The organism is Salmonella sp. 32100201201700099SM, assembly GCF_017572645.1.
Taxonomy (GTDB): domain Bacteria; phylum Pseudomonadota; class Gammaproteobacteria; order Enterobacterales; family Enterobacteriaceae; genus Salmonella; species Salmonella enterica.
Genome location: NZ_JAGERQ010000015.1, coordinates 1 through 95,142 on the forward strand (window position 1 = coordinate 1; position 95,142 = coordinate 95,142).

Consider the following 95,142-nt stretch of genomic DNA (forward strand, 5'->3'; position numbering starts at 1 on the left):
TTTACGGGCCGTAAGTAACGAAGTTTGATGCAAATGTCAGATCGTATGCGCCTGTTAGGGCGCGGCTGGTAAGAGAGCCTTACAGGCGCATCTGAAAAACCTCCGGCTATGCCGGAGGATATTTATTATTTATTGAGGTGTGCATGGCAATCGCCCAACGACGTTTTGCCTCGCCATGTTTCAGTACGCGCATAAAAACAGGCAAATTTCTACGCTGATCCATAATTAGGATCAATAAAACAGCGACGGAAATGATTCCCTTCCTAACGCAAATTCCCTGATAATCGCCACTGGACTTTCTGCTTGCGCGGTAAGGCAGGATAAGTCGCATTACTGATGGCTTCGCTATCATTGATTAATTTCACTTGCGACTTTGGCTGCTTTTTGTATGGTGAAGGATGCGCCACAGGATACTGGCGCGCATACACAGCACATCTCTTTGCAGGAAAAAAACGCTATGAAAAATGTTGGTTTTATCGGCTGGCGCGGAATGGTCGGCTCTGTTCTCATGCAACGCATGGTAGAGGAGCGCGATTTCGACGCTATTCGCCCTGTTTTCTTTTCTACCTCCCAGTTTGGACAGGCGGCGCCCACCTTCGGCGACACCTCCACCGGCACGCTACAGGACGCTTTTGATCTGGATGCGCTAAAAGCGCTCGATATCATCGTGACCTGCCAGGGCGGCGATTATACCAACGAAATTTATCCAAAGCTGCGCGAAAGCGGATGGCAGGGTTACTGGATTGATGCGGCTTCTACGCTGCGCATGAAAGATGATGCCATTATTATTCTCGACCCGGTCAACCAGGACGTGATTACCGACGGCCTGAACAATGGCGTGAAGACCTTTGTGGGCGGTAACTGTACCGTTAGCCTGATGTTGATGTCGCTGGGCGGTCTCTTTGCCCATAATCTCGTTGACTGGGTATCCGTCGCGACCTATCAGGCCGCCTCCGGCGGCGGCGCGCGCCATATGCGCGAGCTGTTAACCCAGATGGGTCAGTTGTATGGCCATGTCGCCGATGAACTGGCGACGCCGTCTTCCGCAATTCTTGATATTGAACGCAAAGTTACGGCATTGACCCGCAGCGGCGAGCTGCCGGTTGATAACTTTGGCGTACCGCTGGCGGGAAGCCTGATCCCCTGGATCGACAAACAGCTTGATAACGGCCAAAGCCGTGAAGAGTGGAAAGGCCAGGCGGAAACCAACAAGATCCTCAATACTGCCTCTGTGATTCCGGTTGATGGTTTGTGCGTGCGCGTCGGCGCGCTGCGCTGTCACAGCCAGGCGTTCACCATTAAGCTGAAAAAAGAGGTATCCATTCCGACGGTGGAAGAACTGCTGGCGGCACATAATCCGTGGGCGAAAGTGGTGCCGAACGATCGTGATATCACTATGCGCGAATTAACCCCGGCGGCGGTGACCGGCACGTTGACTACGCCGGTTGGTCGTCTGCGTAAGCTGAACATGGGGCCAGAGTTCTTGTCGGCGTTTACCGTAGGCGACCAGTTGTTATGGGGCGCCGCCGAGCCGCTGCGTCGAATGCTGCGCCAGTTGGCGTAGTGGCTATTGCAGCGCTTATCGGGCCTGCGTGTGGTTCTGTAGGCCCGATAAGGCGCGTCAGCGCCGCCATTCAGCAATATCCGCCAGATAAGGCGTAGTCGGCAAGCAGACGTCAGATTGATATGTAGGGTGCATCGTCACCCTTTTTTTTGCGTAATACAGGAGTAAACGCAGATGTTTCATTTTTATCAGGAGTTAAGCAGAGCATTGGCTATTCTTTAAGGGTAGCTTAATCCCACGGGTATTAAGCCTAACCTGAAGGTAGGACGACGCAGATAGGATGCACAGTGTGCTGCGCCGTTCAGGTCAAAGAAGTGTCACTACCTGATGTTGAATTCAGTGAGATGGAGTGACGCCACAAAACAGGATGACAAACCATGTCCAGTCGTATCGATAGAGACGTGATTAATGCGCTAATTGCAGGACATTTTGCGGACCCTTTTTCCGTACTCGGAATGCACCAGACCCAAGCCGGACTAGAAGTCCGCGCCCTATTACCTGACGCCACCGACGTATGGGTGATTGAACCCAAAACCGGACGTAAAGTCGGCAAACTGGAATGTCTCGACGCTCGCGGTTTTTTCTGCGGCGTTTTACCCCGACGTAAAAATTTCTTTCGCTATCAGCTCGCCGTGACCTGGCACGGACAGCAGAACCTCATCGACGATCCTTACCGTTTTGGTCCATTAATGCAGGAAATGGATGCCTGGCTATTGTCGGAAGGCACCCACTTGCGTCCTTATGAAACGCTGGGCGCGCATGCCGATACGATGGATGGCGTCACCGGCACCCGTTTCTCCGTCTGGGCGCCTAATGCCCGTCGCGTTTCGGTTGTCGGGCAATTCAACTATTGGGATGGGCGTCGCCACCCGATGCGTCTGCGCAAAGAGAGCGGTATTTGGGAGCTGTTTATCCCCGGCGCGCATAATGGACAACTGTATAAATTCGAGCTGCTTGATGCGAACGGTAATCTGCGCATTAAAGCCGATCCCTATGCTTTTGAGGCGCAGATGCGTCCGGAAACGGCGTCGATGATTTGCGGACTGCCGGAGAAAGTGACGCCAAGCGAAGAACGACAAAAAGCCAATCAGTTTGATGCGCCGATCTCGATTTATGAGGTGCATTTAGGTTCATGGCGCCGCCATACGGATAACAATTTCTGGCTGAGCTATCGTGAGCTGGCGGATCAGCTTGTGCCTTACGCCAAATGGATGGGCTTTACGCACCTTGAACTCTTGCCGGTTAACGAACATCCGTTTGACGGCAGTTGGGGCTACCAGCCGACCGGCCTCTACGCGCCGACCCGCCGCTTTGGTACGCTGGACGACTTCCGCTATTTCATCAATGCGGCCCATGCGGCGGGCCTTAACGTCATTCTCGACTGGGTGCCGGGCCATTTCCCGTCCGATGAATTTAGCCTCGCGGAGTTTGACGGCACCCACCTCTATGAGCACAGCGACCCGCGCGAGGGCTATCACCAGGACTGGAATACGCTGATCTACAACTATGGTCGTCGTGAAGTCAGTAATTATCTGGTGGGTAACGCCCTGTACTGGATGGAGCGTTTTGGGATTGATGCGCTGCGTGTCGATGCGGTGGCCTCTATGATCTACCGCGACTACAGCCGCAAAGAGGGCGAGTGGATACCGAACGAGTTCGGCGGTCGTGAAAACCTGGAAGCCATTGAGTTTCTGCGTAATACCAACCGCATTATTGGCGAGCAGGTGCCCGGCGCGGTCAGCATGGCGGAAGAGTCGACAGACTTCTCTGGCGTGACGCGCCCACCGGAAACGGGCGGGCTGGGGTTCTGGTACAAGTGGAATCTGGGCTGGATGCACGACACGCTGGACTACATGAAGCTGGACCCGGTGTACCGCCAGTATCATCACGACAAGCTGACCTTTGGTATGTTGTACAACCATACCGAAAACTTTGTTCTGCCGCTGTCGCACGATGAGGTGGTTCACGGCAAGAAATCCATTCTCGATCGTATGCCGGGCGATGCGTGGCAAAAATTCGCCAACCTGCGCGCTTATTATGGCTGGATGTGGGCCTTCCCCGGCAAGAAACTGCTGTTTATGGGGAATGAGTTTGCCCAGGGACGCGAGTGGAACCATGACGCCAGCCTCGACTGGCACCTGCTGGAGGGGGGCGATAACTGGCACCACGGGGTTCAGCGTCTGGTGCGCGATCTCAACCACACCTATCGCCACCATAAAGCGTTGCATGAGCTGGATTTCGATGCTTACGGCTTTGAGTGGCTGGTGGTCGATGACAATGAACGCTCGGTACTGATTTTTGTACGCCGTGATAAAGCCGGTAACGAGATCATCGTCGCCAGCAACTTTACGCCCGTTCCTCGCCACGACTACCGCTTTGGCATCAACCAGCCGGGACGCTGGCGTGAAATTCTCAATACTGATTCGATGCATTATCACGGTAGCAACACCGGCAATGGCGGTGTGGTGCACAGCGATGAGATCGAAAGCCATGGCCGTCAGCACTCTCTTAACCTGACGTTACCGCCGTTGGCGACGATCTGGCTGATGCGGGAGGGGGAATGACGCAGCTTGCGATCGGCGAAGCAACGCCGCATGGCGCAACGTATGACGGTCATGGCGTGAATTTCACGCTCTTTTCCGCCCATGCGGAGCGCGTAGAGCTGTGCGTTTTTGATTCCCGAGGGAATGAGCGTCGCTATGACCTGCCAGGACGTCGCGGCGATGTCTGGCATGGTTATCTGGCAGGCGCCAGGCCAGGTTTGCGCTATGGCTATCGCGTACATGGCCCGTGGCAACCAGCGCAGGGGCATCGGTTTAATCCGGCGAAGTTACTGCTTGACCCTTATGCGCGCCGGGTCGAGGGCGAACTAAAAGATCATCCGCTGTTGCACGGCGGACACGATGAACCGGACTACCGCGATAACGCGGCGGTGGCGCCGAAAAGCGTGGTAATCAGCGACCATTATGACTGGGAAGATGACGCCGCGCCGCGCACGCCGTGGGGAAAAACGGTCATCTATGAAGCGCATGTCAAAGGGCTTACCTACCTGCATCCGGAACTCCCCCAGGAGATACGCGGTACCTATAAAGCGCTCGGTCATCCGGTCATGGTGGCGTACTTCAAACAGCTTGGCATTACGGCGCTGGAACTGTTGCCGGTGGCGCAGTTTGCCAGCGAGCCGCGCCTGCAACGTATGGGGCTGACCAATTATTGGGGTTATAACCCGATGGCGATGTTCGCGCTGCATCCCGCCTGGGCCAGTTCGCCCGAGACGGCGCTGGACGAGTTTCGCGATGCGGTGAAAGCGCTGCATCGCGCGGGGATTGAGGTCATTCTGGACATCGTATTAAACCATAGCGCCGAGCTGGATCTGGACGGTCCAACCTTCTCCCTGCGCGGAATTGATAACCGTAGCTATTATTGGATAAGGGACGATGGCGATTATCACAACTGGACGGGGTGCGGCAACACGCTCAATTTAAGCCATCCCGACGTGGTGGAATACGCGTGCGAGTGTTTGCGCTATTGGGTGGAAACCTGTCATGTCGATGGTTTTCGTTTTGATTTGGCGTCCGTCATGGGGCGCACGCCGACGTTTCGCCAGGATGCGCCGCTGTTCGCCGCGATTAAAGCGTGTCCTGTGTTATCAACGGTCAAGCTGATTGCTGAACCGTGGGATATTGGCGAGGGCGGCTATCAGGTCGGGAATTTTCCGCCACCGTTTGCCGAGTGGAACGATCATTTTCGCGATGCGGCCCGCCGATTCTGGTTGCCGCGTAACCTGACGACCGGGGAGTTTGCCTGTCGTTTCGCCGCTTCCAGCGATGTGTTTAAACGCAATGGCCGCGCGCCCGGCGCCTCTGTCAATCTGCTCACGGCGCATGACGGTTTTACGCTCCGGGACTGCGTCTGTTTCAATCAGAAACACAATGAGGCGAACGGTGAGGAAAATCGCGACGGCACCAACAGCAATTACAGCGACAATCATGGTAAAGAAGGATTAGGCGGTCCTCTTGATTTAATGGAGCGGCGGCGCGACAGCATTCATGCCCTGCTGGCGACGCTACTGCTCTCTCAGGGAACGCCGATGCTGCTGGCAGGCGATGAACACGGCCATAGCCAGCACGGCAACAATAACGCCTACTGTCAGGATAATGCCTTAACCTGGCTGGACTGGCAGCAGGCAAATCGTGGGTTAACCACGTTTACCGCCGCGCTGATTCGTTTGCGTCAGCAGATACCGGCTTTAACCGGCAATAGCTGGTGGGAAGAAGGCGATGGCAACGTGCGTTGGCTGAATAAAAACGCGCAACCCTTGAGTGCGGATGAGTGGCAAAACGGGCCTAAGCTGATGCAAATTCTGTTGTCGGACCGTTTTCTGATTGCGATAAATGCCACGCTTGAGGTGACAGATATAGTTTTGCCCGAAGGGGAATGGCGCGCCGTTCCCCCATTCGCTGGAGAGGATAATCCGGTGATAACGGCGGTCTGGCAGGGACCTGCGCATGGACTGTGTGTGTTCCAGAGAGGATAAAAAAGGAGTTAATCATGGTGAGTTTAGAGAAGAACGATCGTGTAATGTTGGCGCGCCAGCTGCCACTGAAATCTGTTGCCCTAATCCTGGCCGGCGGCCGCGGCACGCGTCTAAAAGATTTAACGAACAAACGCGCCAAACCAGCCGTCCACTTTGGTGGGAAGTTCCGCATCATCGATTTCGCCTTATCTAATTGTCTGAACTCCGGGATTCGCCGTATCGGCGTGATCACTCAGTATCAGTCCCATACGCTGGTGCAGCATATTCAGCGCGGCTGGTCACTGTTTAGCGAAGAGATGAACGAATTTGTCGATCTGCTGCCAGCTCAACAGCGTATGAAGGGCGAAAACTGGTATCGCGGCACGGCAGACGCGGTGACCCAGAACCTGGATATTATTCGTCGCTATAAAGCGGAATATGTCGTCATCCTGGCAGGCGATCATATCTATAAGCAGGACTACTCGCGTATGTTGATCGATCACGTTGAAAAGGGCGCGCGTTGCACGGTGGCCTGTATGCCGGTGCCGATCAAAGAAGCGACGGCGTTCGGCGTGATGGCGGTCGATGAAAGCGACAAGATTATTGATTTTGTCGAAAAACCGGCGAATCCCCCCGCAATGCCTGGTGACGCCAGCAAATCGCTGGCCAGTATGGGCATTTACGTTTTTGACGCCGATTACCTGTATGAATTGCTGGCGGCAGACGATAAAGATGACGCTTCCAGCCACGATTTCGGTAAAGACATTATCCCCAAAATCACCCGCGAAGGTATGGCTTACGCGCATCCTTTCCCGCTCTCCTGCGTGCAGTCCGATCCGCAAGCCGAACCGTACTGGCGCGATGTAGGTACGCTGGAAGCTTACTGGAAGGCGAACCTGGATTTAGCCTCGGTGACGCCGGAGCTGGATATGTATGACCAGAACTGGCCTATCCGTACGCATATGGAATCGCTACCGCCTGCGAAATTCGTGCAGGACCGCTCCGGTAGCCACGGTATGACGCTGAACTCGCTGGTCTCCGGCGGCTGCATTATCTCCGGTTCGGTGGTGGTGCAATCTGTGCTCTTCCCACGGGTGAGAATAAATTCTTTTTGTAATATTGATTCGGCAGTGTTGTTACCTGAGGTTTGGGTAGGACGCTCCTGCCGTTTACGTCGCTGTGTTATTGACCGTGCCTGTATTATCCCGGAAGGCATGGTGATTGGTGAAAATGCGGAAGAGGACGCTCGTCGTTTCTACCGTTCAGAAGAAGGTATTGTACTGGTCACGCGTGAAATGCTGCGCAAACTGCAGGTCAAACAGGAGCGATAATGCAGGTTTTACATGTATGTTCAGAGATGTTCCCCCTGCTGAAGACTGGGGGGCTGGCGGATGTGATAGGCGCGTTGCCTGCGGCACAAATTGCGGATGGTGTTGATGTTCGCGTTCTGCTTCCAGGGTTTCCCGATATCCGTCGGGGGATACCCGACGCGCATGTGGTGAGCCGCCGCGATACTTTCGCAGGTAAGATATCGCTGCTGTTTGGGCATTATAACGGCGTAGGCATTTATCTAATCGACGCGCCGCATCTGTACGAGCGTCCAGGCAGTCCCTATCACGATACGAATTTATATGCCTATACCGATAACGTGCTGCGCTTTGCCCTGTTAGGGTGGGTCGGCTGTGAAATGGCCTGCGGACTTGATCCATTCTGGCGCCCCGACGTGGTGCACGCCCATGACTGGCACGCTGGGCTGGCGCCCGCCTATCTGGCGGCGCGCGGGCGGCCGGCGAAATCGGTCTTTACCGTACACAACCTGGCCTATCAAGGCATGTTTTATGCAAAGCATATGGATGACATCGAACTGCCGTGGTCATTCTTTAATATGCATGGGCTGGAGTTCAACGGACAACTCTCCTTTTTGAAGGCCGGTTTGTACTATGCCGACCATATTACGGCGGTGAGCCCGACCTATGCGCGTGAAATTACCGAACCGCAGTTTGCTTATGGTATGGAAGGCCTGCTGCGCCAGCGTCATCTGGAAGGGCGCTTGTCCGGCATACTGAACGGCGTGGATGAGAAGATCTGGAACCCGGAATCCGATCTGCTGCTGGCGTCGCGCTACACGCGCGATACCCTGGAAGAGAAGGCGGAAAACAAACGTCAGCTACAAATTGCGATGGGGTTGAAGGTTAACGACAAAGTGCCGCTGTTTGCCGTGGTAAGCCGTCTGACCAACCAGAAAGGTCTGGATCTGGTGCTGGAGGCGTTACCGGGGCTGCTGGAGCAGGGCGGGCAGTTGGCGCTACTCGGCGCGGGCGATCCGGTGCTTCAGGAAGGGTTCCTCGCGGCGGCGGCGGAACACCCAGGGCAGGTTGGCGTACAGATCGGCTATCACGAAGCTTTCTCGCATCGCATTATGGGCGGCGCGGACGTTATTCTGGTGCCCAGTCGTTTCGAACCGTGCGGCTTAACGCAGTTATATGGCTTAAAGTATGGCACGCTGCCTCTGGTGCGGCGTACCGGGGGGTTGGCCGATACGGTCTCCGACAGTTCGCTGGAAAATCTGGCGGACGGTATCGCCAGCGGTTTTGTCTTCGAAGACAGTAATGCCTGGTCGTTGCTACGCGCGATTCGGCGTGCTTTTGTGTTGTGGTCACGGCCTTCGCTTTGGCGGTTTGTACAACGGCAGGCGATGGCGATGGATTTTAGCTGGCAAGTTGCCGCGAAATCATACCGCGAGCTGTACTATCGCTTGAAATAGTCATCCAGGAATCATTTATATGAATGCTCCGTTTACTTATGCATCGCCCACACTCAGCGTTGAGGCGCTTAAGCATTCTATTGCCTATAAGCTGATGTTTACGATTGGTAAAGACCCGGTCATTGCCAATAAACACGAATGGCTGAACGCCACGTTGTTCGCGGTGCGCGATCGTCTGGTGGAGCGCTGGCTGCGTTCTAATCGAGCCCAATTATCGCAGGAAACCCGGCAGGTTTATTACCTGTCGATGGAGTTTTTGATTGGTCGTACTCTCTCTAACGCGCTGCTCTCGCTGGGCATTTATGACGACGTTAAAGGCGCGCTGGAGGCCATGGGCTTAGATCTCGAAGAGCTGATCGATGAAGAGAATGACCCAGGGCTTGGCAACGGCGGCTTAGGACGGCTGGCGGCTTGCTTCCTGGACTCGCTGGCGACGCTAGGATTACCGGGTCGCGGGTATGGCATTCGCTACGACTACGGCATGTTTAAGCAGAATATTGTCGACGGGCGGCAAAAAGAATCTCCGGATTACTGGCTGGAATATGGCAACCCGTGGGAGTTCAAGCGCCACAATACGCGCTATAAGGTGCTTTTTGGCGGGCGCATTCAGCAGGAAGGTAAAAAAGCGCGCTGGATTGAGACGGAAGAGATTCTGGCCGTCGCGTATGATCAGATCATCCCCGGTTACGACACCGACGCCACTAACACACTGCGGCTGTGGAATGCGCAGGCCAGTAGTGAAATCAACCTCGGTAAATTCAACCAGGGCGACTACTTTGCGGCGGTGGAAGATAAAAACCACTCTGAGAACGTTTCACGGGTACTCTACCCGGACGATTCCACCTATTCCGGACGAGAGCTACGCCTGCGCCAGGAGTATTTTCTGGTCTCGGCGACGGTGCAGGATATCCTGCACCGTCATTATCAACTGCATAAAACCTATGAGAATCTGGCGGATAAAATCGCCATTCACCTCAATGATACGCATCCGGTGCTGTCAATTCCGGAGCTGATGCGCCTGCTGATTGATGAACATAAATTTAGCTGGGACGACGCGTTTGAGGTGTGCTGTCAGGTCTTCTCTTATACCAACCATACGTTGATGAGCGAGGCGCTGGAGACCTGGCCTGTCGATATGCTGGGGAAAATTCTGCCCCGTCACCTGCAGATTATCTTCGAGATTAACGACTATTTCCTGAAAACGTTGCAGGAGCAATATCCCAACGATACCAGCCTGCTTGGACGCGCGTCGATTATTGATGAGTCGAACGGCCGCCGGGTACGGATGGCCTGGCTGGCGGTGGTGGTCAGCCATAAAGTCAACGGCGTTTCTGAACTCCATTCCAACCTGATGGTGCAGTCGCTGTTCGCGGATTTTGCGAAGATTTTCCCGACCCGTTTTTGTAACGTCACTAACGGCGTTACGCCGCGCCGCTGGCTGGCGCTGGCAAACCCGCCGCTGTCTGACGTGCTGGATGAGAATATTGGTCGTACCTGGCGTACCGATCTTAGTCAGCTCAGCGAGCTGAAGCAGCATTGTGATTATCCGCTGGTCAATCATGCGGTGCGTCAGGCGAAGCTGGAAAATAAAAAACGGCTGGCGGTAGTGATAGCGCAACAACTGAATGTGGTGGTGAACCCTAAAGCGTTATTCGACGTGCAGATTAAGCGTATTCACGAATACAAGCGGCAGTTGATGAACGTACTGCATGTCATTACCCGCTATAACCGCATTAAAGAAAATCCGGAGGCCGACTGGGTGCCGCGGGTGAATATTTTTGCCGGTAAGGCGGCTTCCGCCTATTACATGGCAAAACACATTATTCATCTGATCAACGACGTAGCGAAAGTGATTAACAACGATCCGCAGATTGGCGACAAGCTGAAAGTAGTGTTTATCCCGAACTACAGCGTCAGCCTGGCGCAGGTAATCATTCCCGCTGCTGACCTGTCTGAGCAGATTTCGCTGGCAGGGACAGAAGCTTCCGGCACCAGTAATATGAAATTTGCCCTGAACGGCGCGCTCACCATTGGTACGCTGGATGGTGCGAACGTAGAGATGCAGGAGCATGTCGGCGAGGAGAATATCTTTATCTTCGGTAATACTGCAGAAGAGGTGGAAGCGTTGCGCAGGCAGGGTTATAAGCCTCGCGACTATTATGAAAAAGATGAAGAGCTACATCAGGTACTGACGCAGATTGGTAGCGGCGTCTTTAATCCGGAAGAGCCAGGCCGTTACCGCGATCTGGTAGATTCTCTGATTAACTTTGGCGATCACTATCAGGTGCTGGCGGACTACCGCAGCTACGTGGACTGCCAGGATAAGGTGGATGAGTTGTATCGTCGCCCGGAAGAGTGGACGACGAAAGCGATGCTCAACATTGCCAATATGGGCTACTTCTCATCGGACAGAACCATCAAAGAGTATGCCGAAAATATCTGGCATATTGATCCGGTGCGGTTGTAAATCCCGATGCCGACGGCGCCTCGCTTGCCCGGCCTACGTTTATGTATCCTTGTAGGCCGGATCAGGCGTTAGCCGCCATCCGGCATTTTTCTCAGGACGCCATTGAAAGTTGGTGTTTCTCAACATACGCCGCCAGCCACTGGGTGATGCGGGACTGCTGTTCGGCGGTCAGCCACATGCCTTCTTTGGTGCGACGCCAGATAGCGTCTTCAGTACGGCGCACCCATTCGTGATCCACCAGGTACTTGAGTTCCGCCTCGTAAAACTCATGACCGAAATCTTCGCCTAAATCAAGCAGCGACGTGGCTTCGCCGAGAATCCACTCCGTGTTGCTGCCGTAAGTGCGCGAATAGTGGCGCGCCAGCGATTCCATCAGGAACGGATAACGACGACGCAGCTTCGCCGCGTAATCTTCGCGGCTGCCGTCGATGTCGCCGCCGGGCAGTACGCACGTTTTGGTCCATGCCGGCCCGATGCCTGGATAATAAGACGCCAGTTTTTCCATCGCGTGTTCAGCCAGCTTACGGTAGGTCGTGAGCTTACCGCCAAACACGGAAAGCAGCGGCGCTTTGCCGTTTTCATCATGAATATCAAGGGTATAATCGCGAGTGATCGCCTGCGGCGAGTCGGACTCATCATCGCACAGCGGACGGACACCGGAGTACGTCCAGACGATGTCATCGCGCCCCAGTTGTTTCTGGAAGTGCGCGTTATAGACCTTCAACAGGTAATTAATTTCGCTCTCTTCAATTTTTACCGCTTTCGGATCGCCTTTATATTCGACATCGGTTGTGCCAATGATCGAAAACTCTTCCATCCACGGAATGACAAAGACGATACGCTTATCTTCGTTTTGCAGAATATACGCCTGTTTCTGATTATGGACGCGCGGCACGACGATATGGCTGCCTTTGATCAGGCGGATGCCATACGGCGACGGCAGGTGCATCCCTTCGTCGAAGAACTGTTTGACCCACGGGCCGGTGGCGTTAACCAGTCCGCGCGCCTGCCAGACATATTTTTTACCGGTGTCGATATCTTCCGCTTCGACAATCCACAGGCCATTTTCCCGACGAGCGGCGGTTGCGCGAGTACGGGTAAGGACTTCGCCGCCTTTACGCACCACCATCTGTGCGTTGGCCAGTACCAGACGCGCATCGTCTACCCAGCAGTCGGAGTATTCGAATCCGCGCACGATTTCAGGTTTGAGTACCGAATCTGCGCCAAACCGCACACCGGTGGAACCGGGTAAACTGGTACGTTTGCCGAGGTGATCGTACATAAACAGACCGATACGGATCATCCAGGCCGGACGTAAGTGCGGGCGGTGCGGCAGACGAAAACGCATCGGGAAGGCGATGTGCGGCGCCATTTTCAACAGCACTTCACGTTCGGCCAGCGCTTCGCTGACCAGACGGAACTCGTAGTGTTCAAGGTAGCGTAAGCCGCCGTGGATAAGTTTCGAACTGGCGGAAGAGGTTGCGCAGGCCAAATCCTGCGCTTCCAGCATGAGTACGGACAAACCGCGTCCGGCGGCATCAGCCGCGATGCCTGCACCGTTAATGCCCCCGCCTATCACGATCAGATCTTTGGTTTCCATGCTGCCCTCTTGCACTTTCGTTAAAGTTCAAAAATGTTCGTTATCGAACATAATAGCAAAGAAACGCGCTATTGGTAACATCGAAAAAACATTTTAGAGTGATATGTATAACATTATGGCGTTAAGCTACTCCGTCAACGTACACTGGGCGATAAAATGCCTTAATTGGCTTCACCGGCAATAATGAAAGAGCGATTCATGGAACAATTTGAATGTATCACTGTAGAAGAGGCGTATCAGAAACTGCACCAGGGCGCGGCGGTGCTGGTCGATATTCGCGATCCGCAAAGTTATGCCATGGGTCATGCGCCGCAGGCGTTTCACTTGACTAACGATACGCTGGGCGCGTTTATGCGTGAGCATGGTTTCGATACCGCCGTGATGGTAATGTGCTATCACGGCAACAGTAGTAAAGGCGCCGCGCAGTATCTGCTCCAGCAAGGCTATGATGCGGTTTACAGCATTGACGGCGGGTTTGAGGCCTGGCATCGCCGTTTCCCTGCCGATGTCGCGAATGGCGCGTAATCCCATAAAGATGCAGCCTCCGACGAGAAGGGTATATATACTGTCTTCTTTTGTATGGACTAAGCGACAGCAATAATGTTGATGATTACTTCCTTTGCGAATCCTCGCGTGGCGCAGGCATTTGTTGATTACATGGCCACCCAGGGCGTCATTCTTACTATTCAGCAACATAATCAAAGCGATATCTGGCTGGCGGATGAATCGCAGGCCGAACGTGTGCGGGTCGAGCTGGCGCGGTTTATAGAAAATCCCGGCGATCCGCGTTATCTGGCGGCTAGCTGGCAGTCCGGGCAGACTAACAGCGGGCTACGCTACCGCCGTTTTCCCTTTCTCGCCACGCTGCGTGAACGAGCCGGCCCTGTTACCTGGATCGTGATGCTCGCCTGCGTGGTGGTCTATATCGCGATGAGTCTCATCGGCGATCAGACGGTGATGGTGTGGCTGGCGTGGCCGTTCGATCCGGTTTTAAAATTTGAAGTCTGGCGCTACTTCACCCATATCTTTATGCACTTCTCACTGATGCATATTCTTTTTAACCTGCTGTGGTGGTGGTATCTCGGCGGGGCGGTAGAGAAGCGCCTGGGCAGCGGTAAATTAATCGTCATTACGGTGATAAGCGCGCTGCTAAGCGGCTATGTACAGCAGAAATTTAGCGGCCCGTGGTTTGGCGGGCTGTCCGGCGTCGTCTATGCGCTGATGGGGTACGTGTGGCTGCGCGGAGAGCGCGATCCGCAAAGCGGAATTTACCTCCAGCGCGGCTTAATTATTTTTGCATTATTGTGGATAGTTGCTAGTTGGTTTGACTGGTTTGGCATGTCTATGGCGAACGGCGCGCACATCGCCGGGCTTATCGTCGGTTTAGCGATGGCCTTTGTTGATACGCTGAATGCGCGAAAACGAACGTGAGGCGTATCCAGCCTGTGGTCGAGATATTTTTCCAGGCCGGGTAGGGCGATGCCGCTATCCGGCGCAAGGTTGGTTACTTTCAGAGATTATTCATGAAACAAACACAACGGCATGACGCGATCATTGAACTGGTGAAAAAACAGGGGTACGTCAGTACGGAAGAGCTGGTGGAGCATTTTTCTGTCAGCCCGCAAACCATTCGTCGGGATCTTAACGATCTGGCGGAACAGAATATGATTTTGCGCCACCACGGCGGCGCGGCGTTGCCCTCCAGCTCGGTGAACACGCCGTGGCACGATCGTAAGGCGACGCAAACGGAAGAAAAAGAGCGCATCGCTCGCAAAGTCGCGGCCCAGATCCCCAATGGTTCAACGCTGTTTATTGATATCGGCACGACGCCGGAAGCCGTAGCGCACGCCCTGTTAGGGCACAGTAATTTGCGGATCGTGACCAACAATTTGAACGTAGCGAACACGCTAATGGCGAAAGAGGATTTTCGTATTATCCTCGCCGGCGGCGAACTCCGTAGCCGCGACGGCGGCATTATTGGCGAAGCGACGCAGGACTTTATCGCCCAGTTCCGTCTCGATTTCGGCATTCTCGGTATTAGCGGTATTGATAGCGACGGCTCATTGCTGGAATTTGACTACCATGAGGTACGCACCAAGCGCGCGATTATCGAAAATTCGCGCCACGTGATGCTGGTGGTGGATCACTCTAAATTTGGCCGTAACGCGATGGTAAACATGGGCAGCATTAGTATGGTCGATGCGGTCTACACCGATACCCTACCACCGCCGGGCGTGATGCAGGTGATTGCCGACCACCATATTCAATTAGAGCTGTGCTAAAAAGACTGTCTTATCAGGCCTACACTCTGCGCGCGATAGTAGGCCTGATAAGCGAAGCGCCATCAGGCACACGTTAAACCCCATACCCCATCATCTTCAGCAACTGCTGCGCGTGCTGTACCGCGTCCTGACGGTGCGCGACGCCGAGTTTCTGGTAGAGGTTGCGGATATGCGTCTTAATGGTGGTCGCGGCCACCGCCAGTTCGCCGGCAATCTGTTCGTTGCTGTAACCGGAATAGATAAGTCCTAACACCTGCCATTCACGCTGGGTGAGCGGGCTGGTGCGAATAAGCTCCGGGACATCCGGATGGTTAAGCAGACGCTCGACGAAGCCTTCGTCAAAATGGGCGAATTTATGCCGGTGATGTTGGTTAATCTCTCGCAGGATGCGCTGCGCGCGATGCTGCTCCATCTCCGGCAGCGTATTGAGCTGGATAAGCTGACGCAATTGTTGCGCCATGGCTTCTCCTTCAATCACAAAATGGCTGATAAATCCGGTGCGGTTGGCGAGCTGTAAGGCATCAAGCAATACGCGCTGGGCGTCGTTTTTCCGCCCGGATTGCCAGTAAAGCTGATTGAGTAACAGCAGATTGCGGTTTAAATCGCTCATTAAGCGCAGGCTACGGGCATTCTCATTTAACTCTTCCAGCACGATTTCCGCAGGCTCGAATTCGCCCAGCAGGATCTGCGCGCGGGCGATATTGCGCCACTGGCCTTGCAGAAAATGGTTATTGGCAAACGCCGGTTTTGGCGTATGGCGTAACCAGTTGGCGGCGGATTTCTTGTCGCCGGTTAACTGCCAGTAAATGACACGCACCTTATCGGCGTTAGAGATCCAGTCGCAGTGATAACGACCATTGCCTAATAAGTTTTCCAGTCGGTTAAGCTGACTACGGGCATTATCCAGATCGCCGCGCGCCAGCGAGCACTGCACCAGTAACGTCAGGCACTGCAACTGTTGTTGCGGCTGGAAGGTGGACAGCACAGCGATACCGCTGCGCGCCGAGGCTTCCGCTTCGTCAAGGCGCGCCCACGCCCACAGCAATTGCGCGCGGATACGTACCAGAAACTCATGCATCGGCAGTTGTTCCAGATGTTGCTCTTTGATCAACTGGAAGGCTCTCTCCTGCGTTTCCCATGCGGCCTGCAGGAATCCCTGGGCGAACTGAATTTCGCTTTGTTGAATTAAGCTCCACAGCGCGTAATGCCAGACGTCATGATGGCGCGCCATTTGTTCGGTTTGCTGCATCAGCGATAAAGACTGGCTGAGATCGCCTTTACAGTGCAGCACTTCGCCGTGAACGGAGGTCGCGACAATGCGGCTATAAAACCAGGCGAGAGGAAGCTCATCCAGCGCCAGTTTCGCCAGCCGCTCTGCCTCTTCCGGATTGCCGTCGTTGATGGCGACCTGGGCGCGCAGCGCGTTAAATTCAGCATGCAGCGTGCCGTCCATGACCCCTTTGATCTCTTGCTCGGCGCGCGCCAGCAACGTATTCACTTCGCTGTAGCGGTGTTGGCTTTGCATCAGCCAGGCCTGTAACAACACCAGCCGCGGATTTTCCAGCAGGCTTTCCCACGGCAGCGCTTTTAATGACTCTTCCAGCAGCGCCAGTTCACTGTGATTAAACAACCCCCACGCATGGTTAAGCAGGATATCGCGCAGCATTTGCGCGTCACCTGCCGCCAGCGCATGATGAATAGCTTCGCTGGGAAAACCCTGTTCCATCCAGCTTTCCGCGGCCGCGCGGTGGATCTCCGGCAGTTCCGCCGCCAGTTCCCACTGGCAACGCTGGCGCAGAAAGCTACCAAACAACGGGTGATAGCTGAACCATTCGCCCGTGTCGTCCATGCGTTGCAGGAATAGCCCCTGGCGCTCAATCTCCTCCAGCCGCATCTGGCCGTTTTCTTCGCCGGTCACGCGCACGATCAACGCGTCATTCATTGAGCGTAAGATCGCGCTTTTAAGTAAAAAATGTCGGGTGCTGACATCCACGTTATCCAGTACTTCGTCCACCAGATAATCAGAAAGGTGGCTGGCATTAATCCCGGCAAGACGGCGGGCGGAGTGATGCGCAGAGGTATGGTTCTGGCGCGCGGAGAGGGCGATCAACTGTAGCGCAGTGGCCCAACCGGCCACATCGTCGCACATGCGGCTGCTCTCAGCGGCTTCAATGGGCGACGAAAGACGACGGTCAAAAAATTGCTTTGCTTCCTGATGGTTAAAAGCCAACTGCTGGCTACCGATTTCCAACAGCTGATCGCGCACGCGCAGGTTAGCGATGCCCAATTGCGGCAAATTACGCGATAACACCACCAGGGTGAAATTTTCCGGCTGATGCCGTAAGAAAAAGCGCATCGCGTCGTGAATCACCGGATTGGTAATCAAATGGTAGTCGTCAATCACCAGATAAAGCGGGCGATGCCACTGCGCCAGTTCAATAAAGAGCTGCGCGAAGAGGGACGTCAGGCTGGCGTACTGACGTTTTTGCGCCATCGCTTCGCTGGTAGAGCAGTGTCCGCCGGTGGCCTGTTGGATAGCGGCAATTAAGTAACTGGCGAATCGCTCTTGCTGGTTATCGCCTTCGTCGAGAGAGTACCAGCCCAATTCATTTTTGCCCGCCGCCCACTGTGAGACAAGCGTGGTTTTGCCATAGCCAGCAGGACTGGTTACCAGGGCGAGCCTGAAATTGTTCGCGCCGGAAAGTTTAGCCAACAGCCGCTCACGAACCACGGTATGGTCGAGACGAACCGGACGACTTAATTTAGACGGAATCAACATAGCAATCACTTCACTGTGGGAAATGGGGGGAACTGCGATTTTTTTGCGCTTCGTAATTAATACGATATAAGGTCGGCCAGAAAGCATTTTAATGCAAGCTAAGCAGACTTTTTATGTGTCTGAATTTGCACTCTGTCACAATTCTAAATAACGGTATTAAAAAAGTATTCGGCACGGTTGAAACGAGCGTCAGAGCTGGGCTGAGGTCATATTTTCGTTATTGTAAATAATGACCTGGACATGATGCGGATTTAACACAATGGCGATACCAGGCGTTTAATTAATTATGTTAAGTTAGTGAACCTCCCGCCGCTGAATATTTCAGGTAAGAAACTATTTTGGCGTTCATATAATCTTCGAAAATATCCCTCCGCGGTTTACTGTTATTTCTGTTTATTCATTTGATTATGCGTAACACTGGGTGTCGTTGACAGGAATCGGCGCGTTTATACAGGGGTAAGTGGCGGCGATCACACTTTTATGCTCATCCCCGCTCCTCCTCCCTCCCTAATCAGTGCCGGGAGGAGGAAGGTCAACATCGAGCCTGGCAAACTAGCGATAACGTTGTTTTATTACCCGAGGACGGATTTCCTATGTCACAGCCAACCTTCAATAAAGATCAATTCCAGGCCGCCCTGACGCGTCAGTGGCAGCGTTTCGGTTTACTGTCGGCGTCCGACATGACGCCTCGTCAGTGGTGGCAGGCCGTTAGCGGCGCGCTGGCGGAATTACTGAGCGCGCAACCGGTAGCGCAGCCGACGAAAGGCCAGCGTCATGTGAACTACATTTCGATGGAATTTTTGATTGGCCGCCTGACGGGAAATAACCTGTTAAATCTGGGGTGGTACCAGGACGTTAGCGATGTGCTGAAAGCGCACGATATTAATCTGACCGATCTGCTGGAAGAGGAAGTCGATCCGGCGCTCGGCAACGGTGGTCTGGGACGTCTGGCCGCCTGCTTCCTCGATTCGATGGCCACCGTCGGGCAGTCCGCTACGGGCTATGGTCTGAACTACCAGTATGGGCTGTTCCGTCAGTCATTTGTTGAAGGCAAGCAGATGGAAGCGCCGGATGACTGGCATCGCGGCAGCTATCCGTGGTTCCGCCACAACGAGGCGCTGGACGTCCAGGTTGGAATCGGCGGTAAAGTCACCAAAGAAGGGCGCTGGAAACCAGGTTTTGTGATTACAGGCCAGTCCTGGGATCTGCCGGTGTTAGGCTATCGTAACGGCGTCGCGCAACCGCTGCGTTTGTGGCAGGCGACCCACGCGCATCCGTTTGATCTGACCAAATTCAACGACGGCGCTTTCCTGCGGGCGGAACAGCAGGGTATCGATGCGGAAAAACTGACGAAGGTGCTTTATCCCAACGATAACCACACGGCGGGCAAAAAACTGCGCCTGATGCAGCAATACTTCCAGTGCGCCTGCTCGGTAGCGGATATTCTGCGCCGCCATCATCTGGCCGGACGCAAGCTGCATGAGCTGGCGGATTATGAGGTCATTCAGCTAAATGATACCCACCCGACTATTGCCATCCCTGAACTGCTGCGCGTATTGCTGGATGAACACCAGATGAGCTGGGATGACGCCTGGGCTATCACCAGCAAAACCTTCGCCTACACCAACCACACCCTGATGCCAGAAGCGCTGGAGTGCTGGGATGAGAGGTTAATCAAAGCGCTGTTGCCGCGTCATATGCAGATTATCAAGCAGATTAACGATCGCTTTAAGGCGCTGGTCTATAACACCTGGCCTGGCGATAAGCAGGTATGGGCAAAACTGGCGGTGGTGCATGACCGTCAGGTGCGCATGGCCAATATGTGCGTGGTCAGCGGCTTTGCGGTCAACGGTGTGGCGGCGCTGCACTCCGATCTGGTGGTGAAAGATCTGTTCCCGGAATATCACCAGCTTTGGCCGAACAAATTCCACAATGTCACCAACGGCATTACACCGCGTCGCTGGATTAAACAGTGCAATCCGCAGCTTGCGGCGTTGCTGGATAAAACGCTGAAAAAAGAGTGGGCTAACGATCTCGACCAGTTGATCAACCTCGAAAAATACGCTGACGACGCCACATTCCGTCAGCAATATCGCGACATCAAACGGGCGAACAAAGAACGGCTGGTGAAATTCATCCAGGCCCGTACCGGGATTGAGATTTCGAGCCATGCGATTTTTGATATTCAGATCAAACGCCTGCACGAGTACAAGCGTCAGCATCTGAATCTGTTGCATATTCTGGCGCTGTACAAAGAGATCCGCGAAAACCCGCAGGCTGACCGCGTACCGCGCGTATTCCTGTTTGGCGCGAAGGCGGCGCCGGGCTATTACCTGGCGAAGAACATCATTTTTGCTATCAATAAGGTTGCGGAAGCCATTAATAACGACCCGGCGGTGGGTGACAAGCTGAAGGTGGTTTTCCTGCCGGATTACTGCGTCTCGGCGGCGGAAATGCTCATTCCGGCGGCGGATATTTCCGAGCAAATTTCTACTGCCGGGAAAGAGGCGTCCGGCACCGGCAACATGAAACTGGCGCTGAACGGGGCGTTGACAGTGGGAACGCTGGACGGCGCTAACGTTGAAATCGCTGAAAAGGTGGGTGAAGAGAATATCTTTATCTTTGGCCATACTGTGGAAGAGGTCAAGGCGCTCAAAGCCAAAGGCTACGATCCGGTGAAATGGCGTAAAAAAGACAAAGTGCTGGATGCGGTGCTAAAAGAGCTGGAAAGCGGTCAATACAGCGATGGCGATAAACATGCCTTTGACCAGATGCTGCATAGCCTCGGCAAACAGGGGGGCGATCCGTACCTGGTCATGGCGGACTTCGCCGCTTATGTCGAGGCGCAAAAGCAGGTGGATGCGCTGTATCGCGACCAGGAAGCGTGGACGCGCGCCGCGATCCTCAATACCGCGCGCTGCGGTATGTTCAGTTCCGATCGCTCTATTCGCGATTATCAGGCCCGTATCTGGCAGGCAAAACGCTAAGGGAGCGCGATGGAAAATAAACGTCTCGATAGTGCCGCGCTGGCGGCGGGGATCAGCCCCAGTTACATCAATGCTCATGGCAAACCGCAGTCTATTGGCGCTGAAACCAAGAGACGTTTGCTGGCGGCGATGCACGGCACGACAACAGGACCACAGGCGGTCGTGCCGAATGTGAAGGTTTATACCGCGGGTAAAAAAATGGCGTTGCCGGTAGAGGGGCGCGGTGAGTTTGCCTGGCTGCTGACTACGGAAGAGGGCGAGCATTACAAAGGGCGCGTGACGGGCGGTAAAAAACTTAACCTGCCGGCTACGTTGCCGGAGGGCTACCACACCCTGACGTTGACCCAGGATGAACAGCGTACGCACTGCCGTATTATCGTTGCCCCGCCGCGATGCTATGAGCCGCAGGCGCTGCTGGAGGGGAAAAAACTGTGGGGGGCCTGCGTCCAGCTTTATACTCTGCGTTCAGAAAAAAACTGGGGTATTGGCGATTTCGGCGATTTGAAGTCGATGCTGGTCGACGTGGCGACACGCGGCGGCGCGTTTATCGGCCTGAACCCGATCCACGCGCTTTATCCGGTGAATCCGGAGAGCGCCAGTCCCTACAGCCCCTCGTCTCGTCGCTGGCTGAACGTGATATATATCGACGTCAACGCCGTCGAAGATTTCCGCCTGAGCGAAGAGGCGCAGGCATGGTGGCAAATGCCCGCCACACAGCAAAAGCTGCGACAGGCGCGCGATGCGCAATGGGTGGATTACGCTACCGTTACCGCGCTGAAAATCACGGCGCTGCGGATGGCGTGGACGCGGTTTGCCGCTCGCGACGATGCGCAAATGGCGGAGTTTCGTCACTTTATCGCCCGCGAAGGCGAAAGCCTTTACTGGCAGGCGGCATTCGACGCGCTGCATGCGTATCAGGTGAAAGAGGATGGGCAGCGCTGGGGCTGGCCAGCCTGGCCGGAGGCGTACCAGTCGGTAGAGTCTCCCGCTGTAAAACAATTCTGTGAAGCGCACCGCGAAGAGGTGGAGTTTTATCTCTGGCTTCAGTGGCTGGCCTGGCGCCAATTCGCCGCCTGCTGGGATACCTGCCAGAGTTTTAAACTACCGATTGGTCTGTACCGCGATCTGGCGGTTGGCGTAGCGGAAGGCGGCGCGGAAACCTGGTGCGACCGGGAGCTGTACTGCCTGAAAGCATCTGTCGGCGCGCCGCCGGATATCCTCGGCCCGCTCGGTCAGAACTGGGGGCTGCCGCCGATGGACCCGCATATCATTGTCGCCCGGGCGTATGAGCCCTTTATCGACCTGCTGCGCGCCAATATGCAAAACTGCGGCGCGTTGCGCATTGACCATGTCATGTCGTTGCTGCGCCTGTGGTGGATACCGTATGGCGAAACAGCGGATCAGGGGGCTTACGTCCATTATCCGGTAGATGATTTGCTTTCTATTCTGGCGCTGGAGAGCCAACGTCACCGCTGTATGGTGATAGGCGAAGATCTGGGGACGGTGCCAGTTGAGATTGTCGGCAAGCTGCGCGATAGCGGGGTCTATTCTTATAAAGTGCTGTGGTTTGAAAATGACCTTGAGAAAAACTTCCGCGCGCCAGGCGCATATCCGCAACAATCGATGGCTGTCGCCTCGACGCACGATCTCCCCACGCTGCGCGGCTATTGGGAATGCGGTGACCTGACGTTGGGTAAAGCTCTGGGGCTTTATCCGGATGAAGTGATTCTGCGCGGGCTGTATGAGGATCGCGAGCGGGCGAAACAGGGGCTATTGGACGCGCTGCATAAATATGGCTGTCTGCCAAAACGCGCCGGGCATAAGGCATTTTTAATGTCGATGACGCCAACGCTAAATCGCGGACTTCAGCGCTATATCGCCGACAGTAACAGCGGTCTGTTGGGGCTTCAGCCGGAGGACTGGCTGGATATGGCCGATCCGGTTAACGTACCGGGCACCAGCGATCAGTATAAAAACTGGCGGCGGAAATTGTCTGCATCTCTTGAGGCTATGTTTGCCGATGAGGGCGTAAACAAGCTGATTAAGGATTTGGATAAGCGCCGAAAAGCGGCCGCGAAGAAGAAGTAATAAAGCCGGGGATTTCCCCGGCTTTATGATGGTGAGAGCACGTAGGCCTGATAAGCGCAGCGCCATCAGGCAATTCTGGCGCACATTGCTGCCTTATCCGGCCTGCAAACCGCCTCGCTTAAACCACCATACCCAGTAGCAGACAGCCGATCAGGCCGCAGACGGAGATGATCGTTTCCAGCATCGACCAGGATTTAATGGTCTCGCCGATAGTCAAATTGAAATACTCTTTGAACAGCCAGAAGCCTGGGTCGTTGACGTGAGAGAAAATCACGCTCCCGGAACCGACTGCGATAACCATCAGTTCAGGACTAACGCCGGTCGTGGCGATCAGTGGCGCCGCAATGCCGCCTGCGGTAATCGCCGCGACAGTCGCAGAGCCCAGCGCGATACGCAGCACCGCCGCGATAGACCACGCCATCAACAGCGGAGAGACATTGGTTTCATGCATCATTGAAGCGATGTATTTATCCACGCCGCTATCGACCAGCACCTGCTTGAACGCGCCGCCGCCGCCGATGATCAGCAGCATCATGGCGATAATTTTGATGGAAGAGACCAGCGTATCGTTAATCTGATCCATTGAACGCCCGCGGTTCAGGCCAAAGGTGAACATTGCAATCAGTACGGCAATCAACGTAGCCATTACCGGGTCGCCCAGGAACTCGGCAACGGGCAGGAAAGCGTGGCCTTTTGGCAGAATCATCTCGGCAACCGCACGCATCGCCATCAGAATCACCGGAACCAGCGACGTCCAGACGCTGACGCCAAAGCCCGGCATCTCTTCTTCCGTAAAGGTTTTCGCGCTGTACAGGCCTTCCGGGATCGGCTTATCGATGCCTTTCAGAAAACGGGCGTAAACCGGTCCGGCAAGGATCACGGTCGGGATCGCCAGAATCGTACCAAACAGCAGCGTTTTACCCATATCGGCATGGAAAATCGTGGCGATCGCGGTTGGACCCGGGTGCGGCGGCAGGAAGCCGTGTGTGACGGAGAGCGCCGCGGCCATCGGCACGCCGACGTACAGTAACGGGATATTCGCCGCTGCGGCAATGGTGAATACCAGCGGCAGCATCAGAACGAAGCCCACTTCATAGAACAGAGCGAAGCCGACGGTAAAGCCGGTTAACACTACGGCCCACTGAATATGCTTTTTACCAAATTTCGCGATCAGGGTAGTGGCGATACGTTGAGCGCCGCCGCAGTCGGCAAGCATTTTGCCCAGCATGGCGCCGAACCCCATAATCAGGGCCAGACTGCCAAGCGTACCGCCGACACCGGCTTTGATGGAGCCGATGACTTTATCCAGCGGCATTCCCTGCATCAACCCGACAGCGAGCGCTACCAGGACAAGGGCGATAAATCCGTTCATTTTGAAGCGGATCATCAGAAGAAGTAACAAGATAACACCGATAGCAACGATGACTAATGGCATGATTTACCTGGCCTTTACTTTGTTATGGGTAATGTCATTGTTTCGACGACAAATTCCTGTTGTTCCCGACGGGAACAGAGTCGCAATAGCACCAATACTGATTACCGTTGAAACGAATGAGCGTAGTCAGATGTTATATGGATGTTAGGTGCCCATAAGAATGATACGGGTAACATATGGGTGTTGAAAATGACCCTGGCAGGCAAAATTTAAATTATGAGACACAGGTCATGTTATCGGCGAAAGAAGAAGAACCATTGTTCTGAGATGTGGCTGATGGCGCAGAATGGCGGCGTAGACGCCTTATTCGGCCTACGGTGGGGCAGACAAGGCCCGACAGGCGCAAGCGCCATCGGGCATGGATGCGGGGAAAATCTTAGTAGTATGAGTGCTCGCCGCGCTGGTGTTCGGTCAGATCGCGAACCCCTTTCAGTTCCGGGAATTCATTCAGCAACTGTTTCTCGATCCCTTCTTTCAGCGTGACATCAACCATCGAGCAACCGTTACAACCGCCGCCAAACTGCAGAATTGCATAGCCTTCATCGGTAATTTCCATCAGCGAGACGCGACCGCCGTGGCCCGCCAACTGCGGGTTAATCTGCGATTGCAGAGCATATTCCACGCGCTCCATCAGCGGCGCGTCATCGGCCACTTTGCGCATCTTCGCGTTTGGCGCTTTCAATGTGAGTTGAGAACCTAGCTGGTCGGTCACGAAATCAATTTCCGCGTCTTCCAGATAGGGCGCGCTCAGCTCGTCGACATAAGCGGTCAACAGGTCAAATTTCAGTGCAGTATCGGTGGCTTCTACGGCGTCGGGCGGACAATAAGAAACGCCGCACTCTGCGTTAGGAGCGCCGGGATTAATGACAAATACGCGGATTTGCGTCCCTTCTTCCTGATTTGCCAGCAGTTTGGCAAAGTGCGCTTGTGCAGCATCGGAAATACGGATCATAGTAATGGCCTAATAGTTGACTATTTTAGTTGGTTATAATACGCCCATCATCGAGGCTCTACAAGGTTCGACACAGGCACCATACCTGGACAGTCGCTGCGCCGTTGCGCAAAAGCAGTTGCGCGATTTCCGCGACGGTACTTCCGGTAGTGACGACATCATCCACAATAACCATATGGAGACCCTGTACCGGCAATTCAAGGCGAAACGCGTTTTTCAAATTGCGCTTACGTAACCTGGCGCTGAGATGATGTTGTGTTGCGGTCGCCCGTACCCGCGTGATGGTCTGGCTGTCCCACGCGCAGCCCAGCCAGTGCGCTAACGGTTGGCATAACAGATCGCTTTGGTTAAATCCCCGCCGCCAGTGTCGGCGCGACCAGAGCGGAACGCTGACGATTCTGTCGGGAAGCGGCAAGCCAGTGCTGCGGCGCGCCATAAGTACTTCCTGCAACAGTAGACGCGCCAGAGCGGCGGCAATTTCGCTGCGGCGGGTAAATTTAAGCTGATGCACCAGTAAACTCAAGGGCGGCGTATAGTCACTGACGCTCACCAGACGCTGCCAGGGCGGCGGTTTTTGCAGGCAGCGACCGCAGGGGAGCGAAGGATGCCCGGCAGGTAATCCGCATTGCGGACACAGGCTGACGCGCTGACGAACGGCGCGCGCGCATACGGAGCAAATCCCCCAGTGGCTTAACGCCAGCGGCATTCGGCATAGCCAGCATAATCCCGGTACTGTTAGCATAGGTGCATCCTTGTTAGACAAAAGAGAACAGTAACTGATGAATGACATCTGGTGGCAGACCTACGGCGAGGGAAATTGTCATCTTGTGCTGCTGCACGGATGGGGATTGAACGCGGAGGTGTGGCATTGCATTCGCGAGGAACTCGGCTCGCATTTTACGCTGCATCTGGTCGACTTGCCGGGCTATGGCCGTAGTTCGGGGTTTGGCGCCATGACGCTTGAAGAGATGACGGCGCAGGTAGCGAAAAACGCGCCGGACCAGGCTATCTGGCTTGGCTGGAGTCTGGGCGGCCTGGTGGCGAGTCAGATGGCGCTCACCCACCCTGAACGCGTTCAGGCGCTGGTGACAGTCGCCTCTTCGCCATGCTTTAGCGCGCGTGAGGGGTGGCCGGGAATAAAACCAGAAATCCTCGGCGGATTCCAGCAGCAGCTTAGCGACGATTTTCAGCGCACGGTGGAGCGTTTTCTGGCGCTGCAAACGTTAGGGACGGAGACGGCGCGTCAGGATGCCCGCACCTTAAAAAGCGTAGTGCTGGCGCAGCCTATGCCGGATGTAGAGGTGCTCAATGGCGGACTGGAAATCTTAAAAACGGTCGATCTACGAGAAGCGCTTAAAAATGTGAACATGCCGTTTTTGCGTTTGTATGGTTATCTGGACGGTCTGGTGCCGCGTAAAATCGCGCCTTTGCTCGATACGTTATGGCCGCACAGTACATCACAGATAATGGCGAAGGCGGCCCATGCGCCGTTTATCTCGCATCCGGCGGCGTTTTGCCAGGCGCTGATGACGCTAAAATCATCGCTGTAACCAGGGCGTTGCCGGGCCCAGGCCATTCTGCCAGATTAATGGCTTTCAGACGCCAGATCGGCAGGCGCCAGCCCGGTAACCCTAAGCACAGTATCGCGATCGAAACCATCGTTTAGCATGGAGCGGGCAATGCGCAATGCGGCGAGCCGTTGGCCTTCCTGTTTGCCTTGTTGTAGCCCTTTCTGTAACCCGTTACGATGTCCTTCCCGACGTAATCTTTCTGCGATAGTCATGATCTTCTCCTTATGCTGTGGGATACGCATAGCCACCTGGCGGATAAACGTATTGAAGCGCGCGGCGTCGCCAGTGTGCATCATGTAATTAAACAGACTTTGAAGCTGGGTGTCATTAGCGTATCCCTTAACCAGCAGGGCGACCAGCTGTTCGACAAGCCCCATCAGATCACGCTGGCGGATGTGTTTTTGTATGAGTTCCAGCAGCGCGACCCGTCGGTGCCGCATAATCTCGTCGTCCGGCACGACCGTAATATCGACCAGAGGAAAGGCGGTGGCGTATAGCTTACGCGCCATCACCGGGTCGGCAAATTCATCCAGCCAGCATAATGAGAACGGATACGGGCTTCGGTTTCCGTGGTAAAACAGCATTGGCACCACTAATGGCAACGTCTTATGCCCGGCCTCCAGGTGCCGTTGCATTGCAGCCATTGCGTAACGCATCAGCCGAAATGCCATATGCGCGTCCGGCGTACTCTGATGTTCAATAACCACGTAAATGTAACCGTCACCTTCACTTGTTTCCAGCGACCAAAGGATATCGGAATAATGGGGGCGTAAATCCTCTTCAATAAAGCTACCGGACTCCAGCCGTAACGTATTCAGATTACAGATTTGACGTAATGTCGACGGAAGATGGATTTCCAAAAAATCCCGTGCAGTATCGGGGTGGCATAAAAACTGTTTGAATACCGCGTCATGCGGCGTGGATGTTGTTGAGGTCGCCATATCGATCCGTCACCGGTGAAGTTCAATGGCGTGACACTACGCGCAGACCGGGCTGATTGCAGTAGAGGATTAGTGCGCTTGCGAGGCGCGTGGGGAGATAAATGCGCACGGCGGTAACGCTTTCATCTTTGTGGAAGGCATGACACAAAATTGCCCGGCAGCGTGACGCGTACCGGGCAATATAACGCGGGATAAAGGCCGGATAAGACGCGTTACGTCGCTACCCGGCAAAGGTCAACGCAAGGCCCACCATTCGCGCAGGCAGGCTTTACCTTCCGGACAGCTTTTACAACTGCCTGAAAGGCAACCGTCCGGTTCTTCCGGGATACGTACCGCTTTACCCATGATCTCCAGTTGATTCAGCATGGCGTCGATCATGGGCTGCGGAGCGTGCAGCGTATGGCTGATCTGCGTTGCCTCCATACGCCCCCGCAGCGCCAGTAGATCGCGAACCTGTATCAATGAAGCCATTTTTTACATCCCTTAGTGACAATTGCCCGCAGTGCCCGAACAACAGGATGTGACGCTTTTGCGGGTTGCCAGCAGTTCAATGTCTACACGGCTGCGGGCGCGGCGTAGCAGACTTAATACCACAACGTTAAAGACGATTACCGCCAGAATACAGATCAGGCTGTAAGTCGGGTGCTGACTGAAGCTGGTAACCTGGTAGAACAGCGTGGCGAGCGAATAGGCGATATTCAGCCCCCACAGGATGGAGAAGCTCATCCAGCCGCGGCTGGACTCGCGGGCGATAGCGCCCATTACCGAGATACACGGTACGTAAAGCAGGACGAAAATCAGGTAACTGTACGCCGCCGCGGCGCTGCCGAATTTTTGATCCATCACGCCCATCGCGCCGGTCGCCATTTCTCCGTCGCCTTTACTCGCTTCGATCGGGTTAGCCAGTACGCTCAGGCTAAAGGTGTCTTTCAGGCTTTGCCAGGTATCGTCAACCGCGCCCAGCAGTTCATCGCCGAGGTGAAAGTCGGCAGGATTAAACGCTTCGTCCTGAATATTTTCGGCGGTGTAGAGCGTGTTCAGCGTACCGACGACAACCTCTTTCGCCATGGCGCCCGTAAACAGACCCACGGTAGCTTGCCAGTTATCCTCATGGACGCCGATCGGTTTAAAGACTGGCGTGATGACCCGGCTTACAGAGGCGAGGGCGGAGTCATTAATGTTATCGACGATTTTGCCGCTCAGCGAGAAACTGTTAAACGCGCTCAGGAAAATACTCACGATGATAATGACTTTACCGGCGCGTAGTACAAAACCTTTCAGGCGTTGCCAGGTCTGGATGATCAGGCTCTTGATATGCGGTACGTGGTAAACCGGCAGCTCCATCACAAACGGAGAGGCTTCGCCACGCATAATGGTATGTTTCAGCATCAGGCCGGTTAATACCGCCATGACAATACCCAGCACGTATAGCGAGAAGACCGCCAGCGCGCCGTTTTGCCCGAAGAAGGCGGCGGCAAAGACGGCGAAAATCGCCAGGCGCGCGCCACAGGACATAAACGGCGCCATCATGATGGTCATCAGGCGTTCGCGCGGAGCGTCAAGCGTGCGGGCGCCCATCACGGAAGGTACGTTACAGCCGAAGCCGACAATCAGCGGCACGAAGGATTTACCCGGTAGTCCCAGCGCCTGCATCAGGCGATCCATGACGAAGGCCGCGCGCGCCATATAACCGGAGTCTTCAAGGAAGGAGAGGAACAGGTACATCATCCCGATTTGCGGCACCAGCGGCAGGACGGTATTGATCCCGCCGCCAAGACCTTGCGCCAGGAAGATGGTTAACCAATCCGGGAAGTGCAGCGTGTAGCCAATCCATTGAATGCCATGAATAAAGATGGCGACGGAACCGGCATCAAACAGGGGTTGCAACGCGCCGCCGATGTTAATGGCGAGCAGGAACATCAGGTACATCACGAACAAAAAAATCGGTAAGCCGAGGAAGCGGTTCAGGATAATTTTATCGACCGCCCTGGTGAAGCGGCTGGGTTCGGCTGTCAGGGTATTGCTGACCACGTCGCAAATAGCGGCGATACACTGGTAACGGGCGTCGGCGATATGCAGCGCCGGGTCGTCCATTTCGTCCTTCAGACGGGCAAGGGAGGTGTCCAGGTTTTGCGCCGCCTCGCCTGCGTAAGCCCGGCTGTAGATATCGCCCTCCAGCATTTGCAGACCCAGCCAGCGGCGCTGTTGTAAAGGCATCTCCTGGGCCATCGCGTCGGCCAGGAAACCCGCTTCGCGCAGCAGCGGCTGGGCATAATGCACCAGTTCGACGTTGTCGTTAGCGTTGTGACGATCAATGGCCAGTTTCAGCGCCTCGATACCGCGACCGCGAGTCGATACCAGCGGTACGACAGGGCAACCCAGACGCGTGGACAGAGCGTCGACATCAATACGAACCTGCTGTTTTTCGGCGATATCCAGCATGTTGAGCGCGACAATACAGGGGATACCCAGCTCCAGCAGCTGCAGCGTCAAATAGAGGTTGCGCTCCAGATTGGAGGCGTCCACAACGTTTATCAACAGGTCGGCGTCGCCGCTCAGGATGTAGTGGCAGGCGATCTGTTCGTCGAGAGAGGTTTGTGACGAGATGGTCGTCAGAGAATAGGTGCCGGGTAAATCTACCAGCGTGACCTGGTGGTCAGTTGTCGCGAACTGGCCCTCTTTACGCTCGACGGTGACGCCCGCCCAGTTCCCCACGCGCTGACGCGCGCCGGTGAGTTGGTTAAATAAGGTGGTCTTGCCGGAATTAGGATTACCAATTAAACCAATGGTTAATTTTTTCATTTTTATAGACTCGCTGTATTAACAGGAAACCGCTTCCACTTCTATTAACGCCAAATCCTTTTTACGCAAAACCAGACTCACGCGTCGTGTTTCGATATGGATCGGATCCCCTAAGGGCGCGACGCGGACAACATTAAATGAAGAGCCGGGCAACATGCCGAGCGAAAGCAGTTTTTGACGATACGCCGGGCTGATTTCACGCGCAAAGCCGGTGATTTTCCACGCAGTGTCAGGAGTGAATTGCATACGACCTACTTGTTTCTTACTAACTGGATGTATACCTCATGCGGCGCTCAGGGGGGCGGCAGGAGACCCGATGTTTAGCCAACGAAGGAAAGAGTAAATAATCAACAACACAATGATAATGAGAATGGTTTCTATCTTCAACGATTAAAATGTGACGGAATGTACAAATAAGCGATAATTTGCGCCGATGTTGATATGGCTCAACATTTATTTGTCTTTTTGCAAATACCTCTAATGTGCAAATATTCACCGTTTTTAATGTTTAATTAAGGTTTCATCTGTTAATAAAGTGATAATTAATAGTGCGGATAGCAGAAGGAAATTAATTAACAGATTCTAATGGGTAAGATTTAATTGTTAATTAAAAAAGAAAGGGTTGGACGTATTGCAAAATCGCAGGCCGGATAAGAAGTAACCCGGCCTGCGTATTACCCGATTAGCGTTTTTTTCCCATTGCCGCTGCCAGCGCGTCCATCATGGCGCTGTTACCGGCTGGCTGGGCGTCACGACCGCGCGGTTTCGCCGCTTTTGACGCCGGGCGGTTGCCCTGAGCGCGATCGGCACCGCCGCCGCGACGAGCGGCGGTTTCGCCGGGCTGTTCGTCCAGACGCATCGTCAGCGCAATACGCTTACGTTGCAGATCCACTTCCAGCACTTTCACCTTCACGATGTCGCCAGCTTTTACCACGGTGTGTGGATCGTCGACGAACTTAGTCGACAGGGAAGAGATGTGGACCAGGCCATCCTGATGAACGCCGATATCGACAAACGCGCCGAAGTTAGTGACGTTAGTGACTGCCCCTTCCAGAATCATCCCCGGCAGCAGGTCGTTCATGGTTTCGACGCCATCGGCGAATTGCGCGGTTTTAAATTCAGGACGCGGGTCGCGGCCCGGTTTTTCCAGCTCTTTGATGATATCGCTCACGGTCGGCACGCCGAATTTATCGTCGGTAAAATCAGCGGCCTTGAGGTGACGCAATTCGTTGCTGTTGCCCATCAGATCTTTTAGCGCTTGCTGCGTCGCCGCCAGAATGCGTTCGACAACCGGATAGGCTTCCGGGTGGACGGTGGAGGCATCCAGCGGGTTATCGCCGTGGTTAATACGCAGGAAGCCCGCGCACTGCTCAAACGCTTTCGGCCCCAGACGGCTCACCTTCAACAGTTGCTGGCGGTTCTGGAACTGACCGTTCTCATCGCGCCAGGCGACGATGTTTTGCGCCATCATGCGCGTTAAGCCTGCGACGCGGGTCAGCAGCGGTACGGAGGCGGTATTCAAATCGACGCCGACGGCGTTTACGCAGTCTTCGACCACCGCATCCAGTTTACGGGCCAATTGGGTCTGGCTGACATCGTGTTGATATTGGCCGACGCCGATCGATTTCGGATCGATTTTCACCAGTTCCGCCAGCGGATCCTGCAGACGACGCGCGATAGAGACCGCGCCGCGCAGGGAGACGTCGAGATCCGGAAACTCCTGCGCCGCCAGCTCAGAAGCGGAATACACGGACGCCCCCGCTTCGCTGACGATCACTTTCTGCGCCGTCACGTTCGGGAACTGTTTCTGTACGTCGAGATAGAAACGTTCGGTTTCACGCGAAGCCGTACCGTTGCCAATCGCGACCAGTTCGACGTGGTATTTTTCGCACAGCGCGGCGATCACGGTAGCCGCTTTGGCCGCCTGACCGGTATGCGGATAAATGGTATCCGTCGCCACCAGCTTGCCGGTGCCGTCAACGACAGCGACTTTTACGCCGGTACGCAGGCCAGGATCAAGGCCCATCGTGGCGCGCAGGCCTGCGGGGGCTGCCATCAGCAGGTCGTGCAGGTTACGCGCAAACACGTTAATCGCTTCGTCTTCCGCACGTTCGCGCACGGTGCCCATCAGTTCGGTTTCGAGGTGCATTAAGACTTTGATACGCCACGTCCAGCTCACTACGCCTTTGCGCCAGCTATCCGCCGGGGCGTTATTTAGCCGCAGGCCGAGATGGTCCATGATGATTTGCTCGCAGTAGCTCTCTTTCGGCGGCTCATCAAACTGTGGGTCGGCATTGAGCGAAAGTTGCAGAATGCCTTCGTTACGACCACGGAACATGGCCAGCGCACGGTGAGACGGGACGTTAGCAATGGGCTCATGATGGTCGAAATAGTCGCGGAATTTTGCCCCTTCTTCCTCTTTGCCGCTCACGACTGTGGCGACCAGATGGGCATTCTTCCACAGGTAATCACGCACTTTCGCCAGCAATGCGGCGTCTTCGGCAAAGCGCTCCATCAGAATGTAGCGTGCGCCGTCGAGCGCGGCTTTCGTGTCCGCCACGCCTTTGTCGCCATCAATGTACTTTGCCGCTTTCACGTCAGGATCGTGGGACGGTTCGTTCCAGAGCAGATCGGCCAGCGGCTCAAGGCCGGCTTCAATGGCGATTTGTCCACGGGTGCGGCGTTTAGGTTTATAGGGCAGGTAGAGGTCTTCGAGCTCGGTCTTACTTAACGTAGCGTTGATGGCGCCAGCCAGCTCATCGGTCAGTTTGCCTTGTTCGGAAATGGACTTGAGGATGGCCTGACGCCTGTCTTCCAGCTCACGCAGATAGCCCAGACGCGTTTCCAGGTTACGCAACTGCGTGTCATCCAGACCGCCGGTGATTTCTTTACGATAACGTGCGATAAACGGCACGGTGTTCCCTTCGTCAAGCAGGCGAACGGCAGCTTCAACCTGCCCGGCATTTGCCTGGATTTCACCCGCAATAATGCGGCAGAAAGAATCATTCATCATGGGTTAGTTTCGTCTTCAGGATAAAAATCAGGGGATAGTTATACGGATTGGCTGGCAAAAATGCCAGCCATCAGCGGGGGCTTAGGATTCTTCTTGTCTTATTTGACGTATTCGATCGCATTGACGTACCAGTTTGCTTCGCCGACAGGGGTGTTGACCACCGCCAGATCGCCCACTTCTTTTTTCAGTAGCGCCCGCGCCATCGGCGAGTCGATAGAGATGTAATCCTTACGTCCGAAAATTTCATCGTAGCCGACAATGCGGAACTTCAGCGTATCGCCGTCATCATTTTCGATTTCCACCCAGGCGCCGAAGAAGACTTTGCCCTCCTGCTGCGGGGAATAATCCACGATTTTGAGATTTTCCATGCATTTGGTCAGATATCTGACGCGTCTGTCGATCTCACGCAGGCGCTTTTTATTATACTGATAGTCGGCATTCTCGCTGCGGTCGCCCAGACTCGCAGCCCAGGTCACTTTTTTGGTGACCTCCGGGCGCTCTTCATGCCAGAGATAATTGAGCTCTTGTTTGAGTGTTTCGTACCCTTCGCGGGTGATCAGGGGCGTTTTCATCTCGTTGATTTACCTTTGCTGTCGATATTGCGCACACGGGGTATAACGTGATCGTCCCGACAGAATAAATAATGGGGTTGCCGATTAATTGTATATTTAAGCTGCTGTTAAATATGCTTTGTAACAATTTAGCCTGAAATTCATACCAGAATTTGCTGGTGACTCACGTGAGCTTTTTTAAGAATACACACTTACATTTGTTGCGAACCTTTGGGAGTACAGACAATGCAAGAGAATTATAAGATTCTGGTGGTTGATGACGATATGCGTCTGCGGGCGCTACTGGAACGTTATCTGACCGAGCAGGGCTTCCAGGTTCGAAGCGTCGCTAACGCCGAGCAGATGGATCGTCTGCTGACCCGTGAATCTTTCCATCTCATGGTACTGGATTTAATGCTGCCAGGTGAAGATGGTCTGTCGATTTGTCGTCGCCTGCGTAGTCAAAGTAATCCAATGCCGATCATTATGGTCACGGCGAAGGGTGAAGAGGTTGACCGTATCGTCGGGCTGGAAATCGGCGCCGATGACTACATTCCTAAACCGTTTAACCCGCGCGAGCTGTTGGCGCGTATCCGCGCCGTGCTACGTCGTCAGGCAAACGAACTGCCCGGCGCGCCGTCGCAGGAAGAGGCCGTTATCGCGTTCGGTAAGTTCAAACTGAACCTCGGTACGCGCGAGATGTTCCGTGAAGATGAACCGATGCCGCTGACCAGCGGGGAGTTTGCGGTACTGAAAGCGTTAGTCAGCCATCCGCGCGAGCCGCTCTCTCGCGACAAGCTGATGAATCTGGCCCGTGGCCGCGAGTATTCCGCGATGGAACGCTCCATCGACGTCCAGATCTCCCGCCTGCGCCGTATGGTGGAAGAAGATCCGGCGCATCCGCGTTATATTCAGACCGTCTGGGGCCTGGGCTACGTCTTCGTACCGGACGGTTCTAAAGCATGAGGCGAATGCGCTTCTCGCCGCGAAGTTCATTTGCCCGCACGCTGTTGCTCATCGTCACCTTGCTGTTCGTCAGCCTGGTGACGACCTACCTGGTGGTGCTGAACTTCGCGATTTTGCCGAGCCTCCAGCAGTTTAATAAGGTTCTGGCTTACGAAGTCCGTATGCTGATGACCGATAAGCTGCAACTGGAGGACGGCACGCAGTTAGTCGTGCCGCCTGCGTTTCGTCGGGAAATCTATCGCGAGCTGGGGATCTCTCTCTACACCAACGAAGCCGCCGAAGAGGCCGGGCTGCGTTGGGCGCAACACTACGAATTCTTAAGCCACCAGATGGCGCAGCAATTAGGCGGCCCGACGGAAGTGCGGGTTGAGGTCAACAAAAGCTCGCCCGTCGTGTGGCTCAAAACCTGGCTGTCGCCCAATATCTGGGTGCGCGTGCCGCTGACCGAGATTCATCAGGGCGATTTTTCTCCGCTTTTCCGTTACACGCTGGCGATCATGCTCCTGGCGATAGGCGGCGCGTGGCTGTTTATTCGTATACAGAACAGACCGTTAGTGGATCTTGAACATGCCGCCTTGCAGGTAGGGAAGGGAATTATTCCGCCGCCGCTGCGTGAATATGGCGCCTCTGAGGTGCGCTCTGTGACCCGGGCGTTTAACCATATGGCAGCCGGCGTGAAACAATTGGCCGATGACCGTACGCTATTGATGGCGGGCGTCAGCCACGACTTGCGCACGCCGCTGACCCGTATTCGTCTGGCGACGGAGATGATGGGCGAGGAGGACGGTTATCTCGCGGAGTCGATCAATAAAGACATCGAAGAGTGTAACGCCATTATCGAACAGTTTATTGACTATCTGCGTACCGGTCAGGAAATGCCAATGGAGATGGCGGATCTCAATTCCGTACTGGGCGAGGTGATTGCGGCGGAAAGCGGCTATGAGCGTGAGATTAACACTGCGCTTCAGGCAGGGAGCATCCAGGTGAAAATGCACCCGCTCTCGATTAAGCGCGCGGTGGCGAATATGGTGGTCAATGCTGCCCGCTATGGCAACGGCTGGATTAAGGTCAGCAGCGGCACCGAGTCGCATCGCGCCTGGTTCCAGGTAGAAGATGACGGGCCGGGCATTAAGCCGGAGCAGCGTAAACATCTGTTCCAGCCTTTCGTGCGTGGCGACAGCGCCCGTAGCACCAGCGGTACAGGGCTGGGGCTGGCGATTGTGCAGCGCATTATCGATAACCATAACGGGATGCTGGAGATTGGCACCAGCGAGCGTGGCGGCTTGTCAATTCGCGCCTGGCTGCCGGTTCCTGTGGCTCGCGTCCAGGGGACGACAAAAGAGGCATAAGAAAGGGAGGTATTACCCTCCCTTTCTTCTTAACGCCGGATGACGCTGTTCAAAGCCGCCATCCGGCCTGTTCCTTACAGCTTCGGTCCGGCGCTAACCAGCGCTTCGCCTGCCGGGGTATCCGTATACTTCTCGAAGTTCTCAATGAACAGTTTCGCCAGCGCGGTGGCTTTTTCCTGCCATTGTTCCGGCGACGCGTAGGTGTTACGCGGGTCGAGAATGTGGGTATCCACGCCAGGCAGTTCAGTCGGGATCGCCAGATCGAACAGCGGCAGACGGAAGGTTTCCGCGTTATCAAGAGAACCGTTCAGAATGGCGTCAATAATCGCGCGCGTATCTTTGATGGAGATACGTTTGCCGGTGCCATTCCAGCCGGTGTTAACCAGATAAGCCTGCGCGCCTGCTGCCTGCATACGTTTCACCAGCACCTCAGCATACTGCGTCGGGTGCAGCGTCAGGAACGCGGCGCCGAAGCAGGCGGAGAAGGTGGGGGTCGGTTCGGTGACGCCGCGTTCGGTGCCGGCCAGTTTAGCGGTGAAACCCGACAGGAAGTGGTACTGCGTCTGGTTAGCGGTTAAACGGGAAACCGGCGGCAACACGCCGAAAGCATCCGCCGTCAGGAAGATAACCTTGGTGGCGTGACCTGCTTTGGATACGGGCTTAACGATGTTATCGATATGATAGATCGGGTAAGAGACGCGGGTGTTTTCGGTTTTGGAACCATCGTCGAAATCAACGGTGCCGTCTTCGCGCACGGTGACGTTTTCCAGCAACGCATCACGGCGAATCGCATGATAAATTTCTGGCTCCGCTTCTTTCGACAGTTTGATGGTTTTGGCGTAGCAGCCGCCTTCAAAGTTGAACACGCCGTCGTCATCCCAACCGTGCTCATCATCGCCAATCAGACGACGTTTCGGGTCGGTGGAGAGAGTGGTTTTTCCGGTACCGGAAAGGCCGAAGAAGACCGCGACATCGCCTTTTTCACCCACGTTGGCGGAACAGTGCATTGAGGCGATACCTTTGAGCGGCAGCAGGTAGTTCATTACCGAGAACATCCCTTTTTTCATTTCGCCGCCGTACCAGGTGCCGCCAATAAGCTGAATACGTTCAGTCAGGTTGAACGCCACGAAGTTTTCCGAGTTCAGCCCTTGCTCTTTCCACTGCGGGTTGGTGCACTTCGCGCCGTTCATGACAATAAAGTCAGGTTTGAAGCCTACCAGCTCTTCGTCCGTTGGGCGAATGAACATATTTTTAACGAAGTGGGCCTGCCAGGCGACTTCCGTAATAAAGCGCACGGAAAGACGCGTATCGGCATTTGCGCCGCAGAACGCATCAACAATGAATAAGCGTTTACCGGAAAGCTGATGCGTCACCAGACCTTTCAGGTGTTGCCAGGTTTCCTGGGAAAGCGGCTTATTATCGTTTTTACCTTTACCCTTATCGGACCACCACAGCGTATCACGCGTGGTGTCGTCGCGAACAATATACTTATCCTTAGGCGAACGACCGGTAAAAATACCGGTATCAACGGCAACAGCGCCCAGGTTAGTTAACACGCCACGCTCATAGCCTTCCAGACCAGGATTAAGTTCTTCCTGATAAAGGGTGTCGTAGCTGGGATTGTAAACGATATCCTGGACGTCGTTGATACCATAAGCCTTGAGATCTTGCGGGGTTAAATTGTTAACGCGCATATCACTGCTCCTTAGCCAATATATATTACCGAAAATAGTAAGGTTTTTTGAGGTTGGTTAACCGCGACAAGGCTCATAGATTTACGTATCTGGACAAAATCACGATTGACGAAAAACACAGTGACTCCTGTCACGCAGCGGCGGTTATTATGGCAGGAAACCTACTTTTGTTGTGGAAAATGTTCTGAAAACGTTAAAAGGAAGTGTTTTTGACCGACATAATGTGACTGTAATCGCATTCATGTAAGAAAGTTACGTAACACCAACATTAACAATATCGATTCACCTCTCTGCGTTTTTTTCTGAATTATGCATGACGACGTCTGGCGGTGAACAGATGATGCAATAATGCGACTTTCTCATCATTCTGGATAACGACATGGAAAGTGTAGCGCTTTCACGTACTACTCGCTGGGGTATGTTGCTCACCGGTTTGCTGCAGGGCGTCTTGTGCTACCTGCTGATGGCCTGGCTGGTACCACAAAATAGCGACTGGCTGTTCTATGGTATGCCTGCGACGATAGCATTGTCGTCAATGCTATTGCTTACCGTGGTCTCTTTTAAACAGCGCGCTCTGTGGGGCTGGCTGGGGCTGACCTTTGTGGTCGTGCTGGCAATGAGCGGCTGGCTGAAATGGCAGGTTGAGGCGGTGGAGAAATGGCGCCTGGCCGAGCTCCTCTGGCTGTATGGTCTCCGGCTTGTGTTGATGGCGATGCTGGTATTACCCTGGATGCAATATCAGTTACATTCGCAAACCGGTTCGGCGCGTTATCCCCAGTTTTATCTGCGGTTATGGCATAACGTACTGACATTGTTTATCGTCCTGGTCGCCAACGGACTGTTCTGGCTGGTGCTTCTGCTCTGGAGCGCGCTATTCAGGCTGGTGGGCATCCGCTTTTTCAGCACCCTTTTCTTTGAAACTGAAGCCTTTATTTATGTGACCATCGGCCTGATTACGGCGCTGGCGGTCATTCTCGCCCGCACGCAGTCGCGCCTTGTGGCGGCGGTGCAAAAGCTGCTGACGCTGATCGCGACAGGTTTACTGCCGGTGGTGTCGCTGCTGGCCTTGCTGTTTATTGTGACGTTACCCTTTACCGGACTGGAGGCGATTTCTGCGCGTGTTTCCGCTGCGGGGCTGCTATCCACGCTGACGCTGATGCTGCTGCTCCTCGTGGCGATTGTCAACGAACCGCAAAAGCGCGTATTACCCTATCCGCGCGTACTACGCGGCATGATTAGCGCCTCGCTGTGCGTTGCCCCGATATATATGCTGCTGGCGGGCTGGGCGTTATGGGTACGTATTCAGCAATACGGCTGGACGCCGGATCGTCTGTATGGCGCGCTGACGGCGTCTGTCTTGCTGGTATGGTCCTTCGGTTATCTGATCGGTCTGTTACGCCGCGGACGCGACCCTGGTGAGTGGCAAGGCAAGGTGATACTGAGCGTCTCTTTGTTGACGCTGGTGATATTGCTGTTGCTGGCCTCGCCTGTACTTGATGTCTGGCGTATTAGCGTCAACAGCCATATGGCGCGTTACCATAGCGGTAAAATTACTGCGGATCAGATCAGCCTGTATATGCTGGATCACAGCGGCAAACCTGGCCAGGAAGCGCTGAAATCGTTGCGGGATGACGAGGCGTTTACGCAGAACAGAAAGCGCAATCGTGAACTGATGACGTTTTTGCAGAGAAATAAGGTCTCTCCGACGGCGGACGATTTAGCGCGGGTGGTGATGATTGCGCCCGGTAGCCAGAAGCCGGATGCCGCATTTTGGGCGTTTGTCAAAGAGCAGAGTTATTCGGACGATTCCTGCCTTGAACCGGATGCCTGCGTGCTGGTGAGTCAGGATCTTAACGGCGACGGTCAGCCTGAGCAGGTGCTGTATAACTTTATTGTTGCCGAGAGTCAGGTCTACGGCTTAAAAGAGGGGAAATGGACGCAGAAAGCGTTCGCCCGATTGCCGGACGGGTTTTCTAAGACGCAACTGTTGCACGCGATTGCCGGGCATCAGTTAGACTCAGCCCCCAAAGCCTGGCGCGATATCATTGTTGATGGTCAGCGGTTGGATGTGGATTACTACAACGAGTAAGCTTTTTGCCGGATGGCGGCATAAATGCCTTATCCGGCCTACGGAGCGGGATGCTGTAGGCCAGATAAGCGCAGCGCCATCAGGCAATGATGTTGTCGACTGAAAGGCGATTAATGAACCTGTGGATCGGCAGGAGAGGCGTTGTTACGGATCTCCGCGATATCCATCGCATTGAACAGGTAATGATTGCCGCAGTAATCGCAGTGCATATCGATTTCGCCTTCTTCCGCCAGAATGCTGTCCACTTCTTCATCCGGCAATGTTTTCAGCGCGCCCGCGCAACGTTCGCGTGAACAGGTGCATTTGAATTCAACATCTTGCGGATCGTAGAGCGTGACTTCTTCTTCGTGATACAAACGCCACAGCACGTCATTTGCCGGTAACGTCAGCAGCTCTTCGCTTTTAATGGTTTCCGTCAACATAGCCAGATGGTCGAAATCCTCCGCCTGCGCGTTCTGTGCTGGCATCACCTGGAGCAACATTCCACCTGCCGCCGGTTTACCGTCGACATCGCCGGTACGAATAAACAGGCGCGTCGGCAACTGCTCGGAGCGCAGGAAGTAATCTTCCAGGCACGCCGCCAGAGTATCGCCTTCCAGACCCACCACGCCCTGATAGCGTTCACCCTCTTCCGGCGTAATGGTGATCACCAGATAGCCGTTGCCAACCAGCGTTTTGAGATCCGCATTGTCAGGGATGTCGCCCTGAACGCGAGCCACGCCGCGCATCTGCTGCTGATTATTGCCATTGATCACCGCCAGGCTTAACGGCCCGTCGCCCTGGAGCTGTACCGTAATGTCACCGGCAAACTTCAGCGTTGCGGTCAGCAGGCTAGTGGCGACCAGCAGTTCGGCCAGTACGGTTTTCACCGGCTGCGGGTAGGTATGATTGTCGAGGATCTGTTGCAAGGTTTCCGAAACGGTCACCAGCTCGCCGCGAACGGCAAAGTTTTCAAACAGATAACGATGTAATTGGTCATGTTGCGGCATAATCATCTCTCTTGCGGGTGACAGTTATTCGCTGTCGCCGTGTTTAAATCGTAACAGGTCGCGGCGCTCTTTCTTGTCCGGTCGCCTGTCCGGATGCGGCATGGTCAGGGCGTTAAGCTTGCGCGCCTGCGCCATTTTTTCGCGTTTTTCCACGCTTTCCGCCGTCTCTTCATACAGAGCGGCGGCTTCGCTGGCCGGACGGCGCTGTTCGGTGATGGCTTTAACGATCACCGTCCGTTCGTCATTTCCCTGACGCAGGGTAAGGGTTGCGTTCAGCTCGACGATTTTGCTCGGCTTACTGCGCTGGCCGTTGTAATGCACCTTACCGCCTTCAATCATCTCGCGGGCCAGCGCGCGGGTTTTATAAAAACGCGCGGCCCACAGCCATTTATCCAGTCTGACCTCAACGGAGGACTTTTCTTTCATGGCGTCTCCTTCACATCAGCGAGGGGATCAGACGGCGGTAGTCGTTCAGGGACGGATGGCGCGTATAGTGCTTTTCCGCCAGGCCGGAATCGGGATTCGTCACGCCAAGACAGTAGCGAATACCAAACCGGGCGGCGGCGTCGAGAATCGGTTCGCTGTCATCGATAAACAGCGTTTTCTCTGCGCTTATTCCCGTTTCCTCAGTGACAGCGCGCCATAACCGCTGATCCTCTTTGGGATAACCAAATGTGTGGGTGGAAAGTAATAAATCAAGGTGTGAGGCCAGACCGGTATGCTCCAGCTTCACCGCCAGGTTATGTGGATGCGCATTGGTGAGCAGAATCCGACGTTTTCCGCTGGCTTTTAACGCATTCAGAAACGGTACGGTATCGTCGCGCAAAACGGCGCGCGGCCCTTGCGCCGTCGTCATGGCGCAAATATCCAGACCCAGACGCTCGCTCCAGTAATCCAGACAGTACCAGTTTAGCGTATGCTGTACGGCATGATACTGCTGGCGAATATATTCCTGCGCGTCCTGCGGCGAAATACCCTGCTGCGCGCCGTAGGTTTCCGGTACCAGCTTTTGCCAGAAATAGTTATCGAACGCGAGATCGAGCAGCGTGCCGTCCATATCCAGCAAAACGGTATCCACGTTTTGCCAGTCAATATCAATATGCATGGGGAACTCCAGGGTAACGCAATTTGCGCGACAGGGTAGCATACCCTGTCGCACGGCGGCGCTATCAGATGAGATTTTCCGGAGAGACGGTTAACCTGGGATTGAGACAGCTTTCATAGTATTCCTGGATGTCCGCCATACGGGTACGGTGGCGTTGATAACGTCTGAACGCCTGAATGCCGTTGTAGACCGCGCTCACTATCATTGCCAGCATCAGCAGCGTGGTGCCGAGGTAACGCCACCAGCCGGATTTATCGGGGATACGATGCAGGCTGATATGCTGCGTGCCGTTGGCATCGGTATACACGCTGGTGACAATGCCCTCGGCGCTAAATGGCGTCTGCATGAGCGTTTGCGCCAGACGCTGGAAGGCGCTCCACTGTTCCTGCGCGGGATAGTCATACAGCGGCGTTGACGGCCAGGCCTGATCAACCAGTTCGCTGCCTTCATCGCTGGCGATCAGGAATCCGCCGGGAGCGGGGCTATTCAGCGACTGGGCGGCACGCGCGGTCTCGCGAGAAATAAACGGCGCCGTTGAGGTCGTGACCAGATTTTCCAGCGACTCTGCGCTTACGGGGCGTAGCAGTACGTTGACGCCGTCCAGTTTGCCGGCGTTCGCGCGTTTCACCAGCGCGTTCCAGTCCTTACTGTTACCGAGATTAACCAGCGCATTTTTCAGACGCACGCACTCGTCTTCCGCCGCGCACAAATCAGCGGTTTTCAGAACAATATCGCCAAAGTCATCTAATAATACCATGCCCGATTTTTGTATCGCGGAGCGTAAAGATGCGCTGACGCGCGAGTCGTCTTCAGGTTTTGGATGGAGCTGACGATTTACCGCCTGGCTTAGCGCCATCGCTTTATTCACCAGATCTGATTCCGGCAGCGGTAGCGCAGGCGCGTCATTCCAGATGATTTGCGAGCAATCGAACGGCATAAACGGTGAGTTAGACTGCCCGCTCCAGGTCGCCCCGGAATGAATATTACACATTCCTTTGCCGCTCAGGTGCAGCGTATCGCCCACCCGTACGCCAGCCTTTTCAAGCTGTTTTACCGTTGTCGCTTCAATGGTTTGCGCGCCTTTCATCCACGATAGCGTGAACTTGATTGGCATATCCAGCGGGATCCAGAACAGCAGCATAAACAACACCAGCAGCGAACCGATAGCAATAACAGTGCTGCGTAACCAGTGCTGCAACGGGAAGTTTTTCACTTCATCATGCAGGGATAAAAAACGGCCCTGGCGGGCGACATGGCGATCAAGGTAAATATCAATATCCGTTTGTTGCCCAAGATCCTGCGTAATGTAGGGTTGCCAGTGGGCAGGGTAAATAAGGTCGATGATGCCCAGGGAAATATTGTTAATCTGCTCCTGATTATTCTCCCCAAACAGTCCCCAGCGGCGGGGCGTTCCCCGCAGACAGTGAATTTCCCGCAGCGCGCTTTTCGACGGCGGCGCGAAAAGCCCCCAAAGTCCGGCTGCCAGCAGCAGGATAGCGCCGCCTATCATCCACGGTACAAAAACGTCTGGCGTTATCAGACAGAAAAAGAATAACAAAAAGGAGGCGACGATTAACAACGCTTCGCGCAAGCCAGCCGGGCGGCTGAGCGCATATTCTTCGTGGGTCTCCTGACGGATATTCAACAGCTCAATCTGCTCGCTCTCTTCGCCGCGAATCGACGCCTGCGTAGAGGCCGTATTCTGTAGCGCGTAGCCACGCGACTCCTGCATATACTCTTGCAGCATATGGCCGTTTAAAGAGATCACCAGCGGCAGCGTATCCGTGAGGATTAGCTCAACGTTGTTTTCATCATTGATGTACTGTTCCCAGAAAGGCGGCAGATGGACTTCGACGGAGTCGAGGTAGTAGCGCCATTTATTAGGATCGTCAGTGGTAATGCCGTAGCGGGTGATGGAGTGAGTCAGTATCACGACACTGTTGCTTTCCGCATTCAGCGTCAGTGAGATGGGCGCAGTACTGGCGCCTGTCGGCCCCGGAACTTGCTGGATCTGGCTAAGGTTATCGAGATAGTTTTCTACCGCGCTGCGCTCTTCGGGCAACAGTTTACGCGTTTGCGCGTCCTGAAAGGCGCTGATCCACGGTAAGCTCCCTCGTCTGGACTTTACCCGGAACCGCCATATTGCCAGTAGAGAGCAGGCCAGCAAAGCAGCTATAAAAATCAGAATGGTGCTCATGCTTTCCCCATCTTACTAAGTCTGTCAGGCGTGGTCAGTCGCACCCTGTCCAATAAACATTTTTCTGTGGTTGGCTATCGGCAAGCGTGGAGTTGAACTTGAGCATTGTAAAGCGCATCCCGGTGAAGGCAAATCATAGCAATACCACCAAAAACGGAATATCAGCAAATTCCTGGAGTTATTTCAACCTATTGACTTTTAATTTGAAATAAGAATTAATTTTTATTACGTTACATAAATGTAAATAAACGGCAATTCGCATTGCCGAAACCGTGCGGTATGTCGCACAATGACCACAGATTACACTGCAAAGATTCTCACAATGAGCAAATCATTACAAAAACCCACCATTCTGAAAGTGGAAACCGTCGCACAATCCCGACTGTTTAACGTAGAAAGCGTGGATCTGGAGTTCAGCAACGGCGTGCGTCGCGTGTATGAACGTATGCGACCATCAACCCGTGAGGCGGTAATGATTGTGCCGATCGTTGATGAGCATCTGATTCTTATTCGTGAGTATGCGGTGGGAACCGAATCCTATGAGCTGGGCTTCTCGAAAGGATTGATCGACCCGGGTGAGACCGTTTTTGAAGCGGCGAACCGGGAGCTCAAAGAAGAGGTCGGGTTTGGCGCGCATAACCTGACCTTCTTAAAAAAACTCAGCATGGCGCCCTCTTATTTTTCCAGCAGAATGAATATCGTGGTGGCGGAAGATCTCTATCCGGAGTCGCTGGAAGGCGACGAGCCTGAGCCATTGCCGCAGGTTCGCTGGCCGCTGGCGCATTTAATGGATCTGCTGGAAGACCCCGATTTTAACGAGGCCCGCAACGTCAGCGCGCTGTTTCTGGTACGCGAGTGGTTGAAAGCGCAGGGCCGAATTGCCTGATGGCGCTGCGTTGATCAAGCCAACGGAAAGTTCGTTTCCCCGTTCGCCGTCATCCGGCAAACACAATAAAAAAGGCGCCGGAGCGCCTTTTTTGATCAGAACAGTTCCTGTGTTTCACCATTATCAATAATGGTGGTTCCCACCTCGTGTACCGCCTGTTGTGTCGGCTGCGTGCCTTCGATGAAATACTCTTCACGGCTGTTACCGCCGCTCGCCAGTTGTCCGGTACTGCGGTCGATATTCACCGTGACGATGCCCGGCGGTGGCGTTAGCGGCTGTTCCGGCACGCCTTCCAGCACGGCTTTCATATAGGCGTCCCATGCAGGTTGCGCGCTCTTCGCGCCGCCCTCATAGCCGGAGATTTGATCTTTGATCGCGCCGGAAGCGGTGGTGCGGCCTAAATCACGGCGGTGATCGTCAAAGCCGATCCATACGGAAGTGACGACGCCAGGACCATAGCCGGAGAACCATGCGTCTTTCGAGCTGTTGGTCGTACCGGTTTTGCCGCCGATATCGCGACGTTTAAGGTCGCGCGCCGCACGCCAGCCGGTACCCATCCAGCCGGGTTCGCCGAAGATATTGGTGTTCAGCGCGCTTTTGATCAGAAACGCCAGCGGCGTATTAATCACATGCGGTGCGTACTCTTGCGTGCCGTTTTGCGCGACCAGCGCCTGGTTTGCCTGTTCCAGTTCAGGCATCGGTACGGCGCTGTTTTGCTGCTCTTGCGAAACCGCGACCTCTTCCACATTGGTGTTTTTCAGCACGTCGGATTTCTGCGTATTGCCGTAAATGACCGGGATATCGCACTCCGGGCAGGCGATTTTCGGTTTCGCTTCGAAGATCACGCCGCCCTGATCGTTCTCAATCTTGCTGATGAAATACGGGTCGATCAGGAAACCGCCGTTCGCCATCACCGCATAACCGCGCGCAACCTGCATCGGCGTGAAGGAGGCGGAGCCCAGCGCCAGCGATTCGGTATGCACGATATTCTGCGCCGGGAAGCCGAAGCGTTGCAGATACTCCGCCGCATAGTCGACGCCCATGGCGCGCATGGCGCGTACCATCACCACGTTTTTCGACTGCCCCAGCCCCTGGCGTAAACGAATCGGTCCGGCGTACTGCGGCGGGGAGTTTTTCGGACGCCAGTCTGAACCTGCCCCGGCGTCCCAGCGGGAAATCGGCACATCGTTGAGCATACTGGCGAGCGTTAGCCCTTTATCCATTGCGGCGGTGTAGAGGAACGGTTTGATGTTCGACCCCACCTGACGCAAAGCTTGCGTCGCGCGGTTAAATTTACTCTGATTAAAATCGAAACCGCCGACCAGCGCCAGTACCGCGCCTGTTTGCGGGTTAAGCGAAACCAGCGCGGAGTTCACTTCCGGTACCTGCGCCAGCCACCAGTCGTTATCCACCTGACGAACCCAGATTTGCTGACCTGTCTGGACGACATCGGTAACTTTACGCGGCGTCGGCCCCTGCTGTGTATCCGAGCGGTAAGGCCGCGCCCAACGCATTCCTTCCATATGTAGCGAAACGGACGTACCGTCGGCAAGCGCAGCGGTCGCCTCTTGCGGATTAGCGCTGGTGACCACGGCGGGAAGCAGCGGTCCGTAGGTCGGCAACGCTTTCAAGGTATCGGTAATTTTTTTACTGTCCCACGCCGTTTCGCCCACTTTCCATAGCACATTCGCCGGGCCGCGATAACCGTGGCGCATGTCATAGTCCAGCACGTTATTACGCACCGCCTGTTGCGCGGCCTGCTGCACTTTGCGGGTGATGGTCGTGTAAATACGATAACCATCTTCATAGGCGCTTTCGCCATAACGGTTATACATTTCCTGGCGCACCATTTCCGACAGATAAGGTGCGGAGAAGGCGATTTCCGGCGCGTGATAATTTGCGTCGATAGGTTCGCTACGGGCCTGATCGTACTGCGCCTGAGTGATATATCCCTCGCTTAACATTCGCGAAAGCACTACGTTACGGCGCGCTATCGCCCGATCCATCGAGTAGAGCGGGTTAAAGGTAGAAGGCGCTTTAGGTAGCCCGGCGATAACCGCCATTTCGCTTAGACTAAGCTGGTCGACTGTCTTACCAAAGTAGACCTGTGCCGCCGCGCCAACGCCATAGGCGCGGTAGCCGAGATAGATCTTGTTCAGATAGAGTTCGAGGATCTCATTTTTATTCAGCAACTGCTCAATACGAATCGCCAGAAACGCTTCCTTGATCTTGCGCATCAGCGTGCGTTCGGGGCTAAGGAAGAAGTTTCGCGCCAGTTGCTGGGTAATGGTACTTGCTCCCTGCGATGCGTGACCGGAGAAGAGCGCGACGCTGGCCGCACGGAAAATACCTACCGGGTCAATGCCGTGATGCTCATAAAAGCGGCTATCTTCGGTGGCGATAAAGGCGTTGATCATTTCCGGCGGAATTTGATCGAGCGTAACGGGAATACGGCGTTTTTCGCCATATTGCGCGATAAGTTCGCCATCCGCGCTGTAAACCTGCATCGGAATTTGCAAACGCACATCTTTCAATGTCGCGACGTCAGGTAGCTGTGGCTCAATATAGCGATAAAGGCCATAAATCGAGCCTGCTCCCAGCAGGATGCAACATACTGCAAGGATCAATAAATACTTTACGAACTTCACTGGAGATTTCCCATTTAGTGTCATTTGGGCAGTTTATAAACAAACGCGCGGTAGTATAAAGGCAAGCCAGACGCATTGATATACCCGTTAACGCGACGGGTGATAAGGAGATCGACCGTTATGGCTTTTAAAACCTGGCAAATAGGATTGCATATTCAGCAGCATGAAGCGCTGGCCATCGCCGTTATTCGCGGCGCATCGGGCTGGTCCCTGCAACGTTGGTGGCGACTGCCGCTAATGAACGCCTCCACGGCAGAGGGTACGATTCCTGACCCGCAATCGCTGGCTCACGTACTGCGACCCTGGAGCCGCGAGCTGCCGCTACGTCACCGTATTTATCTCTCTTTTCCCGCAAATCGGACATTGCAACGCGCTTTTCCACATCCGCCGATGCGTCTGCGGGAACGTGAGCAAGTCGCATGGCTTTCACAAACGATGGCGCGTGAGCTGGATATGGATCCGGACTTATTGGTTTCGACTTTCAGGACGATGCGCTGAGCCCCGCGTTCAACGTTACCGCCGTGCAAAGCAAAGAAATTTCAGAGCTGTTAACGCTGGCGCAAACGCTCAATGTGCGCATCGCTGCTGTAACGCCCGATGCCTGCGCGTTACAGCGCTTGCTGCCGTTTATACCTTCGGGGCGGCAATGTCTGGTCTGGCGCGATGAGAGCCAGTGGCTGTGGGCGACGCGCTATGCGTGGGGGCGTAAATCGGCGCGAGAGGCGACGACGCTGCATGACCTTGCCGCGACGTTATCCGTCGTGCCGGAACATATTTCGTTATGCGCCGAAGGCGAATTCGACCCCTGGCGCGCCGTTACCGTCCGCCAACCGCCGGTTCCGCCGGACGGTTATCGCTTTGCGATTGCGCTGGGTTTAGCCATGGGGGAGATACGCTGATGGCGCATTCTGTCAATTTGCTCCCCTGGCGGCGCCAACATTACGTAGCGCGTCTGCGGCTGTGGTGCGTGGTATGGGGCGCGTCCCTGCTGCTGATAGCAAGCCTCGCGACGATCGCCCGGTTGGTTTTTTGGCAGGAGGGGAGGATTAATGAACTGCTACTGACGGCGGAAAACGGACGCACGACGGCGCTTGCGGCGAACATACCGCAGTTGCAGCAGCGTCAGCGGCAGCAACAGGCGCGATTACAACGTCAGGCGCAGCGTGAACTGACGCAAGCCTGGCAATCTATCTTGACTGACCTTGCCAACCTGTTGCCAGAGCAGGCATGGCTGACAAGCCTCAATTATCAGCAAGAGACGCTAGAGCTGGAAGGGCTGGCGAGAACGTTTGACGCCCTGCTTACGCTTGAAACATCACTTCGTCACTATGTCAGTTTTCCGCTAAACCGCACGGGCGCCACGCGGCAGGATGCGCAAGGGCGCTGGCAGTTCCATTATCAGTTAACGAGGAGCGCCGCCCGTGAACGCGCTCTTTGATATCTGGTACGGGATGTCGCGCCGTGGTCGGGTTTTTTGTTGGTGTGCAGGCGTGCTGTGCCTGACGCTGACGGTCGCGTTATCTGTGGGCTATCCCGGCTGGAAAACGCTGGATACGCAACAAACGCGGTTAAGCCAGCAGCGCGAGGCCGCCCGGCAACAGTGGCGACATCTGCGCCGTCTGAGCGTCGCGGCTGAACCGCTTTTCGGGGGCACCGTGGAAAATCCGCGTCCTTTTTCGCCGTTAGATTTCCAGGCGCCTCCCCTGCGTTTGCTGCACTGGCAGCCATCGGCGCAGGGGGGAGAAATGGCGCTGAAAACGTCCTGGGATGCGGTGCCGTCGCTGTTTGTCCGGTTGGCCGAAAGCGAGATGAGCGTAAGTCGGTTTTCATTGCGTAAAGAGGGGGCGGAATTATTGATAACGCTGCAACTGGAGCGCCTGGCGAATGAAGGCTAGCCGCAGTGTATTGCTCTGTTTTTGTTTGCTGACGTTGACGGGAATGCGCGATCCCTTCCGCCCGCCGGAAGATCGCTGCCGGATAGCCGAACTCTCGCAGTGGCGGTATCAGGGCGCGGTGCGTAAAGGCGAGCGATGGACAGGCATTCTTAAAGACAGCCAGCAAAAATGGCGGCGAGTGGAAGAAGGGCAGACGCTGGAAAACGGTTGGACGATTGTCCGCCTGACGGCGGAAGCCTTAACGTTAACGACCGGTAAAAATTGTGCGCCGCCGCAGTGGCGGTGGCTACGTCAGGGAGCGGACAATGAAGCGATGGATAGCCATAATACTGATAGCCTTGATGCCCGCCGCGCAGGCGGGAAAAGCGGCGAAAGTGACGCTAGTGGTTGATGACGTTCCTGTGGTGCAGGTTTTGCAGGCTTTAGCCGAACAGGAGCGGCAGAATCTGGTGGTGTCGCCGGACGTCAGCGGGACATTATCGCTACATCTGACGGATGTGCCGTGGAAACAGGCGCTTCAGACGGTGGTCAATAGCGCGGGGCTGGTGCTGCGTCAGGAGGGGAATATTCTCCATGTTCATTCACAGGCCTGGCAGAAAGAACACAGTGCGCGGCAGGATGCCGAGCGGTTAAGGCTTCAGGCTAATTTACCGCTGGAAAACCGCAGCATTAGCCTGCAATACGTCGATACCGGCGAACTGGCGAAAGCGGGCGAGAAACTCCTGAGCGCGAAGGGAACCATCATGGTAGATAAGCGCACCAACCGCCTGCTGTTGCGCGATAACCGCGCGGCCCTGGCGGAGCTGGAAAAATGGGTATCGCAAATGGATCTGCCGGTGGCGCAGGTGGAGCTGGCGGCGCATATCGTCACCATTAACGAAAAGAGTCTACGGGAACTGGGCGTAAAGTGGACGCTGGCTGACGCGACGCAAGCGGGCGCGGTGGGTGACGTGACGACGCTTTCCAGTGATTTATCCGTCGCCGCCGCCACCTCACGCGTCGGGTTTAACATCGGGCGCATTAACGGACGCCTGCTGGATTTAGAGCTGTCAGCGCTGGAACAAAAGCAGCAGTTGGATATTATCGCCAGCCCCCGGCTGCTGGCTTCGCATCTACAGCCAGCCAGTATCAAGCAAGGCAGCGAAATTCCTTATCAGGTTTCCAGCGGCGAAAGCGGCGCGACCTCCGTGGAATTTAAAGAAGCGGTACTGGGAATGGAGGTGACGCCCACCGTTTTGCAAAAAGGGCGCATCCGCCTGAAGTTACATATCAGCCAGAATGTCCCCGGTCAGGTACTACAACAGGCTGACGGCGAAGTGCTGGCGATAGATAAACAGGAAATTGAAACGCAGGTAGAGGTAAAAAGCGGCGAGACGCTGGCGCTGGGCGGCATTTTTTCGCGAAAAAATAAATCGGGTAGCGATAGCGTGCCGCTGTTGGGGGATATTCCCTGGCTTGGTCAGCTCTTCCGCCATGACGGCAAAGAGGACGAGCGACGCGAATTAGTGGTGTTTATCACCCCCAGACTGGTGGCGACAGAATAATTTATGCATAAAAAAGCGCTGTTTTTGCACTGAACGCATCTGCGGGATTTGACGTGCGGATGTATTTAGCATACAAGGAGTACCGATTTGAGAGTCGTGCTTTTCGTTGCTTACGCATTGATTAATGCGCTTTGCCTTGCCGAAGGTGTGCATAAGACCGATGATAAACGGCTGAATGTCCGCTGATGCAGACGTATTGGTTCTGCGGATTGCGCACAATTGTTTGAAAGTAGAGCAATTTGTAGGCCGGATATGTTGTTCTGGTCGCCATTCGGCAACGCTAACTCGGGTTTTGCAACAATCAGGCTTGGTGATTTATTCAGTTGCCAAACCCGCTTGAGTATTGAGATAATTTTCAGTCTGACTCTCGCAATATCTTATGAGGTTTCAGTTCATGTCCTGCTGCGCTGGGTGTCTGTGAAGCGGGTTTACCATTAACGAATAGTCTTAGTAGTACCGAAAAAATGGCAGAGAAACGCAATATCTTTCTGGTTGGGCCTATGGGTGCCGGAAAAAGCACTATTGGGCGCCAGTTAGCTCAACAACTCAATATGGAATTTTACGATTCTGATCAAGAGATTGAGAAACGAACCGGAGCTGATGTGGGCTGGGTCTTCGATGTTGAAGGTGAAGACGGCTTCCGTAATCGTGAAGAAAAAGTTATCAACGAATTGACGGAAAAACAGGGTATTGTGCTGGCAACCGGCGGTGGCTCTGTAAAATCGCGTGAAACGCGTAACCGTCTCTCCGCGCGTGGCGTCGTGGTCTACCTTGAAACGACCATCGAAAAACAACTGGCGCGCACGCAGCGTGATAAAAAACGCCCGCTGTTGCAGGTTGAAGCACCGCCTCGCGAAGTTCTGGAAGCGCTGGCTAACGAACGCAATCCGCTGTACGAAGAGATTGCCGACGTCACCATTCGCACCGACGATCAAAGCGCTAAGGTTGTGGCAAACCAGATTATTCATATGCTGGAAAGCAACTAATTCAAGCAGAATACGCTGGGTAAGCGGGCACAAGTAACTAAGGTGGATGTCGCGTCATGGAGAGGATTACAGTCACTCTCGGGGAACGTAGTTACCCGATCACCATCGCGGCTGGTTTGTTTAACGAACCAGCTTCATTCTTGCCGCTGAAATCAGGCGATCAGGTCATGTTAGTGACCAACGAAACCCTGGCGCCGCTTTATCTGGACAAGGTTCGCGGCGTGCTCGAACGGGCGGGCGTTAACGTAGACAGCGTGATTCTTCCTGACGGCGAGCAGTATAAGAGCCTGACGGTGCTGGATACGGTGTTTACGGCGTTACTGAAAAAACCGCATGGTCGTGATACCACTCTGGTCGCGCTTGGCGGCGGCGTGATTGGCGATCTCACCGGTTTTGCGGCGGCCAGCTACCAGCGAGGCGTTCGTTTCATCCAGGTACCAACTACCTTACTGTCGCAGGTTGATTCTTCCGTGGGCGGGAAAACCGCCGTCAACCATCCCCTTGGCAAAAACATGATTGGCGCGTTTTACCAACCCGCTTCTGTGGTTGTCGATCTTGATTGCCTGAAAACGCTTCCCGCACGCGAACTGGCATCGGGGCTGGCAGAGGTGATCAAATACGGCATTATACTCGACGCAGACTTCTTCACCTGGCTTGAGGGTAATCTGGATGCGCTATTGCGTCTGGACGGCCCGGCGATGGCGTACTGTATTCGTCGTTGTTGCGAGCTGAAAGCCGAAGTTGTTGCCGCCGACGAGCGTGAAGCGGGCTTACGTGCTTTACTGAATCTTGGGCATACCTTTGGTCACGCCATTGAAGCGGAAATGGGATATGGCAATTGGTTACATGGTGAAGCCGTTGCCGCAGGTATAGTGATGGCTGCGCGCGCATCCGAGCGTTTGGGGCAGTTCAGTTCTGCTGATACGCAGCGCATCATCGCGCTACTCGAACGAGCCGGGTTGCCAGTCAATGGCCCTTGCGAGATGTCCGCGCAAGACTATTTGCCGCACATGCTGCGAGATAAAAAAGTGTTAGCGGGGGAGCTGCGTTTAGTGCTTCCGCTGGCCATAGGGAAAAGTGAAGTGCGCGGCGGAGTGTCGCACGAAGTCGTTCTTAGCGCGATTGCTGACTGTCAGCAGGCGTAACAACAAGAAAGGTCAGACTGATATTGCGTAGATGTCAGTTTTTTAGCTTCAGGTTATGTGCAATGTCGTAAGCATTAACCTTTGAGTGGGGTGTTAAATGGATGAATTCAAACCAGAAGACGAGCTGAAACCCGATCCCAGCGATCGTCGTACTGGTCGTTCTCGTCAATCTTCAGAACGCGATAATGAGCCGCAGATCAACTTTGATGACGTTGATCTGGATGCCGACGATCGCCGTCCGACGCGTACGCGTAAAGCGCGTAGTGAAGAACCTGAAGTTGAAGAAGAGTACGAATCCGATGAAGACGATACGGTGGACGAAGAGCGTGTTGAACGCCGCCCACGTAAGCGTAAAAAAGCGGCCCATAAGCCAGCCTCTCGTCAGTACATGATGATGGGCGTTGGCGTACTGGTGCTGCTGTTGATTATCGGTATCGGCTCCGCGCTGAAAGCCCCCTCAACGTCTTCCAGCGAGCCGTCGGCCTCTGGCGAAAAGAGTATCGATCTTTCCGGTAACGCCGCCGATCAGGCGAATGCGACCCAGCCTGCTCCGGGCGCCACCTCCGCAGAACAAACCGCGGGCAATACGTCGCAGGATATTTCGTTGCCGCCGATTTCTTCAACGCCGACGCAGGGACAGTCGCCTGTGGTCGCTGACGGTCAGCAGCGCGTGGAAGTGCAGGGCGATCTGAATAATGCGCTGACGCAGAATCCAGAGCAGATGAACAATGTTGCGGTGAACTCTACGTTGCCGACAGAGCCTGCAACCGTCGCACCAGTTCGCAATGGCAGCACGACGCGTCAGGCGCCGGTTAGCGAACCTGCCGAGCGTCATACCACGCGTCCGGAACGTAAACAGGCCGTCATTGAACCTAAGAAACCGCAGACCACGGCGAAAACCACGACTGCGGAGCCGAAGAAACCGGTCGCGCCAGTGAAACGCACGGAACCGGCAGCGCCAGCCGCGACGCCGAAAGCGACCACCACGACGGCTGCGCCGACAGCGACGGCAAGCGCTGCGCCGGTACAAACCGCGAAGCCAGCGCAAGCCTCGACGACGCCTGTCGCAGGCGGCGGGAAAAGCGCTGGCAACGTTGGCGCCTTAAAGAGCGCGCCATCCAGCCACTACACATTGCAGCTCAGTAGTTCTTCAAATTACGACAACCTGAACGGTTGGGCGAAGAAAGAGAACCTGAAAAATTATGTGGTATACGAGACGACGCGTAATGGACAACCGTGGTATGTGCTGGTAACGGGGATGTATGCTTCGAAAGAAGATGCTAAACGTGCGGTGTCCACCTTACCTGCCGATGTGCAGGCGAAAAACCCGTGGGCAAAACCGTTGCATCAGGTTCAGGCCGATCTGAAATAATCCAGGCTGTGTCCTGCAATTGCCTGTGAGTGTCGCTGACAGCTATTTTTGTTCAGGACAGGCGCGAGGGGCGCATTTGCTACCGTCAAATGCGCCGTAAAGCAACGCGGCACAGCCTAAAGCGCAGGATGCTGTCGGAGCTTTCTCCACAGCCGGAGAAGGTGTAATTAGTTAGTCAGCATGAAAAAAAATCGCGCTTTTTTGAAGTGGGCAGGGGGAAAATACCCTCTGCTTGATGATATCAAACGACATTTGCCAAAAGGCGAGTGCCTTGTCGAACCTTTTGTGGGTGCCGGATCGGTGTTTCTTAACACCGACTTTTCTCGTTATATCCTCGCCGATATCAACAGCGACCTTATTAGCCTCTATAACATCGTGAAGTTACGTACTGACGAGTATGTACAGGCTTCGCGCGAGCTGTTTATGCCTGAAACTAACCAGGCTGAGGTCTATTACCAACTCCGTGAGGAGTTCAACACCTGCCAGGACCCCTTTCGTCGGGCGGTACTGTTTTTATATCTGAATCGCTACGGTTATAACGGACTCTGTCGCTATAACTTACGTGGGGAATTTAATGTACCGTTTGGTCGTTATAAAAGACCTTACTTCCCGGAAGCGGAGTTGTACCACTTTGCAGAAAAAGCGCAGAATGCGTTCTTTTACTGTGAGTCATACGCAGACAGTATGGCGCGTGCGGACAAGTCGTCGGTGGTCTATTGCGATCCGCCTTATGCGCCGTTGTCCGCCACGGCTAACTTCACAGCGTATCACACCAATAGTTTTAGCCTGACGCAACAAGCGCATCTGGCGGAAATCGCTGAGAATCTGGTCAGTAACCGGATACCAGTGCTCATTTCCAACCATGATACGGCGCTCACACGCGAGTGGTATCAACTCGCAAAATTGCATGTCGTCAAAGTTAGACGCAGTATAAGCAGCAACGGCGGCACACGTAAAAAGGTGGACGAACTGCTGGCTCTGTACCGACCAGGAGTCGCAACGCCTGCAAGAAAATAATTCTCAAGGAGAAGCGGATGAAACAGTATTTGATTGCCCCCTCAATTCTGTCGGCTGATTTTGCTCGCCTGGGTGAAGACACCGCCAAAGCGCTGGCTGCTGGTGCTGATGTTGTACACTTTGACGTCATGGATAATCACTATGTGCCGAACCTGACTATCGGCCCGATGGTGCTGAAATCCCTGCGTCAGTACGGTATTACCGCGCCTATTGATGTCCACCTGATGGTCAAACCAGTCGACCGTATCGTGCCCGACTTTGCCGCCGCTGGCGCGAGCATCATTACCTTTCACCCGGAAGCCTCCGAACATGTTGACCGCACGCTACAGCTGATTAAAGAACACGGCTGTAAAGCGGGGCTGGTATTCAATCCGGCAACGTCGCTCAGTTATCTCGATTACGTCATGGACAAACTGGATGTGATCCTGCTGATGTCCGTGAACCCAGGCTTCGGTGGCCAGTCTTTTATTCCGCAGACGCTGGATAAACTGCGCGAAGTGCGTCGCCGCATTGATGCGTCCGGTTACGACATTCGCCTGGAAGTGGACGGCGGCGTGAAGGTGAACAATATCGGCGAGATCGCCGCAGCTGGTGCGGACATGTTTGTTGCGGGGTCGGCAATTTTCGATAAACCCGACTACAAAAAAGTGATTGATGAAATGCGCAGTGAGCTGGCAAAGGTAAGTCATGAATAAGTTGCAGAATATTCGGGGCGTCGCCTTTGATCTTGACGGTACGCTGGTGGATAGCGCGCCGGGTCTTGCCGCGGCGGTGGATATGGCGCTGTATGCGCTGGAACTGCCGGTCGCGGGCGAGGAGCGCGTGATTACCTGGATTGGTAACGGCGCAGACGTATTGATGGAACGCGCGCTGACCTGGGCTCGCCAAGAGCGCGCCACGCTGCGTAAGACTATGGGGAAACCGCCCGTTGATGAAGATATTCCTGCCGAGGAACAGGTACGCATTCTGCGTAAACTGTTCGACAGGTATTATGGCGAAGTGGCGGAAGAGGGCACCTTTTTATTTCCGCATGTCGCCGACACGCTGGGCGCGCTGCACGCCAGCGGATTGTCATTAGGTCTGGTGACGAATAAGCCGACGCCGTTCGTCGCGCCGTTGCTGGAATCGCTTGATATCGCCAAATACTTTAGCGTGGTTATCGGCGGCGATGATGTGCAAAATAAGAAGCCGCATCCAGAGCCGTTGTTGCTGGTGGCAAGCCGACTGGGCATGACGCCGGAGCAGATGCTTTTTGTCGGCGATTCGCGTAATGATATTCAGGCCGCAAAAGCGGCGGGCTGCCCTTCGGTTGGCCTGACATACGGCTACAATTATGGCGAAGCGATCGCCCTTAGCGAGCCGGACGTCATTTATGACAGTTTTAACGACCTTTTGCCCGCACTTGGGCTTCCGCATAGCGATAACCAGGAAATAAAAAATGACTAAGCCCATCGTTTTTAGTGGCGCACAGCCCTCAGGTGAATTGACCATTGGCAACTATATGGGGGCATTGCGTCAGTGGGTAAACATGCAGGATGACTATCATTGCATCTACTGCATCGTAGACCAACATGCTATTACCGTACGTCAGGACGCGCAGCAGCTACGTAAAGCGACGCTGGATACGCTGGCGCTGTACCTGGCATGCGGTATTGATCCTGAAAAGAGCACTATTTTCGTTCAGTCCCATGTGCCGGAACATGCGCAGCTTGGCTGGGCGCTAAACTGCTATACCTATTTCGGCGAGCTGAGCCGTATGACGCAGTTTAAAGATAAATCTGCGCGCTATGCGGAAAACATTAACGCCGGCCTGTTTGATTACCCGGTGTTGATGGCGGCAGACATCCTGTTGTACCAAACCAATCTGGTGCCGGTAGGCGAAGATCAGAAGCAGCATCTGGAACTGAGCCGCGATATCGCCCAGCGTTTTAACGGGCTGTATGGCGATATTTTCAAAGTACCGGAACCGTTTATTCCAAAATCCGGCGCGCGAGTGATGTCGCTGCTGGAGCCGACAAAGAAAATGTCCAAATCGGACGATAACCGTAATAACGTGATCGGCCTGCTGGAAGATCCGAAATCGGTAGTGAAGAAAATCAAACGTGCGGTCACTGACTCCGACGAGCCGCCGGTAGTGCGTTATGATGTGAAAGAGAAAGTGGGTGTCTCTAACCTGCTGGATATCCTTTCCGCCGTGACCGGTCAGAGCATTCCTGAACTGGAAAAACAGTTTGAAGGTAAAATGTATGGCCATTTGAAAGGCGAAGTGGCGGAGGCGGTTTCCGGAATGCTGTCTGAGTTGCAGGAGCGCTATCACCGTTTCCGCAACGACGAAGCGTTCTTGCAGAAGGTGATGAAAGACGGGGCGGAAAAAGCCAGCGCACGTGCGGCCGAAACGCTGAAAGCCGTTTACGAAGCCATTGGTTTTGTGGCGAAACCGTAAGGGTTATTGCTTGCCCGATGGCGTTAGCTTATCGGGCCTACAAACGAGCGTAAGTTGGACAAGGCATTTGTGCCGTACCGTTTAATCAGACCTGTAAAAAAACCGGGAAAATCCCGGTTTTTTTGTATCTGCGCAGTCGTTTCTATTATTGATCGGCAGCCGGGCCGCAACCGCCAATAATTTTAGAAATAGAAATTGCAGGGTGCAGAAAATAATCGTAGCTGCAGTTATTTTTTTGTTTTCGATATGACCAGTACAAGCAGTGAGCGTCGCCAGAACCCCTGCCACAACGGCAATTTTTACAAATTTAAACATTTCAAAATCCTTGTTGATAAAACGAGCACTACTGGTGGAATAAATATAAGATCTATTTAGCATATAGTACGATAGCAATTATTAAACTATACAGGTAGTCCAAATAAGGACTTTATCTTTACCAGAGGATATGATTTAAAAAGGCCGCTTAATAATAAGCGGCCTTTATTAGTGTTATATAATGTCGTTTATTTAACGAAATGTTTTCTTAACGTTAAGCATAAAGCCTTTATCGCTGATACCGTCTTCCTTCCACTGGTATGCATCCAGATGTAGCGCGGTATCATTGCTGCTATATTTCACGCCGATGGTTGCCAGGCCATTAATGCCGCCGCCTTTTTGACCGTCATCCACGCCGAACGATTGACCCGCCGCACCCTGTAATGACGCTGTACGCTGGCTCTTGCTGTAGCTCAGGTTCGGGCCGCCTTCCAGGGTAGCGGTGGCGCTCCAGCCGTCTTTCCCGGCGTAATCCAGCTTCATACCCACAATGGAATCCACCGCTGTTTCGCTGCCAGAGTTCATCGACAGGTTAAAATCGCCAGCGTTGCGCTCTTTGTAGCCATCTTCCATGGTGTGACGGAATTTCACCCCGGCATACGGCGTCACTTTCAGCGCATCGTCCATCAGGGAGAAGGTTTTCGCCCCCTCGCTACGGAACTCCATGTACTGCTGACGCGCATCGGAATCGGCAATTTTGTTAACATCGCCATAGGCGACAGAACGGCTGCTGTCGAGGTTGTGTACGTCATAACGCAGGCTGTTATTCCACGCCAGACCTTCATCAAACGCCATGCTGTGCTTCAGACCAAAGAACTGGCTGTAGCCGCCGGTCAGGCCGTTGTCGCCCGCTTTTTGCGAACCATCGCCGTCCAGACGGGCGATACCGTATTCCAGCGTCAGGTTCTGGTTTGCGGTTAAGTCCAGTTTCTGACGCAGCGCCAGCATGTCGTACTGGGTGTCGTTGCCCAGCTCGGCGCGCGGGTCGCCTTTCGCCACCACGTTAAACGCCAGGCCGTCTTTAATCTGCGGCGCGGCGTCGGCCAGCATGTTGAAGCGGTTGCTTAACACCCGGGCTTCACGGAATACCGTAGTGGCCTGGCTGCCGCTTACCTGTTTCAGCGCACTGTTGAGTTCGGCGGTGGTGCCTACGTTAAGGCTGGTGTACAGCTCGTTGTTGGTGTAGCCAGCGTCCAGCGCCTGCGCCACGTCAGACACGCTACCGTCGGTTGCCACATCGGCGTAGGCGTTTTTGGTCATGGTGACGTCAACGTTGCCGTCGCTGTCCTGACTGCCCTGGGCGTTCCACACCACGCTGGTGGACTGGATAGCGGAAGCGTCGGTGAGGTTGCTGCCCTCCACCACGTTGTCAAAGCTGACGGTGGTGTCGGCGGTGCCTGCGGTGAAGCCGGTATTGATACCCACGCCTTCCATGCTGGCGTTGCTGACCTTAAGCTTACCAGCGCTACCGTCGGCGCTGGTACCAACCACGTAACCGTTCAGGTCGTTGGACGCGCCGGACGTGTCGCCGGCGGCGGAGCCGGAGGTCGTGTTGCTGCCGGGTTCAACAGGCGTTCCCGGCAACGTATAGTCGGCATAATGCGCCTCGTCGCTGTTGCCGTTATTACCGTTTGTCCCTTCGACGTTAACGCTGTCACCCTGTTTAATAATACCGGAACCCGTTACGCCATCGGCAATGACTACCGTCCCGTTATTAACCACATGTCCCGCACCCGCCACGCTAAACGCGTAAGAGTTATTAGCGTAAATATTAATGGTGCCGTTGTTCTCAATGACAGCATCAGCGGTGGCATTTTTATCCAGCGCCATCGCGACCATGCCGGTGTCGGTGGTGCCTTCAGTACCTAAATTGATCGTATTGTTATTGACCAGTTGCGCATTCTTGCCGCCATACATGCCGTAAGCGTTATTACCGCTGATATTCATGGTGCCGTCGTTGACCGCCACGTAATTGTTATAGGCGGAGAAATCGACGGCGCGGCCATTATCTGCATCGTAATTGATTACGCCGTTTGACTGGTTCCAGAAGAAAGCGTGTTTTTCCGGAGCGCTACCTGCGCCACCGCCAGCATAAGCCAGTGCCGCAGTAGTGGCATTTACCGTACCGTCATTGATAAATGCCGCTCCCGCGCCCCAATAGTTAATCGCGCCCTTATTGGAGGTTGCCGTGAGCTCCATCGTCCCGGTGTTGTACAGCGTTCCGTTATTCGCATTCAGGTGAATGGCATTTTTGTTGTTATCAAGGATTAACGTACCGGTATTAAAGAATTGCGCGAAATCATTGATTTCCAGCATGGACGCATTTTTAGCGTCAGTCGCGGAGCCAAGATAGAACGTGCCGTCGTTAATGATTGCACTGTTAGCGCCAGTCACTTTTGCGCCGGAAGTCATGGTGCCATCCGTGCCGTTAGTTAATACGCCGTTGGTCGTCAGGCTACGGCTGTCAATGGTGCCATTATTAACGATATCGCCGCCATTTTGCGTCAGCGTACCGTTTATGACGCCGTCATTGACAAGGTTGCCGGATACCGTGGTGTTGCTATTGATAACGCCGCTGTCGTTGTTGGTCAGCGTGCCGCTATCCAGGACGGTAATGGACTCGCCGCCGACCACTCCGGCGTTATTAACGTCTCCGGTCACAACTGCTTTATTATCAAGTGTTGTGCTGGTTCCGGTATCGGCAAGAGTAGCGCCGTCTGTGTAAGGGATAGAAACGTCACTGTTTGTTGGATTGTACTCGTCGCTGTCCTGGCAATCGTCGCCAAAACAGACGGTGCCGTAGTTAACAATCAGGCTATTGCCGTCGGTCAGGAAAGGCTTGCCGTAATCGGCATAAATATTGATTTTGCCTGTGGTATCGTTGACAACGGTTCCGCCGTTGAGCGCCGCCATGCCTACCAGTTGATTCGGGTCGGTCCCTTCAACGCCCGCATCAGCGGTCAGATTAATTACCCCCTGGTTAATGGCGGTACCGCCGTTAAGCGCCATCATGCCGAACCCGGCGTTATTGACGTTAATGGTGCCGGTGTTGGTGGCGGTGGCATCGCCATAACCGCTGTCGGTGGTGCCTGCGACCATCGCGGCGCTGGTGACATAAAGTTTCGGTGGCGTCCAGTAAGTTTTGTCGGTGATGTTATTTTCATCATCCAGCGTCGGGACAAAGCCGTCTAGGTAGATATCACCAGCGTTGAGCGCCGTGCCTTTGCTGGCGGATACGCCGTATACCCCTGCGCCCTGCAAATATATGGTGGCGCCGGCGTCGTTACTCACCTCGCCGTAGTCCTCTGCCAGCATGGCGTACAGGGTATTTTTGTACCAGATTAGTGGGAAGTTGCCCGCGCCGGTATTTGAAAACGGAGTTAATGATGAAACTAAGGTGATTGTCCCTTCCGCTTCATTATTAACGGTGGAACCCTGGCCGTTAGCCGCGGCTATCGCATTACGGCTGGACGTCCCTGTTGTGGCATACGCGGTAATCTTGCCGCTGTTTTGTGCCTGTGCGCCGCTATCCGCCAGTAATAAAGCGACGGCGCCATCGTCAACGACAGTGCCCTGATTATTGATTGAGGAGCCCTCGCCGCTGGCGGTTAACAGGGCCTGCGTCATGTAATAATTAGAAAGAATAACCGTTTCATTGATATTAACCGTTGAGTTTTGATCTAACGTTAAGTTGCCGCCATTTCTCACATTCGCCAGCGTCACCGCGCCGCCGGGGACGGTGGCAATATTGAGCGTGGATTCACCGCTTAGTGTTACGCTACTGTCTCCGCTGATGTTTATACCGGTAACGGCTGATTCGAGGCCGTCAGCATCTTCGGTGTAGTTGATATTAATACCGCCGGCTAAGTCCACGGTATTGCCATCACCTGCCACATCAAGGCCAACGGTATTCAGATATTGTTCGTTCACGTTACTCATATCGCTGACGTTAATATTGAGCGTGCCGCTCAGGTCCACCGCATTATTGCTGCCGCTGATAGACATCCCCATAAGGGTATCGCTGCTGCCGGCCATCACGCTGTCTTTGTCATAGTCGCCGTTGACCGTGACGCTGCCGATAATATTCAGCGTGTTGTTATTCCCCGTCATGTCGAGGCCCGTCGCGCCACGATAAACGTTATCCCCGTCCTCTGTTGCGGTGACATTAATATCGCCATCCAGCGTCGCCTGCGACGCATTGCCGCTCACCAGCGCGCCGGTGCCGTTAAGGCTGATGTTAATATTCCCCTTGTTTTTGAAGGTGTTTTGTTCGCCTGCGACCACAAACCCCACTGAGTCTGCATCACGCACGGTGGCGTTGCCGGTATTTTTTGCCTCATTTCCGGTGCCGTAGGTGATGATGCCCATCGCGCCGCCGGTGACCAGCAGATCGCCCGCCTGGGTCAGGCTGCTATTGTCGCCATTAATAATCGCCGCCGCAGAGCCTGCGCCATCGACGGCGATATCGCCGGTATTGGCGATACGGGCGTCGTTGCCGTCAATTCGCGTACCAATGGCGCCGCCGGAAATAGTCTGATTACCTTCATTGATAATGAGCGCATTGTCGCCGTCGATATACAGCGCCGTTGAGCCCGTGCCGCTGACGGTGGTGTCCCCGGCGTTATCGATAACCGCGTTATCGCCGGTGATGTGAGCACCGGTGCCGCCATCGGTGATGGTCATATCACCGTCATTGTTGACGCGGGCGTTATTGCCGTCAATGACGGTGCCGGTGGAGCCTGTGCCGTTGATGGTGGAGGTACCAGTATTCTTAATCGTGGCGTTGTCGCCGTCGATGATGATGGCGGTGCCGCCGCCGCTCACGGCAATGTCACCGGCGAAATTGGTGGTGGTTCCGTTACCGGAAATCAGCGCGCCGGTGGCGTTGTCCATCGTTGAGTGGCCTGAAATGGTGTTGGTGGTGCCATCGCCAGTGATCACCATGCCGATGGCGCCGTCGGTCACACTGGAACCCCCGGTGAGCGTGTTGACGGTTCGATCGCCGGAAATAATCACGCCGGTGCGATCCTGACCGCTGATATCCATGCCGCGATCGGAGGTATGCGCCTGGTCATCGCCGCTGATAACGGTGGTTTTATCGTCGGCAAGGATCAGATAGCCCCGGCTGTCGTACTTCCAGTAGAGACCATTTTCCTGGGTGCCTTCAATCACGGCGGCATTGGCGTCGGTCACGTCCCAGCCGGTGACGTTCAGCGTTTTGCCGTCCAGGGTGGTGAGCTGCCACTGGTTGTTCTGTTCTGAATAATTCCACACGGCACCCTCGAGAACGCTGCCGCTATCCAGTTTGAAGCTATCGAAGGCCAGGGTGTCTTTGCCTTTATCGATGGTGACGCCGTTGCTGAAGGTTATAACAGAGTCATCCGGGGGCGTGTCGTCGTCATCGGGCGGGGTCACATCGTCATCGCCGCTATCGTCGGGCGGGGTCACATCGTCATCGCCGCTATCATCGGGCGGGGTTACATCGTCATCGCCGCTATCATCGGGCGGGGTCACATCGTCATCGCCGCTATCATCGGGCGGGGTCACATCGTCATCGCCGCTATCGTCGGGCGGGGTCACATCGTCATCGCCGCTATCATCGGGCGGGGTTACATCGTCATCGCCGCTATCATCGGGCGGGGTTACATCGTCATCGCCGCTATCATCGGGCGGGGTTACATCGTCATCGCCGCTATCGTCGGGCGGGGTTACATCGTCATCGCCGCTATCATCGGGCGGGGTCACATCGTCATCGCCACTATCGTCGGGCGGGGTCACATTGTCATCGCTGCCATCGTCAGGCGGGGTGACATTGCCGCCATCGTCGGGCGGGGTAACGTTGCCGCCATCGTCGGGCGTAGGGGGAATATAAGAATGAGTAGAATCTCCGCCACCGTTATTTTCAACGCCAATAGCCACACCCGCGACCAGTGCGGCAACGCCGCCAGCAATCCAGCCCCAGTGATTATCATTTTCAGGTAATGTAGCAAGGCAGGTCGGTGAGAGTTTTGCGCGTTTTTCTTTAGGCAGGGAGGCGATATTACTGGGACATTCTTTTTCATCATCGTTATTCTCTGCGGCGATGGCCGGAATGTAATAACTTTGCAGCGTTAAAGCGATAGCGATAGAAATAAGTTTTTTCTTTTGCATAGAGTTCATCCTTAATTAATATTTCCTTGCGTACTAAACATATGCGGATAGCGATACAGGCAATGATGAAATGGCCAGAAGAAAATTATGATTTAGTGTTTATTTTATCACCCGATAACCAGGCCAGGTCAAATTGAAGGCTTAACGATATTATTTGTTGGGTGAATGAATAATGGGTGAATTTGACGAATGAAAGGGTTTTTACGCAATATAATTGCTATTTAAATTCGTTTGGTGTATTTAAAATGGATTGCTTAATTCAATTTTAAGTAAAAATAATTTTAGATTACGAGTAGTTGTAAAATAAAGCCCTGAATAACAGGGCGTTATTTTAATTAATGATTAGAGAACCAATTTAATTTATCGCGTAAGGCTACCACGCGACCAACGATAATCAGCGCCGGGCTTTCAACCTGTTGCGCTAATTCACCGAGCTGCGTCAGCACACCGTGGACGACGCGTTGCTTCACGGAGGTACCGTTTTCTACCAGCGCAACCGGCATATCGGCCTGCATACCGAATGCGATCAGTTTTTCCTGGATAGTCGCTGCCTGATTCAGCCCCATGTAGAACACCAGCGTCTGTTTTTCTGCCGCCAGGTTTTCCCAGTCCAGCTCGCCGCCGGTTTTCAGGTGACCCGTGACCAGACGTACGCTCTGTGCGTAATCGCGATGGGTTAGCGGAATACCGGAGTAGGCGGAGCAGCCGGAAGCCGCGGTAATCCCCGGTACTACTGAGAAAGGAATACCGGCATGACACAGCGTTTCCAGCTCTTCGCCGCCGCGACCAAAGATAAAGGGATCGCCGCCTTTCAGGCGTACCACGCGTTTACCTTTTTGCGCTTCACGCAGCAGGATCTGGTTGATTTCCTCTTGTGGGACGCAGTGGTAACCCGCGCGTTTCCCCACAAAGACCCGATCGGCATCGCGGCGTACTAGGTTCATAATGTCGTCGGAAACGAGGCGATCGTAAACCACGATATCCGCCTGTTGGATTTGTTGTAATCCTTTCAGCGTAAGCAGCCCGGCATCGCCCGGCCCGGCGCCGACCAGCACGACTTCGCCACGGTGATCCAGCGGTTCGCTAAACAGGCGTTCGGTTGTCGCGTTAACCGCTTTCTCATCGGCATTCGCCAGCGACTGCGCCAGCCGGTCATTGACGAAAAATTTTTCCCAGAAGCGACGACGTTCGCCCATGGTGGCAAACTGCTTTTTCACCCGGGCGCGGAGTTGCCCGGCATAGCGCGCGACCTGCCCCAGATGCTGCGGCAGCAGCGATTCCAGCTTCTCGCGCAGCAGACGCGCCAGCACCGGGGAAGTGCCGCCCGAGGAGACGGCGACCATCAGCGGCGAGCGGTCAATAATGGAGGGCATGATAAAGCTGGCGGCTTTCGGCGCATCCACCACGTTGCAGAAGATACGGCGTGACTCCGCCGCGTCGCTGACACGCTGGTTGACGGTATCGTCGTCAGTGGCCGCGATCGCCAGCCAACACGAGTCGAGAAGCGTTTCGTCGAACGGCCCCTCAACCAGAGTCAACATGCCTTCATTTGCCCATACGGTGAACTGTGGAATAAAGTTCAGCGCATTGACCGTTAAACGTGCGCCTGCTTCCAGCAGTAACCGTGCTTTGCGTTCTGCGACATCGCCACCGCCGACGATCAGACAGTCGCGGTCGCGTAATTGACAAAATATAGGCAAATGGTCCACGACATTACCCCTTAATGGTTGGCTGTAACCTTAATTTGGTTGGTTTTTTGCGGAACAGGACGCTCCGATTTCGGCGTAGCATACCAATAACCCAATCCCATGAACACGACGCCGGACAAAGTATTACCCAGAGTGACCCATAACAGGTTGTGTCCGATTCCGGACAGGGTATAGGCGTCGCTGTGATGGCCAAACCAGGAGAGGGCGAACAGCGTCATATTCGCGACGGAGTGCTCGTAGCCGGAAGCGATAAAGGCCAGCAGACACCACCAGATAGCAAGAAATTTTGCCGTGCCTTCGGTGCGAATCGCCATCCAGATTGCCAGACAAACCAGCCAGTTACACAGCGCGCCTTTGAAGAACAGTACCGTGGCGGGCGCGGTGGTTTTTGCCAGCGCGACTGAGTGAACGATACTGGTATCGACCGGCAACAAACTGCCGCCGCCCCAGCTGTAAAGCAGGGCGACAAACACGGAACCAACCAGGTTGCCGAGCCAGGTTTGCGGCAGGATAGCCCACATTTGACCGTGGCTGATGGTGCCTGCTTTGACGCCCAGCGTCAGGGACATGGTGTGGCCGGTAAACAGTTCGGAACCGGCGATGATGACCAGCGTTAAGGCGATACCGAAGGTCGCTCCCATCACCAAAGGACGCACGGACGGGTCGAGCAGATTGCCGAGGGTGAAAATAAGAATGATGCCGAGACCGACATAAGCCCCGGCCATTGCCGAACTGACCCAGAAGCCGAGCGGATTATTCGCCGACAGGCGTGCGATGCGCGCAGCGTTAGCCGCACACTTATTAATAGTGTCTGTAAACATTTGATTATCCTTTTCTCACTTCATCCTTTGCACTGCCTCTTTGTTGGCTGCCCTCGCTCACCCCAGTCACATAGTGAACTATGTTCCTGGGGATTTGCTCAGTTGCCGCCGCGATGCAGTACAAATGATTTTGTGATAACAATTAAAATGAAAAAAAATACAAAAAAGGGGAGGCGTTGCGCCTCCCAAAAATAATTAACCGCGCAACTGCACCACGCCGTCTTTTACCCGCGCGTCGTAATGTTTCACAGAAAACTGCTCATCTTCCATGCATAAACCATCGCTCAGGCGGAAGCGCTGCTTTTTCAACGGGCTGGCGACCCACAGTTCGCCCTGGTGTTCCGCAATCAGCCCACGAGACAGCACACTGGCCTCAAAGAACGGGTCGATGTTGCTGATCGCAAACACCTGATCGCTATGGTAAGGACGGAAAATCGCCACCTGCTCGCCGCCTGACAGCGCGCAGACGCCGGTTCCCGGCAGGATGTCATCAATTTTGCAGATGTTTTGCCACTGGCTCATGCGTTTTCCTCCACCAGAGTGACCGGGATGCGTTCATACGGCGTGGCCGGACGATGCTGTTCGCGTTCAGGCACAACCTGGACAGTTGGGTCGCGTTTGTCGCTGTTGATGAAGTGTTTGAAACGAACCTGCGCCGCTGGCGTGTTGACGGTCTCCGTCCACTCGCAGACCACCGCTGCACGCAGGCGCGCCATCTCTTCTTCCAGATGTTCGTTCAGGCCCAGCTTATCGTCGATGATGACCGATTTCAGATACTCGATGCCGCCTTCCAGATTATCCAGCCACGGCGCGGTACGGGTCAGTTTGTCGGCAGTACGGATGTAGAACATCATAAAGCGGTCGAGGTACTTGATCAGCGTGTCGCGATCGAGATCGGCTGCCAGCAGATCCGCATGACGCGGTTTCATGCCGCCGTTACCGCAGACGTACAGGTTCCAGCCTTTTTCTGTCGCGATAATGCCGACATCTTTGCCCTGCGCTTCCGCACATTCACGGGTACAGCCGGAGACGCCGAACTTCATTTTGTGCGGGGTACGAATGCCTTTGTAGCGGTTTTCCAGCTCGACGCCGAAACCGACGCTGTCGCCCACGCCGTAGCGGCACCAGGTGCTGCCGACGCAGGTTTTCGCCATTCGCAGCGCTTTGGCGTACGCGTGACCGGTTTCGAAGCCCGCTTCAATCAACTGACGCCAGATTTCCGGCAGATCGTCTTTTTGCGCGCCGAACAGACCGATACGCTGAGAACCGGTGATTTTGGTATAGAGGTTAAACTCGCGGGCGATACGACCCACGGCCACCAGACCTTCCGGCGTGATTTCACCACCCGCCGAGCGCGGGATCACCGAGTAGGTGCCGTCTTTCTGAATATTCGCCAGGAAGTTATCGTTGGTATCCTGCAACGGCGTGTGCTGCGGCTTGAGGATGTATTCGTTCCAGCACGACGCCAGCAGCGAACCGACGGTCGGCTTACACACTTCGCAGCCGTAGCCTTTACCGTGTTTCGCCAGCAGTTCTTCAAAGGTTTTGATACCTTCCACGCGGATTAAGTGGAACAGTTCCTGACGAGAATAAGCAAAGTGCTCGCACAGGTTGTTGTTGACTTCAATACCCTGTTTCGCCAGTTCGGCGTTCAGTACCTGCGTCACCAGCGGGATGCAGCCGCCGCAGCCGGTTCCGGCTTTGGTTTCCGCTTTCAGCGCCGCCACGGTATGGCAGCCTTTATTGATAGCGGCGATCAGATCGCCTTTAGTCACATCGAAGCAGGAGCAGATCTGCGCGCTGTCCGGCAGTTTATCCACGCCGATAGCGGGTTTACCACTGCCCGCGTGCGACGGCAGGATCAGCGAATCCGGGTTTTCCGGCAGTTCGATGGCGTTCAGTACCAGTTGCAGCAAATTGCCGTAATCGCTGGTGTCCCCGACCAGTACTGCGCCGAGCAGCGTTTTGTTATCTTCACTGACAATAAGACGTTTGTAGACTTCTTTACTTTCATCGAGGTAAACGTAACTACGCGCGCCCGGCGTGCGGCCATGCGCGTCGCCGATGCCGCCGACGTCCACGCCCAGCAGCTTCAGCTTGGCGCTGAGATCCGCCCCTTCAAAGGCGTTTTCACTGCCGAGGATGTGGTCAACGGCGACCTGGGCCATTTTATAGCCTGGTGCGACCAGACCGTAAACGCGGTTGTTCCAACTGGCGCACTCGCCGATAGCGTAGATATCCGGGTCGGACGTCTGGCAGGTGTCGTTAATCACGATCCCGCCGCGCTGCGCGACGGCCAGACCGCACTGGGTAGCCAGCTTGTCGCGGGGGCGAATACCGGTAGAGAAGACGATAAAATCGACTTCCAGCTCGCTGCCATCGGCAAAACGCATAGTCTTACGCGCTTCGTTACCCTGCTGAACAATCTCTTGCGTGTTTTTACTGGTGTGTACACGCACGCCCATGCTTTCGATCTTGCGACGTAGCTGCTCGCCGCCCATCTGATCGAGCTGTTCCGCCATCAGCATTGGCGCAAATTCAATGACGTGCGTTTCCACGCCGAGGTTTTTCAGCGCGCCAGCGGCTTCCAGCCCCAGCAGACCGCCGCCGACCACCGCCCCGCGCTTGCTGCGACGGGCGCAGGCTTCGATAGCGTTGAGGTCTTCAATGGTACGGTAAACGAAGCAATCCTGGGTTTCGGAGCCTTTAATCGGCGGGATCCACGGATATGAACCGGTCGCCATGATCAGCTTGTCATAATAAACGGTACGACCCGCGCTGGAGTGAATCACTTTCTCCTGACGGTTAATGGTAATTGCGCGTTCGCCAACCAGTACCTTTACGCCGTGCTTCTCGTAAAATCCTTCACGCACCAGAGAGAGCTCTTCCGCGGTGTGGTGAGAGAAGTAGGATGACAGGTGGACACGGTCATAGGCTTTACGGGGTTCTTCACAGAACACGGTAATGTCGAACAGGCTAGCGTCGGATTTATCAAGGAGATCCTCAATAAAGCGGTGGCCGACCATACCATTACCGATAATAGCGAGTCTGACTTTGCTCATTTTTGCCTCGATTTCTTTTCTATTACCGCCTACCTTAACGATTCAGCAACCCCGCTTATTGATGTAAATCAAATTCACCTTTATATACCTCTTAATGGGTATATGGCTGATTTGTCAGGATTTTTATAAGTGGCGGAATTGTCAGGCTTTTCAGGTTTGTACAAATAACATACAAAATGAGGGGTTTTTAGACCAACAGGCCTACCTCGTCAGGAGGGGGATAGAGTGCCGGAGGGCGATGTCGCCATCCGGCAATCATTATCAATGCGCCGCTGGCGAACTATGCTGGCGATGACGGGATACAAAGCCGAGCGCAAAGCACATCACAAAGACCACCGCATACAGACCATTCGCGGTGAGTAACGCCGCCTGTGGACCGCTGTGCGCCACAATCGGGCCGGTGACGACGAAGGTCAGCATCGTTCCGATAGTGCCGCAGGTCAGAATAAAGTTAACCAGCTTAGGCGAGGCCACTTTCGTTTGCTGCGATCCCAGCGTAATGATGGAGGTATAAATGGCGCTGGAGAAGAAGCCCAGCGTCAAAATAAACCACGGCATATGCGCCTGCGTGCCGGTAATAAACAGATACATCAGTACCGCCGCCATACCCGCCAGTACGGTCAGAATGCGTTGCAGATCGAAAAAGCGCAGGATAAAGCTGAACGCCCACATGCCAAACATATAGGACATCCAGAAATCACTCACCAGCGCCCCGGCGTCATTCAGGCTCATGCCGAGGCCTTTGGCGTATTCCGGCACCCAGGAGATAAAGCCTAATTGACCGAGGATATAGCACAGCGCGGCGACGGCCAGAAACAGTACGCCAATGCCCCATTTTTCTTTGACGACAGGCGCCTGAGAGTGCTGCGCATGTTTACCCAGCGCCGGAAATTCACAGCCGAAGGTCAGGATGAAAATCGCCAGGTAGACCAGGCCGATGCAGGCGTAGACCCAGTACCACTCAATACTACGCGCCAGCAGGAAGGCGGCGACCATAGGAAAAATCATCCCCGCCATGCTGAAGAAGGAGTCGGTAAACAGCAGTCGGGAACCGCGCTGACGCCCTTCATACAGTTGCGTAATCAGGAAGGTGCCAATCGACATGGTGATCCCGCTGACCAGCCCCAGCACAAACATCGCCGCTGAGAACAACGCCAGGCTATGGCTGAACATCAGCCCGGCCACCGCCAGCACCATCAGGATAAAACCAAAGCGTAGCTGTGTTTTCAGCGGGACGATTTCCATCAGCCACGCATTGAGGAAGATCGAGATCAAAATCCCGGCGTTCAGGAAAGTAAAGGTGTTACTCATGCTGGAAACGGGCAGATGAAAATAGTCTGCGATATTTCCCATCACCATCCCGGTGACAATCACCAGCGCCCCGGTCAGGGCGTAGGAAAGAAAGCTGATCCATGTGAGCTTGATGCGGTTGCTGTTAGTCATGTCTGGCCTTGAAGAGAAGTGAAGCGCGTGGAGGGCGCGTTAAGCGGGCAGATTTTAGGCGCTTTTGTGATGTATTTAAATAATTATTAGTGATAGTAATGTTCATTACATTTTTTAATGTGATGTTTGTCACATCATATTGCAAGGACAAGGCGTTGCGTCGTAACGTTACATTTGTTTCATATACGTAAAATTAGGTAAAGGGCTGGCCTGGCCCAGGAAGGCTCTTTAGAATCATTCCACTTGCTTTATTTCTGCTCTCTTTAAGGAAATCTCATGCTCAAATCGACTCTGGCGGCTGTCGCAGCTGTTTTCGCTCTTTCTGCTCTTTCTCCCGTAGCGTTGGCAGCAAAAGGTGATCCTCATGTGCTGTTAACCACCTCCGCCGGGAATATTGAGCTGGAGCTGAACAGCCAGAAAGCGCCGGTTTCTGTGAAAAACTTTGTCGATTACGTCAACAGTGGTTTCTATAACAACACTACGTTTCACCGCGTTATTCCTGGCTTTATGATTCAGGGCGGTGGTTTTAACGAGCAGATGCAGCAGAAGAAACCGAATCCGCCTATTAAGAATGAAGCCGACAACGGCCTGCGTAATACTCGCGGCACGATCGCGATGGCGCGCACCGCAGATAAAGACAGCGCCACCAGCCAGTTCTTTATTAACGTCGCGGATAACGCTTTTCTCGACCACGGCCAGCGCGACTTTGGCTATGCGGTATTTGGTAAAGTGGTAAAAGGTATGGATGTCGCCGATAAAATCTCACAGGTACCGACGCACGATGTCGGGCCTTATCAGAATGTGCCGACAAAACCAGTCGTTATCCTTTCCGCGAAAGTCCTGCCATAAAACATGCCTGCGCGGGTGCGAGCCGCCCGCGTTTTCTCCCTGTCTCAGCGTAACCTGAAATTGCTGCTTATACTTGTGGTCAAGCACAGACATATTCAGGGAGGCCCGGTGAAGAAACTTACCGATAAACAAAAGTCACGCTTTTGGGAACAGCGGCGCAACGTTAACTTCCAGCAAAGTCGCCGTCTCGAAGGTATTGAGATCCCCTTAGTAACCCTGACCGCCGATGAAGCGCTGGCACGTCTTGACGAGCTTCGGAGGCACTATGAGCGATAAATTTGGCGAAGGGCGCGATCCGTACCTCTATCCGGGGCTGAATGTGATGCGTAATCGGCTGGGGATTCATCAGGCCCAGCGACTGGCGCAAGCGGCATATGAAATGACCGCGCTCCGCGCCGCCACGATTGAACTGGGGCCGCTGGTACGCGGCTTGCCTCATCTGTGCGCGATTCATCGCCAGCTCTATCAGGATATTTTCGACTGGGCAGGGCAACTGCGGGAGGTCGATATTTACCAGGGTGATACCCGTTTCTGCCACTTTGCCTATATCGAAAAAGAGGGCAACGCTCTGATGCAGGATCTGGAAGAAGAGGGCTATCTGGTCGGTCTGGCGCACGAGAAGTTTGTCGAGCGGCTGGCGCATTACTACTGTGAAATTAACGTGCTTCATCCGTTTCGTTTGGGGAGCGGGCTGGCGCAGCGCATCTTCTTTGAACAGCTGGCCTTACATGCAGGCTACGCGCTGAGTTGGCAAGGTATTGCGGTTGATACATGGAATCAGGCGAACCAGAGCGGCGCGATGGGCGATCTCTCCGCTTTGCAGGCGATTTTTCAGAAAGCGATAAGCGAAGCTCGCGAAACTGAGTAAAATAGGGCGGTTCTACTCACCCGGAGCCGCCATGATCCTGCTTATCGATAACTATGATTCCTTTACCTGGAACCTCTACCAGTATTTTTGTGAACTGGGCGCGGAAGTGCAGGTTCGGCGCAATGATGCGCTGACGCTGGCGCACATTGACGCTTTGAACCCGCAAAAAATCGTTATCTCTCCTGGCCCCTGTACGCCAAATGACGCTGGCATTTCACTGGCGGTCATCCGCCATTATGCCGGACGTATTCCGATGCTGGGCGTTTGCCTGGGTCATCAGGCGATGGCGCAGGCCTTTGGCGCGTCGGTGGTGCGGGCAGCGAAAGTGATGCACGGTAAAACGTCACCTGTTACGCATAATGGACAGGGCGTGTTTCGGGGATTGCCCAGCCCGTTAACCGTGACACGTTACCACTCGCTGATTGTCGACCCTGCCACGTTGCCAGAGTGTTTTGAGATCACCGCCTGGAGCGAAACGCAGGAGATTATGGGCATTCGCCACCGCGAGTGGGATCTGGAAGGCGTGCAGTTCCACCCGGAAAGTATTCTTAGCGAACAGGGACACGCGCTACTGGAAAATTTTCTTCAACGTTGATTAATGGTTGTCATTGAGTGATTTTTTATTCATATTTTGTGAGTATAATTTCACTGAATTTTCTGCTTAACCGGGTGGTAATGATATGGCAACTGAACAAACGGCTATTACGCGCGCAACTTTTGATGAGGTGATTCTGCCTGTTTATGCACCGGCGGACTTTATTCCGGTCAAAGGTAAAGGCAGCCGCGTATGGGATCAGCAGGGCAAAGAGTATATCGATTTCGCCGGCGGGATTGCAGTGACTGCGCTGGGCCATTGCCATCCGGCACTGGTCGAGGCGCTGAAATCCCAGGGGGAAACCTTGTGGCATACCAGTAACGTTTTTACCAATGAACCGGCGTTGCGTCTGGGACGTAAACTGATCGACGCCACGTTTGCCGAGCGCGTGCTGTTTATGAATTCCGGCACCGAAGCGAACGAAACCGCTTTTAAACTGGCGCGTCATTATGCCTGCGTGCGCCATAGCCCGTTCAAAACGAAAATCATTGCCTTCCATAACGCCTTTCATGGCCGTTCCTTGTTTACCGTCTCTGTCGGCGGGCAGCCGAAATATTCCGACGGCTTTGGGCCGAAACCCGCCGATATTATTCACGTTCCCTTCAACGATCTTCATGCGGTGAAAGCGGTAATGGATGACCACACCTGCGCGGTGGTGGTCGAGCCGATTCAGGGTGAAGGCGGCGTGCAGGCGGCTACACCGGAATTCCTCAAAGGGTTACGCGACCTGTGTGACAAGCATCAGGCGTTGCTGGTGTTTGATGAAGTGCAGTGCGGGATGGGGCGCACCGGAGACCTGTTTGCCTATATGCACTACGGCGTCACGCCGGATATCCTCACCAGCGCCAAAGCGTTAGGCGGCGGTTTTCCGGTGAGCGCCATGCTGACCACGCAGGAGATCGCCTCGGCCTTCCATGTTGGTTCGCACGGTTCAACTTATGGCGGCAATCCGCTGGCCTGTGCGGTGGCTGGCGCGGCATTCGATATTATTAATACGCCAGAGGTACTACAAGGCATTCACACTAAGCGGCAACAGTTTGTGCAACATTTGCAGGCGATTGACGAGCAATTTGACATTTTCAGCGATATTCGCGGCATGGGGCTGCTGGTTGGCGCGGAACTGAAGCCGAAGTACAAAGGTCGGGCTCGCGATTTTCTGTACGCAGGCGCGGAGGCCGGCGTGATGGTGCTCAATGCCGGAGCCGACGTGATGCGTTTTGCCCCGTCGCTGGTGGTGGAAGAGGCGGATATCAATGAAGGAATGCAGCGCTTTGCGCAGGCGGTAGGGAAGGTGGTTGCCTGATGGCGGATTGCCGGATAAGCGTAGCGCATCCGGCAGTCGGTCTTAACCTTTTGTATCCCGTAGCCGCTTACTCAGCCAGATACCGTGATGCGGACGCTGACGCCAGGCCATCGACGAAATGGTGTGCATGGTGTTCAGATGGCCAATGATGCGCTGTAAATGTTGCTCCAGAGTGCTCAATAAGCCATGTGACGGCATGTCCGGCGACTCCAGAATGTTGACATCGCCGGAGCCTCCTGGCCTGTCGTACTCCAGGCGCTGCTGGCAGCGCTGAATCGCAATCTCGCAAGATTCCAGATAGCGCTGCGCCAGATCCGGCGTCAGCATGGTGTGTTCCCGCGCCAGCGTCGTCATGGCGTTGATATGCTCGACAATAAACTGGCTGTGCGTGACCCACAGTTTCATATCCGACAGATAGTGGGTATTGAATCCGGGTTCCTGCATTGCCTGATTTAACGAGTTGAATAACGTGTTATGCGCCTGGTTGACCCGCATTCTTTGATAAGCGAGCGGGGTGGCCTGCGGATCGTTACTGAGGATCAGTCGGATAGCTTCTTGATCGGCTTCCAGCGCATCATGGGCGTTTTTACGTAATAGCCCGCTTTGCCATTGCGGCCACAGCCAGACCATGCCGCCAAAGGCAATTAAACAGCCAATCAGCGTATCGATCAGCCTCGGCACAATAAACTGCTCTCCGTTTAACGTCAGTAACTGGATGGTGTATACCGCCGTCACCGTAAAGCCGACCGTCGCCCAGCCGTAGTTTTTACGAATAATCAGATAACTTGCCAGCGTTAGTACCAGCATGACCGCCAGCGTAATGCTTTCGGGAATATGTAAGTGCAGCGTGACGCCGGCAATCACCAGGCCGACCAGCGTTCCGACCGAACGGTGCAGAATACGTACGCGCGTCGCGCCATAGCCGTTTTGGGTGACAAACAGCACCGTCATGAGTATCCAGTACGGTTTAGGCAGGTGCAACGCACTGCCCATCAGACTGGCGATACTCATCATCACGCTGATGCGTCCGGCGTTGCGTAGCGCCGGCGATTTAAGAGACATATAATTTTTCAGCGCCGGAAGTAGCGGCAAACGACGCTGTTTATCGGCCATCAGGTCGCGGGCGTACAGCGGTCGCTGAGTACGCAGCACACGGGCGATTCGACTGAAGTGCCAATAGCAGAACTGGCCTACCGGATTTTCAGGATGCTGATTGGCGATCTTCTCCAGAGCGCCAATCTGTTTTTCCATGGAGAAGCGCGTCGGCAGACGATGATAAAGAATGTCATCCGCCAGCACGCGCAGACGGGCGGCGACCGTTTGCGCATTCCAGCGAATCACCTCTTCCGCATGGCTGCGTTCTACCAGTTTCTGTACCTCTTCCGGCTGATGCAAGCTGACGGAAATGTGCTCCTGCAAATCCATCGCTTCCTGAAAAGCCCGTAGTAGGCGCTTGTAATCATTATTGTTGTGCGCCGAAAGCATATGCATCTGTTGGTAACACTGGGTAATGAGATCGACCGCTTTTTGCTGGCGTATCAGCAGGGGAGGCAGCGCTTTTTCCGGATCGATATGTTGGGTGAGCAGGCTGTATTTCGCTTCACAATAATCGGCCAGTTCACGGTATAACAAACTCAATGACTCGCGCAGCGGCTGTTCGCGCCATAGCCAGAACCAAAACCAGTTAAACACGCCGTACCATAGCGTGCCCAGCGCATAAATGAGCAGCGGCTCCCAGACGGGCATGTATCCCGCAAGGCTCAGGGTAAAGATGGCGGCAATCAGCGACGCTGGCAGTAGCCGCGCGTGAAGCGGGCTAATTTCCGCCGTCACGCCAAGCACCAGCGTGAGCCCGGTCAGGATCAACGGCAGGGGGATGGATTCCGCCAGCAGAAGTTGCGTTACCAGACTGCATCCGGCGAACAGCGACGCGCCGATGATCAGGCGTTTAAAAAAACGTTTGTGCGGGGTATCCAGACCTGCAATGTTGCAGCAGGCGGGAACGAGAGAGAAAAGCAAGCCCAGGTGTAGCTGGCCTATCAATAAACCAACAGCCACAGGCAGGCACAGCACCAGCGTTTGCCGTAGTGCGTAATTAATCTCTGGGTGATAAATCAGTCTTCGCCACATCGATGCAAACAAAAATGGCGCATGATAAAACGCGCCATTCTGACGGAATTAACGGGTGCCGTAGACGACGATGGTCTTGCCATGCGCGGAGATCAGGTTTTGATCTTCCAGCATTTTCAAAATACGACCAACGGTTTCTCGGGAGCAGCCGGCGATCTGGCCGATTTCCTGACGGGTGATTTTGATCTGCATCCCATCCGGGTGCGTCATGGCATCGGGCTGTTTCGCCAGATTCAGCAGCGTCTGAGCGATACGCCCGGTGACGTCAAGGAAGGCGAGGTTACCTACTTTTTCAGAGGTGACTTGTAAGCGACGAGCCATCTGGGAAGAGAGGCGCATCAGAATATCCGGGTTGACCTGGATTAATTGGCGAAATTTTTTGTAGGAAATTTCAGCGACCTCACATGCGGTTTTCGCACGTACCCAGGCGCTGCGTTCCTGGCCTTCTTCAAACAGGCCCAGTTCACCAATAAAATCACCCTGATTCAGATAAGAAAGGATCATTTCTTTCCCTTCTTCATCTTTGATCAGCACTGCCACGGAGCCTTTAACGATGTAGTACAGCGTTTCTGCTTTTTCACCCTGGTGAATCAGCGTGCTCTTTGACGGGTACTTATGAATGTGGCAATGAGACAAGAACCATTCAAGAGTCGGGTCTGTTTGCGGTTTGCCAAGCACCATGCGCGGTTATCCTCTGTTATAAGCTGTCTCCAGAGCCAGAAAACGGCACTGTCTCTGGGGTTGCAAAAATATACTTCCCGCCACCTGGGAAGGGGGCTACGAAAATAGATTGTAGCCTGTAATGTGATGTCCTCTGCATACATGCAGTACGTCAATGTATTACTGTAGCATCTTGTCTGTTTTAGCATAGCTTTCGCCGTGTGTCTCTTGGTGTCTCGCTTCAGCATGACCCAGGTCGCCTTCCATTGCGAGTTTTGTTGTATGCGCGTAATCTTTCAGGAAAATTGAAACATTGGAGTTACGAAATATGCAAGCGCGTGTAAAGTGGGTTGAAGGACTCACATTCCTCGGAGAGTCCTCCTCCGGCCACCAGATTTTAATGGATGGCAACTCCGGTGACAAAGCGCCGAGTCCGATGGAGATGGTATTAATGGCGGCTGGCGGATGTAGCGCTATTGATGTGGTATCAATCCTGCAAAAGGGCCGTCAGAATGTCACCAACTGCGAAGTGAAGCTGACATCCGAGCGCCGGGAAGACGCGCCGCGCCTGTTTACGCACATTAATTTGCATTTTATCGTTACCGGCAGCGATCTGAAAGAGGCTGCCGTCGCGCGCGCTGTCGATCTCTCCGCGGAAAAATATTGCTCGGTGGCGCTAATGCTGGAAAAAGCGGTCAATATTACCCATTCGTATGAAGTGATTGCGGCGTAACACGTGATGCCGGATGGCGGCGTGGCCTTATCCGGCCTACCCGTTTTTATCTCGTAGGCCCGATAAGCGTAGCGTCATCGGGCATTTCACCGCGGTTATTCGATTTTTTTGCCTTCCATTAACCGCTGCACCAGCGGCAACATAATCAGCTCCATCGCCAGCCCCATTTTGCCGCCCGGCACCACTAATGTATTAATGTGAGAAATGAACGAGCCCTGGAGCATCGCCAGTAGCCAGGGAAAATCGATCCCTTCCAGATTGCGGAAATGGATCACCACAAAACTCTCATCCAGCGAGGGAATACCCTTTGCGGCGAACGGATTGGACGTGTCGACGGTCGGTACGCGCTGGAAGTTGATATGGGTACGCGAGAACTGCGGCGTAATGTAATTGATGTAGTCGTCCATGGAACGCACCACGGAATCCATCACCGCTTCACGGGAGTGTCCGCGCTCGCTGGTGTCGCGAATCAGTTTCTGAATCCACTCGAGGTTGACGATAGGCACCACGCCAACCAACAGATCAACATGACGCGCGACATCATGTTGCGGGGTGACGACGCCGCCGTGCAGTCCTTCATAAAACAGCACATCGGTCGGTTCGGGAAGCGGCTGCCAGGGGGTAAACGTGCCGGGAACCTGATTCCACGGTACGGCTTCATCATAGGTATGCAGATATTTACGCGACTGGCCTTTACCCGTCTGCCCGTACTCAATAAAGGTATGTTCCAGTAGACTGAAGTCATTGGCTTCAGGCCCGAAATAGCTGATATGCCGCCCGGCGTCACGCGCTTTGCGGATCGCCATGTCCATTTCCGGGCGGGTGTAACGATGAAAACTGTCGCCTTCCACCTCGGCGGCGTGCAGATTTAACTGCGCGAAAATTTTACGAAACGCGAGGCTGGTGGTGGTGGTCCCCGCGCCGCTTGACCCTGTTACTGCTATCACCGGATGTTTGGCTGACATGGCAACTCCATGATTGAGCTTTAGTAATAATGTATTGTCGGCAAAGGCGTTTTATTCGCGAAACTGCTTTTTCGGCATAATATTGACCGTTTCATGTAATTCAGACCATACCAGTACGGCCTCGCCGGATTGCAGTTGGCGTTTTACGTCAGCGACTTTTTGTTCAAGCGAACGTTCATGTTCACCATAATCGGTGCCTTCGCGCAACACAAAGCTTTCGATCAGGTTGTCCAGCGTGTCGGGGGCGAGCCCCTGCCAGGGAATGATCATGATGACGCCTCCAGGTACGTTGTCAGCCAGTCAGGAATTCGGCGTTCCAGCCACATTTCAGGGCGCAGCGGCGTACCGCCGATAAATCCTACGTGTCCGCCATGCTCAGTCAGCTGATACTCCACCTGCGGGGGCAGATCTTCCGCTTTAGGGATCACATGATGATCCATAAACGGATCGTCTTTAGCGTGAATAATCAGCGTCGGTTTAGCAATCTGGTTAAGCAACGGCATGGCGCTACACTGACGATAGTAGTCGATGGCGTCGGCAAAGCCGTGAATTTTCGCGGTGATCAGGTCGTCAAACTCGCGAATTCGGCGCATTGATTTCAGTTGCGCCAGATTCACCGGCAGCGACCCGGGATACGCCGCCAGCTTGCGTGACGCATTCGCTTTTAACAGATTAAGCAAATAACGCTGATAGACGCGGGAAAACCCTTTGTCCATATGGTAGCTACAGGCTTCGAGAACAAAGGGCGCAGAAACAATCACCGCCGCCTCGATGGGAATATCGCGGCCTTCTTTCGCCAGCAGGCACGCCAGCATATTACCGCCGAGCGAATAGCCCACGGCGGCTGTCGGAACGGCGCCGAACTCCCGCTGTAGCCAGCGTAAAAACCAGGCTCCGTCCTCCGTTTCACCGGAGTGGTAAATACGATTCAGACGGTTGGGTTCGCCGCTACAGCCGCGAAAGTGCATCACCACGCCCAGCCAACCGCGCTTTTGCGCCGCCTCAATCAGCCCGTGGGCATAGGGGCTGTTCAGGCTGCCTTCCAGACCGTGAAAGACCACCAGCCGCGGTTTATGCTTTGCCTGTTGCGGTTCTTCGCTCCATGCCAGATCGACAAAATCGCCGTCCGGTAGCTCCAGCCGCTGCCAGTGGGCGTTGAACTTCACTTTGCGGCGGATTAAGCGCGGCAGCATAGTTTGTAAATGGCGATTACGAATGCCACGCATGGGAATAAATTCATGCGAGTCATTGACAGGCGGGGTCATTTCTGTGGACGTGATCTCAACCATAGCACCAGAACAATTGATAATTGGAAACAATACTATACCGCGCATAAGGTTCACAGATTAGTCAATATGTGATTTTACGTTCAATTGGTCGTCTGGCGAAATAAAATTGCGCCTCATTTCACCAGAGGGGGCGGTATGCAAGGCGCGCGCAATACCCCACAGAAATCGCGTGAACCTCTGCATCAGCCGAATTAATCGTGGTAGTGTGGCAACACGATAGTTATGTGACTCAAGGAGAAGGCATGTCGAAGACACTTTTACAGATCCATTTTAACTTTAGCGGCCCTTTTGGCGAGGAGATGACTCAGCAACTGGTCGGGCTGGCGGAGTCTATCAATGAGGAGCCGGGCTTCATCTGGAAAATCTGGACAGAAAGCGAGAAAAACCAGCAAGCTGGCGGCATTTACTTGTTTGAATCCGAAGAAACGGCGCAGGCTTATATTAAAAAACACACTGCGCGTCTGAAAAATCTTGGCGTTGATGAGGTGACGTTTAAATTATTTGGCGTGAACGACGCGCTGACGAAAATAAATCACGGCAACCTTTGCCGCTAAATCACATAACGCAGCCTTCTGTTCCGGTGCTGCCGACCGCAACGGTAACCTTTATATCGGGACGAGTACCGAAGAGGCCTTTATGGACGAACAGCGGACCACGAACGTTCTCTTCCAGCGTGTGCAGCGCCTCGGCGGTGCGGGCGATGTTACCCTTCTCCACAAACATCATGAAGATGGTGAGCTTGCGGAAGGTAATGTCATCGGTGATTGACAGGTTCATCGCCCGCCCCGTGCGTTAGAGCCTATCCCAGTAGGCGTAATTGTTGAAGCCAGTTTGGGGCCGGACAGCGCGCAGAAACCGGAGCGTACACATAGTACGTGAGGATTTCGAGCACTGCCCGGCCCTAAAATGGCGAATAAAATAGCCTAATGGGATAGGCTCTTAGTCGTTCTGCATCATCTGCTCAAGCTGCTCCTGCGCCTCAAGCCATGCTATTTCACATTCTTCCAGCCCGGATTTGGCGCTGGCCTGCAGTTGCAGACACTCGGTCATCTCCGCTTTACGGCTGGGGTCATACAGGCTACTGTCGCCGAGCTTCTCTTCCGCCTGCGCTAACTGGGCGTTGAGCTTTTCCATCTCTTTTTCCAGACGGGTAATCTCTTTACGCAGCGGCTGCGTCAGAGTGCGTAGCTCGGCTTCGCGACGCTTCTGATCTTTGCGTGACTGGGCGCTGTTGGCGTTGTTTTCCTTCGGCGCGTCGTCGGCCTGGTTTTCCTGCTTCTGCACGTCGCTCAGCCACTGCTGATAATCTTCCAGGTCGCCGTCGAACGGTTCGACCTTTTTGTCGTGAACCAGATAGAGGTCGTCAGTGGTGGAGCGAATCAGGTGGCGGTCGTGCGACACGACGACCAATGCGCCTTCAAAATCAATCAGCGCTTCGGTGAGCGCCTGGCGCATGTCGAGATCCAGGTGGTTGGTCGGTTCATCGAGCAGCAGCAGATTTGGACGCTGCCAGACGATCAGCGCCAGCACCAGACGCGCTTTCTCGCCGCCAGAGAAGCGTTGCGTCTCTTCCGTTACTTTGTCGCCCTGGAAACCGAAGCCGCCGAGATAGTCGCGCAGCTTCTGCTCCAGTTCCTGCGGCGCCAGACGCGCCATATGCTGCAACGGGGATTCATCGGCGCGCAGGAACTCCAACTGGTGCTGGGCGAAGTAGCCGAGCTTAATGCCTTTGGCGAGGCCGATTTCACCGTGCAACGGTTCCAGTTCGCCCGCCAGCAGCTTGATCAGCGTCGATTTCCCCGCGCCGTTGCGACCCAGCAGGCCGATACGCGAGCCGGGCACCAGGTTCAGCTTGATGGATTCCAGAATGATGCGATCGCCATAACCTGCGCTGACTTTTTCCATCTTCAGCAGCGGGTTCGGCAGGCTTTCCGGCGCGCGGAAGCTGAAATGGAACGGGTTGTCGACATGAGCCGGGGCAATCAACTCCATACGCTCCAGCATCTTGATACGGCTTTGCGCCTGCTTGGCCTTGGTCGCTTTGGCGCGGAAACGGTCGATGTAGCTTTGCAGATGCGCCACACGCTCCTGCTGACTCTCATACATCGCCTGCTGTTGCGCCAGGCGCGTGGCGCGCTGAACTTCAAACGCGCTGTAGTTGCCGGTGTACTCGAACAGAGTCTGCTGTTCGATATGGATAATTTTATCCACTATCGGGTCAAGAAAGTCGCGATCGTGGGAGATCAGAATCAGGGTGCCCGGATAGCTCTTCAGCCATTTTTCCAGCCAGATAACGGCATCCAGATCGAGGTGGTTGGTCGGTTCGTCGAGCAGCAGTAAATCGGAACGGCAAATCAGCGCCTGGGCCAGATTAAGGCGCATCCGCCAGCCGCCGGAAAAGTCGCTGACCGGACGTTCCAGCTGATCGTTAGAGAAGCCGAGGCCGTGTAACAGGCTGGCGGCGCGCGAGCGAACGGTCCATGCGTCGATGGCGTCCAGCTTGCCATGTATGGAGGCGATAGCATGTCCGTCGTTACGTTCGTTGGCGTCGTTAAGCTGCGCCTCCAGATGCCGGTATTCACGGTCGCCGTCAATGACATACTCAATCGCTGGCTGAGGCAACGCAGGTGTTTCCTGATTCACCCACGCTAATTGCCAGGTTCCGGGCAGGGTAAAACTCCCGGCATCGGCGCTGATTTCATTTTTTAGCAATGCCAGCAGGGTAGATTTACCGCAGCCGTTTTTACCCACCAGGCCGACTTTCTGGCCTGGATTAATGGTAGCCGAGGCATTGTCCAGTAGGACGCGCACGCCGCGACGAATTTGTAACGAGGAGAAAACAATCATAAGGCGCCGTATGTTCAGACTATGTTAATTTATCATTATGATAATGTAATATTCGGGCGTGCCGCCGCGCTGGAGCGCAATGGTAGCTCAAAACAACAACGATACACAAAAGCATTCAGGTCGCCTTTGGTGAGGGACAAGAATATCTCTCATTAATCCCCAGCGGCGGACATAGAGTACGTTCCTGAGTTGAACAAACGCTGTCAACGTAGAAGCGGCCTGAAGAATGGCATGTATCGACCCAAAACAACCGGGAGGGGGATTGATGTCTCAGCCAGCGAAAGTCTTGCTGTTGTATGCCCATCCGGAATCTCAGGACTCGGTTGCTAACCGGGTACTGCTTAAACCGGCCATACAGCACAATAACGTAACCGTGCACGATCTTTATGCGCGCTATCCTGATTTTTTTATCGATACGCCCTATGAACAAGCCCTGTTACGTGAGCACGACGTCATTGTTTTTCAGCATCCCCTTTACACCTATAGCTGTCCGGCTTTACTAAAAGAATGGCTTGATCGCGTTTTGAGTCGAGGGTTCGCCAGCGGACCAGGGGGAAACCAACTGGTGGGAAAGTACTGGCGTAGCGTGATTACGACCGGCGAGCCGGAGAGCGCTTACCGGTATGACGCGCTAAACCGCTATCCAATGAGCGATGTACTCCGCCCTTTTGAACTGACCGCGGCCATGTGCCGGATGCACTGGATGCCGCCCATTATTGTGTACTGGGCGCGCCGCCAGTCGCCGCAGACGCTGGCCAGTCATGCGAAAGCCTATGGCGAGTGGCTGGCGAATCCTGTGAGCGCGGGAGGCTATTGATGGAAGGTGCTGATTTATTGACCGCGGGGGTGTTGTTCCTCTTCGCGGCGGTGGCGGCGGTGCCGTTAGCCGCCAGGCTGGGCATCGGCGCGGTATTAGGTTATCTGCTGGCGGGAATTGCGATTGGCCCGTGGGGGCTGGGATTTATCAGCGACGTTGACGAGATCCTGCACTTTTCCGAACTGGGCGTCGTGTTTCTGATGTTTATCATTGGCCTCGAACTCAATCCGTCCCGGCTTTGGCAACTGCGGCGCTCTATCTTCGGCGTTGGCGCTGCTCAGGTGCTGTTAAGCGCGGCGGTGCTGGCGGGATTATTGATGCTTGCTGATTTCTTATGGCAGGCGGCGGTCGTCGGCGGGATTGGCCTGGCGATGTCTTCGACGGCGATGGCGCTACAACTGATGCGCGAGAAAGGCATGAACCGTAGCGAGTCCGGGCAGTTAGGGTTTTCCGTCTTACTGTTTCAGGATTTAGCGGTGATCCCCGCGCTGGCGTTGGTGCCTTTATTGGCGGGATCGGCCGACGAGCATTTCGACTGGTTTAAAGTGGCAATGAAGGTACTGGCCTTCGCGGTAATGCTGATTGGCGGTCGTTACCTGCTGCGCCCGGTATTTCGTTTTATTGCTGCGTCCGGCGTGCGGGAGGTCTTCACTGCCGCGACGCTGTTGCTGGTGTTGAGCGCCGCCTTATTTATGGACGCGCTGGGACTGTCGATGGCCCTGGGAACCTTCATTGCCGGCGTTTTACTGGCAGAGAGTGAATACCGGCATGAGCTGGAAAACGCTATCGATCCCTTTAAAGGTTTACTGCTTGGGCTGTTCTTTATCTCCGTCGGTATGTCGCTAAATCTCGGCGTACTTTATACCCATTTACTGTGGGTGGCGGCGAGCGTTGTTATTCTGGTCGTCATAAAAATGCTGACGCTGTATCTGCTGGCGCGGCTATATGGAATAAGAAGTTCTGAACGGATGCAGTTTGCCAGCGTGCTGAGTCAGGGGGGCGAGTTCGCTTTTGTGCTCTTTTCTACCGCCTCTTCTCAGCGCCTGTTTCAGGGCGATCAGATGGCGTTATTATTGGTGACTGTCACGTTATCAATGATGACCACGCCGCTACTGATGAAAGGGATTGATAAGTGGTTATCGCGCCGCCTTAATGGCCCGGAAGAGAATGATGAAAAGCCGTGGGTTGAGGATGATAAGCCCCAGGTAATTGTCGTCGGCTTTGGCCGTTTTGGTCAGGTGATCGCTCGCTTATTGATGGCGAATAAGATGCGTATCACCGTGCTGGAACGCGATATCGGCGCCGTTAATCTGATGCGCAAATATGGTTATAAAGTGTATTACGGCGACGCTACACAAGTCGAGCTGCTGCGTTCTGCGGGCGCGGAAGCGGCGGAGTCGATAGTCATCACGTGTAATGAACCGGAAGACACGATGAAGCTGGTGGCGCTGTGTCAGCAGCATTTTCCTCATCTGCATATTCTTGCGCGAGCGCGTGGACGTGTGGAGGCCCATGAGTTATTACAGGCTGGCGTCACGCAGTTTTCCCGTGAAACGTTTTCCAGCGCGCTGGAACTGGGACGTAAGACTCTGGTGTCGTTAGGTATGCATCCGCATCAGGCGCAACGCGCGCAGTTGCATTTTCGTCGGCTGGATATGCGAATGTTGCGGGGGCTGATCCCGGAGCATAGCGACATGGTACAGATTTCGCGCGCCAGAGAGGCCCGACGCGAGCTGGAGGAGATTTTTCAGCGCGAAATGCAACAGGAACGGCGCCAGTTGGATGGCTGGGATGAATTTGAGTAGGGGTAAAACAATGGCAATCCGTAAACGTTTTATCGCAGGCGCGAAATGTCCAGCCTGTCAGGCGCAGGACACAATGGCGATGTGGCGTGAAAATAATGTCGATATTGTTGAATGCGTTAAGTGCGGGCATCAAATGCGGGAAGCGGATAAAGACGTTCGCGAGCATGTTCGCAAAGAAGAGCAAGTGATCGGGATTTTTCATCCGGACTAGCGATATGCCGCAGGTTTTTTTAAGCTAAGGGGTACACGGCTGCAGAATTCCGCTACAATCTGCGCCACTATTCTTCCCATGCTCAGGAGATATCATGAAAGTAGCAAAAGACCTGGTGGTCAGCCTGGCCTATCAGGTACGTACAGAAGACGGTGTGTTGGTTGATGAGTCTCCGGTGAGTGCGCCGCTGGATTACCTGCACGGCCACGGCTCTCTGATCTCTGGCCTGGAAACGGCGCTGGAAGGCCATGAAGTTGGCGACAAATTTGATGTCGCTGTTGGCGCGAACGACGCTTACGGCCAGTATGACGAAAATCTGGTGCAGCGTGTGCCTAAAGACGTCTTTATGGGCGTTGATGAACTGCAGGTAGGGATGCGTTTCCTGGCGGAAACCGACCAGGGCCCGGTACCGGTAGAAATTACCGAAGTGGAAGACGATCACGTTGTGGTTGATGGTAACCACATGCTGGCTGGCCAGAATCTGAAATTTAACGTAGAAGTTGTTGCGATTCGTGAAGCGACTGAAGAAGAGCTGGCTCACGGTCATGTTCACGGCGCGCACGATCACCACCACGATCACGGTGAAGACGGCTGCTGTGGCGGTCATGGTCATGACCATGGTCACGAGCACGGCGGCGAAGGCTGCTGCGGCGGTGGTGGTAAAGGCGGCTGCGGTTGCCATTAATCCCCGTCGTCTTTCAAGCCACCGCGGTGTTGGCTACGCTTTCAAACCCCGGTCACATAGTTATCTATGTTCCCGGGGAATTTTCAAGCTTGCCGCCTTGCTGTGACTCGAAATCCTTAGGGTATTATCATTGGTTCGATAAATCATCGGGCACAAAAAAAGCGGGTTAACCCCGCTTTTTTTTTCGTCTCAATAATGCGGCGGCGGCGTTTCTTCTGCCTGAGAGGCGATATTTGACGGCTGACTGGCTTTTAACTTTTCCGTGAGCAAACGCAGATGATCGCGCAGCTTCGCCATCTCCATTTCATGTGCGGTTACCGTCAGGTTTAGTTCTTCTATGGTAATCTCCTGGAACGCCAGACGGCTTTCCAGTTCAGCCAGACGAGCTTCCATCGTGATATCCTGCATGATGTACCTCTTTATGTTGTCTCCGTCGGCGGATTCTACTTAACTTTACCGGCTTTCACAGCAACCATTACACGCCCCACGAAACTAATTTAAACAAAAAGAGTCTGAAAAGAAGTGATAATAGGGCGTGTTCGTATGTTGATTTGTTCTGCAACGATTTATAGTACGCTTCTTACGTAAGTTAACATGGGGCGAGATGCCCCGGCCCTGGAGATATGGATGAAATCACTGTTTAAAGCCACGCTGCTGGCAACTACAATGGCCGTTGCTATGCACGCACCGATCACTTTTGCTGCTGATGCGGCGAAACCGGCAGCTACCGCTGATAGCAAAGCAGCATTTAAAAACGACGATCAAAAAGCGGCTTATGCGCTGGGCGCCTCGCTGGGTCGTTACATGGAAAATTCGCTTAAAGAGCAGGAAAAGTTGGGCATCAAACTGGATAAAGATCAGTTGATTGCCGGCGTTCAGGATGCCTTTGCCGATAAGAGCAAACTGTCCGATCAGGAAATTGAGCAAACGCTGCAGACGTTTGAAGCACGCGTGAAGAGCGCTGCTCAGGCGAAGATGGAAAAAGACGCTGCCGATAACGAAGCAAAAGGTAAAACGTTCCGCGACGCTTTTGCTAAAGAGAAAGGCGTGAAAACCTCCTCTACCGGCCTGCTTTACAAAGTAGAGAAAGAAGGTACAGGCGAGGCGCCGAAAGATAGCGATACCGTTGTGGTGAACTACAAAGGTACGCTGATCGACGGTAAAGAGTTTGATAACTCTTACACGCGCGGCGAACCGCTCTCCTTTCGTCTGGACGGCGTTATCCCTGGCTGGACTGAAGGTCTGAAAAATATTAAGAAAGGCGGCAAGATCAAGCTGGTTATCCCACCTGAGCTGGCCTATGGTAAAACGGGCGTTCCGGGGATCCCGGCAAACTCAACCCTGGTATTCGACGTAGAGCTGCTGGATATCAAACCAGCGCCGAAAGCGGATGCTAAACCTGCCGATGCGGCTGACGCTAAAGCCGCAGATGCTGCTAAAAAATAAAAACTGAGAGCCGCCGCTTGTAATAGCGGCGGTTTTTTTTATGCAGGCCGGATATATTACTCACCATAATTTGATTTGCGGATAACGGCGCTTGCGCTGGTCGTTAAGGGCGGGACCGTAGGCTGAATGACCGCCAACGCACACGTAGTCTGAAATAGACGAGCAAATTAGTACTGGAAAGAGGAACCCTCACTGTATTAATTTAATCATCCGCGTAAATAATGAGCCTGCCCTGAAAACATAACGACAGGCTCCTGAAAAGGAGTGTTTTTTTTCATGTCCAGGTCGCTTTTAACCAACGAAACCAGTGAACTTGATTTGCTGGATCAGCGTCCCTTCGAGCAAACCGACTTCGATATTCTGAAATCCTACGAAGCGGTAGTGGACGGGTTAGCGATGCTTATAGGTTCCCATTGTGAAATCGTATTGCACTCTTTGCAGGATCTAAAATGTTCAGCCATTCGTATTGCCAATGGCGAACATACGGGCCGTAAAATTGGCTCGCCGATTACCGACCTGGCGTTGCGCATGTTGCACGACATGACAGGGGCGGACAGTAGCGTGTCGAAATGCTATTTCACGTGCGCGAAAAGCGGTGTCTTGATGAAGTCGTTGACGATTGCCATTCGCAACCGCGAGCAGCGTGTCATTGGTCTACTGTGCATCAACATGAATCTTGATGTGCCATTTTCACAGATTATGAATACCTTTATTCCGCCGGAAACACCGGAAGTCGGCTCAGCGGTTAATTTTGCCTCCTCAGTCGAAGATTTAGTCACCCAGACGCTGGAGTTCACGATTGAAGAGGTGAATGCCGATCGTAATGTCTCTAACAATGCGAAAAATCGTCAGATCGTCCTTAACCTGTACGAAAAAGGCATTTTCGATATTAAAGACGCCATTAACCAGGTAGCCGATCGTCTGAATATCTCAAAACACACGGTTTACCTCTATATTCGCCAGTTCAAAAGCGGCGATTTTCAGGGGCAGGATAAATAATGCGTTATGCCATTATGGTCACCGGGCCGGCATATGGCACCCAGCAGGCCAGCAGCGCATTGCAGTTCGCCCACGCGCTGCTCAATGAGGGGCATGAGTTAGCCAGCGTCTTTTTCTATCGGGAAGGTGTCTATAACGCCAATCTCCTGACCTCGCCGGCGAGCGATGAATATGATCTGGTACGCGCCTGGCAGAAATTGAATACGCAGCATGGCGTAGCGCTGAACATCTGTGTCGCGGCGGCGCTTCGTCGCGGTATTATTGATGAAACTGAAGCCGGCAGACTAGCGTTGCCGTCCGCCAATCTTCAGCCGGGCTTTACGCTAAGCGGGCTGGGCGCGCTGGCGGAGGCATCTCTCACCTGCGATCGGGTGGTGCAGTTTTAATGAAACGTATTGCATTTGTCTTTTCCACCGCGCCGCACGGTAGCGCCTCAGGCCGTGAAGGACTGGATGCGCTGCTGGCGACGTCAGCGCTAACGGAAGCGCTGGGCGTCTTTTTTATCAGCGACGGCGTCTTTCAGTTATTACCGGGGCAAAAACCAGACGCTGTGCTGGCGCGTGACTATATTGCTACTTTCAAGCTCTTTGATTTGTACGATATTGATCAATGCTGGATCTGCGCGGCATCGCTGCGCGAGCGTGGTCTGGAAAACGTTAATTTTGTGGTAAACGCCACGCCGCTGGAACCCGTGGCGTTACGCCGCGAGCTTGGCAACTATGATGTCATCCTGAGATTCTGAGGCGTTTATGCTGCATACCTTACCTCATTGCGCTTCGGGCGTTGATTTTCCCGCTTTGCTGCGCCTGCTAAAAGAGGGCGATGCGCTTTTGCTGCTCCAGGATGGCGTTACCGTCGCGATTGAAGGTAACCGCTTCCTTGAAAGTCTGCGCGATGCCCCCATAACGGTCTATGCCTTGAAAGAAGACATTGACGCTCGCGGCCTGGGTGGTCAAATTTCAGACAGTGTCGTCAGGGTTGACTATACTGAGTTTGTCAGACTCACGGTTAAGTATGCCAACCAGATGGCCTGGTGATGGCGGGATCGTTGTATATTTCTTGACACCTTTTCGACACCGCCCTAAAATTCGGCGTCCTCATATTGTGTGAGGGCGTTTTATTACGTGTTTACGAAGCAAAAGCTAAAACCAGGAGCTATTTAATGGCAACAGTTAACCAGCTGGTACGCAAACCACGTGCTCGCAAAGTTGCGAAAAGCAACGTGCCTGCGCTGGAAGCATGCCCGCAAAAACGTGGCGTATGTACTCGTGTATATACTACCACTCCTAAAAAACCGAACTCCGCACTGCGTAAAGTTTGCCGTGTTCGTCTGACTAACGGTTTTGAAGTGACTTCCTACATCGGTGGTGAAGGTCACAACCTGCAGGAGCACTCCGTGATCCTGATCCGTGGCGGTCGTGTTAAAGACCTCCCGGGTGTTCGTTACCACACCGTTCGTGGCGCGCTTGACTGCTCCGGCGTTAAAGACCGTAAGCAAGCTCGTTCTAAGTACGGCGTGAAGCGTCCTAAGGCTTAATGGTTCTCCGTTAAGTAAGGCCAAACGTTTTAAATTAATGTCAAACTAAACTCGTAGAGTTTTGGACAATCCTGAATTAACAACGGAGTATTTCCATGCCACGTCGTCGCGTCATTGGTCAGCGTAAAATTCTGCCGGATCCGAAGTTCGGATCAGAACTGCTGGCTAAATTTGTCAATATCCTGATGGTAGATGGTAAAAAATCTACTGCAGAATCAATCGTATACAGCGCGCTGGAGACCCTGGCTCAGCGTTCTGGTAAATCTGAACTGGAAGCTTTCGAAGTCGCTCTCGAAAACGTTCGCCCGACTGTAGAAGTTAAATCCCGCCGTGTAGGTGGTTCTACTTATCAGGTACCAGTTGAAGTCCGTCCGGTCCGTCGTAATGCTCTGGCAATGCGTTGGATCGTAGAAGCTGCTCGTAAACGCGGTGATAAATCCATGGCTCTGCGCCTGGCGAACGAACTTTCTGACGCTGCAGACAACAAAGGTACTGCAGTTAAGAAACGTGAAGACGTTCACCGTATGGCAGAAGCCAACAAGGCGTTCGCACACTACCGTTGGTAATCCCTTCGGAGTCATAGTCACCAGGCGGGCGCTTCAGGTAAGTCGCCCGTTTTGGATAACTTAACTGAACGCCTAAAGATATCAACGAGGAATCAAATGGCTCGTACAACACCCATCGCACGCTACCGTAATATCGGTATCAGTGCGCACATCGACGCCGGTAAAACCACTACTACCGAACGTATTCTGTTCTACACCGGTGTAAACCACAAAATCGGTGAAGTTCATGACGGCGCAGCTACCATGGACTGGATGGAGCAGGAGCAGGAGCGTGGTATTACTATCACCTCCGCAGCGACTACTGCATTCTGGTCTGGTATGGCTAAGCAGTATGAACCGCATCGCATCAACATCATCGACACCCCGGGGCACGTTGACTTCACTATCGAAGTAGAACGTTCCATGCGTGTTCTCGATGGTGCGGTAATGGTTTACTGCGCAGTTGGTGGTGTTCAGCCGCAGTCTGAAACCGTATGGCGTCAGGCAAACAAATACAAAGTTCCGCGCATTGCGTTCGTTAACAAAATGGACCGCATGGGCGCGAACTTCCTGAAAGTTGTTGGTCAGATCAAAACCCGTCTGGGCGCGAACCCGGTTCCGCTGCAGCTGGCAATTGGTGCTGAAGAAGGTTTCACCGGCGTTGTTGACCTGGTGAAAATGAAAGCCATCAACTGGAACGATGCCGACCAGGGCGTTACCTTCGAATACGAAGATATCCCGGCTGACATGCAGGACCTGGCTAACGAATGGCACCAGAACCTGATCGAGTCCGCCGCAGAAGCTTCTGAAGAGCTGATGGAAAAATACCTGGGTGGTGAAGAACTGACTGAAGAAGAGATCAAACAAGCTCTGCGTCAGCGCGTTCTGAACAACGAAATCATCCTGGTAACCTGTGGTTCTGCATTTAAGAACAAAGGTGTTCAGGCGATGCTGGATGCGGTAATTGATTACCTGCCATCCCCGGTAGACGTACCTGCGATCAACGGTATTCTGGACGACGGTAAAGATACTCCGGCTGAGCGTCACGCAAGCGACGACGAGCCGTTCTCTGCGCTGGCGTTCAAAATCGCTACCGACCCGTTTGTGGGTAACCTGACCTTCTTCCGTGTGTACTCCGGTGTGGTTAACTCTGGTGATACCGTACTGAACTCCGTGAAAACCGCACGTGAGCGTTTCGGTCGTATCGTTCAGATGCACGCTAACAAACGTGAAGAGATCAAAGAAGTTCGCGCGGGCGACATCGCGGCTGCTATCGGCCTGAAAGACGTGACTACCGGTGACACCCTGTGTGATCCGGAAAACCCGATCATTCTGGAACGTATGGAATTCCCTGAGCCGGTAATCTCCATCGCGGTAGAACCGAAAACCAAAGCTGACCAGGAAAAAATGGGTCTGGCTCTGGGCCGTCTGGCGAAAGAAGACCCGTCATTCCGCGTATGGACTGATGAAGAATCTAACCAGACCATCATCGCTGGTATGGGTGAACTTCACCTGGATATCATCGTTGACCGTATGAAGCGTGAATTCAACGTTGAAGCGAACGTGGGTAAACCTCAGGTTGCTTACCGCGAAGCGATTCGCGCGAAAGTTACCGACATCGAAGGTAAACACGCGAAACAGTCTGGTGGTCGCGGTCAGTATGGTCATGTTGTTATCGACATGTACCCGCTGGAGCCGGGCTCTAACCCGAAAGGTTACGAGTTCATCAACGACATCAAAGGTGGTGTAATTCCTGGCGAGTACATCCCGGCCGTTGATAAAGGCATCCAGGAGCAGCTGAAATCTGGCCCGCTGGCGGGTTATCCGGTAGTTGATCTCGGTGTGCGTCTGCACTTCGGTTCTTACCATGACGTTGACTCCTCTGAGCTGGCGTTTAAACTGGCTGCGTCTATCGCCTTTAAAGAAGGCTTTAAGAAAGCAAAACCAGTTCTGCTTGAGCCGATCATGAAGGTTGAAGTAGAAACACCTGAAGAGAATACCGGTGACGTTATCGGCGACCTTAGCCGCCGTCGTGGTATGCTCAAAGGTCAGGAATCTGAAGTTACAGGCGTTAAGATCCACGCTGAAGTACCGCTGTCTGAAATGTTCGGATATGCAACTCAGCTGCGTTCTCTGACCAAAGGTCGCGCATCGTACACTATGGAATTCCTGAAGTATGATGATGCGCCGAACAACGTTGCTCAGGCCGTAATCGAAGCCCGTGGTAAATAAGCCGCAGGGTTAAAAACCAAAATCCCGTGCTCTCTCCTGAAGGGGAGAGCGCTATAGTAAGGAATATAGCCGTGTCTAAAGAAAAATTTGAACGTACAAAACCGCACGTTAACGTCGGCACCATCGGCCACGTTGACCACGGTAAAACTACCCTGACCGCTGCAATCACCACCGTACTGGCTAAAACCTACGGCGGTGCTGCTCGTGCATTCGACCAGATCGATAACGCTCCGGAAGAAAAAGCGCGTGGTATCACCATCAACACTTCTCACGTTGAATACGATACCCCGACCCGCCACTACGCACACGTAGACTGCCCGGGGCACGCCGACTATGTAAAAAACATGATCACCGGTGCTGCGCAGATGGACGGCGCGATCCTGGTTGTTGCTGCGACTGACGGCCCGATGCCGCAGACCCGTGAGCACATCCTGCTGGGTCGTCAGGTAGGCGTTCCGTACATCATCGTGTTCCTGAACAAATGCGACA

General features: G+C 54.2%; 78 protein-coding genes and 3 pseudogenes. 48 read left to right on the forward strand and 33 right to left on the reverse strand.

What is annotated here, in order from left to right; translation table 11 throughout:
* Positions 1–148: 148 nt before the first annotated feature.
* Positions 149–223, reverse strand: a pseudogene (locus J4685_RS22805) (MarC family protein); the annotation flags it as partial.
* 234 nt (positions 224–457) lie between these two features.
* On the opposite strand from J4685_RS22805, the gene asd reads away from it, so the two are divergent.
* The 6 genes from asd to glgP all read left to right on the forward strand — a co-directional run bounded on the left by asd (position 458) and on the right by glgP (position 11,311).
* A complete protein-coding gene (gene asd, locus J4685_RS20405; protein WP_000799940.1) occupies positions 458–1,564 on the forward strand; it encodes an aspartate-semialdehyde dehydrogenase in 1,107 nt (368 codons plus the stop codon).
* 377 nt (positions 1,565–1,941) lie between these two features.
* A complete protein-coding gene (gene glgB, locus J4685_RS20410; RefSeq protein ID WP_000098559.1) occupies positions 1,942–4,128 on the forward strand; it encodes a 1,4-alpha-glucan branching enzyme in 2,187 nt (728 codons plus the stop codon).
* Positions 4,125–6,101 carry a glycogen debranching protein GlgX gene (gene glgX, locus J4685_RS20415; protein WP_000192488.1) on the forward strand — a complete coding sequence of 659 codons (1,977 nt, stop codon included), beginning with the start codon at positions 4,125–4,127 and terminating at the stop codon, positions 6,099–6,101. Before glgB ends, glgX begins: the two co-directional genes overlap by 4 nt.
* Before the next feature lie 14 nt (positions 6,102–6,115).
* A complete protein-coding gene (gene glgC, locus J4685_RS20420; protein ID WP_000253995.1) occupies positions 6,116–7,411 on the forward strand; it encodes a glucose-1-phosphate adenylyltransferase in 1,296 nt (431 codons plus the stop codon).
* On the forward strand, positions 7,411–8,844 hold the full coding sequence (gene glgA, locus J4685_RS20425) for a glycogen synthase GlgA (protein WP_001197669.1): 1,434 nt from the start codon (positions 7,411–7,413) through the stop codon (positions 8,842–8,844). Before glgC ends, glgA begins: the two co-directional genes overlap by 1 nt.
* 19 nt (positions 8,845–8,863) lie before the next feature.
* Entirely contained in the window at positions 8,864–11,311 is a 2,448-nt protein-coding gene (glgP, locus tag J4685_RS20430) for a glycogen phosphorylase (RefSeq protein WP_000993424.1), read from the forward strand.
* A 91-nt stretch (positions 11,312–11,402) separates the two neighbouring features.
* Here the strand turns inward: glgP and glpD are convergent, their stop codons facing one another.
* On the reverse strand, positions 11,403–12,911 hold the full coding sequence (gene glpD, locus J4685_RS20435) for a glycerol-3-phosphate dehydrogenase (RefSeq protein WP_000448175.1): 1,509 nt from the start codon (positions 12,909–12,911) through the stop codon (positions 11,403–11,405).
* A gap of 198 nt (positions 12,912–13,109) precedes the next feature.
* Here glpD and glpE point away from each other — a divergent pair, with 198 nt between their 5' ends.
* The 3 genes from glpE to J4685_RS20450 all read left to right on the forward strand — a co-directional run bounded on the left by glpE (position 13,110) and on the right by J4685_RS20450 (position 15,193).
* Entirely contained in the window at positions 13,110–13,436 is a 327-nt protein-coding gene (gene glpE / locus J4685_RS20440; protein WP_000434523.1) for a thiosulfate sulfurtransferase GlpE, read from the forward strand.
* A gap of 75 nt (positions 13,437–13,511) precedes the next feature.
* On the forward strand, positions 13,512–14,342 hold the full coding sequence (gene glpG, locus J4685_RS20445) for a rhomboid family intramembrane serine protease GlpG (RefSeq protein ID WP_000928706.1): 831 nt from the start codon (positions 13,512–13,514) through the stop codon (positions 14,340–14,342).
* Positions 14,343–14,434: 92 nt separating this feature from the next.
* The gene (locus J4685_RS20450) at positions 14,435–15,193 is read left to right on the forward strand and encodes a DeoR/GlpR family transcriptional regulator (protein WP_000815084.1); all 759 of its coding nucleotides are present in this window, start codon (positions 14,435–14,437) and stop codon (positions 15,191–15,193) included.
* 73 nt (positions 15,194–15,266) lie between these two features.
* On the opposite strand, the gene malT is transcribed toward J4685_RS20450, so the two are convergent.
* Positions 15,267–17,972: an HTH-type transcriptional regulator MalT gene (malT, locus tag J4685_RS20455; RefSeq protein WP_000907030.1), complete on the reverse strand. Its 2,706-nt coding sequence runs from the start codon at positions 17,970–17,972 to the stop codon at positions 15,267–15,269.
* 593 nt (positions 17,973–18,565) lie between these two features.
* On the opposite strand from malT, the gene malP reads away from it, so the two are divergent.
* Positions 18,566–20,959 carry a maltodextrin phosphorylase gene (malP, locus tag J4685_RS20460; RefSeq protein WP_000082256.1) on the forward strand — a complete coding sequence of 798 codons (2,394 nt, stop codon included), beginning with the start codon at positions 18,566–18,568 and terminating at the stop codon, positions 20,957–20,959.
* A gap of 9 nt (positions 20,960–20,968) precedes the next feature.
* On the forward strand, positions 20,969–23,047 hold the full coding sequence (gene malQ, locus J4685_RS20465) for a 4-alpha-glucanotransferase (protein WP_000428714.1): 2,079 nt from the start codon (positions 20,969–20,971) through the stop codon (positions 23,045–23,047).
* Between the two features lie 118 nt (positions 23,048–23,165).
* Here the strand turns inward: malQ and gntT are convergent, their stop codons facing one another.
* The 3 genes from gntT to gntX form a co-directional block, all read right to left on the reverse strand.
* Positions 23,166–24,482: a gluconate transporter gene (gntT, locus tag J4685_RS20470; protein ID WP_001131741.1), complete on the reverse strand. Its 1,317-nt coding sequence runs from the start codon at positions 24,480–24,482 to the stop codon at positions 23,166–23,168.
* A gap of 376 nt (positions 24,483–24,858) precedes the next feature.
* Positions 24,859–25,434, reverse strand: a complete 576-nt coding sequence (nfuA, locus tag J4685_RS20475; protein WP_000619384.1) for a Fe-S biogenesis protein NfuA — start codon at positions 25,432–25,434, stop codon at positions 24,859–24,861.
* 58 nt (positions 25,435–25,492) lie between these two features.
* Positions 25,493–26,176, reverse strand: a complete 684-nt coding sequence (gene gntX, locus J4685_RS20480) for a DNA utilization protein GntX (protein ID WP_000958739.1) — start codon at positions 26,174–26,176, stop codon at positions 25,493–25,495.
* A gap of 37 nt (positions 26,177–26,213) precedes the next feature.
* Between gntX and bioH the strand changes: the two genes are divergently transcribed.
* The gene (bioH, locus tag J4685_RS20485) at positions 26,214–26,984 is read left to right on the forward strand and encodes a pimeloyl-ACP methyl ester esterase BioH (protein ID WP_000998145.1); all 771 of its coding nucleotides are present in this window, start codon (positions 26,214–26,216) and stop codon (positions 26,982–26,984) included.
* A 35-nt stretch (positions 26,985–27,019) separates the two neighbouring features.
* Here the strand turns inward: bioH and J4685_RS20490 are convergent, their stop codons facing one another.
* The 6 genes from J4685_RS20490 to greB form a co-directional block, all read right to left on the reverse strand.
* The gene (locus J4685_RS20490) at positions 27,020–27,946 is read right to left on the reverse strand and encodes an Rpn family recombination-promoting nuclease/putative transposase (protein ID WP_000235944.1); all 927 of its coding nucleotides are present in this window, start codon (positions 27,944–27,946) and stop codon (positions 27,020–27,022) included.
* A 234-nt stretch (positions 27,947–28,180) separates the two neighbouring features.
* Positions 28,181–28,417, reverse strand: coding sequence for a [Fe-S]-dependent transcriptional repressor FeoC (gene feoC / locus J4685_RS20495; protein WP_000157589.1), 237 nt, complete (start codon positions 28,415–28,417; stop codon positions 28,181–28,183).
* Positions 28,418–28,429: 12 nt separating this feature from the next.
* Complete coding sequence (gene feoB, locus J4685_RS20500; RefSeq protein WP_000736984.1) at positions 28,430–30,748, reverse strand: Fe(2+) transporter permease subunit FeoB; 2,319 nt, start codon at positions 30,746–30,748, stop codon at positions 28,430–28,432.
* An 18-nt stretch (positions 30,749–30,766) separates the two neighbouring features.
* Positions 30,767–30,994: a ferrous iron transporter A gene (gene feoA / locus J4685_RS20505; protein ID WP_001160955.1), complete on the reverse strand. Its 228-nt coding sequence runs from the start codon at positions 30,992–30,994 to the stop codon at positions 30,767–30,769.
* Between the two features lie 436 nt (positions 30,995–31,430).
* Positions 31,431–33,761, reverse strand: coding sequence for a Tex family protein (locus J4685_RS20510; RefSeq protein ID WP_000980674.1), 2,331 nt, complete (start codon positions 33,759–33,761; stop codon positions 31,431–31,433).
* Between the two features lie 98 nt (positions 33,762–33,859).
* Positions 33,860–34,333, reverse strand: coding sequence for a transcription elongation factor GreB (gene greB, locus J4685_RS20515; protein ID WP_000856690.1), 474 nt, complete (start codon positions 34,331–34,333; stop codon positions 33,860–33,862).
* Between the two features lie 225 nt (positions 34,334–34,558).
* Between greB and ompR the strand changes: the two genes are divergently transcribed.
* Complete coding sequence (gene ompR / locus J4685_RS20520; protein WP_001157751.1) at positions 34,559–35,278, forward strand: two-component system response regulator OmpR; 720 nt, start codon at positions 34,559–34,561, stop codon at positions 35,276–35,278.
* Positions 35,275–36,627, forward strand: coding sequence for a two-component system sensor histidine kinase EnvZ (envZ, locus tag J4685_RS20525; protein ID WP_001253818.1), 1,353 nt, complete (start codon positions 35,275–35,277; stop codon positions 36,625–36,627). The genes ompR and envZ overlap by 4 nt, the downstream gene beginning before the upstream one ends.
* 74 nt (positions 36,628–36,701) lie before the next feature.
* On the opposite strand, the gene pckA is transcribed toward envZ, so the two are convergent.
* Positions 36,702–38,321: a phosphoenolpyruvate carboxykinase (ATP) gene (gene pckA / locus J4685_RS20530; RefSeq protein ID WP_001265689.1), complete on the reverse strand. Its 1,620-nt coding sequence runs from the start codon at positions 38,319–38,321 to the stop codon at positions 36,702–36,704.
* A gap of 379 nt (positions 38,322–38,700) precedes the next feature.
* On the opposite strand from pckA, the gene J4685_RS20535 reads away from it, so the two are divergent.
* The gene (locus tag J4685_RS20535; RefSeq protein WP_000446452.1) at positions 38,701–40,410 is read left to right on the forward strand and encodes a DUF4153 domain-containing protein; all 1,710 of its coding nucleotides are present in this window, start codon (positions 38,701–38,703) and stop codon (positions 40,408–40,410) included.
* Positions 40,411–40,520: 110 nt separating this feature from the next.
* On the opposite strand, the gene hslO is transcribed toward J4685_RS20535, so the two are convergent.
* The 4 genes from hslO to igaA form a co-directional block, all read right to left on the reverse strand.
* Entirely contained in the window at positions 40,521–41,399 is an 879-nt protein-coding gene (hslO, locus tag J4685_RS20540) for an Hsp33 family molecular chaperone HslO (protein WP_001135571.1), read from the reverse strand.
* A 24-nt stretch (positions 41,400–41,423) separates the two neighbouring features.
* On the reverse strand, positions 41,424–41,825 hold the full coding sequence (gene hslR, locus J4685_RS20545) for a ribosome-associated heat shock protein Hsp15 (RefSeq protein WP_000660719.1): 402 nt from the start codon (positions 41,823–41,825) through the stop codon (positions 41,424–41,426).
* A 10-nt stretch (positions 41,826–41,835) separates the two neighbouring features.
* The gene (gene yrfG / locus J4685_RS20550) at positions 41,836–42,504 is read right to left on the reverse strand and encodes a GMP/IMP nucleotidase (RefSeq protein ID WP_001520508.1); all 669 of its coding nucleotides are present in this window, start codon (positions 42,502–42,504) and stop codon (positions 41,836–41,838) included.
* Positions 42,505–42,568: 64 nt separating this feature from the next.
* Positions 42,569–44,701 carry an intracellular growth attenuator protein IgaA gene (gene igaA, locus J4685_RS20555; RefSeq protein WP_000104100.1) on the reverse strand — a complete coding sequence of 711 codons (2,133 nt, stop codon included), beginning with the start codon at positions 44,699–44,701 and terminating at the stop codon, positions 42,569–42,571.
* Positions 44,702–45,023: 322 nt separating this feature from the next.
* Between igaA and nudE the strand changes: the two genes are divergently transcribed.
* Complete coding sequence (gene nudE, locus J4685_RS20560; protein ID WP_000045729.1) at positions 45,024–45,587, forward strand: ADP compounds hydrolase NudE; 564 nt, start codon at positions 45,024–45,026, stop codon at positions 45,585–45,587.
* A gap of 95 nt (positions 45,588–45,682) precedes the next feature.
* On the opposite strand, the gene mrcA is transcribed toward nudE, so the two are convergent.
* Positions 45,683–48,235 (reverse strand): peptidoglycan glycosyltransferase/peptidoglycan DD-transpeptidase MrcA, encoded by a 2,553-nt coding sequence (mrcA, locus tag J4685_RS20565; protein WP_000673811.1) that lies wholly within the window; start codon positions 48,233–48,235, stop codon positions 45,683–45,685.
* A 120-nt stretch (positions 48,236–48,355) separates the two neighbouring features.
* Between mrcA and J4685_RS20570 the strand changes: the two are divergent.
* The 12 genes and pseudogenes from J4685_RS20570 to trpS all read left to right on the forward strand — a co-directional run bounded on the left by J4685_RS20570 (position 48,356) and on the right by trpS (position 58,637).
* Positions 48,356–49,134 (forward strand): annotated as a pseudogene (locus J4685_RS20570) (DNA utilization protein HofM).
* Positions 49,134–49,673, forward strand: a complete 540-nt coding sequence (locus J4685_RS20575) for a PilN domain-containing protein (protein WP_000951390.1) — start codon at positions 49,134–49,136, stop codon at positions 49,671–49,673. The pseudogene J4685_RS20570 and the gene J4685_RS20575 overlap by 1 nt, the downstream one beginning before the upstream one ends.
* On the forward strand, positions 49,657–50,130 hold the full coding sequence (locus J4685_RS20580) for a hypothetical protein (protein WP_000992485.1): 474 nt from the start codon (positions 49,657–49,659) through the stop codon (positions 50,128–50,130). The genes J4685_RS20575 and J4685_RS20580 overlap by 17 nt, the downstream gene beginning before the upstream one ends.
* Entirely contained in the window at positions 50,120–50,521 is a 402-nt protein-coding gene (locus J4685_RS20585; protein ID WP_000648141.1) for a HofP DNA utilization family protein, read from the forward strand. Before J4685_RS20580 ends, J4685_RS20585 begins: the two co-directional genes overlap by 11 nt.
* Entirely contained in the window at positions 50,436–51,674 is a 1,239-nt protein-coding gene (gene hofQ, locus J4685_RS20590; protein WP_000832800.1) for a DNA uptake porin HofQ, read from the forward strand. The genes J4685_RS20585 and hofQ overlap by 86 nt, the downstream gene beginning before the upstream one ends.
* 464 nt (positions 51,675–52,138) lie before the next feature.
* Positions 52,139–52,660, forward strand: coding sequence for a shikimate kinase AroK (aroK, locus tag J4685_RS20595; RefSeq protein WP_000818621.1), 522 nt, complete (start codon positions 52,139–52,141; stop codon positions 52,658–52,660).
* 56 nt (positions 52,661–52,716) lie between these two features.
* Positions 52,717–53,805: a 3-dehydroquinate synthase gene (aroB, locus tag J4685_RS20600; RefSeq protein ID WP_000439824.1), complete on the forward strand. Its 1,089-nt coding sequence runs from the start codon at positions 52,717–52,719 to the stop codon at positions 53,803–53,805.
* Between the two features lie 97 nt (positions 53,806–53,902).
* Positions 53,903–55,177, forward strand: a complete 1,275-nt coding sequence (damX, locus tag J4685_RS20605; RefSeq protein WP_000343132.1) for a cell division protein DamX — start codon at positions 53,903–53,905, stop codon at positions 55,175–55,177.
* Between the two features lie 180 nt (positions 55,178–55,357).
* The gene (dam, locus tag J4685_RS20610) at positions 55,358–56,194 is read left to right on the forward strand and encodes an adenine-specific DNA-methyltransferase (protein WP_000742133.1); all 837 of its coding nucleotides are present in this window, start codon (positions 55,358–55,360) and stop codon (positions 56,192–56,194) included.
* Between the two features lie 17 nt (positions 56,195–56,211).
* Positions 56,212–56,889: a ribulose-phosphate 3-epimerase gene (gene rpe, locus J4685_RS20615; RefSeq protein WP_000816285.1), complete on the forward strand. Its 678-nt coding sequence runs from the start codon at positions 56,212–56,214 to the stop codon at positions 56,887–56,889.
* On the forward strand, positions 56,882–57,640 hold the full coding sequence (gene gph / locus J4685_RS20620) for a phosphoglycolate phosphatase (protein ID WP_001038039.1): 759 nt from the start codon (positions 56,882–56,884) through the stop codon (positions 57,638–57,640). The genes rpe and gph overlap by 8 nt, the downstream gene beginning before the upstream one ends.
* On the forward strand, positions 57,633–58,637 hold the full coding sequence (gene trpS / locus J4685_RS20625; protein WP_000165563.1) for a tryptophan--tRNA ligase: 1,005 nt from the start codon (positions 57,633–57,635) through the stop codon (positions 58,635–58,637). Before gph ends, trpS begins: the two co-directional genes overlap by 8 nt.
* A 145-nt stretch (positions 58,638–58,782) precedes the next feature.
* Here trpS and J4685_RS22810 read toward each other — a convergent pair.
* The 7 genes and pseudogenes from J4685_RS22810 to tsgA all read right to left on the reverse strand — a co-directional run bounded on the left by J4685_RS22810 (position 58,783) and on the right by tsgA (position 72,137).
* Positions 58,783–58,952, reverse strand: a pseudogene (locus tag J4685_RS22810) (YhfL family protein).
* Between the two features lie 192 nt (positions 58,953–59,144).
* A complete protein-coding gene (locus tag J4685_RS20635; RefSeq protein ID WP_001169891.1) occupies positions 59,145–65,102 on the reverse strand; it encodes an autotransporter domain-containing protein in 5,958 nt (1,985 codons plus the stop codon).
* A 335-nt stretch (positions 65,103–65,437) separates the two neighbouring features.
* Positions 65,438–66,811, reverse strand: coding sequence for a siroheme synthase CysG (gene cysG, locus J4685_RS20640; RefSeq protein ID WP_000349887.1), 1,374 nt, complete (start codon positions 66,809–66,811; stop codon positions 65,438–65,440).
* Positions 66,812–66,822: 11 nt separating this feature from the next.
* Positions 66,823–67,632: a nitrite transporter NirC gene (gene nirC, locus J4685_RS20645; protein ID WP_000493578.1), complete on the reverse strand. Its 810-nt coding sequence runs from the start codon at positions 67,630–67,632 to the stop codon at positions 66,823–66,825.
* A 195-nt stretch (positions 67,633–67,827) separates the two neighbouring features.
* Positions 67,828–68,154, reverse strand: a complete 327-nt coding sequence (nirD, locus tag J4685_RS20650; protein ID WP_000084814.1) for a nitrite reductase small subunit NirD — start codon at positions 68,152–68,154, stop codon at positions 67,828–67,830.
* Positions 68,151–70,694 (reverse strand): NADPH-nitrite reductase large subunit, encoded by a 2,544-nt coding sequence (gene nirB / locus J4685_RS20655; protein WP_000049248.1) that lies wholly within the window; start codon positions 70,692–70,694, stop codon positions 68,151–68,153. Before nirB ends, nirD begins: the two co-directional genes overlap by 4 nt.
* 261 nt (positions 70,695–70,955) lie before the next feature.
* Entirely contained in the window at positions 70,956–72,137 is a 1,182-nt protein-coding gene (tsgA, locus tag J4685_RS20660) for an MFS transporter TsgA (RefSeq protein ID WP_000185219.1), read from the reverse strand.
* Positions 72,138–72,413: 276 nt separating this feature from the next.
* Between tsgA and ppiA the strand changes: the two genes are divergently transcribed.
* The 5 genes from ppiA (at position 72,414) to J4685_RS20685 (ending at position 75,752) form a co-directional block, all read left to right on the forward strand.
* The gene (gene ppiA, locus J4685_RS20665) at positions 72,414–72,986 is read left to right on the forward strand and encodes a peptidylprolyl isomerase A (RefSeq protein ID WP_000920482.1); all 573 of its coding nucleotides are present in this window, start codon (positions 72,414–72,416) and stop codon (positions 72,984–72,986) included.
* A gap of 108 nt (positions 72,987–73,094) precedes the next feature.
* Positions 73,095–73,262: a YhfG family protein gene (locus J4685_RS20670; RefSeq protein ID WP_001519136.1), complete on the forward strand. Its 168-nt coding sequence runs from the start codon at positions 73,095–73,097 to the stop codon at positions 73,260–73,262.
* On the forward strand, positions 73,252–73,854 hold the full coding sequence (locus tag J4685_RS20675; protein WP_001280674.1) for a putative adenosine monophosphate-protein transferase Fic: 603 nt from the start codon (positions 73,252–73,254) through the stop codon (positions 73,852–73,854). The genes J4685_RS20670 and J4685_RS20675 overlap by 11 nt, the downstream gene beginning before the upstream one ends.
* A 31-nt stretch (positions 73,855–73,885) precedes the next feature.
* The gene (pabA, locus tag J4685_RS20680) at positions 73,886–74,449 is read left to right on the forward strand and encodes an aminodeoxychorismate synthase component 2 (protein WP_000601878.1); all 564 of its coding nucleotides are present in this window, start codon (positions 73,886–73,888) and stop codon (positions 74,447–74,449) included.
* A gap of 85 nt (positions 74,450–74,534) precedes the next feature.
* The gene (locus tag J4685_RS20685) at positions 74,535–75,752 is read left to right on the forward strand and encodes an aspartate aminotransferase family protein (RefSeq protein ID WP_000190028.1); all 1,218 of its coding nucleotides are present in this window, start codon (positions 74,535–74,537) and stop codon (positions 75,750–75,752) included.
* A gap of 42 nt (positions 75,753–75,794) precedes the next feature.
* Here J4685_RS20685 and J4685_RS20690 read toward each other — a convergent pair whose 3' ends face one another.
* Positions 75,795–77,882 (reverse strand): YccS/YhfK family putative transporter, encoded by a 2,088-nt coding sequence (locus J4685_RS20690; protein ID WP_000269311.1) that lies wholly within the window; start codon positions 77,880–77,882, stop codon positions 75,795–75,797.
* A gap of 48 nt (positions 77,883–77,930) precedes the next feature.
* Positions 77,931–78,563 (reverse strand): cAMP-activated global transcriptional regulator CRP, encoded by a 633-nt coding sequence (gene crp / locus J4685_RS20695; RefSeq protein WP_000242757.1) that lies wholly within the window; start codon positions 78,561–78,563, stop codon positions 77,931–77,933.
* A gap of 307 nt (positions 78,564–78,870) precedes the next feature.
* On the opposite strand from crp, the gene J4685_RS20700 reads away from it, so the two are divergent.
* Positions 78,871–79,275 (forward strand): OsmC family protein, encoded by a 405-nt coding sequence (locus J4685_RS20700; RefSeq protein WP_001148919.1) that lies wholly within the window; start codon positions 78,871–78,873, stop codon positions 79,273–79,275.
* 95 nt (positions 79,276–79,370) lie between these two features.
* Here J4685_RS20700 and J4685_RS20705 read toward each other — a convergent pair whose 3' ends face one another.
* The 3 genes from J4685_RS20705 to J4685_RS20715 are packed head-to-tail and all read right to left on the reverse strand — an operon-like array spanning position 79,371 to position 81,574.
* Complete coding sequence (locus J4685_RS20705) at positions 79,371–80,240, reverse strand: phosphoribulokinase (RefSeq protein ID WP_001274690.1); 870 nt, start codon at positions 80,238–80,240, stop codon at positions 79,371–79,373.
* 51 nt (positions 80,241–80,291) lie between these two features.
* Positions 80,292–80,510, reverse strand: coding sequence for a YheU family protein (locus J4685_RS20710; RefSeq protein WP_000586568.1), 219 nt, complete (start codon positions 80,508–80,510; stop codon positions 80,292–80,294).
* Positions 80,507–81,574: a hydrolase gene (locus J4685_RS20715; RefSeq protein ID WP_001214115.1), complete on the reverse strand. Its 1,068-nt coding sequence runs from the start codon at positions 81,572–81,574 to the stop codon at positions 80,507–80,509. Before J4685_RS20715 ends, J4685_RS20710 begins: the two co-directional genes overlap by 4 nt.
* A 197-nt stretch (positions 81,575–81,771) precedes the next feature.
* On the opposite strand from J4685_RS20715, the gene J4685_RS20720 reads away from it, so the two are divergent.
* Positions 81,772–82,083, forward strand: coding sequence for a monooxygenase (locus J4685_RS20720; RefSeq protein ID WP_000047689.1), 312 nt, complete (start codon positions 81,772–81,774; stop codon positions 82,081–82,083).
* A 1-nt stretch (position 82,084) separates the two neighbouring features.
* Here the strand turns inward: J4685_RS20720 and J4685_RS20725 are convergent, their stop codons facing one another.
* A complete protein-coding gene (locus tag J4685_RS20725; RefSeq protein WP_001054024.1) occupies positions 82,085–82,306 on the reverse strand; it encodes a LysR family transcriptional regulator in 222 nt (73 codons plus the stop codon).
* A gap of 162 nt (positions 82,307–82,468) precedes the next feature.
* Positions 82,469–84,376, reverse strand: a complete 1,908-nt coding sequence (locus J4685_RS20730) for an ABC transporter ATP-binding protein (protein WP_000634755.1) — start codon at positions 84,374–84,376, stop codon at positions 82,469–82,471.
* A 265-nt stretch (positions 84,377–84,641) separates the two neighbouring features.
* Here J4685_RS20730 and kefG point away from each other — a divergent pair, with 265 nt between their 5' ends.
* The 4 genes from kefG (at position 84,642) to slyD (ending at position 87,894) form a co-directional block, all read left to right on the forward strand.
* Complete coding sequence (gene kefG / locus J4685_RS20735; RefSeq protein ID WP_000081820.1) at positions 84,642–85,193, forward strand: glutathione-regulated potassium-efflux system ancillary protein KefG; 552 nt, start codon at positions 84,642–84,644, stop codon at positions 85,191–85,193.
* Positions 85,193–86,998 (forward strand): glutathione-regulated potassium-efflux system protein KefB, encoded by a 1,806-nt coding sequence (gene kefB / locus J4685_RS20740; RefSeq protein ID WP_000398134.1) that lies wholly within the window; start codon positions 85,193–85,195, stop codon positions 86,996–86,998. Before kefG ends, kefB begins: the two co-directional genes overlap by 1 nt.
* A 10-nt stretch (positions 86,999–87,008) precedes the next feature.
* Complete coding sequence (locus tag J4685_RS20745) at positions 87,009–87,209, forward strand: YheV family putative zinc ribbon protein (RefSeq protein WP_001007735.1); 201 nt, start codon at positions 87,009–87,011, stop codon at positions 87,207–87,209.
* Between the two features lie 94 nt (positions 87,210–87,303).
* The gene (gene slyD, locus J4685_RS20750) at positions 87,304–87,894 is read left to right on the forward strand and encodes a peptidylprolyl isomerase (RefSeq protein WP_000861341.1); all 591 of its coding nucleotides are present in this window, start codon (positions 87,304–87,306) and stop codon (positions 87,892–87,894) included.
* A 189-nt stretch (positions 87,895–88,083) separates the two neighbouring features.
* Here slyD and J4685_RS20755 read toward each other — a convergent pair whose 3' ends face one another.
* Positions 88,084–88,302: a protein SlyX gene (locus J4685_RS20755; RefSeq protein WP_001152701.1), complete on the reverse strand. Its 219-nt coding sequence runs from the start codon at positions 88,300–88,302 to the stop codon at positions 88,084–88,086.
* Positions 88,303–88,521: 219 nt separating this feature from the next.
* Here J4685_RS20755 and fkpA point away from each other — a divergent pair, with 219 nt between their 5' ends.
* From fkpA to J4685_RS20800, 9 genes are all read left to right on the forward strand, one after another.
* Positions 88,522–89,340, forward strand: coding sequence for an FKBP-type peptidyl-prolyl cis-trans isomerase (gene fkpA, locus J4685_RS20760; protein WP_000838227.1), 819 nt, complete (start codon positions 88,522–88,524; stop codon positions 89,338–89,340).
* A gap of 276 nt (positions 89,341–89,616) precedes the next feature.
* Positions 89,617–90,339, forward strand: coding sequence for a transcriptional regulator (locus J4685_RS20765; RefSeq protein ID WP_000091469.1), 723 nt, complete (start codon positions 89,617–89,619; stop codon positions 90,337–90,339).
* Positions 90,339–90,725: a sulfurtransferase complex subunit TusD gene (gene tusD, locus J4685_RS20770; RefSeq protein WP_001268010.1), complete on the forward strand. Its 387-nt coding sequence runs from the start codon at positions 90,339–90,341 to the stop codon at positions 90,723–90,725. The genes J4685_RS20765 and tusD overlap by 1 nt, the downstream gene beginning before the upstream one ends.
* Entirely contained in the window at positions 90,725–91,081 is a 357-nt protein-coding gene (gene tusC / locus J4685_RS20775; RefSeq protein ID WP_000820707.1) for a sulfurtransferase complex subunit TusC, read from the forward strand. Before tusD ends, tusC begins: the two co-directional genes overlap by 1 nt.
* 7 nt (positions 91,082–91,088) lie before the next feature.
* Positions 91,089–91,376 (forward strand): sulfurtransferase complex subunit TusB, encoded by a 288-nt coding sequence (gene tusB, locus J4685_RS20780; RefSeq protein ID WP_000903398.1) that lies wholly within the window; start codon positions 91,089–91,091, stop codon positions 91,374–91,376.
* A gap of 125 nt (positions 91,377–91,501) precedes the next feature.
* The gene (gene rpsL / locus J4685_RS20785; protein ID WP_000246815.1) at positions 91,502–91,876 is read left to right on the forward strand and encodes a 30S ribosomal protein S12; all 375 of its coding nucleotides are present in this window, start codon (positions 91,502–91,504) and stop codon (positions 91,874–91,876) included.
* A gap of 95 nt (positions 91,877–91,971) precedes the next feature.
* On the forward strand, positions 91,972–92,442 hold the full coding sequence (gene rpsG, locus J4685_RS20790; protein WP_001138042.1) for a 30S ribosomal protein S7: 471 nt from the start codon (positions 91,972–91,974) through the stop codon (positions 92,440–92,442).
* Between the two features lie 96 nt (positions 92,443–92,538).
* Positions 92,539–94,653, forward strand: a complete 2,115-nt coding sequence (fusA, locus tag J4685_RS20795; RefSeq protein ID WP_000124693.1) for an elongation factor G — start codon at positions 92,539–92,541, stop codon at positions 94,651–94,653.
* Positions 94,654–94,724: 71 nt separating this feature from the next.
* Positions 94,725–95,142 (forward strand): GTP-binding protein (locus J4685_RS20800; RefSeq protein ID WP_001774230.1); only part of this gene is annotated, 418 nt, incomplete at its 3' end.

Coding starts and splice junctions, on each gene's coding strand:
- asd (WP_000799940.1), top strand. CDS start 458: ATGAAAAATGTTGGTTTTATCGGCTGGCGCGGAATGGTCGGCTCTGTT.
- glgB (WP_000098559.1), top strand. CDS start 1,942: ATGTCCAGTCGTATCGATAGAGACGTGATTAATGCGCTAATTGCAGGA.
- glgX (WP_000192488.1), top strand. CDS start 4,125: ATGACGCAGCTTGCGATCGGCGAAGCAACGCCGCATGGCGCAACGTAT.
- glgC (WP_000253995.1), top strand. CDS start 6,116: ATGGTGAGTTTAGAGAAGAACGATCGTGTAATGTTGGCGCGCCAGCTG.
- glgA (WP_001197669.1), top strand. CDS start 7,411: ATGCAGGTTTTACATGTATGTTCAGAGATGTTCCCCCTGCTGAAGACT.
- glgP (WP_000993424.1), top strand. CDS start 8,864: ATGAATGCTCCGTTTACTTATGCATCGCCCACACTCAGCGTTGAGGCG.
- glpD (WP_000448175.1), bottom strand. CDS start 12,911: ATGGAAACCAAAGATCTGATCGTGATAGGCGGGGGCATTAACGGTGCA.
- glpE (WP_000434523.1), top strand. CDS start 13,110: ATGGAACAATTTGAATGTATCACTGTAGAAGAGGCGTATCAGAAACTG.
- glpG (WP_000928706.1), top strand. CDS start 13,512: ATGTTGATGATTACTTCCTTTGCGAATCCTCGCGTGGCGCAGGCATTT.
- J4685_RS20450 (WP_000815084.1), top strand. CDS start 14,435: ATGAAACAAACACAACGGCATGACGCGATCATTGAACTGGTGAAAAAA.
- malT (WP_000907030.1), bottom strand. CDS start 17,972: ATGTTGATTCCGTCTAAATTAAGTCGTCCGGTTCGTCTCGACCATACC.
- malP (WP_000082256.1), top strand. CDS start 18,566: ATGTCACAGCCAACCTTCAATAAAGATCAATTCCAGGCCGCCCTGACG.
- malQ (WP_000428714.1), top strand. CDS start 20,969: ATGGAAAATAAACGTCTCGATAGTGCCGCGCTGGCGGCGGGGATCAGC.
- gntT (WP_001131741.1), bottom strand. CDS start 24,482: ATGCCATTAGTCATCGTTGCTATCGGTGTTATCTTGTTACTTCTTCTG.
- nfuA (WP_000619384.1), bottom strand. CDS start 25,434: ATGATCCGTATTTCCGATGCTGCACAAGCGCACTTTGCCAAACTGCTG.
- gntX (WP_000958739.1), bottom strand. CDS start 26,176: ATGCTAACAGTACCGGGATTATGCTGGCTATGCCGAATGCCGCTGGCG.
- bioH (WP_000998145.1), top strand. CDS start 26,214: ATGAATGACATCTGGTGGCAGACCTACGGCGAGGGAAATTGTCATCTT.
- J4685_RS20490 (WP_000235944.1), bottom strand. CDS start 27,946: ATGGCGACCTCAACAACATCCACGCCGCATGACGCGGTATTCAAACAG.
- feoC (WP_000157589.1), bottom strand. CDS start 28,417: ATGGCTTCATTGATACAGGTTCGCGATCTACTGGCGCTGCGGGGGCGT.
- feoB (WP_000736984.1), bottom strand. CDS start 30,748: ATGAAAAAATTAACCATTGGTTTAATTGGTAATCCTAATTCCGGCAAG.
- feoA (WP_001160955.1), bottom strand. CDS start 30,994: ATGCAATTCACTCCTGACACTGCGTGGAAAATCACCGGCTTTGCGCGT.
- J4685_RS20510 (WP_000980674.1), bottom strand. CDS start 33,761: ATGATGAATGATTCTTTCTGCCGCATTATTGCGGGTGAAATCCAGGCA.
- greB (WP_000856690.1), bottom strand. CDS start 34,333: ATGAAAACGCCCCTGATCACCCGCGAAGGGTACGAAACACTCAAACAA.
- ompR (WP_001157751.1), top strand. CDS start 34,559: ATGCAAGAGAATTATAAGATTCTGGTGGTTGATGACGATATGCGTCTG.
- envZ (WP_001253818.1), top strand. CDS start 35,275: ATGAGGCGAATGCGCTTCTCGCCGCGAAGTTCATTTGCCCGCACGCTG.
- pckA (WP_001265689.1), bottom strand. CDS start 38,321: ATGCGCGTTAACAATTTAACCCCGCAAGATCTCAAGGCTTATGGTATC.
- J4685_RS20535 (WP_000446452.1), top strand. CDS start 38,701: ATGGAAAGTGTAGCGCTTTCACGTACTACTCGCTGGGGTATGTTGCTC.
- hslO (WP_001135571.1), bottom strand. CDS start 41,399: ATGCCGCAACATGACCAATTACATCGTTATCTGTTTGAAAACTTTGCC.
- hslR (WP_000660719.1), bottom strand. CDS start 41,825: ATGAAAGAAAAGTCCTCCGTTGAGGTCAGACTGGATAAATGGCTGTGG.
- yrfG (WP_001520508.1), bottom strand. CDS start 42,504: ATGCATATTGATATTGACTGGCAAAACGTGGATACCGTTTTGCTGGAT.
- igaA (WP_000104100.1), bottom strand. CDS start 44,701: ATGAGCACCATTCTGATTTTTATAGCTGCTTTGCTGGCCTGCTCTCTA.
- nudE (WP_000045729.1), top strand. CDS start 45,024: ATGAGCAAATCATTACAAAAACCCACCATTCTGAAAGTGGAAACCGTC.
- J4685_RS20575 (WP_000951390.1), top strand. CDS start 49,134: ATGGCGCATTCTGTCAATTTGCTCCCCTGGCGGCGCCAACATTACGTA.
- J4685_RS20585 (WP_000648141.1), top strand. CDS start 50,120: ATGAAGGCTAGCCGCAGTGTATTGCTCTGTTTTTGTTTGCTGACGTTG.
- hofQ (WP_000832800.1), top strand. CDS start 50,436: ATGAAGCGATGGATAGCCATAATACTGATAGCCTTGATGCCCGCCGCG.
- aroK (WP_000818621.1), top strand. CDS start 52,139: ATGGCAGAGAAACGCAATATCTTTCTGGTTGGGCCTATGGGTGCCGGA.
- aroB (WP_000439824.1), top strand. CDS start 52,717: ATGGAGAGGATTACAGTCACTCTCGGGGAACGTAGTTACCCGATCACC.
- damX (WP_000343132.1), top strand. CDS start 53,903: ATGGATGAATTCAAACCAGAAGACGAGCTGAAACCCGATCCCAGCGAT.
- dam (WP_000742133.1), top strand. CDS start 55,358: ATGAAAAAAAATCGCGCTTTTTTGAAGTGGGCAGGGGGAAAATACCCT.
- rpe (WP_000816285.1), top strand. CDS start 56,212: ATGAAACAGTATTTGATTGCCCCCTCAATTCTGTCGGCTGATTTTGCT.
- gph (WP_001038039.1), top strand. CDS start 56,882: ATGAATAAGTTGCAGAATATTCGGGGCGTCGCCTTTGATCTTGACGGT.
- trpS (WP_000165563.1), top strand. CDS start 57,633: ATGACTAAGCCCATCGTTTTTAGTGGCGCACAGCCCTCAGGTGAATTG.
- J4685_RS20635 (WP_001169891.1), bottom strand. CDS start 65,102: ATGCAAAAGAAAAAACTTATTTCTATCGCTATCGCTTTAACGCTGCAA.
- nirC (WP_000493578.1), bottom strand. CDS start 67,632: ATGTTTACAGACACTATTAATAAGTGTGCGGCTAACGCTGCGCGCATC.
- nirD (WP_000084814.1), bottom strand. CDS start 68,154: ATGAGCCAGTGGCAAAACATCTGCAAAATTGATGACATCCTGCCGGGA.
- nirB (WP_000049248.1), bottom strand. CDS start 70,694: ATGAGCAAAGTCAGACTCGCTATTATCGGTAATGGTATGGTCGGCCAC.
- tsgA (WP_000185219.1), bottom strand. CDS start 72,137: ATGACTAACAGCAACCGCATCAAGCTCACATGGATCAGCTTTCTTTCC.
- ppiA (WP_000920482.1), top strand. CDS start 72,414: ATGCTCAAATCGACTCTGGCGGCTGTCGCAGCTGTTTTCGCTCTTTCT.
- J4685_RS20675 (WP_001280674.1), top strand. CDS start 73,252: ATGAGCGATAAATTTGGCGAAGGGCGCGATCCGTACCTCTATCCGGGG.
- pabA (WP_000601878.1), top strand. CDS start 73,886: ATGATCCTGCTTATCGATAACTATGATTCCTTTACCTGGAACCTCTAC.
- J4685_RS20685 (WP_000190028.1), top strand. CDS start 74,535: ATGGCAACTGAACAAACGGCTATTACGCGCGCAACTTTTGATGAGGTG.
- J4685_RS20690 (WP_000269311.1), bottom strand. CDS start 77,882: ATGTGGCGAAGACTGATTTATCACCCAGAGATTAATTACGCACTACGG.
- crp (WP_000242757.1), bottom strand. CDS start 78,563: ATGGTGCTTGGCAAACCGCAAACAGACCCGACTCTTGAATGGTTCTTG.
- J4685_RS20700 (WP_001148919.1), top strand. CDS start 78,871: ATGCAAGCGCGTGTAAAGTGGGTTGAAGGACTCACATTCCTCGGAGAG.
- J4685_RS20705 (WP_001274690.1), bottom strand. CDS start 80,240: ATGTCAGCCAAACATCCGGTGATAGCAGTAACAGGGTCAAGCGGCGCG.
- J4685_RS20710 (WP_000586568.1), bottom strand. CDS start 80,510: ATGATCATTCCCTGGCAGGGGCTCGCCCCCGACACGCTGGACAACCTG.
- J4685_RS20715 (WP_001214115.1), bottom strand. CDS start 81,574: ATGCGCGGTATAGTATTGTTTCCAATTATCAATTGTTCTGGTGCTATG.
- J4685_RS20720 (WP_000047689.1), top strand. CDS start 81,772: ATGTCGAAGACACTTTTACAGATCCATTTTAACTTTAGCGGCCCTTTT.
- J4685_RS20725 (WP_001054024.1), bottom strand. CDS start 82,306: ATGAACCTGTCAATCACCGATGACATTACCTTCCGCAAGCTCACCATC.
- J4685_RS20730 (WP_000634755.1), bottom strand. CDS start 84,376: ATGATTGTTTTCTCCTCGTTACAAATTCGTCGCGGCGTGCGCGTCCTA.
- kefG (WP_000081820.1), top strand. CDS start 84,642: ATGTCTCAGCCAGCGAAAGTCTTGCTGTTGTATGCCCATCCGGAATCT.
- kefB (WP_000398134.1), top strand. CDS start 85,193: ATGGAAGGTGCTGATTTATTGACCGCGGGGGTGTTGTTCCTCTTCGCG.
- J4685_RS20745 (WP_001007735.1), top strand. CDS start 87,009: ATGGCAATCCGTAAACGTTTTATCGCAGGCGCGAAATGTCCAGCCTGT.
- slyD (WP_000861341.1), top strand. CDS start 87,304: ATGAAAGTAGCAAAAGACCTGGTGGTCAGCCTGGCCTATCAGGTACGT.
- J4685_RS20755 (WP_001152701.1), bottom strand. CDS start 88,302: ATGCAGGATATCACGATGGAAGCTCGTCTGGCTGAACTGGAAAGCCGT.
- fkpA (WP_000838227.1), top strand. CDS start 88,522: ATGAAATCACTGTTTAAAGCCACGCTGCTGGCAACTACAATGGCCGTT.
- J4685_RS20765 (WP_000091469.1), top strand. CDS start 89,617: ATGTCCAGGTCGCTTTTAACCAACGAAACCAGTGAACTTGATTTGCTG.
- tusD (WP_001268010.1), top strand. CDS start 90,339: ATGCGTTATGCCATTATGGTCACCGGGCCGGCATATGGCACCCAGCAG.
- tusC (WP_000820707.1), top strand. CDS start 90,725: ATGAAACGTATTGCATTTGTCTTTTCCACCGCGCCGCACGGTAGCGCC.
- tusB (WP_000903398.1), top strand. CDS start 91,089: ATGCTGCATACCTTACCTCATTGCGCTTCGGGCGTTGATTTTCCCGCT.
- rpsL (WP_000246815.1), top strand. CDS start 91,502: ATGGCAACAGTTAACCAGCTGGTACGCAAACCACGTGCTCGCAAAGTT.
- rpsG (WP_001138042.1), top strand. CDS start 91,972: ATGCCACGTCGTCGCGTCATTGGTCAGCGTAAAATTCTGCCGGATCCG.
- fusA (WP_000124693.1), top strand. CDS start 92,539: ATGGCTCGTACAACACCCATCGCACGCTACCGTAATATCGGTATCAGT.